Source organism: Deinococcus aerolatus (assembly GCF_014647055.1).
GTDB classification, from domain to species: Bacteria; Deinococcota; Deinococci; order Deinococcales; family Deinococcaceae; genus Deinococcus; species Deinococcus aerolatus.
The window spans coordinates 35,779-137,145 of record NZ_BMOL01000012.1; the positions used below are offsets into that span (position 1 = coordinate 35,779).

General features: G+C 66.8%; 90 protein-coding genes, 2 pseudogenes and 1 riboswitch. Of the genes and pseudogenes, 45 read left to right on the top strand and 47 right to left on the bottom strand.

Going from position 1 to position 101,367, the window contains the following annotated elements; translation table 11 throughout:
- The first annotated feature begins 147 nt into the window (after positions 1-147).
- Complete coding sequence (locus IEY31_RS12760) at positions 148-2,439, top strand: PAS domain S-box protein (protein WP_188972578.1); 2,292 nt, start codon at positions 148-150, stop codon at positions 2,437-2,439.
- A gap of 28 nt (positions 2,440-2,467) precedes the next feature.
- Here IEY31_RS12760 and IEY31_RS12765 read toward each other — a convergent pair whose 3' ends face one another.
- From IEY31_RS12765 to thiC, 6 genes are all read right to left on the bottom strand, one after another.
- Complete coding sequence (locus tag IEY31_RS12765; RefSeq protein WP_188972580.1) at positions 2,468-3,511, bottom strand: sensor domain-containing diguanylate cyclase; 1,044 nt, start codon at positions 3,509-3,511, stop codon at positions 2,468-2,470.
- 311 nt (positions 3,512-3,822) lie between these two features.
- Entirely contained in the window at positions 3,823-4,593 is a 771-nt protein-coding gene (gene thiD, locus IEY31_RS12770) for a bifunctional hydroxymethylpyrimidine kinase/phosphomethylpyrimidine kinase (RefSeq protein WP_188972582.1), read from the bottom strand.
- Entirely contained in the window at positions 4,590-5,396 is an 807-nt protein-coding gene (locus IEY31_RS12775) for a thiazole synthase (protein ID WP_188972584.1), read from the bottom strand. The genes thiD and IEY31_RS12775 overlap by 4 nt, the downstream gene beginning before the upstream one ends.
- 2 nt (positions 5,397-5,398) lie before the next feature.
- Positions 5,399-5,623: a sulfur carrier protein ThiS gene (gene thiS, locus IEY31_RS12780; protein WP_229723576.1), complete on the bottom strand. Its 225-nt coding sequence runs from the start codon at positions 5,621-5,623 to the stop codon at positions 5,399-5,401.
- Entirely contained in the window at positions 5,614-6,288 is a 675-nt protein-coding gene (gene thiE, locus IEY31_RS12785; protein ID WP_229723578.1) for a thiamine phosphate synthase, read from the bottom strand. Before thiE ends, thiS begins: the two co-directional genes overlap by 10 nt.
- Entirely contained in the window at positions 6,285-8,120 is a 1,836-nt protein-coding gene (gene thiC, locus IEY31_RS12790) for a phosphomethylpyrimidine synthase ThiC (RefSeq protein ID WP_188972586.1), read from the bottom strand. The genes thiE and thiC overlap by 4 nt, the downstream gene beginning before the upstream one ends.
- A 201-nt stretch (positions 8,121-8,321) precedes the next feature.
- A riboswitch (TPP riboswitch) is annotated at positions 8,322-8,435 on the bottom strand.
- Between the two features lie 231 nt (positions 8,436-8,666).
- Here thiC and IEY31_RS12795 point away from each other — a divergent pair.
- The 8 genes and pseudogenes from IEY31_RS12795 to IEY31_RS12830 all read left to right on the top strand — a co-directional run bounded on the left by IEY31_RS12795 (position 8,667) and on the right by IEY31_RS12830 (position 18,266).
- The gene (locus IEY31_RS12795; protein WP_188972588.1) at positions 8,667-8,921 is read left to right on the top strand and encodes a transposase; all 255 of its coding nucleotides are present in this window, start codon (positions 8,667-8,669) and stop codon (positions 8,919-8,921) included.
- A gap of 364 nt (positions 8,922-9,285) precedes the next feature.
- Positions 9,286-9,546 (top strand): cold-shock protein, encoded by a 261-nt coding sequence (locus IEY31_RS12800; protein ID WP_075836829.1) that lies wholly within the window; start codon positions 9,286-9,288, stop codon positions 9,544-9,546.
- Between the two features lie 174 nt (positions 9,547-9,720).
- Positions 9,721-10,493 (top strand): annotated as a pseudogene (locus IEY31_RS12805) (IS5 family transposase).
- 186 nt (positions 10,494-10,679) lie between these two features.
- Entirely contained in the window at positions 10,680-12,101 is a 1,422-nt protein-coding gene (locus tag IEY31_RS12810; RefSeq protein ID WP_188972590.1) for a xanthine dehydrogenase small subunit, read from the top strand.
- A 54-nt stretch (positions 12,102-12,155) separates the two neighbouring features.
- The gene (gene xdhB / locus IEY31_RS12815) at positions 12,156-14,513 is read left to right on the top strand and encodes a xanthine dehydrogenase molybdopterin binding subunit (protein ID WP_188972591.1); all 2,358 of its coding nucleotides are present in this window, start codon (positions 12,156-12,158) and stop codon (positions 14,511-14,513) included.
- A 57-nt stretch (positions 14,514-14,570) separates the two neighbouring features.
- A complete protein-coding gene (gene xdhC / locus IEY31_RS12820; RefSeq protein ID WP_188972593.1) occupies positions 14,571-15,413 on the top strand; it encodes a xanthine dehydrogenase accessory protein XdhC in 843 nt (280 codons plus the stop codon).
- Positions 15,410-16,774, top strand: a complete 1,365-nt coding sequence (gene guaD, locus IEY31_RS12825; RefSeq protein WP_188972595.1) for a guanine deaminase — start codon at positions 15,410-15,412, stop codon at positions 16,772-16,774. Before xdhC ends, guaD begins: the two co-directional genes overlap by 4 nt.
- Before the next feature lie 82 nt (positions 16,775-16,856).
- Positions 16,857-18,266 (top strand): NCS2 family permease, encoded by a 1,410-nt coding sequence (locus IEY31_RS12830; RefSeq protein WP_188972597.1) that lies wholly within the window; start codon positions 16,857-16,859, stop codon positions 18,264-18,266.
- A 120-nt stretch (positions 18,267-18,386) separates the two neighbouring features.
- Here IEY31_RS12830 and IEY31_RS12835 read toward each other — a convergent pair whose 3' ends face one another.
- Positions 18,387-20,066: a long-chain-fatty-acid--CoA ligase gene (locus IEY31_RS12835; RefSeq protein ID WP_188972600.1), complete on the bottom strand. Its 1,680-nt coding sequence runs from the start codon at positions 20,064-20,066 to the stop codon at positions 18,387-18,389.
- 279 nt (positions 20,067-20,345) lie between these two features.
- On the opposite strand from IEY31_RS12835, the gene IEY31_RS12840 reads away from it, so the two are divergent.
- Complete coding sequence (locus IEY31_RS12840; RefSeq protein WP_188972602.1) at positions 20,346-20,720, top strand: HU family DNA-binding protein; 375 nt, start codon at positions 20,346-20,348, stop codon at positions 20,718-20,720.
- 413 nt (positions 20,721-21,133) lie between these two features.
- Here IEY31_RS12840 and IEY31_RS12845 read toward each other — a convergent pair whose 3' ends face one another.
- The 12 genes from IEY31_RS12845 to IEY31_RS12900 all read right to left on the bottom strand — a co-directional run bounded on the left by IEY31_RS12845 (position 21,134) and on the right by IEY31_RS12900 (position 34,516).
- Complete coding sequence (locus IEY31_RS12845; RefSeq protein ID WP_188972603.1) at positions 21,134-22,366, bottom strand: hydantoinase/carbamoylase family amidase; 1,233 nt, start codon at positions 22,364-22,366, stop codon at positions 21,134-21,136.
- A gap of 46 nt (positions 22,367-22,412) precedes the next feature.
- Positions 22,413-23,429, bottom strand: a complete 1,017-nt coding sequence (locus tag IEY31_RS12850; protein WP_188972605.1) for an alpha/beta fold hydrolase — start codon at positions 23,427-23,429, stop codon at positions 22,413-22,415.
- Between the two features lie 134 nt (positions 23,430-23,563).
- Complete coding sequence (locus IEY31_RS12855) at positions 23,564-24,634, bottom strand: ABC transporter substrate-binding protein (protein WP_188972607.1); 1,071 nt, start codon at positions 24,632-24,634, stop codon at positions 23,564-23,566.
- A 95-nt stretch (positions 24,635-24,729) separates the two neighbouring features.
- Positions 24,730-25,716 carry an ABC transporter permease gene (locus IEY31_RS12860; protein ID WP_188972609.1) on the bottom strand — a complete coding sequence of 329 codons (987 nt, stop codon included), beginning with the start codon at positions 25,714-25,716 and terminating at the stop codon, positions 24,730-24,732.
- A complete protein-coding gene (locus IEY31_RS12865) occupies positions 25,692-26,531 on the bottom strand; it encodes an ABC transporter permease (protein WP_188972611.1) in 840 nt (279 codons plus the stop codon). Before IEY31_RS12865 ends, IEY31_RS12860 begins: the two co-directional genes overlap by 25 nt.
- Before the next feature lie 37 nt (positions 26,532-26,568).
- On the bottom strand, positions 26,569-27,393 hold the full coding sequence (locus IEY31_RS12870) for an ABC transporter ATP-binding protein (RefSeq protein WP_229723580.1): 825 nt from the start codon (positions 27,391-27,393) through the stop codon (positions 26,569-26,571).
- Complete coding sequence (hydA, locus tag IEY31_RS12875) at positions 27,390-28,790, bottom strand: dihydropyrimidinase (RefSeq protein WP_188972613.1); 1,401 nt, start codon at positions 28,788-28,790, stop codon at positions 27,390-27,392. Before hydA ends, IEY31_RS12870 begins: the two co-directional genes overlap by 4 nt.
- Positions 28,791-28,857: 67 nt before the next feature.
- Positions 28,858-30,237 carry an NAD-dependent dihydropyrimidine dehydrogenase subunit PreA gene (preA, locus tag IEY31_RS12880; protein WP_188972615.1) on the bottom strand — a complete coding sequence of 460 codons (1,380 nt, stop codon included), beginning with the start codon at positions 30,235-30,237 and terminating at the stop codon, positions 28,858-28,860.
- Positions 30,230-31,609 (bottom strand): NAD(P)-dependent oxidoreductase, encoded by a 1,380-nt coding sequence (locus IEY31_RS12885; RefSeq protein ID WP_229723581.1) that lies wholly within the window; start codon positions 31,607-31,609, stop codon positions 30,230-30,232. The genes preA and IEY31_RS12885 overlap by 8 nt, the downstream gene beginning before the upstream one ends.
- A gap of 741 nt (positions 31,610-32,350) precedes the next feature.
- Positions 32,351-32,668 (bottom strand): rhodanese-like domain-containing protein, encoded by a 318-nt coding sequence (locus tag IEY31_RS12890; protein WP_188972619.1) that lies wholly within the window; start codon positions 32,666-32,668, stop codon positions 32,351-32,353.
- Positions 32,669-32,744: 76 nt separating this feature from the next.
- Complete coding sequence (locus tag IEY31_RS12895) at positions 32,745-33,092, bottom strand: rhodanese-like domain-containing protein (protein WP_188972621.1); 348 nt, start codon at positions 33,090-33,092, stop codon at positions 32,745-32,747.
- A gap of 38 nt (positions 33,093-33,130) precedes the next feature.
- Positions 33,131-34,516, bottom strand: a complete 1,386-nt coding sequence (locus IEY31_RS12900) for an MBL fold metallo-hydrolase (protein WP_188972623.1) — start codon at positions 34,514-34,516, stop codon at positions 33,131-33,133.
- A gap of 161 nt (positions 34,517-34,677) precedes the next feature.
- On the opposite strand from IEY31_RS12900, the gene IEY31_RS12905 reads away from it, so the two are divergent.
- Genes IEY31_RS12905 through IEY31_RS12915 form a run of 3 tightly spaced genes read left to right on the top strand, consistent with a single transcriptional unit; the run spans position 34,678 to position 36,156 of the window.
- Positions 34,678-35,064 (top strand): rhodanese-like domain-containing protein, encoded by a 387-nt coding sequence (locus tag IEY31_RS12905; RefSeq protein ID WP_188972625.1) that lies wholly within the window; start codon positions 34,678-34,680, stop codon positions 35,062-35,064.
- A 31-nt stretch (positions 35,065-35,095) separates the two neighbouring features.
- On the top strand, positions 35,096-35,878 hold the full coding sequence (locus tag IEY31_RS12910; RefSeq protein ID WP_188972627.1) for a TlpA family protein disulfide reductase: 783 nt from the start codon (positions 35,096-35,098) through the stop codon (positions 35,876-35,878).
- The gene (locus IEY31_RS12915; protein ID WP_188972629.1) at positions 35,875-36,156 is read left to right on the top strand and encodes a metal-sensitive transcriptional regulator; all 282 of its coding nucleotides are present in this window, start codon (positions 35,875-35,877) and stop codon (positions 36,154-36,156) included. The genes IEY31_RS12910 and IEY31_RS12915 overlap by 4 nt, the downstream gene beginning before the upstream one ends.
- A gap of 46 nt (positions 36,157-36,202) precedes the next feature.
- Here the strand turns inward: IEY31_RS12915 and IEY31_RS12920 are convergent, their stop codons facing one another.
- From IEY31_RS12920 to IEY31_RS12945, 6 genes are all read right to left on the bottom strand, one after another.
- Positions 36,203-36,961: an ABC transporter permease gene (locus IEY31_RS12920; RefSeq protein ID WP_229723583.1), complete on the bottom strand. Its 759-nt coding sequence runs from the start codon at positions 36,959-36,961 to the stop codon at positions 36,203-36,205.
- A 214-nt stretch (positions 36,962-37,175) separates the two neighbouring features.
- Entirely contained in the window at positions 37,176-37,937 is a 762-nt protein-coding gene (gene modA / locus IEY31_RS12925; RefSeq protein ID WP_188972631.1) for a molybdate ABC transporter substrate-binding protein, read from the bottom strand.
- 37 nt (positions 37,938-37,974) lie between these two features.
- Complete coding sequence (locus IEY31_RS12930) at positions 37,975-39,087, bottom strand: substrate-binding domain-containing protein (protein WP_188972633.1); 1,113 nt, start codon at positions 39,085-39,087, stop codon at positions 37,975-37,977.
- 183 nt (positions 39,088-39,270) lie between these two features.
- Positions 39,271-40,416, bottom strand: a complete 1,146-nt coding sequence (locus tag IEY31_RS12935) for a thiolase family protein (RefSeq protein WP_188972635.1) — start codon at positions 40,414-40,416, stop codon at positions 39,271-39,273.
- 94 nt (positions 40,417-40,510) lie between these two features.
- Positions 40,511-41,272 (bottom strand): 3-hydroxyacyl-CoA dehydrogenase, encoded by a 762-nt coding sequence (locus tag IEY31_RS12940; protein ID WP_188972637.1) that lies wholly within the window; start codon positions 41,270-41,272, stop codon positions 40,511-40,513.
- A gap of 42 nt (positions 41,273-41,314) precedes the next feature.
- Positions 41,315-42,460 (bottom strand): acyl-CoA dehydrogenase family protein, encoded by a 1,146-nt coding sequence (locus IEY31_RS12945; protein ID WP_188972639.1) that lies wholly within the window; start codon positions 42,458-42,460, stop codon positions 41,315-41,317.
- 170 nt (positions 42,461-42,630) lie between these two features.
- Here IEY31_RS12945 and IEY31_RS12950 point away from each other — a divergent pair, with 170 nt between their 5' ends.
- Positions 42,631-43,368 carry a FadR/GntR family transcriptional regulator gene (locus IEY31_RS12950; protein WP_188972641.1) on the top strand — a complete coding sequence of 246 codons (738 nt, stop codon included), beginning with the start codon at positions 42,631-42,633 and terminating at the stop codon, positions 43,366-43,368.
- A 14-nt stretch (positions 43,369-43,382) separates the two neighbouring features.
- Here the strand turns inward: IEY31_RS12950 and IEY31_RS12955 are convergent, their stop codons facing one another.
- A complete protein-coding gene (locus IEY31_RS12955) occupies positions 43,383-44,360 on the bottom strand; it encodes a Gfo/Idh/MocA family protein (RefSeq protein WP_188972643.1) in 978 nt (325 codons plus the stop codon).
- 249 nt (positions 44,361-44,609) lie between these two features.
- On the opposite strand from IEY31_RS12955, the gene IEY31_RS12960 reads away from it, so the two are divergent.
- From IEY31_RS12960 to IEY31_RS13000, 9 genes are all read left to right on the top strand, one after another.
- Complete coding sequence (locus IEY31_RS12960; protein WP_188972645.1) at positions 44,610-45,617, top strand: LacI family DNA-binding transcriptional regulator; 1,008 nt, start codon at positions 44,610-44,612, stop codon at positions 45,615-45,617.
- 122 nt (positions 45,618-45,739) lie between these two features.
- Positions 45,740-47,374, top strand: coding sequence for an ABC transporter substrate-binding protein (locus tag IEY31_RS12965; protein WP_188972647.1), 1,635 nt, complete (start codon positions 45,740-45,742; stop codon positions 47,372-47,374).
- A gap of 116 nt (positions 47,375-47,490) precedes the next feature.
- Positions 47,491-48,477 (top strand): ABC transporter permease, encoded by a 987-nt coding sequence (locus IEY31_RS12970; RefSeq protein ID WP_188972649.1) that lies wholly within the window; start codon positions 47,491-47,493, stop codon positions 48,475-48,477.
- A complete protein-coding gene (locus tag IEY31_RS12975) occupies positions 48,474-50,447 on the top strand; it encodes a dipeptide/oligopeptide/nickel ABC transporter permease/ATP-binding protein (protein WP_188972651.1) in 1,974 nt (657 codons plus the stop codon). Before IEY31_RS12970 ends, IEY31_RS12975 begins: the two co-directional genes overlap by 4 nt.
- Positions 50,416-51,465: an ABC transporter ATP-binding protein gene (locus tag IEY31_RS12980; RefSeq protein WP_229723585.1), complete on the top strand. Its 1,050-nt coding sequence runs from the start codon at positions 50,416-50,418 to the stop codon at positions 51,463-51,465. The genes IEY31_RS12975 and IEY31_RS12980 overlap by 32 nt, the downstream gene beginning before the upstream one ends.
- A 53-nt stretch (positions 51,466-51,518) precedes the next feature.
- Complete coding sequence (locus tag IEY31_RS12985) at positions 51,519-52,265, top strand: class I SAM-dependent methyltransferase (protein ID WP_229723587.1); 747 nt, start codon at positions 51,519-51,521, stop codon at positions 52,263-52,265.
- Positions 52,252-53,535, top strand: a complete 1,284-nt coding sequence (locus IEY31_RS12990) for a family 4 glycosyl hydrolase (protein WP_188972653.1) — start codon at positions 52,252-52,254, stop codon at positions 53,533-53,535. The genes IEY31_RS12985 and IEY31_RS12990 overlap by 14 nt, the downstream gene beginning before the upstream one ends.
- Complete coding sequence (locus IEY31_RS12995) at positions 53,532-54,224, top strand: glucosamine-6-phosphate deaminase (protein WP_229723589.1); 693 nt, start codon at positions 53,532-53,534, stop codon at positions 54,222-54,224. Before IEY31_RS12990 ends, IEY31_RS12995 begins: the two co-directional genes overlap by 4 nt.
- Positions 54,221-55,201 (top strand): N-acetylglucosamine kinase, encoded by a 981-nt coding sequence (locus IEY31_RS13000; protein WP_229723590.1) that lies wholly within the window; start codon positions 54,221-54,223, stop codon positions 55,199-55,201. Before IEY31_RS12995 ends, IEY31_RS13000 begins: the two co-directional genes overlap by 4 nt.
- Positions 55,202-55,239: 38 nt before the next feature.
- On the opposite strand, the gene IEY31_RS13005 is transcribed toward IEY31_RS13000, so the two are convergent.
- Positions 55,240-56,424, bottom strand: a complete 1,185-nt coding sequence (locus tag IEY31_RS13005) for a diaminopropionate ammonia-lyase (protein ID WP_188972655.1) — start codon at positions 56,422-56,424, stop codon at positions 55,240-55,242.
- 34 nt (positions 56,425-56,458) lie between these two features.
- The gene (locus IEY31_RS13010; protein ID WP_188972658.1) at positions 56,459-57,592 is read right to left on the bottom strand and encodes an ArgE/DapE family deacylase; all 1,134 of its coding nucleotides are present in this window, start codon (positions 57,590-57,592) and stop codon (positions 56,459-56,461) included.
- 62 nt (positions 57,593-57,654) lie between these two features.
- Here IEY31_RS13010 and IEY31_RS13015 point away from each other — a divergent pair, with 62 nt between their 5' ends.
- The 4 genes from IEY31_RS13015 (at position 57,655) to IEY31_RS13030 (ending at position 61,736) form a co-directional block, all read left to right on the top strand.
- Positions 57,655-58,347, top strand: a complete 693-nt coding sequence (locus IEY31_RS13015; protein ID WP_188972660.1) for a GntR family transcriptional regulator — start codon at positions 57,655-57,657, stop codon at positions 58,345-58,347.
- Positions 58,348-58,373: 26 nt separating this feature from the next.
- Entirely contained in the window at positions 58,374-59,231 is an 858-nt protein-coding gene (locus IEY31_RS13020) for an MOSC domain-containing protein (protein ID WP_188972662.1), read from the top strand.
- 40 nt (positions 59,232-59,271) lie between these two features.
- Positions 59,272-60,585 (top strand): beta-N-acetylglucosaminidase domain-containing protein, encoded by a 1,314-nt coding sequence (locus IEY31_RS13025; RefSeq protein WP_188972664.1) that lies wholly within the window; start codon positions 59,272-59,274, stop codon positions 60,583-60,585.
- Positions 60,586-60,866: 281 nt separating this feature from the next.
- Positions 60,867-61,736, top strand: coding sequence for an alpha/beta fold hydrolase (locus IEY31_RS13030; protein WP_188972666.1), 870 nt, complete (start codon positions 60,867-60,869; stop codon positions 61,734-61,736).
- A gap of 119 nt (positions 61,737-61,855) precedes the next feature.
- On the opposite strand, the gene IEY31_RS13035 is transcribed toward IEY31_RS13030, so the two are convergent.
- From IEY31_RS13035 to IEY31_RS13050, 4 genes and pseudogenes are all read right to left on the bottom strand, one after another.
- On the bottom strand, positions 61,856-62,296 hold the full coding sequence (locus tag IEY31_RS13035) for a hypothetical protein (RefSeq protein WP_188972668.1): 441 nt from the start codon (positions 62,294-62,296) through the stop codon (positions 61,856-61,858).
- 68 nt (positions 62,297-62,364) lie between these two features.
- Positions 62,365-62,577 (bottom strand): annotated as a pseudogene (locus IEY31_RS13040) (IS3 family transposase); the annotation flags it as partial.
- 323 nt (positions 62,578-62,900) lie between these two features.
- Positions 62,901-63,053 (bottom strand): transposase, encoded by a 153-nt coding sequence (locus tag IEY31_RS13045; RefSeq protein ID WP_188972672.1) that lies wholly within the window; start codon positions 63,051-63,053, stop codon positions 62,901-62,903.
- 163 nt (positions 63,054-63,216) lie between these two features.
- Positions 63,217-63,801, bottom strand: coding sequence for a hypothetical protein (locus tag IEY31_RS13050; RefSeq protein WP_188972674.1), 585 nt, complete (start codon positions 63,799-63,801; stop codon positions 63,217-63,219).
- Between the two features lie 217 nt (positions 63,802-64,018).
- Between IEY31_RS13050 and IEY31_RS13055 the strand changes: the two genes are divergently transcribed.
- Entirely contained in the window at positions 64,019-64,219 is a 201-nt protein-coding gene (locus IEY31_RS13055; RefSeq protein ID WP_188972676.1) for a hypothetical protein, read from the top strand.
- A gap of 46 nt (positions 64,220-64,265) precedes the next feature.
- Here IEY31_RS13055 and IEY31_RS13060 read toward each other — a convergent pair whose 3' ends face one another.
- From IEY31_RS13060 to IEY31_RS13100, 9 genes are all read right to left on the bottom strand, one after another.
- Entirely contained in the window at positions 64,266-64,883 is a 618-nt protein-coding gene (locus IEY31_RS13060) for a PepSY-associated TM helix domain-containing protein (RefSeq protein ID WP_188972678.1), read from the bottom strand.
- Between the two features lie 19 nt (positions 64,884-64,902).
- Complete coding sequence (locus IEY31_RS13065) at positions 64,903-65,460, bottom strand: DUF2271 domain-containing protein (protein WP_188972680.1); 558 nt, start codon at positions 65,458-65,460, stop codon at positions 64,903-64,905.
- A gap of 56 nt (positions 65,461-65,516) precedes the next feature.
- On the bottom strand, positions 65,517-66,476 hold the full coding sequence (locus IEY31_RS13070) for an FAD:protein FMN transferase (protein WP_188972682.1): 960 nt from the start codon (positions 66,474-66,476) through the stop codon (positions 65,517-65,519).
- A gap of 83 nt (positions 66,477-66,559) precedes the next feature.
- Positions 66,560-67,159: a hypothetical protein gene (locus IEY31_RS13075; RefSeq protein ID WP_188972684.1), complete on the bottom strand. Its 600-nt coding sequence runs from the start codon at positions 67,157-67,159 to the stop codon at positions 66,560-66,562.
- Between the two features lie 55 nt (positions 67,160-67,214).
- Positions 67,215-68,534 (bottom strand): ABC transporter permease, encoded by a 1,320-nt coding sequence (locus IEY31_RS13080; RefSeq protein WP_188972686.1) that lies wholly within the window; start codon positions 68,532-68,534, stop codon positions 67,215-67,217.
- Positions 68,531-69,277 (bottom strand): ABC transporter ATP-binding protein, encoded by a 747-nt coding sequence (locus tag IEY31_RS13085; RefSeq protein WP_308424329.1) that lies wholly within the window; start codon positions 69,275-69,277, stop codon positions 68,531-68,533. Before IEY31_RS13085 ends, IEY31_RS13080 begins: the two co-directional genes overlap by 4 nt.
- Entirely contained in the window at positions 69,274-70,650 is a 1,377-nt protein-coding gene (locus IEY31_RS13090) for an efflux RND transporter periplasmic adaptor subunit (RefSeq protein ID WP_188972688.1), read from the bottom strand. Before IEY31_RS13090 ends, IEY31_RS13085 begins: the two co-directional genes overlap by 4 nt.
- The gene (locus IEY31_RS13095; protein WP_188972690.1) at positions 70,647-71,687 is read right to left on the bottom strand and encodes a TolC family protein; all 1,041 of its coding nucleotides are present in this window, start codon (positions 71,685-71,687) and stop codon (positions 70,647-70,649) included. The genes IEY31_RS13090 and IEY31_RS13095 overlap by 4 nt, the downstream gene beginning before the upstream one ends.
- On the bottom strand, positions 71,684-73,057 hold the full coding sequence (locus IEY31_RS13100; protein WP_188972692.1) for a TolC family protein: 1,374 nt from the start codon (positions 73,055-73,057) through the stop codon (positions 71,684-71,686). The genes IEY31_RS13095 and IEY31_RS13100 overlap by 4 nt, the downstream gene beginning before the upstream one ends.
- 252 nt (positions 73,058-73,309) lie before the next feature.
- Here IEY31_RS13100 and IEY31_RS13105 point away from each other — a divergent pair, with 252 nt between their 5' ends.
- The 3 genes from IEY31_RS13105 (at position 73,310) to IEY31_RS13115 (ending at position 77,879) form a co-directional block, all read left to right on the top strand.
- Positions 73,310-73,993, top strand: coding sequence for a response regulator (locus IEY31_RS13105; RefSeq protein ID WP_188972694.1), 684 nt, complete (start codon positions 73,310-73,312; stop codon positions 73,991-73,993).
- Positions 73,990-75,303 (top strand): sensor histidine kinase, encoded by a 1,314-nt coding sequence (locus IEY31_RS13110; RefSeq protein ID WP_229723591.1) that lies wholly within the window; start codon positions 73,990-73,992, stop codon positions 75,301-75,303. Before IEY31_RS13105 ends, IEY31_RS13110 begins: the two co-directional genes overlap by 4 nt.
- 266 nt (positions 75,304-75,569) lie before the next feature.
- Positions 75,570-77,879, top strand: a complete 2,310-nt coding sequence (locus tag IEY31_RS13115; protein WP_188972697.1) for an ATP-binding protein — start codon at positions 75,570-75,572, stop codon at positions 77,877-77,879.
- A 373-nt stretch (positions 77,880-78,252) separates the two neighbouring features.
- On the opposite strand, the gene IEY31_RS13120 is transcribed toward IEY31_RS13115, so the two are convergent.
- From IEY31_RS13120 to IEY31_RS13145, 6 genes are all read right to left on the bottom strand, one after another.
- On the bottom strand, positions 78,253-79,422 hold the full coding sequence (locus tag IEY31_RS13120) for a ScyD/ScyE family protein (protein WP_188972699.1): 1,170 nt from the start codon (positions 79,420-79,422) through the stop codon (positions 78,253-78,255).
- A gap of 628 nt (positions 79,423-80,050) precedes the next feature.
- Entirely contained in the window at positions 80,051-81,142 is a 1,092-nt protein-coding gene (locus IEY31_RS13125; RefSeq protein ID WP_188972701.1) for a M42 family metallopeptidase, read from the bottom strand.
- A gap of 354 nt (positions 81,143-81,496) precedes the next feature.
- Positions 81,497-82,333 (bottom strand): SDR family NAD(P)-dependent oxidoreductase, encoded by an 837-nt coding sequence (locus IEY31_RS13130; RefSeq protein ID WP_188972703.1) that lies wholly within the window; start codon positions 82,331-82,333, stop codon positions 81,497-81,499.
- Between the two features lie 111 nt (positions 82,334-82,444).
- Positions 82,445-83,827, bottom strand: a complete 1,383-nt coding sequence (locus IEY31_RS13135) for a hemolysin family protein (RefSeq protein ID WP_188972705.1) — start codon at positions 83,825-83,827, stop codon at positions 82,445-82,447.
- Positions 83,827-85,140 carry a hemolysin family protein gene (locus IEY31_RS13140; RefSeq protein ID WP_188972707.1) on the bottom strand — a complete coding sequence of 438 codons (1,314 nt, stop codon included), beginning with the start codon at positions 85,138-85,140 and terminating at the stop codon, positions 83,827-83,829. Before IEY31_RS13140 ends, IEY31_RS13135 begins: the two co-directional genes overlap by 1 nt.
- 379 nt (positions 85,141-85,519) lie before the next feature.
- Entirely contained in the window at positions 85,520-85,750 is a 231-nt protein-coding gene (locus tag IEY31_RS13145) for a hypothetical protein (protein WP_188972709.1), read from the bottom strand.
- Between the two features lie 376 nt (positions 85,751-86,126).
- Here IEY31_RS13145 and IEY31_RS13150 point away from each other — a divergent pair, with 376 nt between their 5' ends.
- The 14 genes from IEY31_RS13150 to IEY31_RS13215 all read left to right on the top strand — a co-directional run.
- Entirely contained in the window at positions 86,127-87,707 is a 1,581-nt protein-coding gene (locus IEY31_RS13150) for an ABC transporter substrate-binding protein (RefSeq protein ID WP_188972712.1), read from the top strand.
- Positions 87,708-87,821: 114 nt separating this feature from the next.
- Positions 87,822-88,760, top strand: a complete 939-nt coding sequence (locus IEY31_RS13155; protein ID WP_188972714.1) for an ABC transporter permease — start codon at positions 87,822-87,824, stop codon at positions 88,758-88,760.
- A 10-nt stretch (positions 88,761-88,770) separates the two neighbouring features.
- Entirely contained in the window at positions 88,771-89,625 is an 855-nt protein-coding gene (locus IEY31_RS13160) for an ABC transporter permease (protein ID WP_229723592.1), read from the top strand.
- Positions 89,622-90,623: an ABC transporter ATP-binding protein gene (locus tag IEY31_RS13165; RefSeq protein ID WP_188972716.1), complete on the top strand. Its 1,002-nt coding sequence runs from the start codon at positions 89,622-89,624 to the stop codon at positions 90,621-90,623. Before IEY31_RS13160 ends, IEY31_RS13165 begins: the two co-directional genes overlap by 4 nt.
- Positions 90,620-91,678 (top strand): ABC transporter ATP-binding protein, encoded by a 1,059-nt coding sequence (locus IEY31_RS13170; protein WP_229723593.1) that lies wholly within the window; start codon positions 90,620-90,622, stop codon positions 91,676-91,678. The genes IEY31_RS13165 and IEY31_RS13170 overlap by 4 nt, the downstream gene beginning before the upstream one ends.
- Positions 91,675-92,754 carry a GntR family transcriptional regulator gene (locus tag IEY31_RS13175; protein WP_229723594.1) on the top strand — a complete coding sequence of 360 codons (1,080 nt, stop codon included), beginning with the start codon at positions 91,675-91,677 and terminating at the stop codon, positions 92,752-92,754. Before IEY31_RS13170 ends, IEY31_RS13175 begins: the two co-directional genes overlap by 4 nt.
- Positions 92,751-93,458, top strand: coding sequence for a creatininase family protein (locus IEY31_RS13180; protein WP_229723596.1), 708 nt, complete (start codon positions 92,751-92,753; stop codon positions 93,456-93,458). The genes IEY31_RS13175 and IEY31_RS13180 overlap by 4 nt, the downstream gene beginning before the upstream one ends.
- Positions 93,455-94,495, top strand: a complete 1,041-nt coding sequence (locus IEY31_RS13185) for a ketopantoate reductase family protein (protein WP_188972718.1) — start codon at positions 93,455-93,457, stop codon at positions 94,493-94,495. The genes IEY31_RS13180 and IEY31_RS13185 overlap by 4 nt, the downstream gene beginning before the upstream one ends.
- On the top strand, positions 94,492-95,265 hold the full coding sequence (locus IEY31_RS13190; RefSeq protein ID WP_188972720.1) for an SDR family NAD(P)-dependent oxidoreductase: 774 nt from the start codon (positions 94,492-94,494) through the stop codon (positions 95,263-95,265). Before IEY31_RS13185 ends, IEY31_RS13190 begins: the two co-directional genes overlap by 4 nt.
- The gene (locus tag IEY31_RS13195) at positions 95,262-96,653 is read left to right on the top strand and encodes a dipeptidase (protein WP_188972722.1); all 1,392 of its coding nucleotides are present in this window, start codon (positions 95,262-95,264) and stop codon (positions 96,651-96,653) included. The genes IEY31_RS13190 and IEY31_RS13195 overlap by 4 nt, the downstream gene beginning before the upstream one ends.
- On the top strand, positions 96,650-98,182 hold the full coding sequence (locus IEY31_RS13200) for a carboxypeptidase M32 (RefSeq protein ID WP_188972724.1): 1,533 nt from the start codon (positions 96,650-96,652) through the stop codon (positions 98,180-98,182). Before IEY31_RS13195 ends, IEY31_RS13200 begins: the two co-directional genes overlap by 4 nt.
- On the top strand, positions 98,179-98,934 hold the full coding sequence (locus tag IEY31_RS13205) for an SDR family NAD(P)-dependent oxidoreductase (protein ID WP_188972726.1): 756 nt from the start codon (positions 98,179-98,181) through the stop codon (positions 98,932-98,934). The genes IEY31_RS13200 and IEY31_RS13205 overlap by 4 nt, the downstream gene beginning before the upstream one ends.
- 697 nt (positions 98,935-99,631) lie before the next feature.
- A complete protein-coding gene (locus IEY31_RS13210) occupies positions 99,632-100,123 on the top strand; it encodes a universal stress protein (RefSeq protein WP_188972728.1) in 492 nt (163 codons plus the stop codon).
- A gap of 888 nt (positions 100,124-101,011) precedes the next feature.
- On the top strand, positions 101,012-101,367 hold a 356-nt coding region (locus tag IEY31_RS13215), incomplete at its 3' end, for an ABC transporter substrate-binding protein (protein WP_188972729.1).

Genomic DNA, 101,367 nt, shown 5'->3' on the forward strand with positions numbered 1-101,367 from the left:
CTCACCTCTTTTCCCGAATTCAAGTCGCTGGCCATTGGTCAGTCTGTTGCAGATGCCGCAGCGACCGGGAGGACGCAGAGTGCCGTCAGCTATATGGCCCCATTCGGGCGCTGGATTGAACTCACGACATACCCAGGCCCCGATGGCATGTCACTGTTCACCCGCGACGTCACTGAAGCCAAGCAAGCGCAGCGCGAACAGCAGATCAGCCAGGAAAGCTTTGCTGCCGTGTTCCAGGCCAGTCCCGTCGCCATCTTTGTCACCCGTCAGAAAGACAAGCACTTTCTTGACGTGAATACCGAGTTCCTGCGTCAGAGCGGCTACACCCGTGAGGAGGTCCTCGGGAGATCCTCTCAGGACCTGGGGCTCTGGGCCGATCAGATGGACCGTGAAGTTGCCTGGAGCATGGTAGACGGCCACCTGCCGGTTCACAGCCGTGAAGTCCTGTTCCTGAACAAGACGGGGGCCGAGATGCGCGGCGTCCTCTCGATCATTCCCATCGAATTGGCGGACGAGGCCTACGTGATTGGATTCGTGCGGGACGTCACCGAGGAAAAGCGGGCCCAGCAGCAGCTTCAGGCCAGCGAGGCCCGCGCCCGCCACATCGCGGAGGAGTTGCAGCACACCCTGGATCTGTCCCTGGACCTGATTGTTTCGGTTGATTCGGACCACCGCTTCAGCACGGTCAGCGCCGCTTCACGCCAGATTCTGGGCTACGAGCCTGAAGAGATGATCGGCCACCCCATTGTGGATTTCATTCATCCCGATGACCGTGGCGATACCGTCAAGGAATCGCAGCGTGTCCGTGATGGGCACACCACAACGACGTACCAGAACCGGTACTGCCACAAGGATGGAAGCTTGGTCTGGCTGGAATGGTCAGCGGTGATGCTGCCTGCCAACGGGATGGTGTACGGCGTCGGACGCGACATCACCCAGCGCCGCATCGATGAGGAAGACCGGGCCTTCCTGGCGGCCATTGTCCAGGCCAGCCGCAATGTCATCATTGGCCTGTCGCTGGGCGGCATGATCCGCTTCTGGAATCCAGGAGCACAGGCGCTCTACGGGTACACGGCTGATGAAGCGATCGGCCAGCCGGTCACATTTCTGGTGCCTGAGGAGTTCCACGCGCGGGAAGAGGCGTTCTTCGCTCGGGTCAGACAGGGTCAGCAGGTCCAGCCGTTTGAAGCATGGCGCATCACGAAGGCTGGACAGAGGATCCTGGTGCTGGTCACTCTCGCACCCATCCTGAACGCTGCCGGTGAGGTGATCGGCGTCTCCAGGATCGCCCAGGACATCACGGCCCTGCGCACCGCCGAACAGGAGGTTCAAACGCTGAACAAGAGCCTTCAGCAACAACTGCGTCAGGTCAATGGCCTGCGGACCATTGACCAGTCCATTGCCGTCGGCGCAGAGCTGGGCGTGACCCTCGGTCTCATTCTCGACAATGTCAGGGACCAGCTCGACATGGACGTGGCCACCATCTTGTTGCTCGATCCACAGCGCAAAACACTTCGCTACACGGTGACTCGGGGCTTTTATACGGCCCAGCTGGAAGCGTCGGTCCTGAAACTGGGCGTGGGCCTGGCAGGACGGGTGGCCCGGACGCGCAAACCCCTCAGTGTGCCAGATCTTGCGACTGGCGAGATGCCGCCAGCCTGGCGGGCAACCTTCCAGGAGGAAGGACTGACGGCGTACTACGGTGTCCCGCTGATCAGCAAGGGGCAGGTGCTGGGCGTGCTCGAAGTGTTGTGTCACGAGTCCTGGCCGCTGTCCCCCGAGTGGCTCACCACATTTGAAACCCTGACCAGCCAAGCGACCATTGCCATTGACAACGCCTGGCTGTTCGAGAAGCTGGAACACAGCAACCTGGAATTGCGTCTGGCCTACGACGCCACCATCGAGGGCTGGGCCAGGGCACTGGACTTGCGTGACAAGGAAACGGAAGGACACTCACGCCGGGTGACCGAGATGACCGTCGAGCTGTGCCAGATGCTGGGATTCACGCCCGGACAACTGATTGATGTTCGCCGGGGCGCTCTGCTGCACGATATGGGGAAGATGGGGATTCCCGACGCGGTGCTGCTCAAGCCAGGGAAACTCACCGATGAGGAGTGGGTGCTGATGAAAAAACACCCGGAATATGCGGTGAACCTGCTCTCACCCATCGAGTTCCTGCGTCCCGCTCTGGAAATCCCGCAACATCATCACGAGAAGTGGGACGGCAGTGGTTATCCGGCTGGGCTGGCAGGAGAGGCCATTCCACTGGTTGCCCGGGCCTTCGCAGTGGTGGATGTCTACGACGCGCTGACCAGCGACCGCCCCTACCGAAAGGCCTGGACGCGGGAGCAGACCATCACCCATCTCCAGAACAGCTCAGGCACGCACTTCGATCCTGAGATCGTGGAGGTCTTCATTCGCATGATTGGGCAGCCGTGACCTGCCAACGGATGAATCCGTTGGCAGGTCACATCAAGATCAGCTGATCAAGTTCCACCGGGGAGCGTTGGTCCTGGGCTTCGTCGTACCAGGCATACCCACTGCCCGCGCGTTTGATCCGGTACATGGCGGCGTCCGCCTGAATCAGAAGCTGTTCGGGCCTGTGGGTGTGGTCCGGATAACTGCTCAGTCCGATACTGCAGCGCACCAAAATGTCGTGACCGCGTAATGTGAACGGCTCCTTGAACGCTTGCTGGATACGTTCCATCACATTCGCAGCGTCGTCTGCCGAACGGACATCGGTCAGCAGCAAGGTAAATTCATCACCGCTCATTCGGGCCACCACGTCGCTGGTGGCCACCGAGTGCTTCAGACGCAGGGCGACCTGCTGTAGAAGTTCGTCGCCTGCCGCGTGCCCGAACGTGTCGTTGACAATTTTAAAGCGGTTGAGGTCCATCAGACCCACCACTACTTTTTCACCAGACTGATCGGCGCGGCGGCAGGCCTGGGCCATCAGTTGGCGGAAATGGGCACGGTTGGGAAGCCCGGTCAATGTGTCGTGGAGGGCCATCGTACTGAGGTCCTGGACCGCGCGGCGCAGATTGAGTTCATCCATGGCCATCGCGGCGAACGATTCGAGCAGGACTTCTTGCTCAGCGCTGAACTCACGCGGGCGTTGGTCGAGCACGCAAAATGTGCCCAACTTATGACCCTCTGCCGTCATGAGCGGTGCGCCGGCGTAAAAGCGCAGGTGCGGCTCACCCGTGACGTTGTCAAACTTCCTGAGCCGGGCGTCCTGGGTGGCGTCGTGAACAACCATCACACCGTCTTGAGCAATGGCGATGGAACAAAACGAAAGACTCCGCGGACCCTGTGAAGGTTCGGAACCGGTTTTGGCTTTGAACCACTGCCGATGCTCATCGACGAACGTCACTGAAGCCATCGGCATGTCGAAAAACTGTGCTGCGAGCGTCACCAGCCGGTCGAATTGCGGCTCAGGGGCAGTGTCAAGGATGCCAAATCGGTAGAGGGCCGCCAGTCGCTGCTGCTCGTCATCGACTTCAGCAGTCAAGTGAGGATTGAAGAGCGCAGGTTCATCAGCATTCACACGGCAACAGTGCGGCAGTGTTTATCACGAAATTCTTAATCAGGCACTAATGGAATGAATGCGGCGAAAGCTGAGGAGCGATACGCATTTCAAAAAAGTCGATATCTACGGAATGCCTGCTTAAACGTACACGTGACCGTGTGGACTTGGTGTTGACCCGTGGCCGGGAGGCCACGGGTCTGATGCGCCTTGTTTAAGAACAACAGCGTCGTGTTTTAGCAGGGGCCAGCCCAGACTCCGCACGTCTTGATGCGTCCTTTACCCCACTGAGAGAGTCAGAAACTGAGGGGAGCAGCGACTGAGCCGTCACGCTGACTTTGAAAATTCAGTGGTCCACAGCCCCCGCCCAACCCAGGCGCGCTTTGAATGGCCGCCTGCACATAGGCGTGGGCGGCCCGCACCGCACCGGGCAAAGGCATCCCCCGTGCCAGATTGGACGTGATCGCCGCCGAGAGGGTGCACCCTGTCCCATGGGTGTGGCGGGTGGCCTGCCGAGGCGCGTGGAGTCGCAATTGAACATTCGGCGTCCGGAGCTCATCGGTTACGGTCGTCCCGTCTGCGTGGCCGCCCTTAAGTAGCAGAGGCAGATTTTCCGGCATCTCTGCGCCGAACAGGGCCCGCGCTTCGGGCAGATTGGGCGTGATTAGGGTGGCGAGAGGGAGGAGTTCATCTCGCAGGACTTGCACCGCATCAAGATCCAGCAATGCGTCCCCGCTCTTGGCCAGCAGCACCGGATCGGCCACCAGCGGCAGGCCACGTCCCCGGAGTGCCGCTGCCACCGCCCAGATAACAGCGGCGTTGCCCAACGCGCCGGTCTTGACGGCAGCCACCGGAAAGTCGTCCAGCACCGCTTCGATCTGCGCCCGCACCAGTTCCGGGTCCAGCGTATGCACCGCACGCACCCCGCGCGTGTTTTGCGCCGTAATCAGCGTCAAAGCCGACGTGCCGAAAACCCCATGCGCCTCAAATGTTTTCAAATCTGCCTGAACGCCTGCCCCGCCTCCAGAATCAGAACCGGCGATGGTCAGGGTCACAGGGACGGTCATGCAGGCACCTCGGGATCGGGCAGGCGGGGGATGCCTGTGGCCGGGCTGCTGGGGCTGGCGATGTCGCGCTTGGCCATGCGCCCGGCCAGGAAGGCGGCGCGGCCCGCGCGCACCCCCAGGGCAAAGGCGTGCGCCATGCCCACCGGGTCACGGGCCTCGGCCACGGCAGTGTTGACCAGCACGGCGTCGGCCCCGGCCTCCAGCGCCTGCGCCGCGTCGCTGGGCACGCCCAGACCCGCATCTACCACGATGGGCACCTGGGCGCCGTCCAGCACAGTCCGCAACAGTTCCCCGGTGCGGAAGCCGCGCCCCGAGCCGATGGGGCTGGCCAGAGGCATCACCGCGGCGCAGCCCACCCGCTCCAGCGCGCGGGCCAGCACCGCGTCGGGCTGGACATAGGGCAGCACCGTGAAGCCGTCGCCCACCAGCGTCTCAGCGGCCTTCAGGGTGCCGATGGCATCGGGCAACAGCCAGCGGGCGTCAGGAATCACCTCCAGCTTGATCCAGTTCACCCCTGTCGCGGCGTGGGCCAGGCGCGCCACGCGCACGGCTTCCTCGGCGGTGCGGCAGCCGGCGGTGTTGGGCAGCAGTTGATAGCGGTCCAGGTCCAGCGACTCCAGCAGGCCCACATGCCCCGGCGCTTTCAGCTCCACCCGGCGCAGGGCCACGGTCACGATGCCCGTGCCGCTGGCCTCCAGCACGGCGTTCATCAGGCCCAGGTCGCTGAATTTGCCGGTGCCAAGTATCAGGCGGGAGGCAAACGTTTTTCCGGCGATGGTCAGGGGATCAGATGGTAAGGACATGCTCAGCCTCCTCCAGTGATGCGGACAATTTCCACGGTGTCGCCCGGGGCCAGCGGGCGGTCAGGAATCCGTGCGCCAGGGTAGAAGTCGTCGTTCACGGCCACCGCCACCCGCTCCGGCGAGATATTCAGCTCGCGCAGGAGGAGCAGGAGCGTCAGGCCAGCACGGTAAGGGTGCGGTTCACCATTCAACTGCAAATCTTTGAGCGGCACTTTTTCTAGCGGCATATCGCCTCCGGCATGGCGGGCAGGCGGGCCAGCAAATCGGAGGCAGCCTGCGCGGGATCGGGGGCATCCAGCACAGCCCGGACCACCGCCACCCGCGACGCTCCAGCCCGCACCACGTCTTCCACAGTCGTCAGGTCAATCCCGCCGATGGCGTACCACGGAATATCTGCCTTCTGCATGTCCAGCATCAGCGCCGCCACCCGCCTGACGTACTCCAGCCCCACAGCGGCGCGGCCCGGCTTGGTGGGCGTGGCATACACTGGCCCGGCGGCGATATACGCGGGCGCGTCGGCCAGCACTTCCAGCGCCTGCTGGAGGGCGTGGGTGCTGAGGCCCACCTGAAGGCCCGGCGCGAGACTGCGCGCCCACACAACCGGCAAGTCGTTCTGGCCCAGATGCACGCCGTCCACCCCACCCGCCAGCGCCACGTCCAGCCGGTCATTGACGAACAGCGGCACGTTCCGCTTGTGCGCCAGATCGCGCAGCCGCCTGGCCAGGGCGATGTAGGGCCGCGCCTCGCCGTCCTTGACGCGTAGCTGCAGCGTGTCCACCCCGCCGTCCAGCGCGGCCTCCACGCGGGCGACGAACTCGGCTTCACGCTGATCGGGGCGCGGGGTGGCGACGAGGTACAGGCGGCCCAGAGGCCGGGCAACGGGCCGGCTCACGCCTCCACCTCCTCATCCGGGCGGTCCAGGTAGATCTCGGAACCGGCCTCGCGGAACTCGCGCGCCTTGTCTTCCAGTCCCTTGAGGATGTCCCCGGCGCGCAGGTCATGGCTGAGCTTCATGGAGCAGAACTGCGGGCCGCACATGGAGCAGAAATGCGCGGTCTTGGCGGCATCGGCAGGCAGCGACTCGTCGTGCAGGGCGCGGGCTCTTTCGGGGTCCAGCGCAAGGTTGAACTGGTCCTCCCAGCGGAACTCAAAACGGGCCTGAGAAAGCGCGTTGTCGCGGGCCTGCGCGCCAGGGTGGCCCTTGGCGAGGTCAGCGGCGTGGGCCGCCAGTTTGTAGGTGATGACGCCCTCGCGCACATCGGCCCTGTCGGGCAGGCCCAGATGCTCCTTGGGCGTCACGTAGCACAGCATGGCGGTGCCGTACCACGCGATCTGCGCCGCGCCGATGGCGGACGAGATGTGATCGTAGCCGGGGGCGATGTCGGTGGTCAGCGGCCCCAGGGTGTAGAAGGGCGCTTCCTGGCAGACTTTCAGCTGGCGGGTCATGTTCTCGCGGATCAATTGCATGGGGACGTGCCCCGGTCCCTCGATCATGGTCTGCACGCCGTGGTCCCAGGCGACGCGGGTCAGCTCGCCCAACGTTTCGAGTTCCGCGAACTGTGCGGCGTCGTTGGCGTCCTCGATCGAGCCGGGACGCAGGCCGTCCCCCAGCGAGAACGTCACGTCATAGGCGGCCATGATCTCGCAGATATCCGAGAAACGGGTATACAGGAAGTTCTCGCGGTGGTGCGCCAGACACCACTTCGCCAGGATGCTGCCGCCGCGCGACACGATGCCGGTGCGCCGCCGCGCGGTCAGCGGTACGTGTGCCAGCCGCACGCCCGCGTGGACGGTGAAGTAGTCCACGCCCTGCTCGGCCTGTTCCAGCAGGGTGTCACGGTAGACTTCCCAGCTCAGGTTCTCGGCCACGCCGCCCACCTTTTCCAGCGCCTGGTAGATCGGTACCGTGCCGATGGGGACCGGGCTGTTGCGGACAATCCACTCGCGGGTGGGATGGATGTGCCGCCCCGTCGACAGGTCCATGACCGTGTCGGCCCCCCAGCGCGCGGCCCAGACCATCTTCTCCACTTCCTCCTCAATGCTGCTGGTCACGATGGACGTGCCGATATTTGCGTTGATCTTGACCCGGAAGTTGCGTCCGATGATGGTGGGTTCCAGTTCCGGGTGGTTGATGTTGGCCGGAATGACGGCCCGGCCCCGCGCCACCTCACTCCGCACGAACTCAGGGGTGATGACGGCGGGAATGCTGGCGCCAAAATGCTGGCCAGGGTGCTGATGATGCAGGTCAAAGTCGGCGTGCTGGCGCAAATTCTCGCGGATGGCGACAAACTCCATCTCGGGCGTGATCTCGCCCCGGAGGGCCGCCTGCATCTGCGTGATGGGTTGCCTGCTATAGGCGCGGCGCGGCGTGGGAACGGCGGGAAAGGGCAGCGGCCCGCTCCTGTCCAGATATGCCGAAACACGCGCCGATTGCGTTTCTAGCCGCGCATCTGTTGCCAGCCAGGGCCGGACGTGCGGCAGCCCGCGCCGGAGGTCAATCGGGACGGCGGGATCGGTGTAGGGGCCGCTGGTGTCCGGCACCAGAATGTCGGGATTGGGCGTGCGGCGCGTCAATCCGCCGACGACTTCCAGTGTGGCCGACTGCCGGACGGCCCGCACGGGCACGCGTACCTGCGGGTGTAACTGACCATTCAAGTACTGCTTCTTGCTGTTCGGAAAGGGCGTGGTGGACAGGGCGGGCTCACCAGATACAGGCGTGGTCATGAGGCCTCCAGCAAAAAAGACAACGGCGTAGGACGCGGGGAGCGTGAGAAGCCGCCCGGTCTGAAAGGTCTGAAAGATGTCTGGTCCATACGGAAAATTCACGGGCGCATAAAAAACTCTCAGCGCCGCGCTCCGTTTCCGTTCACATCAAAAAAGACCACCCTCCCCCAAAAACGTTCGGAGGAGGGCGGCCACAAAAGAGGTCCGCACCCGTCACGCTCCCTCCGCTGGTATGACCCAGATCAGGTTCCTAGGGTTGGGCGCGTTTGCCCTCTCAGCCCCCGCACATTACGGAGGACACCCCTGGTGACTGCCTCGGAGGATGACAGGTGGGGGCGGAAGGGTCAAGGGCAGGGCGGGCCGAGGGGCTATACAGGCGTCTCCTGCACGCCGGAAAGGAAATCCGGTAGTTCAGCGGAGAAATTGCCAAGAACCCTATGCAAAAAGCGGCTTGAGGTTCCTGGAACGAACCCCTCGGACAGGACGCGGGCCAAGTCACTTCGCCCCGGTCAGCAGGTACGCTGACCACACCGCGAAGGGGCCCAGATGCCAGGACGGAACCACAGCCGCGATTTCAACCTTGAGGTGGTGGGCCAGATCAATGCTGGCCTGTCCACCACCGCTCAGCTCTGCCGGGAACATTCCCTGGCCCCCAGCCTGATCCACTGTTGGAGCCAAGAGATCGGGACACGCGGCGAGGCCGCGTTGACCGCTCCGGCGGCGACGGACCGCAGTGCTGAACTGCCGATTGCCGAGCTGAAACGCTACTGCGGCCAGTTATCTCTGAAAACACGATCTTGAAGTCATTGGCGACGAACCGCCCGAAAAGCGGCACCAGATGATCACGGACGCGGGACACGCGCACCCCACTGTGTCGGTGCGTCGCCTGTATGAGCTGCACGATGTCGGCTGCTCCTGGGACCTCCATCAATTGGGCTGGGACGTGACGAACCGTGACCAGCCTCTGGCCGATGACATCCAGGCAGTGGTGTTGGGGTGGAGCTGACGGAGCCGTCTTCACTGTTTAGCTGGAAAGCCCATTCCTCCGACTCCGAAAAAATTTGCGCTATACTTATCACGAGTGTTCCAAAGTACGGACTGGCCCAGGGCTGCTCTAGGTGATTGACCCAGCGCCTTTTCGTATCTGGAATTCAAGGAGTAGAACATGGCTGTAGGTAAAGTGAAATGGTTTAACGCAGAGAAAGGCTTTGGCTTCATCGAAACACCCGGCAGTCCTGACGTGTTCGCGCACTTCAGCGCGATCCAGAGCAGTGGCTTCAAGAAGCTGAACGAAGGCGACGAAGTGGAATTCGAAGTCGAAGCTGGTCAGGGCAACAAAGGCCCCCAGGCCAAGAACATCGTGGTCACGAAGGCTGGACCTGCACCTGCCTTCAACGACCGCCCTCGCCGCGACGACCGCTGGTAATTGCACTAAACTTTCAAACTGGAGAAGGGAGCCTTTGGGGGCTCCCTTCTTTTTGGCAGATATAGCTTGTTGCGGGCAGTGTAGGTTTACATCCATCAAGTATCGCTGAAGGTCAAGGTACCGCAAGGGTTACCACACACCGATCAGCTGACATTAGAAGTCATCCGGAAGTTTGTGATGCGGCTGAACGATGCTCAGTGGGCCGTCCTGTCGCCCCTTCTTCCTCGACCCGTCAAGCAGACCAAACGAGGACGGCCTCGCCGTCCAGACCGTGAGGTTCTGCACGGCATCCTCTGAGTCTTGCGGACCGGGGCACAGTGGGATGCCCTTCCCAAAGGTGAGTACCCTTCCAAGACCACGTGTCATGCCCGCTTTCAGGAATGGAACGAACAGGGCGTGTTTCCGGCCATCCTGGCCGCGCTGTACGAGATGATCAAGGAGCTACAGCTCCTCGATCTCCGGGAAGCGTTTGTAGACGGCACGTTCAGTGCCGCCAAAAAGGGGGCGCAGATGTCGGTCCCACCAAGAAGGGGAAGGGCACCAAGATCATGATCATGGTGGACGCGAACGGCGTGCCGCTCGCGGTTCATACCTGCAGTGCCCGTCCCGCCGAAGTGAAGCTGGTCCACGCCACTCTCGCTGATTCCTTTGGGATGGATTTTCCGAAGCGCTTGATTGGAGATAAAGCGTACGACAGCGATGGCTTGGACGCCGAACTGGCGGCACTTGGGATTTCGATGATCGCGCCCAATCGCCGGAATCGGCGAAAAACCCAGAATGGCAGGCCACTGCGCCGCTATAAGCGGCGCTGGAAGGTGGAGCGGACGATCGCATGGCTCCAGAGCTTCCGTCGTGTCCGGACCCGCGACGAGATCAAGTCACAGAACTTCCTGGGGATGGTTCTGCTGGCCTGCATCATCATTCTGATGCGCCTTATGTCCGGATGACCTCTAGGCAAACGAGATACTTAGGCGTAGAATTAAAACACACCAAATCAGGTTGCTGTTCTGCATGGATAACCAGCGACCCGCCCCTTTCGTCACCGGCGTGAACCATGCATCTGGATTTCCTGTGGAAATGTGGGTGCAGTGGAACGCCGGTATTGTTTTGTCTACCCGGAGTGAGGAGGCGACATGAACAGTTTCACCCTGACAGTCAATGGAGAACCCCGTGAGGTGCAGGGCGCGCGGCCCCACACGACGCTGCTGAACTGGCTGCGCGACGGCGGCCTGACGGGCTGCAAGGAAGGTTGCGCCGAGGGCGAATGCGGGGCCTGCGCAGTGCTGGTCAGTCGCCCGGACGGACGCGGCGGCACACGCCTGGAAAGTGTCAATGCCTGCCTGGTGATGCTCCCGGCCGTCAGCGGCCAGCAAATCATCACCGCCGAGGGCATCGGTTCGCCCGGTCACCTGCATCCCGTTCAGAGAGAAATGGCGGTGCGCGGCGGCTCGCAGTGCGGGTACTGCACCCCCGGCTTCGTGGTTAGCATGGCCGCCGAGTACTACCGCCCTGAACGCATAGACGGTGAACACCACGCGCCCAATGGCTTCGACATCCACGCGCTAAGCGGCAACCTGTGCCGCTGCACCGGCTACCGCCCGATTCAAGACGCCGCCTATGCGCTGGGTACGCCGCCCGAGAGCGACACGCTGGGCACGCTGCGCACCCGTCCGGCCCCCACTCCCCAGGCCCTGCATCTGTCTGGGCCGGACGGCGACTTTCACCGTCCCGCCGACCTGCCGGAGGCGCTGGAACTGCTGGCCGAGCACCCGGACGCCACGCTGCTGGCAGGCGGCACCGACTGGGGCGTGGAGGTCAACATCCGCCACGCACGGGCGGGCGCGACCATCGCGGTGGATGGGCTGGATGAACTGCGCGAGCTGGAGTGGCATGACGATCACGTCCGCATCGGCGCGGGCCTGAACCTGACAGAGATCGAGCGCCGCCTGGGCGGACGCATTCCGTTGCTGGCCGAGTGGTTCCCGCAGTTTGCCAGCCGCCTGATCCGCAACAGCGCTACTCTCGGCGGGAACCTCGGCACCGCCTCGCCTATCGGCGACAGTCCGCCCACGCTGCTGGCGCTGGACGCCTCGCTGATTCTGGCCTCACGTGAGGGAGAGCGCGAGGTGCCGCTTGCCGAGTTCTTCAACGGCTACCGCCAGACCGCGCTGCGGGACGGAGAGCTGATCCGGGCCGTCAAGATTCCGCTGCCACTTGCGCCCATCACCGGCTTCTACAAATACGCCAAGCGGCGCTTTGACGACATCTCCAGCGTGGCGGTAGGCATCGCCCTGGAACTGGACGGCGGCAAGGTGAAACGCGTGCGTATCGGTCTGGGCGGCGTGGCGGCGACCCCGCTGCGCGCATTGAAGACCGAGACTGCCCTGACCGGCCAGCCCTGGACAGAGCGGACGGTCCGCGAGGCCGCCCGGCTGATGGGCCAAGAAGGCACGCCGCTGTCCGATCACCGCGCCAGCGCGAAATACCGCGCCGCCATGCTGGAACAGGCGCTGCTGAAGTTCTTCTTCGAGAAATCGGAAGTGGTCCGTGGCTAGGGGGGTGCTCTGGTTCCCGCCAGCACAGGACGACACGTCACCGGAGGTGACCCCATGACCAGCCTGCATGAACGCCCCCACAACGGCGCCGTTGGTGACGCTGTCCCGCATGAGAGCGCCTCACTGCACGTCACCGGGCACGCGCTGTATACCGACGATCTGGGTGTCCGGCTTTCGGGTCTGCTGCACGCCTGGCCCGTTCAGGCCCCGCACGCCCACGCCCGCGTGACGCGCCTGGACAGTTCACAGGCGCTTCAGGTGACCGGCGTGGTGCGGGTGCTGACCGCCGCCGACGTGCCCGGCACCAACGACGCCGGGGTCAAGGGCGACGAACCACTGTTCCCCAGCGAGGTCATGTACCACGGGCACCCGGTGGCCTGGGTGCTGGGCGACAGCATCGATGCGGCCCGGCTGGGCGCGCTGGCGGTGCAGGTGGAATACGAGGTGCTGCCCTCGCTGATCAGTATCCACGACGCCATCGCCGCCGAAGCCTTCCAGGGCGCCCAGTCCACGCTGCGGCGCGGCGACGTCACGCTGGGCTTTGAGGGCGCCGCCCACACCTTCGAGGGCGAGTTTGAGTTTGGCGGTCAGGAACATTTCTACCTGGAAACCAACGCTGCGCTGGCCTACGTGGACGAGGGCGGGCAGGTCTTCATCCAGTCCAGCACCCAGCACCCCAGCGAGACGCAGGAAATCACGGCGCACGTGCTGGGCCTGGAGGCCGCGCAGGTCACGGTGCAGTGCCTGCGCATGGGCGGCGGCTTCGGCGGTAAGGAGATGCAGCCGCACGGCTACGCCGCCATTGCCGCGCTGGGCAGCATTCTGACCGGGCGCCCGGTGCGGCTGCGCCTGAACCGCACCCAGGACCTCACCATGACGGGCAAGCGCCACCCCTTTTACGCCCGATGGAAAGTTGCCTTTGAGGCGGACGGCCGGCTGCGTGCCCTGCAAGCCACGCTCACCAGCGACGGCGGCTGGAGCCTCGATCTTTCCGAACCCGTGATGGCGCGGGCGCTGTGCCACATCGACAACGCCTACCACATCCCGCACGTGGAGGTTCACGGGCGCATTGCCAGGACCAACAAGACCTCGCAGACCGCCTTCCGGGGCTTTGGCGGGCCGCAGGGCATGCTGGTCATTGAGGACATTCTGGGCCGCTGCGCGCCGCTGCTGGGCCTGGAAGCGCACGAGTTGCGCCGGGCGAACTTCTACCAGCCCGGCGAGGCCACCCCCTACGGCCAGCCGGTGCGCCACGCCGAGCGGCTCGAAGACCTGTGGGCGCAACTGATGCTCAGCAGTGATTTTGCGGTTCGTCGGGAGGAGGTCCGCGCCTTCAACGACGCCCACCCCCACACCAAGCGCGGGCTGGCGATCACCCCGGTCAAATTCGGGATTTCTTTCAACTTCACCGCCTACAACCAGGCAGGTGCGCTGGTGCACGTCTACAAGGACGGCAGCGTGCTGATCAACCACGGTGGCACCGAGATGGGCCAGGGCCTGCACACCAAGATGATCCAGGTGGCGGCCATGGCGCTGGGCGTGCCGGTGAACTGGGTGCGCCTGGCCCCCACCCGCACCGACAAGGTGCCGAACACCAGCGCCACCGCGGCCAGCAGCGGGGCAGACCTGAACGGCGGCGCGATCAAGAACGCCTGCGAGCAGATCAAGACACGGCTGTCCGATGTCGCCGCTGGCGCGCTGGGCGTGCATCCCAGTGACGTGCGTTTCGAGGAGGGCCTGGTCTTCCCGCTGGGTCACCCCGACAAGGGCATGGAGTTCAAGCGGCTGGTCCATGACGCCTACCACCTGCGGACCCAGCTGTGGGCGGCGGGCTATTACCGCACGCCGGGACTGCACTGGGACCGCGTGGCCATGCACGGCGAACCTTTCAAGTACTTCTCCTACGGCGCGGCGGTCACGGAAGTCGAGGTCGACGGCTTTTCCGGCCTGTACCGCACCCGCCGGGTGGACATCTTGCAGGATGTGGGCGACAGCCTCTCGCCGCTGATCGATATCGGGCAGGTGGAGGGCGGCTACGTGCAGGGGGCCGGCTGGCTGACCCTGGAAGAACTGCGCTGGGACGAATCGGACGGCCCGAACCGCGGCCGGCTGTCCACCCAGGCCGCCAGCACCTACAAGCTGCCCAGCTTCAGCGAGATGCCGGAGGTGTTCAACGTTGCCCTGATGGAGCGGGCCACCGAGACCGGTGTGGTGTACGGGTCCAAGGCCGTGGGCGAGCCGCCGCTGATGCTGGCCATCAGTGTCCGCGAGGCGCTGCGTCAGGCTGCAGCCGCGTTTGGGCCGGCGGGACGGACCCAGGAACTGGCCAGCCCCGCCACGCCGGAGGCGGTGTTCTGGGCGCTGGAAGCCGCCCGCCGGGCGCACGGTGAACCGGTGGCGGCAGATGACTAGCCGCGCGGAGGAACGGCAGGGGCGGGGCCGGCATCACCTCACCGGCTCCGGCGCGACATGAACTGGCTGCAGGCCATTCAACACCTGCATGACCACCAGGAACCCGGCGTGCTGATCACCGTCGCCGCCGTGCGTGGCCACGCGCCGCGCGAGGCGGGGGCCAAGATGGTGGTCAGCGCGCAGGACAGCTGGGACAGCGTGGGCGGCGGCAATCTGGAAGCCACCGCCGCCGAGCGGGCGCGGGCCATGCTGGGGGTCTGGGCCACCACGCCCGAACTGCTGACGCTGCGCCTGACTGACCGGGCCAGTAATGAACACGGACGGCAGTGCTGCGGCGGCGAGGTCACGCTGCTGCTCGAGCCGTTGCAGACGGTCCGCCCCTATGTCGCCATCTTCGGTATCGGGCACGTGGGGCTGGAACTGGGGCGAGTCCTGTCACGGCTGCCCTTGAACCTGCATCTGGTGGATTCACGGGCCGCGCAGCTGACGCCTGAGCGGCTGGCCCCCGTGATGGACGGTGCCGCGCGGGTCCAGGTCCACCACTCACCCATTCCCGAGATGACGCTGCGCGACCTGCCGCCCGCCGCCCTGATCCTGATCCTGACCCATGACCACGCCGAGGACGCCGCCCTGTGCGACGCGGCCCTGAGACGCCCTGACCTGGGGTTTATCGGGCTGATCGGCTCGGGCGTCAAGTGGATTCGCTTTCAGGAGCAGCTGCGGCGCGAGGGACACACCGACGCGGACCTCGCTCGCGTCACCACCCCCATCGGCCTGCCGGGCATTGCCGGAAAGACGCCCGCCGTGATCGCCATCAGCGTGGCCGCGCAACTGCTGCAGGTGCTGGAGACCGCACAGGCCGCCCCACTCCACGCCCTTTCGTTCCAGAGGCACCCATGACTCCCACCCTGTTCCGCGCCACGTTCATGCATACGCCCAGCAGTCCCTTCACGGATGCCGGCGCCCTGCGCACCGAGACCGACGGTGGACTGCTGGTCGACGGCAGCGGCGTGATTGTCCAGAGTGGCGACTTTGCCACTCTGCATGCCGCCCATCCAGACACCCCGGTAACCACCCTGCGCGGCGGGGTGCTGCTGCCGGGCTTTATCGATACCCACGTCCATTACCCGCAGGTGCGCGTGATCGGCGGGCTGGGCATGTCACTGCTGGACTGGCTGGACCGCTGCGCCCTGCCCGAGGAGGCGCGGCTGGCGGATGCCCCGTACGCCCGTGCCGTCACCAGCGAATTCCTGCACGGGCTGCGCAGCAACGGCACCACCACCGCGCTGGTCTTCGGCGCGCATTTCAAAGGGGCGATGGACCTCTTCTTCGAGGCCGCTGCCGACGCCGGTCTGCGGACCGTGGCCGGACTGGTGGTCAGTGACCGTCTGCTGCGCGGTGAACTGCACACCACGCCGGAGCGGGCCTACAGCGAGGGCAAGGCGCTGATAGAACGCTGGCACGGCGTGGGCCGCGCCCGCTACGCCGTGACCCCGCGCTTCAGCCTCTCGGCCAGCGAGGGGATTCTGGACGCCTGCGCCGCCCTGATGACCGAGTATTCCGACGTGCATTTCACCTCTCACATCAACGAGAACCTGCGTGAGGTTCAGACGGTGCGCGAATTGTTTCCCGGCAGCCTGGACTACCTGGACACCTATGACCGTGCCGGTCTGCTGGGCCGCCGCAGCGTGCTGGCGCATAGCGTCCACCCGACGGACCGCGAGCTGGGCCAGATGGCCGCGCACGGGTGCAGCGCCGCGCATTGCCCGTGCAGCAACGCGTCGCTGGGCAGCGGCTTGTTTCCCCTGAGGCGCCACGTCCATGCCGGGGTGCATGTCGCCCTGGGCACCGATGTGGGCGGCGGCACCGGCTTTTCGATGCTCAAAGAAGGGCTGCAGGCGTACTTCACGCAGCAGCTGCTGGGCGCGGCCGGGCTGCCACTGACCCCGGCGCACCTGCTGTACCTGTCCACGCGGGCGGGGGCCGAGGCGCTGGACATGGGCGGGCAGATTGGGGATTTCAGCCCGGGCAAGGCTTTTGACGCCGTGTGGCTGCGTCCGCCGGAAGGCAGCACCCTGGACACCGTCCTGAACCACGCCAGCAGTCCCCCCGAGGCGCTGGCCGCGCTGTTCGCCAACGGCACGCAGGCCGACGTGGCGCAGGTGTGGGTGGGAGGCGACCGGGTGTATGTCCGCTCCGGCGTGCCCGCTGCCGCCCCGCAAGTCACCGCTGCGGACCCACCGCCTGTCCTGTCGTCGTGATGCTGGTCTGACCACCGCCCCCCCGAAAGGCACCCACACGCACGGCTCTTGAGGCAGCGCCGCAATGAGCGAAGGAGACCCTATGTCTGATCCCGCCGTTTCCCGTCCCACGCCCGTCGCCCCCCTGTCGGGCCTGGACCGCTACTTTGGCCTGACGGCGCACAACTCCAACGTCAGGCAGGAGATGCGCGCCGGCCTCACCACCTTCCTGACCATGAGCTACATCCTGTTCGTCAACCCGCAGGTGCTGTCCACGGCCATCGACGTGCCCAACGCCTTTGTGCAGCTGCTGATGACCACGGCCATCGCGGCGGCCTTCGGCTCGGCCGTGATGGGACTGGTGGCCAAGTACCCCTTCGCGCAGGCCCCGGGCATGGGCCTGAATGCCTTTTTCGCCTTTACGGTGGTGCAGGGCATGGGCGTGGCGTGGCAAACAGCGCTGGGCGCGGTGTTTATCAGCGGCGTCCTGTTCGTGCTGCTCAGCGTCCTGGGCGCGCGACAGGCCATTGTGCAGGCCATTCCCAATTCGCTGAAATTCGCCATTACCGGGGGTATCGGAGCGTTTCTGGCCTTTCTGGGTCTCAAGAACGCGGGCATCGTGGTGGCCAACCCGGCCACGCTGGTGGGCATGGGCTCGCTGGCCTCACCGACCGTGTGGCTGGCCTCCATCGGCGTGATTCTGACCGCCGCGCTGATGGCCCGCAAGGTCACCGGGGCCATTCTGTACGGCATCCTGACCACCACAGTGCTGGGCATCGTGACCGGGGCGGCCGTGTACGCGGGCGGGGCCGAGGGCGCGCTACGTGCCTTTCCCGGCTTCGACGGCGCGTTCCTGGGGATCTTTGGCACACCGATCTGGCCCGGCTCGCTGGTGGGACAGATGGATATCGCGGGCGCACTGGGCCTGGGTCTGCTGAGCGTGGTCTTCACCTTCTTCTTCGTGGACTTCTTTGACGCCACCGGGACCCTGACCGGTCTCTCGCAGCGCGCGGGCTTTATTGACGCCAATGGCGACATGCCGCGCGCCCGCCGCCTGTTCTCGATGGACGGGCTGGCCGCCATGTTCGGCGCGTACATGGGCACCTCCACCACCACTGCCTTTGTGGAATCCGCCGCCGGCGTGGGTGAGGGCGGGCGCACCGGCCTGACAGCCGTGACGGTGGCCGTGTTGTTTCTGCTGAGCATGTTCCTGTGGCCGCTGGCCGCGGCCATCCCCGGCGCTGCCACGGCCCCGGCACTGATTCTGGTGGGCGCCCTGATGATGGAAGGTGTGCGCCACATTGACTGGGAGGACATTGCCGACAGCCTCCCCGCCTTTCTGACCATCATTGCCATGCCGCTGACCTTTTCCATTGCCAACGGCGTGAGCCTGGGCGTGATCAGCTACTGCGCCATCAAGCTGCTAAGTGGCCGGGCCAGGGAAGTCAGCCCCATCCTGTACGTGGTGGGGGCGCTGCTGTTGGCCCGCTACATCTGGCTGAACGAGGGCTAGCCGCGCCAGACAGAGAGGCAGGCAGAGAGGACAGCGAAGAGGAGGAGCCGCGTACGCGGCTCCTCCTCTTCCTTTAATGATTTGAGCGCCCCGGTGTCCGGGCATCTGCCCAGGTTCAGTTCAGCTTCCGGCCATGGCTGCCCGCGCCGCTTCCTGGAGCGGACGCCACGCCACCTTCCCGGTGGGGCCGCGCGGCAGGCTGTCCACGAACTGGTAGTCGCGCGGCACCTTGTAGGTGGCCATCTGCTCACGCGCCCATTTCTCAATGTCCTCGCCAGTGGCGGCCGCGCCGGGTTTCAGGACGATCAGGGCGCGGGCGCGTTCGCCGCTGCGGTCGTCGGGCACGCTGATCACGCAGGCTTCCTGCACGGCGGGGTGGGCGTGCAGCTTGTTCTCGACCTCGGCCGGCCAGACCTTCATGCCCGAGACGTTCACCATGCGCTTGAGGCGGTCGGCGAAGTAGAAGTACCCCTCCTCGTCCATATAGCCCAGGTCGCCGCTGCGGAAGAACTGCTGGCCGTCAATCTCCATGAAGGCCTCGGCGGTGGCATCCGGGCGGTTCCAGTACCCCTGCATCACCTGCGGGCCGCGAATGACAATCTCGCCGATCTGGCCCGCAGGCACTTCCAGGTGGGTTTCCAGATCGATGATGCGCGAATCCACGTTAAACAGGGGTACGCCCAGACACTGCAACTTCTGGCGGTCCTTGGGATTGCTGTGCGATTGCGCCATGGTTTCGGACAGTCCGTAACCTTCCAGAAACATCAGGCCAGTCAGGTCCAGCAGTTTCTGTCCCACAGCGGCCGGCAGGCTGGCCCCACCGCCGGTGATGTTGCGCAGGGACTGCAGGTGCGCCGGGTCAAAGTCCGGCGAGGCCATCATGTCGATCACCATGGTGGGCGTGTTGGTCCACAGGGTGACGCCCTGATCGCGAATCAGGGTCCGGGCCACGTCCCGGTCCCAGCGCGACATGATCACGATGGTGCCGCCATGGGTCAGTCCCGTCAGCAGGCTGTTGATGAACCCCGTGACATGAAAATACGGCAGCGCGGCCAGGAACACGTCCTCCACGTTGCCCTCGGCCCACACGCCCGCGCCGAAGACGTTGGCCTGCACGCTGCTGTGGGTATGCATGCAGCCCTTGGGCAATCCGGTGGTGCCGCTGGTGTAGGGCAGCACGCACAGATCACCCGCGCCCACCTCGGCTGCGGGGGCGGGCGCGGCCTTCAGGGCGTCTTCCAGCGTGATATCGCCGTCTTGCGGGGCGGCCTGCACGTCCAGTCCAGCAGGCAGTGGAACCCCGGCGGCCGCAGCGTCGGTGCCGCGCATGACATTGGCCACCACCGCGTGGTGCAGACCGGCCTGTTTGGCCTTCTCGTACACCTCTGCACCCACGACGCCCACCTTGATGCCCGCATCCTGCAGGAAGAACCCGAATTCACGCGCCTGGAGCATGGGGGCCAGCGGCACCACCACCGCTCCCAGATGCCACGCCGCAAAGGCGCTGACCACCCACGCCGGGCTGTTCTGCATCCAGACCGCCACCCGGTCTCCTTTGACCACGCCCTGTGCGGCCAGATGTCCGGCCAGGCGCGTGGCCTGTGCGTACAGCTCGCTGTAGGTCAGCTCGCGGCCGTAGTGCCACAGCGCTGTCTTGTCGGGATAGCGTTCGGCACTGACGCGTAGATTGTGCATAACGCCGGTCTGGGGCAGTCTCAGGGTGCGGGGTTTGAAGGGCGGCCAGTAGTGGCCCTGGTTCTGGGTGGTTGGGGAATCGGTGGCTGGGGATTGCTGGGTCATGGAAAAGGCCTCCTGGATCTGTTGTTTGCTGTGATACCACTGAAGAAACTTGGATTGTCGGTGCCCAGAGTGTAGCGTGCGGCGCCGTTCCTGCGCCCCAGCGCGGCCCGGCACACCGAATTATCTTAATCAATGGCTTTGTGCGTCTACCACGGGGTTTCAGTAGGTATTGAGAAAAACGCGTACTGGACGCACTTTTTCCGAATGAAAGACGGATAAGGGCGTGCTGGTGGGCATCCTTGCACCACACCCCCCTTCCCAAGCGTCACTGCGTATGTCATGCTGCTCACCATGACGAAAAAGACTGCCAAGCCCGCCGCCAAGAAGACCGCTGCCAAAGCTGCGCCCGCCGCTGCCAAGGCCGCCCCCACCGCCAGCAACAAGGTCGCCAAGACCCAGCTGGTGGAAATGGTCGCCGACAAGACCGGCCTGACCAAGAAGCAGAGCGAGGAAGCGGTCAGCGCCATGCTGGACGCCGTGGTCAGCTCCATCAAGGGCGGCCAGAGCGTCGGCCTGCCCGGCCTGGGCACCCTGAGCGTCAAGGACACCGCCGCCCGCACCGGCGTGCGCCCCGGCACCAGCGAGAAGATTCAGATTCCTGCCGGCAAGAAGGTGGCCTTCAAGGTTGCCAGCACCCTGAAGGGCAACCTCTAAGCTTTTTTCCTTCACGCGGAGCGGGCGGTCCTTCACTGGACTGCCCGCTCTCGTTGTTCCGGGCCAGGGCGCCGGGCGAAGGTCTAGGGCTTGGCGGGCCGCTTGACGTGACGCTACATGAACGGCGTTGAGGGCATACGGATTCCGTCTGTTTCGTTAACAAACCGGGAGGGCGCCGGTTTGCCAACTCCACTCCCGGAACTCGTTCTACTCGTTCTCGCTTCGCTCGGATTTTCATCGTTTTGCAAACGATTCAATCGGAGCCCGTATGAGATCAGAAGCAGGGTTGACAGAGCAACGCGGAAGCGTGAAGGCGCTGGAGGGAAGGGACGTCACGTTCGCTTCCTCAGGGATCTGTAGCAGTTGCTCCTCTCCCTCGGCCACCGGGACAATCCGCCGCCATGGGCCGGGGCTCACGTCCCGCCGATCCAGGCCATCGCCCGGTCGGTCAAGCGGTCCAGCGCCTCTACGCTCTGGCGGATGTGCGCCTCCTCGGTGTCCTCGATGCTGTTGTGGCTGATGCCGCGCAGGCTCTGGACGAACAGCATCACGGTTGGCACCCCGGCGCGGGCCACTTCCGCCGCGTCGTGCAGGGGGCCGCTGGGCAGGCGGTGGCTGCGCGGCACCACGTCCAGAATCGAGGCGTCGGCCGCTTCGATCAGCTCCGGGTGGAACGGGATCGGCTCGATGCTCCACAGGTCGCCGAAGGTGACGGTGCAGCCGCCTTCCCCAGCAAACCTCTGCGCCGCCTCCTGCGCGTCTTGCCACATCGCGGCGAGTTTGCCGGCGTCCAGATGGCGCTGGTCCAGCGTGATCTCGCAGGTCTCTACCACGCTGGTCACGATGCCTGGCAGGGTCTTGCAACTGCCCACCGTGCAGACGCCACCGTGGCGCTCAGCGATAACGTAAATCTCCTGCGAGAACTGTCCGGCGGCCCGGAAGGCGTCGCGCCGCACGTTCATGGGCGTGCTGCCCGAGTGGGCGGCCTGACCGTGGAAGGTGATGATGTGCCGCTCCACGCCGAAGGTGCCCAGAACCGCGCCCAGCGGCAGGCCCAGGCCTTCCAGCACCGGCCCCTGCTCGATGTGCAGTTCCAGATAGGCGGCGGCGTGTTTCAGCTCGCTGCGGGCCTCCGGGGCGTTGCCCAGCGTGACGCCTACCCGTGCCAGCGCGTCTTCCAGGCTGGTTCCGTCCCGGTCCCGGAGCTTGCGCATCTCGGAGATGTCGATGTTGCCGCCTGCCGCACTCGAACCGTACAGGCTGCGGCCAAATCGGGCGCCCTCCTCGTCGGCCCAGTCCACCAGCCGCACGGTTACAGGCGGTTTGCCCTGAGCGGCCACGCGGCGCAGCACTTCCAGGCCCGCCAGCACGTTCAGGCAGCCGTCCAGCCAGCCGCCGTTCGGCACGCTGTCGAGGTGACCGCCGATCAGCAGTTCCTTGTTCGACTCGCCTTCCAGGGTGGCCCACAGGTTACCTGCCGGGTCGGTGTGGACCTCCACGGGCAGCTCCGCCAGTCTGTCGGTCAGGAATTTTCGCGCCGCCACCCAGGTGTCGGTAAAGGCCACGCGCTGCGCGCCATGCTCGTCGCCGGTCAGTTCGCGCAGGGCCTTGAGTTCCTGAATGGTCCGCTCGGAATCTAGAGACATGGTCTACCTTATCCAAAAAGCGGACGGCAGACCCCAGGCCCCCGGTCTACCCGGCCAGCCAGCCGCGCACCGCCGCCTTCAAAAAGGCCAGTTCCTCCGGCAATCCGGCGGGGCTGCCCGCCCGGTGGCCCCACACCGAGAAGATAGGCCGCAACTCAGCGCGCTTCAGGTGGGGGAGCTCTGCGGCATCGTCGGCCACCCGGAAATACAGGTCCGTCCCGCCGGGCATCAGCAGCACCCGGGCTTCAATCGCCCCCAGCGCCGCCGTGAGGTCGCCTCCGTACAGGTCGCCCGCGCTGATGTCCCCGTGAAACCACGTCAGCGCCTGCGCGTACAGGTTCGCGGCGTCGCGGGCAGCAAAACTCGCCTCCCAGTCGGTCCGCAGGTACGTCTCCAGATCCGGCGCGCCCAGGGCGGTCTGAAACAGCTCCTGGCGGTAGAAGTCCTGACTCAGCCCCCAGCCCGCATAGATGTGTCCAAAGGCCCGCAGCGAAGCGTGGGGGACCGCGCTGAACTGACCGCCGCCCACGTACTCCGGCGCGGCTTCCAGCGTTCGCAGCAGGCCGGACAGGAACACCCTGTTGTGCGCGGCGGTGCGGGCGCTGCCGCACACGACAATGGCGCGCGCCACCCGCTGCGGGAACAGCGCCGCCCAGTGGTAGGCCTGCATGGCCCCCATCGAGAAGCCGTAAGCGGCGGCGAGGTGCGTGACGCCGAAGACCTCGCGCAACAGCCGCTCCTGCGCCAGCACGTTGTCACGCACAGTGACCACCTCGGGGTAGTCCGGCGTGTCGGCCGCGCCCGACGACAGGCCGTTGGAGAACATGTCCGGAATGACGATGAACCACCGCTGCGGGTCCAGCACCCCGTCCGGGCCGATCAGCCAGTTCTGGGTGTCGTGCGTGGCCGTGTAGCTCGTCGGATACACGATCACGTTATCGCGGGCCGCGTTGAGCGTGCCGTGCGTCTGCCACGCCAGCCGGGCGTTGCGGATCACGCCGCCGCGTTCGGCAGGCCAGTCTCCCAGCCTGAACACGCCGTCCTGCACAGGCCAGGGGGTCATGCGGTCCTGCCGGGCTGCGGAAGAGGCTCAGGCCGGTGTCGGGGAGCAACTGTGGGCATGCCGCCCACCTTACGCCCCACGGGCAGGGGAGATGGCCGCAGGGGCAGGCGCTTCCCTGCGGCCACGGCCTGACCTTACTTCGCGGTCTTGCCCGTTGCCTTTTCCCACACGCTGTAATTCACCGCTCCGGCGCTGGGGGCCGACTTGAGGATGCCCAGTTCCATCAGCTGCTTGACGTTGGCGGCGTAGGTGGCGCGGTCCAGCAGCCCGGCATTGCCCTTGAGGGTCTGCCCGGCGCGGTACAGCTTGGCCACCTCGGTCATCTGCCAGGTCTGGTGTCCGGCGGCGCTGGCGCGCGTGCCCGAGCCCTTGCAGGTGTTGCCGCAGTTGACCAGCACGATCTGCACGGCCTCCTTCTGGTTAGCCACCGCGTAATTCCAGCCCTTGATGGTGGCGCGCACCAGCCGGGCGGCCACCTCCTGCCCGGTCATGCCGCTGTTCTTGAAGTTCTTGCTGTCCAGCGTTTTTTGCGTCGTGAACATCAGATCCTCAAGCAGATTGATACCGAAGTCGCTGACGTTGAAGACCTTGAGTTTGTCCAGCGGGTAACCCAGGCCCACAATCTGATCAATCTCGTTGTAGGTCATGGCGGACACCAGATCAACCTTGTCGGGGAACACCAGGCTGGGATCAAAGGGATACGTGACGGCCTGCACGGTGGGGTTGGCCACGGTGCTGTCCAGGCTGGTGGTCATGCCGTACTTCTTCAGGAGCGCCACTGCCGGGTACTCGTTGCCGCTGGGCCACACGCCCACGCGCTTGCCGGCGAACTGCTTGGGGTCCGTCAGTCCGCTGGATTTCAGCGCGACCAGGGTGTAGCCGCTCTTCTGGAACAGCTGCGCGATATGCACCACCGGCAGGCCCTGCTGGCGCGCGGTCAGCAGGTCCGTGATCCAGGTGGTTCCGAAATCAGCCGCGCCGGTCGCCACGGTCTGAATCGGCGACTGGTCACCAATCGGTAGCAGCGTCACGTCCAGCCCCTCGGCCTTGTAAAAGCCCTTGGCCTGCGCGACAAAAAAGCCCGCGAACTGCGCCTGAGGGAACCACTTGAGCTGCAGCTTCACCGGAACGTTGGCCGCGCCCGCCGAACTCAGGGCCGAGGCAACGAGGGCGGCGGTCAGGGTGGACAGGACGCTTTTTTTCATGGGATTCCTCCGGGCGCGCGTGGCGCAGTGGCTGGTACGGGGCAGATGGGTCATGGGGGGTGGGAATCTTCGCAAGGCTTGACTCGGCTGGTCCATCATCTCGAGTGTCGTCGGCTGGCATGCCAGCCCGTGAAGCGCGCTTCGAGCCACGAGATCGCGCCGTAGAACGCCAGGCCCAGCACCGAGGCAATCACGATGGCGGCCCACACGATGTCCAGATTGAAGCGCCCGGCCTCGATCTGGATGCGGAAGCCCAGCCCCTGCCCGGTGGTGCCGAAAAACTCACCGACAATCGCGCCGATCAGGGCCAGCGTTGAGCCGATTTTCAGGGCGTTGAACAGGAAGGGCAGGGCGCTGGGCACCCGCACCAGGCGGAAGGCGGCGGCAGGCGTGACCGCGTAGGTCCGCATCAGGTCCAGCAGCAGGGGATTGGCCCCCTGCAACCCGCGCACCACGTTCACCACCACCGGGAAGAACACCGTGATGGCCACGATGATCGCCTTGCTGGGCCACTCCAGGCCAAACGCCTTGACGATCACCGGGGCCAACGCCACGATGGGAATGCTGGCAAACAGCCCCGCGTAGGGCAGGGCGCCGCGCTCCAGAAAGGGAAAACGAACGGCGGCCAGCGCCACCACGATGCCGGCCCCCACCCCCGCCAGGTAGCCCAGCAGCGCCTCCTGCACAAACGTCACGCGGGCGTCGCCCAGCAGCACCACGCGCGAGCGGTACAGGGCCGTGGCGACGCGGGTGGGGGTGGGAATCAGGCCCGGCGGCACCCCATAGGCCCGCAGCAGGCCCTCCACGGCCACCAGCGCCAGCAGTGCGGCCAGCAGCGCCGGCAGAACCCCGGTCATCCGGCGGGCCAGCGCCGCCAGTCCCGAGACGCCCGCGCCCAGGCCCAGCACGATCAGCGCGAGACTCAGCGCCTTGCGTCCGGGGGGCACGGCGTCCAGTGGAAAGCTCCAGACGTTCCATACTGCGGCCAGCAGCAGTGCCAGGCCCAGCGCGAGGACCAGCCCCCCCGGCCCAGGCCGCCGGCCCGTCCTGTCGGTGGCTAGCGTGGCTGCCCGGCTCGCCACGGCGTCACCAGCCTCTCGATCAGGCCCAGCGCGGCCACCAGCGCGATGCCCAGGCCCGCGCCGTACAGCATGATCACCCACAGCGCCAGGGTGTCCGAGGCCCGCGAGTTCTCGGCCAGCATCTTGCCCAGCCCCGAGAAGCTGATGGTGCTGATCTCGGCCACGATGCTGCCGATCAGTGCGGCCGTGGCCGCCACCTTCAGCGACGTGAACAAAAAGGGGAGGCTGGCGGGCAGGCGCAGCTTCCAGAAGGTCTGCCAGCCCGACGCGCGGTAGGTGGTCAGCAGGTCTTCTTGCATGGGGTCCGGGCTGCGCAGGCCCGCCGCCACCCCCACCGCCACCGGGAAAAAGGCGATGTAGGCGGCGATCAAGGCCTTGGGCAGCCAGCCCTGGACGCCGTACTGCCCCAGCACCACGGCCAGCATGGGCGCAAGGGCAATCACCGGCACGGTTTGAGAAGCGATCAGCCACGGCAGGGTCACGCGCTCGAAGGCGCGGCTGGTGACCAGGGCAACGGCCAGCAGGATGCCCAGGACCGTGGCGATCAGCAGGCCCACCAGGGTTTCGCCGGCCGTGACCAGCGTGTTGTACGGCACGCTGGTCACGGCCAGCGGCGGCACGCTCATGGTCCGCAGGCTGCGGACCAGCTGCGCGGGGGCCGGCAGCACCGGATTACGCAGCTGGGTGGCGCAGGCGATGGCCGTGGCGCAGCCCAGTTCCGCGCCGCTGTCCAGGCTGCGCTGCGCCGCGCCAGCGTTGACCCACAGCATCAGCGGCCAGTACAGCGCCAGCGTCAGGGCGGCCACGATCAGCATCGGCCCCAGGCTGCCGGCCAGCGGGGAAGGCCGCCGCCTAATCATCGGCGTCGAACCCGTGGCCCCGGCGCAGCAGTTCGCGTACCCTCGTGGCCAGCTCGAAAAAGCGGGGACTCTCGCGGGTTTCCACGTTGCGGGGATACGGCAGATCGATGTCCACCACGCCCTCGATCTTGCCGGGCCGCGAGGTCATTACGACGACGCGGGTGCTCAGAAACACCGCCTCGCTGATGCCGTGGGTCACGAACACCACCGTCTTGCCGGTTTCCTGCCACAGGCGCAGCAGCTCGCCGTTCAGGTGCTCCCGGGTGATCTCGTCCAGTGCGCCGAAGGGCTCGTCCATCAATAGCAGGCCCGGATCGAAGGCCAGGGCGCGGGCAATCGACACGCGCTGCTGCATGCCGCCCGACAGCTGCCACGGGTAGCGGGCCGCAAAGCCCCCGAGCCCAACGAGCCTGAGCATCTCGTGGGCACGGGCCTGCCGGGCGGCTTTGGGGGTGTTCATCACGTCCAGGGGGAGCATGACGTTGCCCAGGACCGTGCGCCAGTCCAGCAGGGCCGGCGACTGGAACACGTAGCCGTAGGCACGTTCCTGCCGGGCCTGTGCGGGCGACTGGCCGCCGATCAGCAGTTCGCCGGCTGTGGGCGTGATCAGATCCGCCATCAGCCGCAGCAGCGTGGTCTTGCCGCAGCCGCTGGGGCCGATCAGGCTGACGAATTCGCCCTGCGCGATGCTCAGGGTGGCGTCTTTCAGGGCCACCGTATCGCCCCCTGCCCCCCGGAAGACCATGTTCAGGTCCCGCAGGTGGACGGCGGGCTCGGCCGTGTACTCCGGTGTGCGACCAGGCGAGACGGCAGTCAAGCCGGGGCCCGTCCCTTCTGCTCCGCCTGCGGTGCCCGGCGCAGCAGCTGCCCGCGCCCCGGCTCACCCACGAACGCGCCGTTGCGCACCGCCACCTGCCCGCGCACCGTGACCACGCTGGGCCGGCCGTCGATCTCGAAGCCCTCGAAGCCGCTGTAGTCGTTGTTGACATGCGACGTCTCTGCGCTGATCCTGCCCCGGTAGGCTGGGTCGTAAACCACCAGATCGGCGTCCGAGCCGACCTCAATGGCGCCTTTTTTCGGGTACAGCCCGAAAATCTGCGCCGCGCGGGTACTGGCGGCGTCCACGAAGCGGTTCAGGCTCAGGGCGCCCCGACTGACGCCGTAGGTATACAGCAGATTCACGCGGTCCTCAATGGCCGGAATGCCGTTGGGAATCAGCGTAAAATTGTCCTCGCCCATGCGCTTTTGCTGCACATCAAAGGGGCAGTGATCGGTGGCGACGGTGTCGATCTCGCCGTCTTTCAGGGCCTGCCACAGCGCGGTCTGGTTGGCTTTGTCGCGCAGCGGCGGACTCATGACATGCTTGGCTCCCTCCACGCCGGGCCGCTCGGCAAAGGTCTTGTCCAGCAGGAAATGTGGAATCACGGACTCAATGTGAATGTTCACGCCGCGCCTGCGGGCGTCGAGGGCGGCTTTCAGGGACCGGGCATTGGAGAGATGCACCACGTAGCCCTCGGCCCCGGTCATCTCCAGGAATGTGGCGAAGTGCGCGGTGCCGTCGGCCTCCACCTGCTCGGGGCGGCTGGGCTCGTGCCACTCGGGGCCGGTCTTGCCTTCCGAGAGCAGTTTGGCCTGCAACTGGGCCACCAGTTCTGCGTTCTCGCAGTGGGCCGTGACCACCACGCCCAGTTCCTTTGCCAGCGTCAGGGTGCGGTACAGCGTCGCGTCCTCAATCCCGAACGCGCCCTTGTACGCCAGAAAGACCTTGAAGGAGGTCATGCCGCTGGCCACCAGCTCGCGCAGGGTGCGCTCGGTGTCCTCGTCCCAGCGCGTCACGCCGATGTGGAACGTGTAGTCGCAGGCGCTGTGGCCCTCGGCCATCCGGGACCAGGTGTTCCAGCCGTCCCGCAGCTCATCGCTGCCGGCGGGAGCCAGCATCTCGATGAAGGTGGTGGTGCCGCCGATCAGGGCGGCCTGACTGGCGGTGGCGTGGGTGTCCTTGGCAAAGGTGCCCATGAACGGCAGGTGAACATGCACGTGCGGGTCAATGAACCCTGGAAAGACGTACTGGCCCGTCGCGTCGATGGTTTCGGTGCCCTCCGGCACGATCAGGTGCTCGCCGATCAGCGAGATGGTCTCACCCTCGATCAGGATGTCGGCTGTGTACTGCCGGTCTGCTGTGACGATCTGGCCGTTCTTGATGAGCAGGGTCATGGTTGCGTCCTCGCAGGCTGCGGTGTAGGGGGGTGGCCTCGTTCAAGAGGCTCAGGTGGATGACCGGTTAGTGAATCTCGATGCCCTGCTCCGCGCGGTAGGCCATCATGGCGTCCCAGCTGCTGGCAATTTCGGGGCGCTGGGCGGTCAGGGCGTCCCAGCTGACGCTCTGCTGCGTGCCCGGCACGCTGACCATGGTGATGCAGCCGTCTACCGGGCAGACGTTGGCACACAGCGCGCAGCCCACGCAGTCGGGTTCGCGCACCACCGGTGTGGGGCGGGTGTCGGCCACCGCCTTGCCATTGACGCGCATGTCGTAACCGGGGTCCACCCGCACACCGTTTCCGGCCACCAGATCGATGCACTGGTGCGCCGTGTCGTTGCAGGCCACGTAACACAGGTTGCATTGGATGCACTTGTCGGGATCGATGCGTGCCACGGCCTGGTACCCCAGATCCAGCTCGCCAAACGAGCTGACCTGCGGCAGCGCCCGGCCGGTCAGTTCCGGGATGGTGGCGAAGCCCTTGTCGTCCATCCAGTTCGACAGGCCATCAATCATGTCCTCCACGATGCGGTAACCGTAGTGCATGGCGGCGGTGCATACCTGCACGGCCCCCGCGCCCAGCAGCAGGAACTCGGCCGCGTCTTTCCAGGTCTGAATACCGCCCATGCCGCAGACCGGCACGCCGCTTCTGAGCACGAGGTCGTCGGTCAGCAGTTCGGTCAGCATATTCAGGGCAATCGGCTTGACGGCCGGTCCCGCGTAGCCGCCGTGTGTGCCGCGTCCCCCGATGCTGGGCGTGATCTGCAGGGTGTCGAGATCCACGCTCATGATCGAGTTGATGGTGTTGATCAGGGACAGCGCGTGCGCCCCTCCGGCAATCGCGGCGTGCGCGGGTTCGGTGATGCGCGTGACGTTGGGCGTCAGCTTGACGATCACTGGCAGTTTCGTCACCGACGTGACCCAGTGCGTGTTCAGCTCGCACATTTCCGGCACCTGACCCACCGCCGCGCCCATGCCGCGCTCGCTCATGCCCTGCGGGCAGCCGTAGTTGAGCTCGATGCCGTCGGCGCCGGTGTCCTCGATCATCATGACAATCTCGCGCCAGGCCTCGGGAGAGGCGTCGACCATCGCCGAGACGATCACGGCGCGGTCTGGCCACAGCCGCTTGATCTCGGCGATCTCGCGCAGGTTCACGTCCAGCGGGCGGTCGCTGATCAGCTCAACGTTGTTGATGGCCAGCAGCCGCTGCCCGGCGATGCTCAGGCCCGCGTAGCGGTTGCTGATGTTCAGCACCGGCGCGCCGATGGTTTTCCACACGGCCCCGCCCCAGCCGTGCTCGAAGGCGCGGTGAATCTGCGCCCCACTGTTGGTGGGCGGCGCGGAGGCCAGCCAGAAGGGGTTGGGCGCGCGGATGCCGGCAAAATTGACGGAGAGGTCAGCCATGTGCGGTCTCCTGGGCGGCCGAGAGCTGTCCGTGGATGGCGGCGGCGGCGTACTTGCCGTCCTGCACGGCCATCACGGTGCTGGCAGTGCCGCGCACTCTCACGCAGTCGCCGCCCGCGTACACGCGCGGCAGGCTGGTCTGCATGTCCTGGTTCACGGCGATGTACCCCCCCTCGACGTTCAGCCCCAGTTCGGCGGCCAGCGCGGGTTTCTCCTGGCCAATGGCCTTGATCACGGCGCCGCAGGGAACAACGAATTCGCTGCCGGGCAGGGGACGCGGGGTGGGCCGTCCGCCGGGGTCCACCGCGCCCAGCACCATCCTGACGCACTCCACGCCGGTGACCTGTCCGCCTTCACTCAGCACCCGCACCGGCTGGGTCAGAAAGCGGTACTGAATGCCCTCCGACAGCGCGAACTCGTACTCATGGCGGTAAGCGGTCATCTCCGCCTCGGTGCGGCGGTACAGCATGGTCACGTCCGCGCCGCGCCGCCGGGCCACGGTGGCCGCGTCGATGGCGGTGTTGCCCGCCCCGATCACCACGACGTTCTGGGCATCGGCCAGGCTGGCGGGGCGGATCTTGCTGTCCTCGATGTACTGCAGGCCGTCGATCAGGTGTTCCTCGCCGGGAATGCCCATGGCCGGAACCGCGCCCAGGCCGAGGCCCAGGAACACGGCGCCGTACTCAGACAGCAGCGCGTCCAGCGTGTCTCTGCTGGTCAGTTCGCGCCCGGTTTCCACCGTCACGCCCAGCGCCCGCACCGCGTCCACTTCCCGCAATGAAACTTCAACCGGCTCGCGCAGCACGATGATGCCGTAGGTGCTCAGGCCGCCGCCCAGCTCGCGTTTTTCCAGCAGCGTGACGGCGTGGCCCAGTTTGGCCAGCTCGGCGCTAACGCTCAGGCCTGCCGGGCCGCTGCCCACCACGGCGACGCGGCGGCCAGTGGGCGTTCCAGGCTGAAACAGCTGTACGCCGCGCTCCTGAACGTGGTCCACCGCGTGCCGTTGCAGCCGCCCGATGGCGATGGGCTTTTCCTCGGCGTTCAGCACACAGGCGCCCTCGCACAGTTCCTCGACCGGGCAGACGCGGGCGCAGGTGCCGCCCAGGAAATTGGCCTCCAGAATCGTGCGGGCGCTGCCGCGCAGATTGTCGGTGGCAATCTTGCGGATAAAGGTGGGAATGTCGATGTGGGTGGGGCAGGCCTGAATGCACGGCGCGTCATAGCAGTACAGGCAGCGGTGCGCCTCCACCGTGGCCTCGTGCGCACTCAGCGGCGGGTGGGTGGGGGCGAAGCGGAGGTCATACGGATACTGGGTGTCGGGCGAATGGTTCCGGTCGGGTAGGGCGTCGTCCACCAGGGTATGGTCCGTCAAGGCTTCCTCCGGTTGTGCGTGCATCCTGAGCTGAAGACATGGAAAATCACCACCGCCCCGCCAGGCCGATGGCCACTGGGCAGCGGTCCAGACCCTCTCTGGAGACGATTAACCGCGTGGGCGCATGGTAGGCTGAAAATGAAGGAAAAGTCAATGCAGCCCGTACAAAATCGGCCTGCCGGGTTGGTAGAACCATGGTTTTCCGCGTCATGACTGGGGGCGCCGCGCCCTCTTCCGCAGGGCGTTGCGACAGCGGGTTCACGGCTTCTCCGGGCGGCACGCAACTCGGCCGACCGAGGCGAAGTTGCCCTTCAGCCGCCGCCAGGCCAGTGCTCCATGCCGGTGCTCCTGGCCCAGGTGGTCCAAACCTTTCCAGGTCTCCAGGGCCTCCGGAGCAGGCCCTTCGTTGGGGTCACTGCGTGGACAGCAGTCGTGACCCCGTCGGTAGAAATGTCAGGGGCGGATCTGTCCCTGCATTCGGTGAAAAGAACGCCCCCCAGCACAACTGGCCAATGCCCGCCAGCAAAGCCAGGTGGCCATGGGGTCAGGCAACCATGTCCAATTCGGGTGATCTGGGTTGTCACGGAGCCATCGGGCGAATTTTCGCTACGGTACAGAGGCTGTCAAGGGCGATACCCCTCCGGCAGGAGCCCCGCACCAGAGGGTCACGAAATGCGGGAGTCGGTGATGCTCACCGGCGGCCAGCACCGCTCTGAGGGTTGTCCGCCCAGGGGCGCAAGGTCAGGGGTTGGGGCCGTCCCTGACCTCGCGCCCCTCGTTGATCCAGCCCAGGGTGCCTCCATTCAAGCTCATCACGTCCTGCTTTCCCTGCCCGGCCAGATGTGCGGCCGCTTGGGCGCTGCGGCCCCCACTCAGGCACACGATGATGGCGGGGGTCTGGATCTCGTCCTCACGGCCAACCAGGGCCGAGAGCGGCACATTGATGGCCCCTGGAATGTGACCCTGCGTGTACTCGTCGGGTTCACGCACGTCGTACACATGTGCGCCGTCGCGGACGCGGGGGGCCACTTCAGCGGTGAAGATATCCTGATAGGTCATGTCTGGTTCTCCTTTTGCAGGCGGGCGAGGGCAACTGGCCGGCCCTGGGGCTGGTTTCAAAGGGACTGGAGAGGACTTACCTGGATTTTGTCGGCAGGCCCGCGCCTTGCCACGCGGCAATTCCGCCGCGCAGGTTGCGGGCGTCGAGCCCGGCGCTGGTCAGCAGGCGGGTGGCCTGGGCACTGCGCGCTCCGCTGGCACACTGGCAGATGATGGTCTTTTGCTGGGGCAGCTGGCCCAGTCTGGTGTGGAGTTCGTCCAGTGGAATATGCGTGCTGCCGGGAATAGCGGCGGTTTTCCGCTCGGCGGCGCTGCGGACATCCAGAATGAGTGCGCCTGCTTTTGCCAGGGCCTGCGCTTCCTGCGGCGTGAGGGATGGGGGGCCGGACGCGCCGCCCAGAAGTTTTTTGAAGAATGCGAACATGGTCAGCCTTTTGGGGAAAATGGAGAATGCCGTGGGTATCAAGCGGTTTGCGCTTCGTTCTGGGCCTTGGCCCATGCCTCGTAGCCGCCGGCCAGTTCACTGACGTTGAATCCCTCGGTTCTCAGCAGGCTCGCAGCGGCGGCGCTGCGGGCTCCACCCTGGCAATGCACAACGATCTCCTGATCGCGCGGCAGCTCGTCCAGCTTCCATGGCAGCTGGCCCGCGTGCAACTGCATGCTGCCAGGAATTGCGCCGTCCTGATGCTCGGTCTTGTTGCGAACGTCCAGGACCAGAGCGCCCTGGTGCTGGGGCAGCTCCGAGGCGGGGAAGGGCCGGGCCTCGTGGGTGGTCAGCCCCTGGGTGGTTTCGACAAAGCCCACCACCCGGTCCACCCCCACCATCCACAGACGGCGGCGGAGGGCCTCGGCCCGGTCAGCCGGCGCGATAAGAACATAGTCGCGCTCCGGCTCCAGCAGCCAGCCGGCCCAGGTTTCCAGGGTGTTCCTGTCGGGCAGATTGACGCTGCGCTCCGGTGCGGCGGCCTGGTGCGCACCACTGGTGCGGGTGTCGATCAGCCGCGCTCCCTTGTCCAGGCGGGTCAAGACGTCTGCAGGCTCCAGCTTGCCCAGGGGCTCCACATCACCCAGCAGCGCGGGGCCTGCCTTGTTCTGCGTCTTCATGCGTCCGTAGTAGTGCGGGGCGTCAGGCTGGCCGCTGAGCAGCTCGTCGGTGAATCCCTGCTCGTCGCCGTTCTGGACGAAGCTGGACCACCACGCCAGCGCCCGTTCGTAGCCGACAGTGGTGGTGGGGACGGCGCCCAGCGCCTTACCGCAGGCGCTGCCCGAGCCGTGTGCGGGCCAGACCTGCACAAAGTCCGGCAGGGTCAGAAACTGGTTTTTGAGACTCGCGAACATCTGCCGCGCGCCCTCGAAGCGGGTGTCCGCGCCGCCGGCCGCCTCGTCCAGCAGGTCCGGGCGGCCGATCTCGCCCACGAACACGAAGTCTCCGGTAAAGATCATGCTGGGCTGGTCTCCGCGGGGGGTATCGGTGACCAGGAACGACACGCTCTCGGGGGTGTGGCCGGGGGTGTGCCGGACCTCGATCTTCACGTTGCCCACCATAAAGGAACTGCCGTCGTACACCTTGACGTCCCCGAAGCCGTACTTCCAGTCGGCATCCCCCTCGTCCGAGAGGTACAGCGCCGCGCCCGTGGCCTGCGCAAGCTCGCGGCTGCCGCTCAGGTAATCGGCGTGGATATGCGTTTCGGTCACGTGGGTGATTCGGAGTTTCTGCGCCGCGGCTTTTTCCAGATACGGGGCGATGTCCCGCACAGGATCAATCACCAGGCACTCGCCAGTTTTCTGACAGCCCAGCATGTACGAGGCCTGCGCCAGATCGGTGTCGTAAAAGCGTTTGAAGTACATGTCGGGCCTCCTGGGCGGATGGGGAGATGAATGACCGGTCTTGACCTTAAACCCCCTGGGGGTATATTGTCAACAAAGCGACCGATGTGATCAACCACTGAGGGGACTGGACTCTGCATCTACCCTCCAGCCGCCCACTGCCTACAGGAGAACCCCGTCTGATGACCAGCCCGACTTTCCGCATGCTGATGCCTCTCGTTTCCGCTCTGATGCTCGTGGCCTGCGCGCCGAATGCCAGCAGCGGTTTTCCTACCGTGACGGTCGAAGAATTGAAAACGGCCGTGGACGGCGGCGCGTACCTGCTGGATGTCCGCACGCCCGCCGAATTCGCTGAGGGGCACATTGCCAGCGCCGTCAATCTGCCGCTGGACGAGGTAGAGGCCCGGGCCGATGAGGTTCCCGCAGACCGCCCGGTGTACGTCATCTGCCGCAGTGGCAACCGCAGCGCCCAGGCCAGCACCATTCTGAACAAGGCCAACAAGGACGTCAGGAACGTGGGCGGCGGCATGAATGACTGGAGCGACGCCGGCTACCCGGTGACGCGCTGAGCATGCCGGCTCCGGTGAGAAGGAGGGCGGCGTGAATATCGGTCTGGACGGCATCGGACTGGGGCCGCTGAACCTCAGCTGGCAGAGCCTGACGCTGCTGCTGGGGCTGGTGACGTGGTTTGCCCTGGCCCGCTTTGCCCACGCTGAACGCGCCGTGCTGGTGACCCTGCTGGTGGCGCGGCTGTGGGCGGCGCTGCCGGGATTGAGCGGTGACCGGCCGTTGCTGGAGAACCTGCTGGACATCGTGGACATGCGCCGGGGCGGCTGGGCGTGGCTGGCGGGCCTGCTGGCGGGTCTGTTGGCGTTGTGGTGGCCCCGGCGCCGGTTCCCGCCTGGCCTGCCGCGTGCGCTGGCGCTGACCCTGACCGTCGCGGCCCTGCCGGGGCTGCTCAAACCCGCACCGCAGGGACTTCAGGCCTCCCTGCCCACCACACCGCTGCCCCGACTGGCCGCTTCTCAGGTGCAGCCGCCTGCTCCGGTCCCGACTGGCGGGGTCGTTAACTTCTGGGCCACATGGTGCGGGCCGTGCCGGGCGGAGCTGCCGCTGTTGGAAGCCCAGCAGATGAAGGGAGCCAACATCCAGCTGGTCAATGTCGGGGAATCGGCCCAGACCGTGGGGAGCTTCCTGACCGCCAACAGGCTGGGGTTACAGACGTGGTTGAGGGGCCAGGACCTGGGCGCCCCGCTGGGCGTTACCGGCTACCCCACCACGCTGGCGGTCAGCCGCACGGGCCGCGTGGTGGCACGTCATCTGGGACCACTCAGCGGAGCCCAGCTTCGCCATCTGCTTGAACTTGCCAAAGGAGCGCCATGACCACGACCCCATCTGCATCACTGCCCCTGACCGACACCGACGAGAAAGTTCTCAAGAGGTTGCGCCGCATCGAGGGTCAGGTGCGCGGCCTCCAGCGCATGATCGAGGAGGCGCGCGACTGCCATGACATCCTGATTCAGCTGAGCGGCGTGCGCAGCGCCCTGGACGCGGCCGGCGAGCAGATTCTGGAACAGTACGCCTCAGGCTGTCGCGCCCACCCCGGCGAGGAAATCACGCCCCAGGATGTGGTGCGGGCGGTGAAACTGCTGCGCCGGTAGCGCTGCGCAGAGGCGTGGTGATCAAGATGCGCGGTGACGTCTGCCCTCAGCGTGCTGTGTGGGCGCTGCCCCACCGGCGCACCACCGCCAGAACCGAGAACGCCACTAGCACCATCACCGCCGACAGCACCAGCGCCGGGGCCAGATCGGATTCCAGCGCGGAGTAGATGGCCAGCGTGATGGTGCGTGTCTTGCCCTGCAGCGACCCGGCAAACAAGATGGTGGCCCCGAATTCGCCCAGCGCCCGCGCCCAGGTCAGGACCAGGCCCTCAAGCAGGAACGTGAAGGCCAGCGGCCAGGTGATGTAGCGGAAGACGGTCCAGCGGTCGGCCCCATCAGTGCGGGCCGCGTCCTCCACGTCGGGATCCACGGCCATGAACCCGGCCTTGGCGGTGCGCAGATAGAAGGGGGCGGCCACGAACAGCTGCGCCATCACCACGGCGGCCGGCGAGAAGGCCACGCTGATGCCGGCCAGTTCCAGCGGCGCGCCCAGCAGGCCGCTGCGGCCAAAAGCCAGCAGCAGGCCCACCCCGGCCACCACCGGTGGCAGCACGATGGGCAGGTCCAGCAGCGTGTCCAGAACGGTCTTGCCTGGAAAGTCGTAGCGGGCCAGCAGCCAGGCCACCGGCGTGCCCAGCACGACGGTCAGCAGCATGGTGCAGCTGGTGGTCAGCAGGCTGATCCGCAGGGCGTCCAGCACCACCGGCCCCAGCAGGGTGGGCAGGAACTGGGCGCCGAGCCCGCGCAGCAGCAGTGCTGCCACGGGCAGCACCAGAAACAGCACCAGCAGAGCCCCGATGACCACCGGAACGACAGGGGCGCCGCGCCGCCTGGGCCGCGTGCGGCCGGGCCTGTGCGTGAAACCGGGCCTGGGGATCAGGTTGAGCCTTGCCTGCGGGGAGAAGGCCGGCGCAGACGCGCTGAAGCTGTTCGCCGGGGGTGGGCTGGGCGGTTGGGGGACATGGCTCTCCAAGGGTGGATTTGAGGCGGGGACCGGCGGGTCCAGGGGGCCGGACGCGCTAGCGGGGCTTGAGGAAGCCCCATTTCTTGAGAATGGCCTGCCCCTCGCCCGACAGCACGAAGTTGACAAAGGCCTGCGCCGCCTCTGGACTGGCAGCGTTCCTGAGTGTTCCGATGGGGTAGCTCGCACTCTGGTTGAAGCGGGTGGGCAGCGTGATCACGCGCACGCCGGGCCGCAGTGCAGGTGTGACGTCCGAGCTGTACACGACGGCAGCGTCCGCCTCACCCAGCTGCACCTTGAGGGCCACCTGACGCACATTCGGCTCCTCACTGACCACATTTTTAAGAAACTGGCCGGAAAAATTCTTGCCGTAGGCCCCCGATTTGTCAATGGCGCTGAGCATGCGGCGGGTGTAGTCGCCAACCGGCACGGCCCTGTCCGCAATCACGAGCTTGACCCCCGGTTTGCTCAGGTCCGTCAGGGTCTGTACCCGGTCATTGTTTCTCGGCGCGATGACGGCCAGCCGGTTGCTCAGGAAAGGCTGACCGCTGCCCAGCAGACCGGATTTCACCAGCGGATCAAACTGGGCGCTGTTGGCACTGGCATACACATCGGCCCGCGCGCCGTTCGTCAGCTGCGTCCTGAGCGCCTGCGATCCGGCGAACTGGAAGAGGGTGGTGTGGCCAGTTTTTGCGTCGAACGCCTTCCCAATGTCTGCAAAGGCGTCAGTCAACGAGGCGGCGGCGAAGACGGTCAGGTTGGCCGCGCCGGCGCTGCCCAGGCTCAGGAGCAGGGTGGAGACGAGAAGGGTTATTTTCATCCTGAACCTCGGGGAACTTGACACCGTGCGCGGCACTTCACGAAACCACCGCCCGCACCTGTCCCACCTGCGCCGCGTCGTAGCCGCCCAGGGCGCTTAACTCCAGCAGGAAGGCCGCGCTGCGGGCCGTGTGCAGCAGCGCCAGCACCGCCGGATGGCTCAGGTGCGCTGCAGGCACGATGAGATCGAAATGTTCGCGTTGCAACGGGACAAAGTGCAGCCCCAGGGCCTGCGCGGCCACGCGGGGACCGGGGGCCACGTCTGCGGCCCCCGACTGCACACGCCGGGCCGCGTCCAGTGGGGAGGCCGCCTCGTCCTGGTAGCCGGGCAGCGCCTGCCGCTCGGCCGCACTGAAGTGCGCCGCGTCCAGCCATGCGTCCAGCATCAGGCGGCTGCCCGCGCCGGGATCACGGTTGATCAGGCGCAGGCCGCCGCCGCGCAGATCGTCCACGCCCCGGATGCCGCCGGGATTGCCCGCCGCGGTGAGCAGGCCCTGCTCCCAGGTCCACAGCGCAATGACATGGACCGGCTGGCCCAGCGCCAGGTTCCGCACGAAGGGCAGGTTGGACTCGCCCGTCCCGGCGTCCCACAGGTGAATGCCGGCCAGATGGGCCTCTGCGGCGGCCAGACCCGCCAGGGCCGCCTGACTGGAGACCGGGCGCACGATCACACGCAGGTCCGGGAAGGCCAGGCAGGTGTGGGCGGCCAGCAGGTCCAGCGAGGGATCGCAGCCGATCAGCACCGCCGATCGCCCCGCCAGCTCCAGCGCGCCGCTGAGCTTCACGTCCACGTGCGGGCCATGGCAGGCCGTGACCACGCCGTCAGCGCGCTGGCCGAGCCCTGGCGCCCCCTGAAGGGCCACGGCCAGAAGGTCCTGATCCAGCCGCGCCAGCTGCACCCGCTGTCCGGTGGGGGAGACAGCTGGGTCACCGATGAGCCGCGCCCGCACTGTGTCGGGCGTCAGATGGAACAGCTCGTCAACCCGGCAGCCCAGGGCCTGCGCGAGCCGCAACGCCACCACGGTGGTGGGGGCCGAGACACCGCCTTCGATATTGTGTAGGGCCTGACGCGTGATGCCCGCCCGCCGTGCCAGCTCGGTCGGCCCCAGCCCAGCGTCCTTGCGGCGCTGCTGCACGGAGGAGTGGAGCACGCCCGCAGTAAACGACATGCCTGAGCGTAGCGTCCAGTAGACGGAAGGTCAAATCAAATTGACGCCGCCGCGCCCTCGAACACAAAGGGCGCGGTTCCCGCGGTGGTGGACGTGGTGGGGACCGCGCAGGAGGAGATGCTTGAAGGCTATGGCCCCCCGCAAGAGCCCAGGCGAGGCCGGCTCTCAGAGCCGTTCGATGATAGTGGCCGTGGCCATGCCGTGGCCGATGCACATGGTCTGCAGGCCGAAGGTGCCGCCCGTGGCTTCCAGCCCGCTGAGCATCTTGGCCATCAGCCCGGCCCCACTGGCGCCCAGAGGGTGCCCGTGGGCAATCGCGCCGCCCCAGGGATTGACCCGGGCGGCGTCGGCCCCCAGTTCGTGCGTCCACGCCAGCGCCACGCTGGCGAAGGCCTCGTTGATCTCGATCCAGTCGATGTCGCCCAGGGTCATTCCGGCCCTGGCCAGCGCCTTGCGGGTGGCGGGAATCACGCCCGTCAGTTGCATGGTGGGGTCGTCGCCCACCACCACGCGGGCCACGAACCGGGCGCGGGGCCGCAGACCGTCGGCCACCGCGATGTCCCGGTCGCCCACCAGCACGGCGGCAGCCCCGTCGCTGATCTGGCTGGCGTTTCCGGCGGTAACCACGCCTGCGTCGCGGAACGGCGTTTTCAGGGTCGCCATCCTGGCCGGGTCGACGGCGCCGCGCACGCCCTCATCGTGCTGCAGCGTGATGGCCTGTCCCCCGGCGTCCATCCCGGGGGCCGGCAGCAGTTCGGCGTGCAGGTGGCGCGACCCCTCGGCGCGGCGGTGGCTCTCCGCGGCAAAGGCGTCGAGCATCTCGCGGGTCAGGTCCCACGCGTCGGCAATGCGCTCCGCGCTTTCCCCCTGGTGAATCAGGTCAACCCTGGCCAGCAGTTCGGGATTAAGGCGCTCGAAGCCGCCACCGATGTCGCTGAACATCGGCACGCGGGTCATGCTCTCGACGCCGCAGCCGATGGCGTAGCCCAGGTCACCCGCGTCCACGCCCTGCGACGCAAAGTGCACGGCCTGCTGCCCACTGCCGCACATGCGGTTGAGGCTCAGGGCCGGCACCTCGGCGGGAAACCCGGCCATCAGTACCGCCAGCCGCCCGACGTTCGCGCCCTGCTCGCCCGTCTGCGTGACGGCCCCGGTAATCACGTCCTCAACCTTGCTGGCGTCCAGGCCGGCGCGGGCCATCAGCCCGTTCAGGGCGAAGGCAAGCAGGGCGTCGGGGCGCACCTCGCGGTAGGCCCCACCGCGCCTGCCGTAGGGGGTGCGGACTGCTTCCAGAATAACGGCTTCTCTCATGGCTTCTCCTTGTGTTCCGGGCTGGCGTGTTCCAGGCAGGTGCCGGGGCGCCGCACGCACTGTTCCTGGCCGCGCCGTGGTGCTGTTCCGGCCCTCACCTCGGCGCCATCCGGACCGCGCCGTCCAGCCGGATGGTCTCGCCGTTGAGCATCTGGTTCTCGAAGATGTGTCTGACCAGCGCGGCGTACTCGTCGGCGCGGCCCAGACGGCTGGGAAACGGCACCTGCTGGCCCAGCGAGTCCTGGGCCTCTTGCGGCAGTCCCCTCAGCATGGGCGTCTCGAAGATGCCAGGGGCCACCGTAACCACGCGGATCCCGCTGCGGGCGAGGTCGCGGGCAATCGGCAGCGTCATACCCACCACGCCGCCCTTGCTGGCCGCGTAGGCCGCCTGCCCGATCTGACCGTCGAAGGCGGCCACCGAGGCGGTGTTGACGATCACGCCCCGCTCACCCGACTCGCCGGGCACGTTGTCCAGCATGACCTGGGCCGCCAGCCGGATCACGTTGAAGGTGCCCAGCAGGTTCACCCGCACCGTGCGTTCAAAGACGTCCAGGGGGTGGGGGCCGCGCTTGCCTGCGGTGGTGGCTGCTGGAGCAATCCCGGCGCAGCTGACCGCGCCGTGCAGGGTGCCAAATTTCTCCAGTCCGGCCTGCAGCGCTGCCTGCACGTCGACCTCGCTGCTCACGTCGGCCCGCACGAACAGCCCGCCGAGCTCCTGGGCAAGCGGTTCACCTTCCGCGGCATTCAGGTCGAGCATCAGCGGAAACCCGCCGGCCCCGGCCACCATCCGGGCGGTCCCGGCCCCCAGGCCGGAGGCGGCCCCCGTGATGAGTACAGCCCTGTCTTTCAGATTCATGTGTCCCCTCCTGGGTGTGCTGGTTGCGCCGGACGCACCGGACTAGCGCTGCAACTCGCGGGCGATCACCAGTTTCTGGATCTCGCTGGTGCCCTCGTAGATCTGCAGCACCTTGGCGTCCCGGAACAGTTTCTCGACCGGATACTCCGTCGAATACCCCATGCCGCCGAAAATCTGCACGGCCTCGGTGGCCGCCGCCATCACGCTCTCGGCGGCGAACAGCTTGGCCTGCGACGCGGCCAGGGTGTTGCGCTGCCCGTGGTCAACGAGCCACGCGGCGCGGTAGGTCAGCAGACGGGCCGCTTCCAGCGAGGTGGACATCTCGGCCAGCTTGGCCGCCACCAGCTGATGGCGGATGATCGGCTGACCCATCGTCTGCCGCGTCTGCGCGTAGGCCAGGCTCTCTTCCAGGCAGCGGGCATGCACGCCCACGCCGAACGCGGCCACCATCGGACGCGAGTGGTCGAAGGCGTCCATTGCAATGGAAAAGCCCTGTCCCTCGGCCCCGATGCGCTGGGAAGCGGGGATGCGGCAGCCGTCGAAGAACACCTCGCAGGTGGGCGCGCAGCGCTGCCCCAGCTTGTCCAGCGGTTCACCGACACTCAGTCCCGGCGTGCCGCGCTCGACGATAAAGACGCTCAGGCCCCGGCTGCCCCCCGCACCGGTCAGGCTGTCCCCGGTTCGGGCAAACACCACGAAGAACGAGGCGCGGTCCGCATTGCTGATCCAGGTCTTGCTGCCCGACAAGACGTAATGGTCGCCGTCGCGCGCCGCGCGGGTCTGCAGCCCGGCCACGTCGCTGCCCGCGCCCGGCTCCGTCGCGGCGTAGGACGCCAGTTCTCCCGCCACCAGCCGGGGCAAAACCCACTGCTTTTGCTGCTCGCTTCCGTGATGAATGATGGCGTCGGCGGCCAGCGAGTTGATGCTCAGCGCCGCGCCGACGCCCACACACCCCCGGCACAGCTCCTCGGTGACCAGGGTCAGCGCCAGACAGCCCAGCCCCGCGCCGCCGTAGGCTTCCGGCACCGTCAGGTTCAGCAGCCCGAGGGCCAGGGCCTGATTGTAGATGGCCTGCGGAAACGCCTTGGTCCGGTCCAGCAGCGCCGCCTGCGGAATGATCTCGCGCGCAGTAAACGTGCGGGCGAGCTGCTGAAGCTGGCGTTCTTCTGGGTTGAGCAAAAAATCCACGGGGGCCCTCCCTGGGCGCGTGCCTGCCGCGCTGGGCCGACAGACGACTGTATCGCTCGGTCAATTGAGTATACTCAATTCATCACGCCTATCCAGATTGTGGGCCGGCAAACATGAAGCGCCGCCCGGTACCACGCTTCCAGGCCACCGGTCTACACTGCGCTGACCCGATGCCCATGGACGCCCACCTGTTGCCCCAGCCTCCTGCCCGGTCGCGTGCCAGCGATGGGGTTGCCGCCCACATCCAGCGGGAAATCCGTCGCCGCCAGCTGCAACCCGGTGACCGGATCTGCGCGGAGCGGGACCTTCAGGCCGCCACCGGCGTGAGCCGGGCGGGGGTGCGCGAGAGTCTGCGGATGCTGGAACATGAGGGGCTGATCCGGACAAAGACAGGGCCTGGCGGCGGAATTCTGGTGGGTGAACCGGCGGCCGCTCCCCTGGGCCGCACGGTCGAGGCATTCCGCCACCTGTCGGGGGTGAGTCCCGAAGCGCTGCTGGACGCCTGGTTTGAACTGGCCGTGACCTGTACGCGTCTGGCGGCCGGGCGGGCGCAGGCCCATGACATCGCCGATCTTCAGCAGACCGCGGATGCCTACCGGGCGCTGGATTTCGAGCAGGCGAGTTTCGACCGCGTGGCGCGGCTCAACCTCGGCTTCATTCGCCGCACGGCTGAGGCGGCCTATAACCCCATTCTGAGCCTGTTTCTGGAGGCCCTGATTGACCTGATCTACTCGGCGGCGGCGGCCCGCCCACCCAGTCTCCGTCAGCGGCGGGAACTGGTGGGGGTCCACGACGGCATCGTGCAGGCGCTGAAAACCGGCGACGCCGATGCGGCCGTCCGCCGCATGACCCGCCACCTGCGTGCGGTCCGGGCGCTGCTTGAGGGAGGGGTGGGCCGCGTCGGCTGAAGCGCCGCGCCGCGCTACAGCGTGATCCGCCGGCCCTCACGCGCCGACTGCAACAGGGCGTCAATCACCCTGGCCTGCTGCACGGCGTCCTCAGGCGGATACAGGGCGGCCTCCTCGCCGCGCACAACCCGCTGAAAGTGCGCGGCCATCAGGGCGTAGCCGTTGCCGGGGCTCACTGCTTGCCTCTGACCGTCGCGGGTCAGGGCAAAGTCGTTCTCATCGCTGAAAAATGCCCGGTCCAGCTCCATCACGCCGCCCGTGCCCAGCACCTGCGCGCGGCCGATGCGTCCCCCGGACAGCCAGTCGAAGCCGCAGTCGATGCTGGCCAGCGCTCCGTTGCCAACGTGGCTGTAATCCAGCACGGCGGACATCGAGACGTCCACGCGGTCCGGCGTCCAGCGGGCCTGCGCCGTGACCGCCAGCGGCTCGCCCAGCAGCATCCGGGCCTCGTTGACCGGGTAACAGCCGATGTCGTAGAGGGCGCCGCCGCCCAGATCCGGATGCAGGCGAATGTCGCCGGCGTCCCGCACGGTGAAGCCGAAGGCCCCCCGGTAAGCCCGGACCTCGCCCAGTTCGCCGCCCCGCACCGCGTCTATCAGGGCGCGGTGTTGGGGCGTGAAGCGGTAGGCAAAGCCCTCAAGCAGCGTCAGACCGGTGCGCCGGGCCACGTCGGTCAGCTGACCTGCCTCCTGGGCACTGAGGGTCAGGGGCTTTTCGGTCAGCACATGCTTGCCCGCTTCCAGCGCAGCTGCGCTCCAGGGGAGATGCAGCGCATTGGGCAAAGCGATGTACACCGCGTCCAGATCGGCGTCGATCACGGCCTGATAGCTGCCGGTTCTTGAAATACCCCAGTCGCTGGCGAACGTCTGGACACGGGCCGACTGCGGCTCCCGCGCGCCCAGCATCACCACGTCGCCGCCCGCGGCACGAATGGCTGGAATAAAGGCGCGGGCAATGCGGGCCGCGCCGAGAATGCCCCAACGGAATGTCATGCCCCCACCCTAGCGTCCTGGACAGCCTTGCTTTCTCTCCCTGCCCTGGCTGGCGCGCCCCGATACAGGCCCCCATCCACCGACGTAGGCGGTCAGAACACAGGGCGTCAGCTTCCCTTTGGCACCGTTCAACTTGACTTCCAGACCCCGCCCGCTTAAGTTGAACGTGTCCACAATGTAACGTTTTCAGACGCTGCCGACCAGTCACGCTCCGCATCAACGCCTGTTTCCCCAGGTCTTTGAGGTGCCATGCCTGAACCCACGTCCACCGCCGTCATAACGTCCCCGCGCGGCTCGGGCATCCGTGAGGTGGCGCGGCTGGCGGGCGTGTCGATCGCCACCGTGTCGCGGGTGTTCAACGATGCGTCGGCCGTCAATCCCGACACGCGGCGGCGCGTGCTGGAGCGCGCCGCCGCGCTGGGCTACGAGCCAAGTTCGCTGGGCCGCAACCTGGCGCGGGGGCGCAGTGAACTGCTGGGATTGATCGTGCCGGATGTGTCTTTCCCGCTGTACGGCCAGATGATCAGCGGCATTGAGGACGTGCTGGGCCAGCGAGGCATGAGCATTCTGCTGGCGTCGAGTCACGACGACGCGGACCGTGAACTCGCGGCGTCCCGGCATCTGCTGCGGCACGCCGTGGACGGCGGTATCGTCATCAACTCTCAAACTGATGCGGCGCTGCCTTCGCCGCGCGGAGTGAACTGGGTTCATGTCTCTCCTGAGCACGGCATCTGGCCCTGCCGGGTGGAGCTGGACAACGTGGCGGGGGGAGGGTTGGCCGCCCTTGAATTGCTGCGCGCGGGGCGGCGACACGCAGCCTACATCGGTGCGCCGGGTCGGGAAAGCGCTGAGCGCGAGCGCGGGTTTGCCGCTGGGCTGCGCCGGGACGATCTGGCGTACCGCCGCGCCCAGGGCGACTACACCGAACTGTCGGGGACGCAGGCTGCCGACAGATTGCTGGAAGAATTCCCCGCGTTGGACGCCTTTTTTGTGGCGGGTGACCTGATGGCGGCGGGGGTTTTGCGGGCGCTGCATCTGCGCGGATTGAGGGTGCCCGACGACGTGGCGGTGGTGGGCTTCGACGACGCTGTGCTCGCCTCGCTGCTGTACCCACGCCTGACCACAATCCGGCAGCCCGCCTACGAGATGGGCGCTGCAGCGGCGAGGTTGTCCCTGCAACTGCTTGCCGGCCTGAGGGCGGAGCCCGTGACCTTCCCGCCAGAACTGGTGCGGCGCGAGTCCACCGGGCCACCGTGACGCCCACGCTGTGAAGGTTCCACCTTGTCGCCCCCCTCTTGAGCCTCGCCGCGTCCTCACCGTCACTATGTCCGCGCCGCTCAACGTTCGCGCGCCATCTCGTCTCCCTGGAGGAACCAGCCATGTCCAGCCACATCAAGACCCTGCTTTCGCTTCCCCTGATTCTGACCGCCGGCCTGGGCAGCGCGGCAAACGCCCAGAACCCCAAGTCCACCTTCACCATCGTGCGTTCAACCCAGTGGGGAGCACAGAATTACAACCCCTTTGTCCCTGGCGATCAGCACCTGCTGCCCACCAATTCGGCCATCTATGAGAGTCTGTTTTTCGTCAACTCGATCAACGGCAAGGTGACGCCGGTGCTGGGCACCAAGTACACCTGGAGCAAGGACAACAAGACCCTGACGGTCAGCACCCGCCCGAATGTTAAATGGCACGATGGCAAGGCGTTCAGCGCTGCCGACGCCGCCTTCAGCTTCAATTACCTCAAGCAGTATCCGGCGCTGGACACCAGCGGCATCTGGAAAAGCGGCCTGAGCAGTGTCAAGGCCACCAACCCCACGACGCTGGTGTTTACCTTCGCCACGCCCAATACCCCGATCTTTCAGTACATTGCCGCCACACCAATGGTGCCCGAACACCTGTGGAAAGACGTGAAAGACCCCAGCACTTTTACCAACACCAAGCCGGTGGGCACCGGGCCGTTCGTGGCCGACAGCTACAGCCAGCAGGCCCTGCGGGTGCTGAAGAACCCCAACTACTGGATAAAGGGCCAGCCCTACGTGGACGCGCTGGTGTGGATTGCCACCAGCACCAACGACGCGGCCCAACTCAAGCTCCTGAGCGGCGAGGCCGATTTCGGCTACGTGGGCATTTCCGACCCCAAGACTTACGCGTCCAAGAGCCCCACGGCCAGCTACTGGTGGCCCACCAACAACATCAACTTCCTGTATTTCAACACCGTCAAGGCGCCGTTTAACGATGTGGGTTTCCGCAGGGGCGTTGCCGCCGCCATTGACACCAGGGAAGTGGCCCAGAAAGCCTACGCAGGCGCGGTGGCCGCCGCCAGTCCCGCCGCCGTGTTCCCTGGCCAGCAAAAGCAGTGGCTGACGAACGCCGCCAAGTCCACCTTCGACGCCGCCGCCGCCGACAAGGCGCTGACGGCCGCCGGCTACAAGAAAGACGCCAGCGGCAACCGCCTGGGCAAGGACGGTAAGGTGCTGCCCAGCTTCAAGATCCTGGTGGGCGCGGGCTGGACGGACTTCATCACCATGGCACAGGTCATTGGCACCAACCTCAAGAAGGTGGGCATCAATACCTCAATTGACCAGCAGGCCTGGGGCAGCTACTCCGGCGGCCTCCAGACCGGCAGCTATGATATGGGGATCAGCTGGGGCTGGGGCAACGGGTCTACGCCGTACTACACCTTCAACGCCGCCTTCAACCCAGATTTTTCCGCCCCGGTAGGCAAAACGGCCGCCAGCAATCTGTCGCGCTACACCAACCCGGCGATCACGAAAGCCCTTGAGACCTTCAGCGCCACCAGCGACGCGGCCGCCCAGCAACAGGCCATGACCACCATCGTGTCGACGGTGATGAAGGAGCAGCCCTGGGTGCCGCTGACGGACCGCGTGAACTTTGGCCTGTTCAATACCAGCAAGTTCACCGGCTTCCCCAGCGCCGAGAACCCCTACAACGATTCCTCGCCCGATGACACCAACGGCGCGCGGCTGCTGTACCTGAACGTCAAGCCCAAGTAAGCGGGAAGGGGCGGGGGGTGGGCGGCGGGGCAAAGACCTGCCTGGGCCCGCGTCCCGCCCCGTCTTGAGACTGCAGGCCGAGGTTCGGCCGCTCACCCTCAACCCCAGGAGGTCTTGTGCGCTATCTGCTCAGAAAGCTGGGCATCTTCGTGTTTACCTTGTGGGTGGCGGCCACCCTCAACTTCGTCCTGCCGCGCCTGGTGCCGGGCGATCCGGTCAGCGTGATGCTGGCCAAGTACCAGGGGCGCCTGGATCCGGCGGCGGTGGACGCGCTGAAGATCGCCTACGGCCTGAACGATCTGGGCAGCCCGCTGTCGCAGTACTTCAGTTATCTGGGCAATCTGGTGCGCGGAGACTTCGGGCGCTCCATCAGTCTGTTTCCCACGCCCGTGATCGACGTGGTGCGCACCGCCCTGCCGTACACGCTGGGGCTGATCGGGGTGACCACCATCATCTCGTTCGTGCTGGGCAGTGCGCTGGGTCTGTACAGCGGCTGGCGGCGTGGGGGGGCGGTGGCCGACGGCCTGACCCCGGTGGCGCTGTTCCTGAACGCCATGCCGTACTTCTGGTTCGGGCTGATCCTGCTGTACGTCTTCGCGTTCCAGCTCAAGTGGTTTCCGCTGAGCGGCGCGCTGGATCCCTTTCCCGGCGACACCTTCAGCGCGGGCTGGTGGAGTTCGCTGCTGCGGCACGCGGCGCTGCCGGTGTTCACCATTCTGGTCACCTCGGTGGGCGGCTGGCTGATCACCATGCGCAACAACGTGATCAACGTGGCGGGCGAGGACTACCTGGCCTTCGCCCGCGCCAAGGGCCTGACCGAGCGCCGCATCATCACCCGCTACGTGCTGCGCAATGCCCTGCTGCCCAGCTTCACCGCCTTCGGCATGGCGCTGGGCTTCGTGGTGGGCGGCTCGATTCTGACCGAGATCGTCTTTTCGTATCCGGGATTGGGCTTTTACCTGTACCAGTCAGTGACCAACCTGGATTACCCGCTGATGCAGGCCATATTCTTCTTTATCGCGCTGGCGGTGCTGCTGGCCAACCTGCTGGTGGATTTCATCAACGTCATTCTCGATCCGCGCATCCGGGAGGGCCGGGCGTGAGTGGCCTGCGCCGCTTTCTGGGTCAGCCGCGCAGCGTGTTCGGGGCCGGCTTTCTGGTGCTGCTGCTGCTGGCCAGCCTGAGCGCGCCGCTGCTCACGCCCTACGATCCCCATTCGCTGGAATTTGATCCCTTCCTTTCGCTCTCGGCGCAACACTGGCTGGGTACCACCGCGCTGGGCCAGGACATCTTCGCGCAGTTCATCTACGGCGCGCGGCTGACGCTGCTGGTGGGTGCAGTGGCTGGGCTGATCGCCACGTTGCTGAGCGTCACCTTCGGCCTGGCCGCCGCGTACCTGGGCGGCCCGGTAGATGAGACCATCAACACGCTGATCAACGTGTTTCTGGTGCTGCCGGGGCTGCCGCTGGTGATCGTCGCCAGCGCTTTCCTGCGCGGCGGCGGCGTGTGGCCGGTGATTCTGGTGATCAGCTTCACCGGCTGGGCCTTTGGGGCGCGGGTGCTGCGGGCCCAGGCGTTGGCCCTGCGCGAGCGCGACTTCGTGCAGGCGGCGGTGGTCTCGGGCGAGGGTCCGGGCCGCATCATCTTCCGCGAGATGCTACCCAACATGGCGGGATTGATCGCTGCAAACTTCTTCGGCGCGGCGCTGTACGCCGTGCTGAGCGAGGCGGCCCTGTCGTTTATCGGCGTGGGCGACGTGTCGCTGGTCACCTGGGGCACCATGCTGTACTGGGCGCAGGCCAAGGGCGCGCTGCTGCAGGGCGCGTGGTGGTGGGTGGCGATGCCGGGGCTGGGCATCGCGCTGCTGGGCACGTCGTTTGCGCTGCTGAATTTCGCCATTGACGAGATCAGCAACCCCCGGCTGGGGGGGGGCAAATTCAGGTTGCCGTCCCTCAGGCGGCCCGCCCAGGCCGTGGCCGAGGGCAACCCCGACGCCCTGCTGAGCATCCGCGAGCTGAACGTGGGCTACCTGACCCCTGGCCCCACGGTGCGCGCGGTGCGGGACGTGTCGCTGGACGTGCAGCCGGGCGAGCTGCTGGGGCTGGCGGGGGAATCCGGCTGCGGCAAGAGCACACTGGCCTTCGCGGTCACGCGACTGCTCGATCCTCCCGGCGCGGTGCTGGGCGGCTCGGTGCGGCTGGCCGAACATGACCTGCTGGCACTGTCCCCCGAGGAACTGCGGCGGGTGCGCTGGAAGGAGTTCAGCATGGTATTTCAGGCGTCCATGAACGTGCTGAACCCGGTGCTGAAAATCCGCGAGCAGGTCTACGACGCCATGCAGGCCCACGGCGTGACCGACAAGGCGAAGCTGGACGCCCGCTCCCGCGACTTGTTCGATCTGGTGGGCATTCAGGCCTCGTACCTGGACACCTACCCGCACCAGCTGTCCGGCGGCATGAAGCAGCGCGTGGTGATCGCCATCGCGCTGGCGCTGGAACCGAAACTGATCGTGATGGACGAGCCGACAACGGCGCTGGACGTGGTGGTGCAGCGCCAGATTCTGCAGGAGATCAACGACGTGCGCCGCCGCCTGGGCATCAGCGTCATCTTCATCACGCATGACCTGTCGCTGCTCGTCGAGATGAGTGACCGGGTGGCGATCATGTACGCCGGTGAGGTGGTGGAGCTGGCCCCCGCGCACCAGCTGTACGCGCACCCGGCGCACCCCTACACCCAGCAACTAATGAACTCATTCCCGCCGATGACCGGCCCCCGGGTGCGCCGCAGCGGCATTCCCGGCAAGCCGCCGTCCCTGAGCGCCGACATCGTCGGCTGCCCCTTCTTCGAACGCTGCTTCACCCGAATGCCTGGCGTGTGCGACGTCAAACCGCTGCAGACCTTTCCGGTGGCCGAGGGGCAGACGGCGGCCTGCTTCCTGTACGATCCCACCGTTTCCGCCGCGCTCAAGGACCATGCCGTGCGTGACAGTGCACTTGCTGCCGCAGATCTCAAAGGCACAGATCTCCAAGGGGAGGTGAGCCGTGAGCCAGCCCGCAGCGTCAATCCCAATTAACCCCGCCGCACCTCCAGACGGGTTGCCCAACACGCTGGACATCGTCAACCTCCGCAAGGTCTTTGGGGCGCGGGGCCGGGCGGGCGGCGTGGTGGCCGTCAATGACGTGAGCTTCTCCATCGCCCGCGGCGAGGTGCTGGGGCTGGTGGGCGAGTCGGGCAGCGGCAAGAGCACGATTGCCCGCCTGATCGCCCGCCTGCACACGCCCACCGCCGGTGAGATCCTTCTGAACGGCCAGCCGGTGCCGCGCCGCCTGGGCGGACGGGCGCTGAAACGTCTGCGCAAGAACGTCCAGATGATCTTTCAAGACCCGTATGCCAGCCTCAACCCGGTGCATCCAGTGGCCTACACGCTGAAACGCCCCCTCCAGATTCACGGTCTGGCGCGCGGCGGCACGCAGGCAGAGGTGGACTCGCTGCTGGAACGCGTGGGCCTGTCGCCTGCCAGCACCTACGCGGGCAAACGCTCCTTCGAACTGTCGGGGGGCCAGCGCCAGCGTGTCGGCATCGCCCGCGCCCTGGCGGCCCGCCCCGAGCTGATTCTGGCCGACGAGCCGACGTCGGCGCTGGACGTCTCGATCCGCCTGGACGTGATGAACCTGATGCTGGACCTCAGGGATCAGGAGGGCCTGAGCATGCTGTTCATCACACACGATCTGGCCGGGGCGCGCTACATGAGTGACCGGGTGGCCGTGCTGTACGCCGGAACGCTGGTGGAACTCGGCCCCGCCGTGGAGGTGATTGACCGTCCACAGCACCCGTATACCCAGCTGCTGAAAAGTGCGGCCCCCAAACCCGACGCAGGTCTGGTGCCCGAAACCATCGAGGCGCGCGGCGAGGTGCCGGACCTGACGACCCTGCCCCCTGGCTGCCCCTTCGAGCCACGCTGCCCCCACGCCATGCCCGAATGCCGGGACGGCCTGCCGAAGATGTACGACGTGGGTCACGGGCACACCGCACGCTGCATCCTGCACGATCCAGCGATCAGGGCACGGAACCAGGGGCTGGTGACCGTATGAACGGCAAGATGCCCATGGTTCCAGAGGGAAACTGACTCATGCGTGTTGCGACTGTGGAACAGCTTCTGGATGTGCTCGACGGCCTGTTTGCTGACGGCCCGGATTTGACCAGACGCCAGGCCATCGATCCCTGGGAACAGATTTTTACCCGCCCCGATCATCCCTTCAACTCCGACTTGCCGGATGTCAATCTGCTGGACTGGCGTGAGGCTGGCCTGCTGCCCGGCGGTGAGGGCCTGACAGCAATGGACATCGGCTGCGGACTGGGGCGCAATACCCGCTGGCTGGCCCGTCAGGGTGACCGGGCGACAGGCGTGGACATTTCGGCTTTTGCCAATACTCAGGCCAGAAACCGCACCGCCGAAACCGACGCAACGTTTCTCGAAAGCGACTTTCTCCGTGAAGCTGTCCCACGCGGCCCATTCGATCTCGTCTACGATTCCGGTTGCTTCCACCACCTCCCGCCGCACCGCGGGTTGTCGTGCCTCTGGGCGCTGAGGGCCTGCCTGAAACCCGGCGGCCTGTTCGGCATCTGCACCTTTGCGGCGGGAAAGATGGGCAGCGACGCGGATGATCTGACGTTGTTCAAGCAGAGCAGACTCGCAGAAGGGCTTGGGTACGGCGCAGATGAGCTGAAAGCCATTTTTCCGATCTGGAAGTGCTGGAGAGTCGCCCGTTGCGCCCACTTCAAAGTTCGGCCGAACCCGCCTTCACGATGGATTTTCTCAGCGCCTCTCTGTTTCGCCGCCCACAGTAGCGGCTTTTCAATCTCACAAGGACGTCCATATGGCCCAGGTTAAACTCGCCTACATCGGCGGCGGCAGCACGCGCGCGCCCGGCACCGTCGCCTCGTTCATTCGTCAGGCGGCCAATTTCGCGGGTTCGGAAATTGTCCTGCACGATCTGGACGAGGACAGGCTCGATCTGGTGTGTCGCCTGGCCCGCAAGATGGCCGGGGCTCAGGGCGCGGACCTCAAAATCAGGGCCACCACCGACAGACGGGCCGCGCTGGACGGCTGCGACGGCGTGCTGTCCAGCTACCGGCCCGGCGGCTTCGAGGCCAGGGCGCAGGACGAGCGTATTCCGCTGTCCCATGGTGCCATCGGGCAGGAGACGCAGGGCGCGGGCGGCTTCTTCATGGCGCTGCGGGCCATCCACGTGGCGCGCGGTCTGGTGGAGGACATGGAGGCCGTCTGCCCCGGCGCCACCCTGTTCAACTACACCAATCCCGTGAACATCGTGGCGCAGGCGGTGGCCGATCACTCGCCGATCAACGTCGTTTCTCTCTGTGAGGGGCCGATTGTGTTTCCCGGCGAACTTGCGGAACTCTCAGGCCTTGATCCGAAGAAAGTGCGCGCCGTGATGCTGGGCCTCAACCACGCCTGCTGGAGTGTGGAGGCCGAATACGGCGGTCAGCCCTTGCTCCCGATACTGGCGCAGAAGCTGGAAGAGGGCATTGCGGACGACTGGACGCGGCGCTGGGCAGAACTGGCGGTGACGATGAACAGCCTGCCCGCCTCGTACATGAAGTACTACCACTTCGAGCGTGAGATGCTGGCCGAGCTGAGGGCCAGACCCACCACCCGCGCGCAGGACATCCTGGCCGATGTGCCGAGGTACTGGCAGCACTACCGTGAGCAGCTGGACGCCCCGAACCCCACGCTGGTACCGGAGCTGTCGCGTGGCGGCATCTTCGAGCTGGAGGTGGCGGTGGACGTGATGGACGCCGTGTTCAATAACAGGAATGAAATCTGGCCGACCAACGTGGTGAACGGCGGCGCCATCGCTGACTTTCCCGACTCGCAGGTGGTGGAGGTGCCGTGTCTGGTCAACCGCCAGGGTGTGCGGCCCATCTCCGGGTACCGGGTGCCGAAGCCGGTGCGCGGGCTGCTCAAGGCGCTGGGTGAATACCAGCAGCTGGCCGCCGACGCTGCCTGGAACGGCACACGCAGGCAGGCGGTCCAGGCGCTGACGGGCAATCCGCTGGTGCGGACGCTGCCGCTGGCGCAGACGCTGTACGAGCAGCTGGCCCGCGCACACTTCCAGCATCTGCCGGAGCGGCTGTGGTGAGGGACGCAGCGCTGAATATTCAGCCGAATCCAGAACAGCTTGCCCAGGCGGCTGCCGATTTCATCTCGGCCCAGGTCAGGGTAAAACCTGAGCTGAACATTCTGGTGGCAACCGGCCACACGCCCATGGCCACCTACGCCGAACTGGCGCGGCGGGCGGAGGCGGGCGAGGTGGATTTCAGCCGCGCCACCGCCGTGCAGCTCGACGAGTACCTGGGCATTGATGACGACGATCCGCGCAGCCTGTGGGGCTGGATGCGTCGCTCGTTCGTGGAGCCGCTGCGCCTCACGCGCACCGTGCGGCTGGAGTCCCCGGCGCAGTTCGGGACAGCCCTGGCGCGGCTCGGCGGCCTCGATCTGGCGGTGCTGGGGCTGGGGCCCAACGGACACCTGGGCTTCAACGAGCCGCCGAGTCTGCCGGACGCGCCGACGCGCACGCTGGCGCTGACGCCAGCAAGCCTGGAAAGCAACCGCGCGTACTGGGGGGAGCTGGCGGTGCCGGAAGGGGCCATCACGGCGGGGATGGACGTGATTCTGGCGGCGCGTCAGACCCTGCTGCTGGTGGGCGGGACGCACAAGCGCGCCGTCCTGCACGCCGCGCTCAAGGGGCCGGAAACGCCGGAGGTTCCTGCATCGTTCCTGCGGCGCACGGCCCTGACCGTGATCGCGGACGAGGCCGCCTGGGCGTGAGTGGGCTGGTGCTGGGCATCGACGCGGGAAACACCAAGACCATCGCGCTGATCGCCGACACTTCAGGCACGGTGCTGGGCTGGGGCCGCGCCGGGCGCAGCAACATCTACGTGCAGCGCGTCCGCGCCCTGGCGGCGCTGGACACGGCCGCCACGCGGGCCAGGGCCAGTGCGAGGCTGGACAGCCGGCCATTTGCCGCCCTGACCCTCAGCGCTGCCGGGGCCGACTGGCCCGAGGACTTTGACATGCTGAAGACCGAGCTGCGCCGCCGGAACTGGGCCGGTCAGGTGTCGGTGGTCAACGACGCGGTGGGGGCGCTGCGGGCCGGCTCGCTGGCGGGGCGGGGGGTCACGGTGGTCTGCGGCACCAGCGCGGGCATCGCGGCCTGTTCGCCCGGCGGCGTGGTGTGGCACACCAGCTACTGGCAGGAGCCGGAGGGGGCCACCCAACTGGCCGAACACGCCCTGCGTGCCGTCTACCGCGCCGATCTGGGCATTGATCCGCCCACCAAGCTGACCGCACCGGTGCTGGCCTATTTTGGCTGCCCCGACGTGGAGGCGCTGCTGCACTCGTTCACCCGCCGGGGCCGCCGCCCGCCGTCCCACCTGGGTCGCCTGGCCCGCGTTTTGCTCGATCAGGCGGACGCGGGTGACCCTGCCAGCCTCCGCATCGTGCGGGAGCACGGCGCGTCGCTGGGCGACTACGCGCTGGCCGCTGCCCGCAAGGTAAGGCTGGACGGGACTTACCTGCTGACCACTTCCGGCGGGGTAATGCGCCACCGATCGCCCATCTTGCGTGAGGCCCTGCTGGCGCGGGTGCGCCGGGAGCATCCGCAGGTCCGCTGGCAGGCCAGCCACCATGAGCCCGTGTTCGGCGCGGTGCTGCTGGCGCTGGAGGCCGCGGGCGTGCCGGTAGACGAGCAGGTGTTTCGTCGGCTGGAGCAAACCTGCCCCGACGAGGCGCTGTTCTTGACCTGACGTGTGTTCGTGACCTTACGCGGGCGCGTCCGCATCGTTCATCCAGCGGATTCCACTGTCACGGCCTTGTCTTCCACGATGCGGGCGTACGCCAGAGGATCGGTCGCTCCCTCGGTGGAGATCACCAGGACGCGGCTTTCGGCACTTAATCCCAGCGCGTCCCGGTGGCGGCGGGCGTCCGGCTCGGTCAGGAGGTCAAGCAGGCCGCCCGCACCCGCCGCACCGCTCTCGCCCGAGACCACGCCGTCCCGGGCCAGCAGACGCATCGCGTCCTCGGCACGGGAGTCGGGAACAGCAACAGAGGCGCTGAGGCCGTCCCGGAGCAGCGGCCAGGCCAGCGGTGAGACGGTGCCGCAGTTGAGCCCGGCCATGATCGAGGGATGCGGCCCAGGGGTCTGGACAGGATGACCCGCCTGCAGCGAGCGCAGCACGCAGTCGGCCCGCAGCGGCTCCACGCCCACCACCCGCGTTTGCCTTCCGTCGGCGCGGTAGTGGCGCAGCACGGCGGCCGCCAGCGACCCCACGCCCATCTGCGCGGCCACCACATCAGGCTGGGGCAAGCCCTGGGCGGCCAGTTGCGTGTCGATTTCCTGAAAAATGGTGCTGTACCCGTCCACCACCCAGCCGGGAACGCGGGTGTAGCCGTCCCAGGCCGTGTCGCTGATCACGAGGTGGCGCCTGTCGGCCAGCGTGGCGGCGGCGGCCACCGCCTGATCGTAGGAGCCTTGAATCACCTGAAGGCGTGCCCCCTCGCCCACGATCGCCTCCTGGCGGGCACCCACCATGTCGTGCGGCACCAGAATGTGCGCCTTCAGCCCCAGCCAGCGCGCCATCCGCGCCACGGCGCGGCCGTGGTTGCCGTCTGTGGCGGCCACCAGTGTCAGGGGGAGGTGCGGACGCAGCTGGGCAGCCAGTTCTTCCAGACGTTTCCAGGGGTCAAACGGGCCGAACAGGGCCTCCAGTTCGCAGCAGGTGGCCCAGGACGCGCCCAGAATCTTGTAGGCAGGCAGCTCCAGCCGGCGCGCCTCGTCCTTGACCCACGCTTCCTGGACGCCCAGTGCCGCTGCCAGGTGGGGCGCGGTAACCAGCGGCGTGGGTGCGTAGCCCGGCAGTTTGCGGTGAAAGTCCAGCACCTCTGGCCGGGGGCGCCCGGCAAAGGTGAGTGCGTGTGGGTTGAGGTGGGTGTGGGCGGATTCAGGGTGGGTAGGGTCAGCTGCGGTCATGGGGCTCCCAGGACGTGGTCCGGCACAGGCCGTGTCAGGCGCAAAATTCGGCAATGGTGGCACTGAGGATCTCGCGGCACCGTTCGGCAGAGGCCAGGTCCACCCACTCCTCGCTGGCATGGGCGCCGGCACCGTCCGGGCCGAACACCACCGTGGGGATGCCGGCGGCGGCCAGCAACGCCGAATCCATCCAAAAGCTCAACCCGATGTGTGCGGGGGCCTGACCCAGCACGCGGGTGGCCTGGGCCGAGAGCAGACGAACGATGGGGGCGTCCTGTGGCACGCTCAGCGGCTCGCGGGCCAGCAGCAGGCGGTGCTGCGCGCGGAAGTCGGGGTCTGCCGCCAGCCGCTCCAGCACGCGGTCCAGTTCGGCCTCCACGTCCTGCGGGGTTTCGCCGGGCAGGGTGCGGCGTTCCAGCTGCAGGGTGCAGCGCTCCGGGTAGCTCGACAGTTCCTGGCCGCCGGAGATCAGCGAGGCGTGCAGCGAGCCGTGGCCGAGCAGGGGGTGGGTGGGCCGCGCCGTCAGCTCGCGCCCCAGGGTTTCAAGTTCCACCAGCACCCGGCCCATTGCGGCAATGGCGTCGCGGCCCAGGTCAGGGCGTGAGCCGTGTGCGGCCTGCCCGTCCGTGGTGATCTCGTGCCAGGTAAACCCCTTGTGGGCCACGCACAACTGCAGGCCCGTGGGTTCGGTGACGATGGCGGCGTCAGCCGTGACCCGGTTCAGCACCGACTGCGTGCCGAGGCTGGCGTGCTCCTCGTCGGCCACGGCGGTCAGGATCACGTCGCCGCGCAGCGCCATGGCGCTGGCGTCCAGCAACGCCAGGAGGCAGGCGGCCAGCCCCGCCTTCATGTCGTAGGTGCCGCGCCCGTACATGCGGCCGCCGCGAATGGTGGGTGTCAGAGCGCCGGTCATCTCACCCAGCCCAACAGTGTCGAGGTGGGCATTGAGCAGCAGTGCGCGCCCCCCGCCGCTGCCCCGCACCCGGGCGATCACGCTGGGCCGACCCGGCGCGGCCACGTCGAGTTCCGCTGAAATGCCGTGGCCCCGCAGCCAGGCCAGAATAAAGTCGGCGATTTCCGTTTCACCCGCGCCGCCAGGCACCAGCGCCGGATTGACGGAGTTCAGGCGAACCAGACTGGCCAGCAGCTCCGGCAGTTGTTCACGCATGCCTGAAGGGTAGCATCCACTGATATATTACCTGGCAGTTCAGGTCTCACCCGGAGGTGACGATGTCCGCTGCCAACGCCGTGCCCGCGCCTGCCCGCACGCTCGCCCGCGAGCAGGTGTACTGGCAGATGCTGGACTGGATCGTCGAAGGCACCCTGGGTCCCGGGGAGGTGTTGCGCGACGCGGCCATTGCGGGGAAACTGGGGGTCAGCCGCACCCCGGTGCGCGAGGCCCTGCGCCGCCTGGAAGACGAGGGGCTGGTGCAGACCGCCGTGAACCGCTGGACGCGGGTGGCCCCGCTGAATCTGGCCCAGGCTGCTGAACTGTATCCGGTGGTTGGAACGCTTGAAGACCTGGCCCTGGGGCTGGCCGCGCCGCGCCTGACCGCGGCTGATCTGGACGAGCTGGACACGCTGAACGTCCAGATCAGCCGCGCGCTGGAGGCCGGTGACGCGCGGGCCGCCGTTCGGGCCGACGCCGCGTTTCATGGTGTCTGGACCCGGCGCTCGGGCAACGCCGAACTTCAGGGCGCACTGGGTGCGCTGAAACGCAAACTGCAGCGGGTGGAATTGGCGTATTTTGACGTGCCCGGCTCGGCCCGGGCCTCGGTGCTGGAACACGCGGCGGTGGTGGACGCGCTGCGGGCACACGATGAGGTGGCCGCCCGTCACGCGCTGCGGCAGAACTGGCAGGGCAGCCTGGACCGCCTGATACGGCACGCGCCGCGTCGCCCACCCTCCGCTGACCTTCCCTGATTCCGTCCACTCCAAAGGAACTGTCGATGCCTACTGCGCCCCTGACCCTCCGCGCCCTGTACATCTACCCGATTAAGTCGGCCGGCGGCGTTTCGCTTCAGCACGCCGGGATCGGGCCGCGTGGCCTGAACCATGACCGCCGCTGGATGGTCGTCGACGCGGCGGGGCGGCCCGTGACCCAGCGTGAATTTCCGGCCATGCGCCTGATTGCGGTGGCCCTTGCGGACAGTGGTCTGATGGTATCGGCTCCCGGAATGCCTGCCCTGACCGTGCCGTGGCAGCCACAGGGAGAGCGGCGCGCGGTGGACATGTGGGGCACTGCGCTGGGCGGCGTGACCGTCTCAGCGCAGGCGACGGCCTGGGTCAGCGCGTACCTCGGCGGCGGCTTCGATCTGGTGTTTCTGCCCGACGAGGTCCAGCGCTGGCAACCGGCAGACCGGCCCTACAGCTCGCTGCTGAGTTTCGTGGACGGAAACCCCTTCCACCTGATCACCGAGGCGTCGCTGGCCGCCTTCAACGGGCACCTGTCACGCCCGGTGGGGAACGCCGAGTTCCGCCCGAACCTGGTGGTGGGAGGCGGCGAGGCCTACGCGGAGGATTTCTGGCGGCGCATCCGCATCGGCTCCGCCGGCGCGGACAGCGTGGCTTTCGAGGTGGTGGAAAGCTGCGCCCGCTGCGTCATCCTGAATGTGCAGCCAGACGGCACACGTGGAGCCGAGACGTTGCGAACCCTGGCCAGGATTCGCCGTCACGGGAAAGCGGCGATCTTCGGGCAGCATCTGGTGCAGGACGCGCCCTACGCCGGGCGCACGGGCCAGCTGCGGGTGGGAGACGCCGTGACGGTGACTGGGGTGGGGGAGACGGTCAATCCCGTGTATGTGTGACCCCGCCCCCGACGGTCGGGGTGGTTCCAGAGGAGTGGGTATGAACGCGATGCCGATGCTGGGCGTGATCGAGGGCTTTTACGGCCGTCCCTGGACCCCGGCCCAGCGCGCCCGATTGTTTGAACGAATGGCCGCGTGGGGCATGGACACCTACCTGTATGCCCCCAAGGATGACCGCTGGCACCGGCAGCGCTGGCGTGAGCCTTACCCGCCGGCCGAGGCGGCGGCCCTGGAGGCGCTGGCCACCGACGCCCGCCGCCATGGGATCCGCTTCGTCTACGCGCTGGCCCCTGGATTGAATCTGGACTGGGCCGACGAGGGGGACCGCCGCGCCCTGGCCGAGAAGTTCGCCAGCGTGCAGCGGCTGGGCGTACCGCATTTTTCGCTGCTGTTCGATGACATTCCCTACGCTGCCGACCGCGCCGCGCAGGCCCGTGAGCAGGTGGCCGCGGCGCACCACGTCCTGGACACCCTCTGGCCGGAGGGGCAGGCAGGGCTGCTGCTGTTCTGTCCCACCGAATACTGCGGCGACCGGGCCCAGCCCAGCGTGGCTGCCTCGCCGTACCTGCGGGCGCTGGGTGAGGAACTGCGTCCCGGCGTGGAGGTGCTGTGGACCGGTCCAGCGGTGGTCTCCACTGAGATCAGTGTCCAGAGCGTGCTGGAGGTCAATGCGGCGCTGCGCCGGCAGGTCCTGATCTGGGACAACCTGCACGCCAACGACTTCACTCTGCACCGCGTCAATCTGGGGCCGTACGCGGGCCGCCCGCTGGAATTGCGCGGCCACGTGGCGGGCCTGCTGAGCAATCCCAACAATCAGCTGGAAACCAACACGCCGGGCCTGTTCAGCCTGGCCGACTACGCCTGCGGTGGCCCGGACTGGACGGCGCCGGCCTCACTGGACCGCGCGCTGCAGGCCTGGCTGCCGGATTTCAGCGCCGGTTCCGGCGCAGCGGTCACGCTGGAGGACCTGCGGCTGGTGGCCCACATGCTGTACCTTCCCGGCGGGCTGGGGCCGCTGGCCGTACGGGTGCTGGACGCGGCGCGGCACCTGACAGACGGAACGGGTGGGGAAGACAGGCGGGCCGAACTGGCGGCGGAACTCGGGATGGTCCGCCGCCGGCTGCTGCGGGTGCTGCGGGCGCTGGAGGCGGGGCCGAACCGTGACCTGCTGTTCGATCTGCACCCCTATCTGGTGGACGTGGCCGAGGAGGTGCAGCGCTTGATCGTGGGAGCCACGCAGCGGGGCGAGGATGATCCGGAGACGTTCCGGTACCGGGGCAGTCTTGCTGACCGCCTGATGGCCCTGGGCTGGGTGGACCCGCCGGGGCCGGGTGCGGACACGCCGCAAATCTGAAGCACTGTGAGGTGCCGGCCAGCCCAGGGCCACCCGTATCCGGATTCCGCTTCATGACGCAGCCGTCGGGAGAGGAGGGCATGGGGGCTCGATACTGCAGAATCCGCACCTTCTCCTGCTCGCTTCGCTCGGATTTCAGGTTCACGCGTACCCCTTTCAATCGGAGTCCGTGTCAGGGGACCTGGGCCATGTGCCGGGCGCGTCGACGCGCCTACCGCGGGGCCACGCTGCCCACCGTCGTCACGCCGATCCACCTTCTGAAGGGGGATTACACTTAAGGCATGGTCACCACCCAGATGCTCACTGTTCGTGACACCCGGTTGTTCGCGCGGATCGTCGGACCTGCACATCAGCCGCCGCTGATCTGCTTACACGGTGGACCTGGCCTGGACCACACAGAATTTGCGGATTACCTTGACCCCCTCGCCGATACCGTGCGCCTGGTCCTGATCGATCAGCGGGCACAGGGCCGGAGTGAACGAAACGCGCCGCCAGAAACCTGGACGCTAGAACAGATGGCCGATGATGTGTCGGCTGTCGCTGAGGCGCTGGGCGCGGAAAAGTACGCGGTGTTCGGGCACTCTTACGGAGCGTTCGTGGCCTTGCAGCACGCCGTGACCCACACGGACGCCGCAGCAACCATCGCCTGCTGTGGGGTAGGATCGTCGCGCTGGCTGGCGGACGTTCCCGCAAAGCTCGAAACTTTCGAGCCACTCAACTTGCGGGAACAGGTGCGGCGCTCGTGGGCAGATGAGGTCAACGTCCACACCGAAGTGGATTTTGCCCGGTTGATGCACGAACAGATGCCCTGGCACTTCAGTGATCCGCTCGACCCGCGCATCGCCGATTTTAATGCCCGCGTAGACGCCATGAATCCTCGTTACGCGCCGGATGTGCTGCGACAGTTCAGCGCAGCGGGATACGGTGGGATTGAGGTTGAGGATAAGTTGGGTGGGATATCCCAGCCGCTCCTGGTGTTGGGCGGACGCCATGACCGGACTTGCCCGCCGGAAGCAAGTGAATTGATCGCCTCGCAAACGCCGAATGCAGAGCTGCATATCTTTGAAGAGAGTGGCCATATGCCGTTCATCGAGCAGTCTCAGGAGTTTCTGGCCGTCACCCGGGCGTTCTTGAGACGGACGCTGGGCTGAGAGGGATCAAAGTTTTCAGCCCAGCTGACGCCGGGCTGTTTTCTTGTCTCGGCCTGACTCCACAAGCCTGGGAATGACCTTTCGACCAGCACAGTCACGACAGGACAATGGCCCGGTTGTCACTGCGCTGTACGGACCGCCCTGAATTTCAATCTGTACGACGTGCAGTCCATGGACTGCACCATAAAGCTGCCCTCGGCGATATCCGCGCTGATGAAGCGGCCTTCGAAGTCCCAGGCCAGGTACGGCTTTTTGGCATTCGCTATGAACGCTCCTTGTTCCACGCTCACCGCGCCAGGCATGGAACCGAGCGCGCCGACAACGCGTGGATTGGTCTTGTACGTGGTGTTGGCGGTGGAGTCGCTACAGCGCCAGTATCCGGTCATCCTGACATCACTGATGGTCTTCCTGTCTGCGCTGACGCGGAAGCTGATCTCATTGCCCTTGAAATCCCCAGTGAGATCTCCTTTGAACACTCCACTTTGAGGTGTGGCCGCCAAGCTTAGAGGCGCGGTGCAGGCGAGAACCAAACTGAGGCCGATCTTCGCGGCGTGTAGCATAGGCACCAATTGTACCACCAACTGCATTCTGCCTTATCTGGGGCTGGCCCGCTCTTGCGTAGTTGAGGTTAAGCGGCTTCAGCCTGGCGTTCGAACTCGTGAGGCGTCAAGTCGCCCTGTGTGGAGTGCCAGCGCTGCCGGTTGTAGAAGACCAGGGTGTATTCGGAGATGGCGTGCCGGACCACCATGCGGTTCTCGGAAATGTTGTTCTCGAACAGCTCCCATTCCGGGGAATCGAAAAAGCTCTCCACGACAGCCTTGTCCCAGCAATCCCCCTTTTCGGCAAGGTCAGCTTTGAGCCGAAGGGTGCCGTAAGTTCCCCGGCTCCGGTCAAAAGAGCACTTGATTTCGTCGGTCAGCACCGCATCCTCCTGACACCGCTCACTGTCTGGCCTTCCCCTCCAGGCGTCATATCCGTTTGGACTGACTTCCAGGACCTGGCACATCCGGTCGACGGCTAATTTTTGCCGGTGGTCAGTCATGAACTGGAAGGTCAGGGCTGTTTGGCGAGGAAGGCCAGCGCCTTTTTCAGGATGTCGCGCTCCTGACGGGTGACGTCAAGCTCTTGTTCGAGCGCTCAGTGCTCAGGAAGCCCGGCCCGCTCCTACTTCTCGTTTTGCTGTCGCCAGCGCATGACGTGGTGAGGGGGAAGGCCCAGGTCACGCGCGACCTGGGCACGGCTCTTGCCAGTCGTTTTGACGAGCTGGCCAGCTTCCTGCTTGAATTGAAATGTGTAGATTTCTCTGGTTTTGGGCATGATGACCTCCAGTGTCGGTCATCCCTAACTTTCCCTCCACCAAACCAGAGCAACTTCACAGGCAAAGCGCACCCTCCTGAAGGAGGGTGCGCTGCTGCATCGCTTGACTGATCTGACCTGGACAACTTGTCGCTAAGTCAGCCGCGTGCACCAGAGCGCTGGATCAGCTCCCCCCCTCTGGTGCGCTCGAATCGACGGTGCCTTCATTCGCCTGCCCCCGTGTCCCGTCGGTGCCGTCGCTTGTCCCGCGTGGTCCCTTACCGCGTCCGCCGTCACGTCCATCTGGTCCATGCATGCCGCGTCTGCCAGGGCCGCCCGGTCCGCCCATGCCGCGTCCGCCCAGCATGGCGAACGGCTGGTCCTTGAGACGGGTCTTCATATCGGCAGCACGGTTACTGGCGATGTCGCCACTTTTCACGCCCTGATCGATGGTGGCGTTCCCGGCGGCCAGAGCCGCCGCTTTGAGTTTGTCCACACTGACGCCCAGTCCGGCGGCCAGCTTTTGCAGGTAGATGTCGGCGTAGTTGGTGCCGCTGCCCTGCTGGCGCTGGGTCTGCTGCCCCCTCCCGTTCTGGTTCTGGTTGCGCTGCCCAGGCTGTGCGGGCTGAATACGCTGGGGCTGCGCCTGCGTGGTGGGATTGGCCGCGGCGGTGCTGCTCTGCTGGGCCAGGACCGTGCCTACCGTCAGGGGCAGGGCAGCCAGGGCAATCAGGGGCGTTTTGCGAAAAATCATTTTGAATTGACTCATGCGGAGTCCTCCTTGAAGGGTGCAGACCAGAACCGGTTCCTGGTCCTGCATTCAGCCTCTCAGCCCGACGAGAACAAACGGCCCAGGAACCGCCAAGAACCGGCGAATATGGTGTGGAAGGGTAGTGACTGAAACTGCCCAGGCCCCTTGCTTCCCGGGCGTTGGACTGCTTCGGTGCTTAACCAGACTGATCTCGCTTTCAGCCGCATTGAGCCACATGGCCCTGCTTCACCTCACGGTCAGCCGCGCGGATGAAAGCGTGGGGGGCAATGACTCGGCCATCATCGAGATGCAGTGGGGCGGGCAGACCCTGACCACCGTGGGCATTCCAGTGCTGGGTGTGGCTGACGGTCAGTCGGAGGGGACCCACGAGCAGGGAGGCGCGTATGCAACGCGCCTCCCTGTCGGTCCTGAGTGAAGATTGCTGGGATTACCTCTGCCCATTCCGTTCCGTGGGCTTCCCTTTAGCCCAGCGCCCGCCAACCCAGCACAAGCACGATCAGCGAGGCGACGCCCATGACCATCAGCGCCTGAGCGCGGGTCTTTTTCAAGTACAGCAGAATGCCGATACCCGTCACCGCCACCAGCGTCAGGATCCCGCCGCTGACATCAATCAGCCACTTCCAGGCTCTACCCGTATCCCGGCCCTTGTGCAGGTCATTCAGAACCGCCACGCCGCCCTGCGCCAGCACGGTGGTGTGGTAGTTGCCGGTGGCCGTGTCGATGTAGGTGTCGGCGCTGTACCCCGGCCCCAGGAACGAGATGCTGGCCTCGGTGCCGTCGATTCGCGTCTCTCCCGCTCGGCCCCTGAGGCCGTGTTGGGCGCGCAGTTCCTCGGCCACCGTCAGCCAGTCCACCTTGCCGGCGCTGATCCAGCCTTTGGGCAGGGTGCCCATGACCTCGCGCCGCACTTCCGAGCCACCGAACGCCCAGTCGGGGTGATTGAGGGTGATACCAGTCAGGGCGAAGAACAGCACCACCAGCAGACTGATCATGGAGGTGTAGGTGTGCAGCCAGCGTACCCACACGTGGCTGCGGGCCTTGAGGGTACGGGGGCGGGAGGCCCGAGGCCGCGTCCGCACCTCCTGTCCCCCCGGCCCTTCAGGCTTTGCCGTAAGCGACACTGGCGGCCTCGATGTCGTTGTCTGCGCCCAGCGTTTTCTTAAAGGCGCTGGCCCCCACCGTCACTTTCTCGCGGACCAGGCTGTAGGGGCCGTGTTCGCGGGCGGTCTCGATACACACGTAATAGTCTCCCTGCTCGGCCAGCGCGCCCCTGTCGGTCTTGCCGTCCCACTTGACCGCGTAGGTGCCGGGATTGCGGGTGGCGCTGCTGACGGTCCCGAGCAGCTCAGTGTTCTGCCGGGTCCAGCGGCGCAGTTCGGCCAGCCAGCGCGGATTCAGGCGATTTTGCTGTACCCAGACGGTCAGGTTGCGAACGGTGCTGCCCGCCTCGTTCTCGATCCAGACGGCGACGTAGGGGCGTTTGATCCGTCCGCTGGCCTGGGTGGCCACCGTGAAGCTCACGTCCAGCGCCATGCCGGAGGTCCAGGGCTTGCCACTTGCGGCGCTGGCGAGACTGCCCGGAAAGACGCGTGAAAAGGTGAGGGCTGTGCCTGCGGCGGCCAGTTTGCGGAGGAAGGTGCGGCGGGTGTCGGTCATGGCAGAGTCTCCTGAAAGGGAAGATAGAGGGGCAAGGTTGGAGAGGGGCTAAAAATTCAGTAGGCTGGCCCATCTGGAGGCCACAGGCTGCTGAGAAAGCGCTGTCCTTCCCGCGTGACCACCAGGGCCGCGCAGCCGGGCAGGGTATTGACCAGGGCCAGGCCCTCCGCGACGCCAAGCACGCTCAGCGCTGTGGCAAGCGCGTCGGCAGTGGCGCAGTCAGGGGCCGTGACGGTCACGCCAGGAACGTGCTGAACCGGCTGACCACTGCGGGGGTCCATCAGGTGGGAGTGCCACTCCTCGCCCACCTGCACGCCCCGGTGGGCGCTCCCACTGCTGGCAAGTGCGCCGTTCTGGACATGCACGGTGGTCAGCGGCGACGCGTCGTCGCGGGCGCTGAACGGATCGGCCACCGTGACCTCCAGCCCTTGCCCGCCCAGCGTTCGCAAGTCCCCGCCCGCATTGATCAGCACGGCCTGAATGCCAGGAGAGTCCCAGGCCAGCTCGGCCATGCGGTCCACGATCCATCCTTTCGCCAGCGCGTCCAGCCCCAATGGAGACGTGGCATGCAGTGTGGCGGCGCCGTCCGGGTGCAGGGTCCAGGGAACTGCCTGTAAGCGGCCGACCGCCGCTGCCAACTCCCCAGCGTCCGGCCCCTGGCCCTGTGCAGCGGCCGTCTGCCACAGCCTGCCCAGGGCGTCCGCACCGGGATGAAAGGCCCCGCCCGTTTCTACGCGCCACCCCTCGGCCAGGGCCAGTACGGTCTGCAATTCGGGGCTGAGATGAATCCGCTCACCGGGTCGGGTGAGCCAGCGGGACAGTTCGCTGTCCGGATCAAAACGGTTGAACACCGCGCTCAGCCGCTCCAGTTCACCCAGCGCGGCAGCCTCGGCAGCCTCGGCCTGAGCGCGGCTCCGGGCCACCACCTGGATCTCGACCTCCGTGCCCAGCAGCCGCTCGTAGACGCTGTGGAGCCGGTAAGGGGGCCGGATCAGAGAGGTGAGTGACTGAAGCATGGGCAGAGTCTGGAGTGACACGCCGAAGATCCCATGAAGGTCCGGCGCAGCCTTGATGGACCTGGGCTGGCTGGACCCTGGCTTCACTTCTTTTGCAACACGGCGATATAGGCCTTCAGTGCGTCGGCCCCGCGCCCCGTCTTGAAGGGGTTGAACTTGGCAGGGTCAAACTGGCCGCCCTGGGCGTTCTGCCCCCCCGCATTCGCGCTGCCGGCCCCCTGACGGCCGGGACGCTGGCCGCCGCCGATGCCTCCGGGCAGGCCTGGAATCCGCGCGCCCGCCCCGCCCTGACCGCCGGCTGCTCGCTGGCCACGCTGCGCCGCCCGCTGCTGCTCGGCCTTGAGCATCAGGCTGTCCAGCGCCGTGAGCTGTTTGTCGGTCAGAATCTTGTCCTCAATCTGACTCAGGTACTTCTTGGCGTCGTTGGGTTGAATGGCCGCGGCCTTCTGCAAGGCTGTGAAGATGGTCAGCAGGCTCTTGGCTTGGGCCTTGCTCATGGCGGTGGCCTTGTTCTTTTCCAGTTCGGGCAACATCTGCACCGTCTGCGACAGATCATTGACGGGCTGCATCTGAGCGATGCGGGCGCGTTGCTCCGCCGTGGGTTGGCGGTCCTGTCCACCCTGCTGGGCGCTAGCGATGGTGGTGAGGGCAAAAGTGGCGGTCAGGAAGAATGCTTTTCTCATGGTGTTGCTCCTTGGAAGGGGTGTGAAAGACGAAGAATGTTTATAATGGTCAAGCTCACTCGTAGCGCAGGCTGTCCACCGGATCGAGCCGCGCTGCTCGCGCCGCCGGGTAGTAGCCGAAGAAGATGCCCACCAGCGCGCTGAAGATGAAGGCGATAACGATGGGCGTGGCGCTGAACACCGGCGCGATGTCAAAGAAGTTGCCGGCGTAGGCCGCCGCGACGCCCAGCCCCAGGCCGATGATGCCGCCGCCGATGGACAGCAGCGAGGCCTCCACCAGAAACTGCGTCAGAATGTCGCGCGGTTTAGCCCCAAGCGCCTTGCGCACGCCGATTTCGCGGGTGCGCTCGGTGACCGAAACCAGCATGATGTTCATGATGCCGATGCCGCCTACCAGCAGGCTGATGCCGGCGATGGCGCCCACCAGGATGGTCAGCGTGGAGGTGATGGCATTCAGGCTTGCCAGACTGTCGGCTTGGTTCTGCACCTGAAAGTCGAGGTTCTCGGGATCGGTCTGGTCATGGCGCACGCTGAGCAGATCAGTCACGTCGGTCTGCAGCGCGGTCAGATCTTTGGCGTCCGCCGCCGAGATGTACACGTTGCTGACCGTGGGCTGCCCGCCCGCACTGTTGGTGCGCGAGAAACGTTGCAGGTAGGTGCTCAGGGGCACCAGCACCTGGCTGTTGGCGTTGCCGAAGCCGCTGTTGCCCTTGTCGGGCAGCACGCCCACCACGGTAAAGGTCACGCTGCCCAGGCGAATCTTCTGGTTCAGGGCCTCTTCAGGGGCCGCGCCCTCGCCCCACAGGTCCACCAGCACCTGGTGGCCAATCACGGCGGTGCGCTTGCGGCCGTCCACGTCGGCCTGCGTGAAGTAATTGCCCGCCTCGACAGGGCTGTTGCGTACCGTGGCGTAGGCGGGCCAGGTTCCCACCACGCCCGCCTGGGTGTTCAGGCTGCCCAGCTTGGCCTGCACGTTGCTGTTCACACTGGGGGCCACGCCGCTCACGCGGTCTCCAAAGGCGGCGGCCAGCGCCTCGGCGTCCTTGATGGTGATGGTCTGGCGCGGGCCGCCGCGCACCAGGGTGCCGCCCCCGCCGCCGCGCGCACTCTGAACGGTCAGCAGGTTGGTGCCCAGCGCTTCCAGGCGCCCCGTGACGCCCGCCGTGCTGCCCTGCCCGATGGCCGTCAACGCCACCACCGCCGCCACGCCAATGATCACGCCCAGCGCCGTCAGGATGCTGCGCATCGGGGTGCCGATGATCGCCCGCCACGCAATCGTGAAGGCCCCGCCCAGGCCAATGCCGCCGCGCCGCAGGGGAAGAGAGGCAGGCGCCGGGCCCGCAGCATCACGCACCAGATCAGAGGTGGTGGTCATGGGCCGCCCCGTCTGGGCGTCTGCCGCTGATCGGCTTCCACCACGCCGTCACGCACACGGATGACGCGCTCGGCGTACGCCCCGATGTCCGGCTCGTGCGTGACCAGGATGACGGTGGTGCCTTCGGCGTGCAGTTCACCGAACAGGGCCATCACCTCCTCCCCGGTGCGGGTGTCCAGGTTCCCGGTCGGCTCATCGGCCAGCAGCAATCTGGGGTTTCCGGCCAGAGCGCGCGCCACCGCCACCCGCTGTTTTTGCCCGCCGCTGATCTGGCTGGGCAGGTTGCGGGCCTTGTCCCCCAGGCCCACACGGCGCAGCACGTCCAGGGCGCGGTCCCGGCGCTCAGCGGCAGGCACCCCCGCGTAGGTCAGCGGCACCTCCACGTTCTCCAGCAGGTTCAGGCGGGGCAGCAGGTGAAACGCCTGAAACACGAAGCCGATGTCGGTGTTGCGGGCCTCGGCGCGTTCGTTCTCGGACAGGGTGGTTACGTCACGCCCAGCCAGATGGTAGCTGCCCGCGCTGGGGCGGTCCAGCAGCCCGATGATCTGCATCAGCGTGGTCTTGCCGCTGCCTGAAGGTCCCATCAGCGCCACCATCTCACCCTGGGCAATCTGCACGTCCACGCCCTTCAAGGCCTCGAACACCATTTCGCCCTGCTCGTAGACCTTGCGGACGCCGCGCAGATCCACCACAGGTGGAATGCGAGAGGAGACTTCTGGTGGAACGAGGGCCGGGGCCGTCATCGCCCACCGCCAAAGCCGCCGCCAGGAATGCCGCCCCCAGGCACGCCGCCAAAACCGCTGTTGCGGGTGCCGGAACTGCTGCCAGAGGTGCTGCGCGTGGTGCCCGGCACAATCACGTCCTGCCCCGACTCCAGCCCCTCGGTCACGACAGTATTCGTGCCATCGGTGGCCCCGGTCGTGACACGCACGCGTTGCGGCTCCGCGCCCGCTGCCCCGGGAACCTCGACGTAGCTGCGGTTCCGCACGGTCTGGATGGCTCGGCTGGGGATCAGCAGCCCACGTTCCTGGGACTGGATGATCTCGGCCTCGGCGGTCATGCCACTTCTGAGCTGACCGTCCGGGTTGGGCAGCGTCACGGTGGCGGTAAACACGCTGATGCCGCTGGACTGGGTGGCGCCCGGCGACACCCGCACGACCTCGCCCGTGAAGGTCTGGCCGTCGTAGGCGTCGAGCGTCACTTCTGCGGTCTGTCCAGCCTGCACTCCCGCAATCTCGGTCTCATCGATCTGCACGGGCAGATTCAGGGTGGTGTCGTCCAGAATGGTCAGGATGGTGGCCCCGCTGCCCACCACCGTGCCCGCATCGGCGCTGACGGTGCTGACCACGCCGCTGATCGGCGCGTAAAGCTTGAGGCTGGCGCGTGACTGCTGCGCGGTCCCCAGCGCGGCCTGGGCCTGTTGCACGGCGATCTGCGCCCCGCGCAGGGTCTCGGCGTCACTGTTTTGCCCGCTGGTGTTCTGCGTCTGGGCTGCCCCCAGGGACGCGCGGGCGCTGGCCAGCGTCAGCTGCGCCCTGTCCACGCTGGCCTGCGCGGCGTTCAGATCAGCCGTGGACAGCGCTCCGATGGCATGAAGCTGCCGCTGGCCGTCCAGGTTGCGCTGCGCCTCGGCAAGACTCTGCTGGGCCTGCGCGACGCTGTTGCTGGCGCTGCTCACGCTGCTGCCGCGCTGCGCGGCGCTGCTGGTCTGGCCTGCGCGGGTGGCGTCCAGGCTGGCCCGGGCCTTGTCCAGATTCAGTTGCGCGGTCTGAACGCTCTGCTCCACCGCGTCGCTGCTCAGTCGGGTCAGCAGCTGACCCCTGCTGACCCGCTCGCCCACCGGCGGCACACTGCCCACGGTGCCCGCCTGATCGGCCCCCACGGTGCGGGTGGCTGCTGGCTCCAGTGTGCCGGGGCCGCTGACGCTGATGCGGACCTGGCCGCGCTGCACCTGCGCGGTGACCACCGTGGATGCCGGAACAGACGTCCCAGCCTGCGTGCGGGCCAAGTAGATGCCGCCGCCCACGCTGCCCAGCAGCAGCGCGCCCAGCACGAACAGCGGCCAGCGGCGCGGGCGTGCCACCCTGCTGCGCGTGGTGGGAGTAGTAGTGGTCACAGCGCCCCGCCAATTCCAGTCAGGTTCTGCCCGCTGGCCACCGACAGGGCTGCCAACGCCTCCAGCACATTGTCCTGTGCCTGCAGGCGCGAATACTGCGCCTTTTTCAGGGCCAGTTGCGAGCCCTGCAGCTCCACTGCACTGATGGTGCCGCTCTTGAGGCGGGCAGCGTCCTGGGTGTAGGTCCTGTTGGCGGCCGCCTCACGCGCCTGTGCCACGCCCAGCAGTTCGTAACTGTTCTGGGCGGTCTGATACGCGCTGGCCAGCGTCTGGGTGGCATTCTTCGCGGCGCTGTCCACGCTGCGCTGCGCATTGGAGAGGGCGGTGCGGGCGTCCTGAAGCGTGCGGGCCGGGGTGAAGTCGTTGTCGGCCAGCTTCACGTTCAGTTGCGCGGCGGCCAGATCATTGCTGGCGGACACCTGCGACGCCAGCGTGCCCAGTCCGGCCTGCAACTTGCTCAGGGACGTGCTGAGCTTGGGCACATTGGCCACGCCTGCGGCCCGTACCCCGCTGCCCAGGCCAGTCAGGGTGGACAGCCGCGCACTGGCGAGGGTCACCTGGGCCTTGGCGTCCGCCAGATTCTGCTGGCTGCCCGACAGCGTGTTCTGGGCATTGGTCACGTCCAGTGCGGTGGCGTTGCCAATGCCCTGCTTGACCTGCGCCACCTGCACGGCCTTGCTGTCCACCGAGACCTGCAGCGTCTGGAGCGCCACGTTCTCCTGCGCCTCCAGCAGCCCCGTGTAGGCCGTGACGGTGCTTTGCAGGGTGTTCATGCGTGCCCCGCGCAGGGCAGCCTGGGCCAGCGACTCGCCGCCGGAAGCGCCCTGTTTTGCGGCCACCAGCGCGCTGGGATCGGCCTGGGCGGCGCGGTTGGCCGCCTGCGCCTTGTCCAGATTGGCCTGTGCGGTCTTCACGTCGGCGTTGTTGGTCAGTGCGGCGGTGACGGCGGCGCCGGCCCCCACGCTGGCCGTGGTCTGGGCCACGGCTGCGGGCAACAGGAACAGGGAGGCGGTCAGGAGCAGATGTTGACGGTTCATTGCGGGCCTCCAGCGGCGTTTTGAAGTTGAAGAAGGGTGGTCTGGGCTGAGATGCGGGCGGCCAGCAGGTCCCGCTGAGACTGGGCAAGATCGAGGTCGGCGGCGTTCACGTCGTCCGCGGTGCCCGTTCCGGCCTGGAGCCGGGTCTGGGCTGTCTCCAGGGCCAGTTGCGCCACCTGCAGGGCAGTCATGCGGGTCTGGACGGTGATCAGGCTGGTCTGCAATGTGCTGTACCGCGTCCGCACATCCAGCTCGGCGTTCTGCTGCGCGACCTGAAGCGAGAGCCGCGCCTGCGTGACGCTGGCATCGGCGGCGGACAGTTGCGCCCTCTGGACAGGTGAATACACCACGTAACTGCCGGCGACGCTGGCGCTCAGGCGGTTGGCGCTGGCAGACGCGTTGTTGCCCAGCGGCAGGCTGTACCCCGCGCTGAGGGTGCCCTGTTGCAGGTTCAGCGCCGTGGTTAACCCGCCGCTGCCACTGGGGCCGTACCGCACGCTGGCCGTCAGGTCAGGCAGGGTGGCCTCGCGCTGCTGTGCGGCCAGCTCCTCCTGCGCGGCGCTCAGGGTGTTCTGCGCCTGAATGACTTCTGAACGTAGCGCTCTGGCCTGCGCCACCAAGACCGCCACATCCGGCAGGGTCACGGTGTCGGGCGGCTGGCTGCTGAAGGCCACGTCTCCGACGGAGCTGCCCAGCACTGCCTCCAGTCCCCGCCGCGCCGCATCCAGACTGGCGACAACCTGAAGCGCCGTTCCCTCCGCACTCTGGACGGCGGCCTGGGCGCTCAACACGTTCCCGGCGGTGGCGTTGCCGCTGGCCTGCCGGCTCTGCGTCACTGCCAGTTGACGCTGACGCAGGGCCAGCGTGCGGGCCGCAATCTCCACGTCCTGCGTCGCCAGCACCGCCGCGAAGTACTGCTGCGCCACGTTCAGCCGCGCCGAGTTCTGGGCGTCGGCAAGTCTGGCCTGGGCCAGTGCCAGACCACGCACGGCGCTGTTCAGGCCGCTCTGATTGCTGGACCACGGCAAGAGGCCCAGGCTGACGTTCACGCCCGCCGCGCCGCTCAGGCTGCTGGTGGTGGCCCCGCCGTCCGGCGCGGTGCCAGCGCCGGTGTACCCGGCGTTGCCGTTCACGCTGATGGTCAACCCCAGCGCCGTGCGGGCCGCATTCAGACTGGTCTGCGCGGTTTGCGCGCTGAGCCGCGCGGCCGTGACGCTGGGGGCCGCGTCCAGCCGTGAGAGGGCGTCGTCCAGCGTCAGTGGGGAAGCGGTCTGTGCCGGGGCCGCGCTGCACAGGGCCAGCGTCAGGGAAACCAGTGTCGGTGAGAGCAGACGCCAGGGGGGCAGCCTTGAAATTCCAGGGGCGTTCATGCGCCGCAGTGTGCCCGGCTGCAGCGAAGACTCCGCGCAGGCATTTCGAAGATTTGTCGAAGACGCTTGAAGGGCCGCTGGGACGCATCCGAAGGTTGCGGCAGGGGCCTGGCACCCTTCAGCGGCCTTCGCGCACTCTTCACGCAGCGGGACTACTGTAAACGGTATGAACGGGACACACATACCACAACGCGTGGAAGCAGGGCGGCACGTCCGGCTGCGTCCTGCCCTTCTCTCTTCTGGGGACTGCCCATGAGCGCCCTGATCCTGATTGTGGAGGACGAACCGCAACTGGCCGAGATTCTGGAAGCCTACGCCCGGCAGGAAGGCTACCGCACCGAGCGTGCCGGGGACGGCCTGAGTGCCCTGAGCGCCTTTCGTGCCGCCAGCCCGGACCTGATCCTGCTGGACGTGATGCTGCCGGGCAAGAGCGGACTGGACGTCCTGAAGACCGTGCGGGCAGACGGCACGACGCCGGTGATTCTGGTCACGGCCCGCGCCGAGGAAACCGATCAGATCGTGGGCCTGGAACTGGGGGCAGACGACTACGTGGTTAAGCCGTTTCGGCCCCGGGAGGTGATGGCCCGCGTCAAGGCTGTCCTGCGCCGCGCCACGGCGGCCCTGGACGACGCCGAAAAACCCCTGCGCGTCGGCCCGCTGGAGGTGGACCCCCGCGCCGTGATCGCCCGCGTGAACGGACAGGCGTTGACGTTGACCCCCGCTGAATTCCGGCTGCTCTCGCATCTGGCCGAGTCGCCGGGCCGGGCCTTTAGCCGCGAGGAACTGCTCTCGGCCGCCCTGCCCGACTCTGAGGCGCTGGAGCGGGTGGTGGACGCGCACCTGGCTGGCGTGCGCCGCAAGCTGGATTCGGCCGGCGCGGCGGGCCTGCTGCGCACCGTGCGCGGCGTGGGCTACCGGCTGGAGGCAGGCGGTTGAACCGAACGCCGGCGCCACGCGGGCGGCGCGGTCCCTCGTTGGCCCTGACGCTGCTGCTGGCCATGCTGTCGGTGGTGGTGCTGTCGGTGGGCAGCACCTACGTGTTTTCCAACCTGGCGGTGCAGGGCGAATTCCGCCGCCTGCCACCCGATGTCCGGAAGTACCTGCGCGCCCAGCAGGAGGCTCAGCGCCGGGGCGAGGTGATCGTGACGGCGCCAATACCGCAGATTCGCACCGGCACGCCCGCCGACCCGTACCTGCCGCCCGGCCGCAGCAGCCCGGACGTGAACGGCGTGGTGCGCGGTCCGGACGGCGCGGACACCGTGATAGAGGCCGGGGCCAGGATCCGGAGTCAGAACGACGGCGGCGGACCGCCCCGGGGGTTCACGCCCCGCAGCCAGGATTTTTTGAAGAATATTCAGCGCAACCTGCTGCAGGTGGGGCTGCTGGCGGCGGCGGCCTCGGCGCTGCTCGCCTTTTTCCTCTCGCGCCGGCTGGTCCGGCCCATCCTGGCGGTCTCGGCGGCGGCGGCGGGCATGGCCCGGGGAGACCTGAGCATCCGTGCCCCGGTGCTGAGCGGCGAGCGTGAACTGGCCGACCTGGCCGATAACTTCAACGCGATGGCCGACAACCTCCAGACGCTGGAAACTGAGCGGCGGCAGGCGGTGGCCGATATTGCCCATGAGCTGCGGACGCCGCTGGCGATTATGCAGGCGCGGCTGGACGCTCTGGAAGACGGGGTGTACACCCTGAATCCCGATCAGGTGGCGCTGCTGAGCGAGCAGACCCAGCAACTCACGCGGCTGGTGGATGACCTGCGGACCCTCACCCTGGCCGAGGCGGGGCGCCTGAGCCTGCGGCCTGAGGCGCTCGACCTGGGCCGGCTGACCGCCGCCGTGGTCCGTGACCTGCATGACCGGGCCGGGGCGCGCGGCGTCACCCTGCATCTGGACATGCCCGCGTCCATTCCGCTGCACGCTGACGCCGGGCGGGTGCGTCAGATTGCGGTGAATCTGCTGGAAAACGCGCTGCAACATGCCAGCCACCGCGTTCAGGTCACGGTCACCCGTGAAGGCGCGACGGCGCTGCTGCACGTGGACGACGATGGCCCCGGCATTCCCGAGACCAGCCGCGAGGCGGTGTTCACGCGCTTTATGCGGCTGGACAGCAGCCGCACACGCGGCACCGGGGGCAGCGGGCTCGGCCTGGCCATCGTGCAGGAGCTGGCGCATGCCCACGGCGGCGCGGCAACAGCCGGGCAAGGGCCACTGGGCGGCGCGCGGTTCACGGTGCGGTTTCCAGCCGGCTAGCCCACAGGTTGTCGTTTTCTGAAGGTCCATGGCTGGGCACCCGGGACACCGGTCTGGCCTGATGGATTCTTTGCATGTGTCAGGCATCCAGGGACTCGGGAGCGGGTGCTCCTGTTCGTGACCCTGACCGCTGGCAGGTCCGGTGCAGCCTGACCGGCCATCCCGGCAGGCCAGGTCGTTCCGGATATAGAGAAACACACCCGAAAGATAAGGTTCAGTCACCCCGGGGAGGACGCCGGGGCGGCCAAAGTCGCTACCTTACCTTCATGCCTGTCCTGTCCCACCAAGCCGCTGCTGGAAGCGCGCCTCTGAGCCAACGTCTGCAGGCCGTCACCGAGGCGCTTGCAGCCACCCACCATCAGAGCGACGTGCTCGGGATTGTCCTGATTCCCGCTTTGCACGCCTTGCAGGCCAGCGCCGGCGCGGTGCTGCTGGCCGACTCCGCCAGCGTGGGCCTGGAACTGGCTGCCGCGCAGGGCTACCCATCAGACGCCCAGAACCCCTGGCGCGAGGGTGGGCTGCTGAACGGGGCTGGCCCGGCCGGGGACGCCCTGCAGCGGCACGAACCGCTGTTCTTTGAACACCCGGGCGCTCTGCTGCAGGCGTACCCAGAATGGGCTGGCCGCACCGAAGGGGTGACGGCAGGTGCGACGGCGGTGCTGCCGATGGTTCTTGATCACCGACCCCTCGGCGCGCTGATTGTGGAGTTCAATGAACCCCATCACTTCACCGAGGCGGAGATTCCCTTTCTCCGCACCCTGGCGGCCCAGTGCGCGGTGGCCCTTGGACGCGCCGAGCTCAACAAGACGCTGGAAGCGCGGGTGGCGGCCCGCACCATTGAACTGGAGGGGGAACGTGCCGCCCTGGACGCCTTCGTTGCCTACAAGGAGGCCGTGGGCAGCGAGAGCGACGTGCTGACGCTGGTCCGGCAGGCTGTCCAGGTGGTGCATGCGAACCTGCTTCATGTCAGCGTCGCGTACTACGAGTTGGAAGACGGTTTGTGGAAGGCGCGGGTCTGGTCTGAAGACGTGTCACCCGAGGTTGCTGCGGAAATCCAGGCGGGCGTTCCAGCAGACGCCCCCGACTTCAGTCAGGCGGCCCACTCCCGCGCCGCCGTCTTCGTGGACGGGTGGGAGGCAGAGGTCAACGGTCTGCCCAGCACCACGGCGTACGGCGCAGTCGCGCTTTTGCCGCTGGTCGTGAACGGCCAGACGCGCAGTCTCTTCGCCGTGGGCACGCGTGAGGCCCATGCCTGGGTCGAGCGCGAGAAGGCCCTGGTGCGCGCCGTGGCGCGTGGGCTGAGCATCACACTCGAGCGCACAGAGATCACGCGTCAATTGCAGACCCAGAATGCTGAACTGGACGCCCGTGCCCAGGCGCTGCAGGCCTTTGCACAGTTGACCCAGGACATGGCCACGCAGAGTGATCCCTATCAGTTTGTCCGGCGGGCGCAGGAGGTGATGCTTTCCCTGCTGACGCCCGGCTACGCGCTGTATTACGAGCGCGACGGCCAGCACTGGCGCAACCGGGTCCAGGTCGGTCAGGTGGGCCACGCTGATCTGCAGGCCTTTATTGATGCGGGGCCGCTGGTGGGGGCCACCCCCACCGTGGACGTGCCCTGGACCACCCAGCGGCCGCATTACCAGGATGACTACGTGCGCGGCAGCGACACTCCCGCGGAGATGGTGCAGCACGTCACCACCGCCGCGTCCTTGCCCGTGTTCCGGCGCGGCGCCGTCGTGGGCGTTCTGGTTGCCGTGCTGTTTGATGCCCGGCGCTGGACATCCACCGACCAGGTTGTGCTGGAAACGGTGGTGGGAAGCCTGAGCCTGGCACTTGAGCGGGCCGAGCAGGCAGGTGAGCTGCAGCAGCGCACCCGTGAGCTTGAGCGCAGCAACGCCGAACTCGAGCAGTTCGCCCACGTCGCCTCACACGACCTGCAAGTTCCAATCCGGGCGGTCACGAGCTTCGCGGGAATCATCAAGCGCCGGTATCAGGCCGAGCTGGATACTCGGGGTCAGCTGTACCTTCAGCAGATCATCGACAACGGGGAACACATGAAGCGCCTGGTCGATGATCTGCTCACCCTCTCCAGCGTCGGCACCAGGCAGCGTGAACATCAGCAGGTGCAGGTGGAAACGGTGGTTGACGCCGTCGTGTCGCGTCTGCAGGTGGAAAACCTCGAGGCCCGGATCACCCGGACGGCACTCCCGGCAGTGCAGGCGGACCCCCAGCAACTGGACCAGTTGTTTCAGAACCTGATTTCCAACGCCCTGAAGTACCGCCGCGATGAGGTCATCCCGCAGGTGCGGGTTTCTGCCGGGCGGGACGGTCCGATGTGGCGTTTCGCGGTGGCCGACAACGGGATCGGCATCGAGGCCGCGTACTTTGAACGGATCTTCGAGATTTTTCAGCGGCTGCATGGACGGGAAACATTCGAGGGGACCGGGATTGGGCTGGCCGTGTGCAAGAAGATCGTGGAGCGGCATGGTGGGCATCTGTGGTTGGAAAGCACGCCAGGCCAGGGAACCACCTTCTTCTTCACCATTCCCATGGGGGAACACGGCCGTACCTGACCGTGCAGGGACTGGACGTTCCGCAGTCGCGCTGTAAGCCACCCGTACCTGGGGCGCCGGGCTGCGCCGCCTGGAGAATCTGCCCTACACTGAGGTTGTGAAGAACAGCGGGACTGGCCTGCTGCGGACACGCCTGCCTGCGGCCTCAACCGTGCCGGCTGAACCAATCGCCCCTGTGGTGGGGCTACGCCGACACGCGTCTCAGGCGTGCCCGAGCCACGGGCGACAACACCCCCATCTTCGGCTTGAGGTCACGGGCGGCCGCCGGGACCGCCGACGCCCGGGGACGACCTGACTGTTGGTGACACACTGGCCAGGTTCGCCCCTACCTTCCGGGCCTATTGAATCTTCCTGCCTGCGGCTGCTGGGACCATCACGGCTCAGCGCGGGTGGACTGTGGCTGGGCGAGGGCCGCTGGCGTGATGGCCGTCTTCCTGGTGAGCTGGTCCCAGCGCCGCACCTGGCCTGTCCCGGGGGCCGCCGCCCCACCGACGGCGATGAAGGCGTCTCCGTTCTGGTTGAAGGCCAAGCCCGTGGGGGTATCCAGTCCGCCCAGCACGGTCTCCTTGACGCCCCCCGCCTTGATGCGGACCACCGAGCCGGTCCCCGGCGTCGGGCCCTGTTCTCCAAACTGGCCGAGCTGAACTGCATACAGGTTGCCGTCTGGCCCGGTCTTGAGGTCCGTGGTCATGCTCAGGCCGGTGGCGTAGTCGGTCTTGCTCCCGTCGCTGGCCACCCGCACCACCTTGCTTGAACCCGGGGTGAAGGGAAACCCGGGAAGCAGCGACACATACGCCGCCCCGTCGTTCAGGAACGCGATTCCCGTCGGGACCGCCTGGGAGCTCGGAGGGATTCCGGGACCGGGATTTGCGTTGGGAAGGTTGTCGAAGACAGCGGCCAGCGTGACCGCGCCGGTGGCCGGGTCTACCCGCAACAGGTCATTGCCGCCCGCATCGGTGACCCAGAGCTTGCCGTCCGGTCCGGCGGCGAGTCCATAGGGATGCGAGTCCGCGCCCTGTTTGTCCGGGTCATTGCCCTGCTCATATGCCCAGAGATTGGCCACTTCGGTGGTGGTGGTTCCGTCGAGCCGCAGGAGAGAGGCAGTTTTCGGCAGACGCGCGATGCTGGAGTCGGCCCCCCAGTGCCCGGTGGTGACATACAGCGTGCCGCTGAGCTCGACCACCCGGCTGGCCCCTTCAGCGCCCTCGGCACCGACCACAGATGTCAGCGTGGCCACATTGGTGGTGACGCCGCTGGGGCTTACCCTCACGAGGCGGGCAGTCTCGCCGTACCTGTTGATCGTCGGTTCGGTGCTGCCGGGCCCACCGGGCGAGGTGAAGGTTCCGGACCCACCCACTCCGGAGTCGGTGATCCAGAGTGTTCCGTCTGCCGTCACGTAGACGCCCTGCGGACCATTCAGTCCCTGGGCCAGCACGGTGCCCTGATGGACCACCGGGGGAGAAACCAGGTTACAGCCTGACAGGAGCGCCGTCACGGCAACGACGCACAGCGGGGCGACCTGTCGTGTTGGGGGATAAGCCATGCTGTCCTCCTTGTGCCTTGAAAGGTCAAGAACGAAAGTGCATCCGACGGGTCCGGAAGCTCACCTGAATGGCGGTTCCGAATGCGTGTGACGACGCTCCACTCCCCCAGGTTATGGAGGGCGCGAGACGGTGGGATGTCCCGCATCCGCAGTGGTGGAGGAGCCAGAGCTTGGCAATAGGCACACCTCACTTTTCGCCGAGCAGAGGGGCTCGGCTCTGAAAAAAGCATATACCCGACGGTATTTTGGAGGCAAGCATCTGAAACAAAGGTCAACTCAGGGTTTTCACCAGACCGCCTTGTCTTGACGCCGTCCTGGACAGCACCTGCCCGAACCTGCAACCGGTTGTGAACCGGCACACCAGATAGGGGTGGTTCCGGGGTGTGACAACGCCACAACCCGCCGGAATTCGTCAGACGACTCCACCCGCGCTTTCAACGCCTGAGGCAATGGCGGCCCGCGCATCAAGCCGGAGCAGTCCCGCCTGCTGCACACGCACCTCGCCCCTTGATCGGCGATGGTGATGCGGCTACACCGTCAGGCCGTGCTGGGCGGTACACGCACCATGGATGGGCCTGTCACATCCGCCGCAACGGAGACGGGCCGCCCCTCCGCGGCCCCCTGCTGTTCAAAGCGCGATGAAGCGCAGGTCAAGCGCGGGCAGGTCTTCCAGAAAACTGCGCAGCAACGCCACCGCGCGTTCCAGGTCGCGCTGATCAAGCACCTCGACGGCGCTGTGGGTGTAGCGGTTGACCACCGAGACCGCCCCCGTGGGAACGCCGCTTCCGGCGTACTGCAGCGCCCCCGCGTCGGTGCCGATGCCGCGCAGCAGCTCGTGTTGCACCGGGATGTCGCTGCGCTGCGCGGCGGCCAGCAGACCCCGGCGCACCGCCGGGTGGGCCAGCAGCGAGTTGTCCATCACCTTGACCGTCGGCCCGGCCCCCAGGCGCAGCCGTCCGGCTCCGGTCTCCGGCGTATCGTCTCCCGCCGTCATGTCCAGCGCGAGGGCCACATCGGTCTGGATGGTGCGGGCCAGGGCGCTTACCCCACGCAGGCCCACCTCTTCCTGCACCGAGAACACGGCGATCACGTTCACCGGTGGGGCCTCTGCGGCGTAGCCCTCCAGCAGGGCCAGCAGCGCGGCGCAACCGGCCCGGTCGTCCAGGGCGTGGGCGGTCAGTCGGCCGCTGCCCGCTCCAAGCTCACTCAGCTCGCCGACAAAGCCGGCAGGATCACCCACCACCACGCCCATGGCCCCGGCCTGCTGCGCCGAGGACGCCCCGATGTCCACGTACAGGGCGTGGGCAGGGGTCACGCTGCTGCGGTCGGCGTCCGTGAGCAGATGCGCACTCTTGGTGCCGATCACCCCCAGGATTCGTCCGCGCTCGGTGCGAATCCACACGCGCTGTGCGGGCAAAATACGGTCATCCAGCCCCCCCACCTTTTCCAGGCGCAGAAAGCCGTCGCGCTCGATCTGGGCGATCCGGAACCCGATCTCGTCCATGTGGGCCGAGATCAGGCAGGTGCGTGCCCCGTCCTGGCCAGCATTCTTGATGGCGATGACGTTGCCGAAGGCGTCGACCCGCAGCGAGTCGCTCAGGGGACGGGCCGCCTCCACGACGCGGGCTACCACGTCCTCTTCAGAGCCGCTGGGGCCGGTCACTTCAACCAGATGACGCAGGTAGCGCAGGACGGGCGAAGAAAGGTCAGGTGAGGTCATGAAGGAGACTCCTGTGCTGATGCCTGCGGCCGGAAAGCGGCGCGGGGAGAAAGAGGACGGTGCGGGGCTGGACGTGGCGGAAGTCCCTGTTCTAACGCCGAAAGACACGTTCAGGCAAGGGGCCTCGTCCGTGAAGTGTGGGCGGCGGACAATCCGGCGTATGGGCGGGGAGGCGCAGGCGCCGCACGGTGCGGTCTCGCCTCACCTGAGTCAACGGCCTCTTGTGTTCCCGGCCGCCGCCCTGACCCTGCATGCAGATGGTTCCCGCCGTCGTGCGTGCACGGCGAACGCCCTGGATTCTGAAACGGACGTCGGCACTTTCCTCGGGAGGGACCGCCGCGTGAAGCGTGCGGTTTACTGGGCGTAGTTGAACGTGGAGGTGCAGCCCCCATCCACGGTGACGATGGATCCCGTCATGAAGGAACTCGCGTCGGAGGCCAGAAACACCACCACGCGGGCCACCTCGTCCACGTGGGCCTGCCGGCCCAGGGGCTGACGGGCCGCATTGCCCTCTCGCCGGGCCAGCGCCGCCGCAGCCTGTTGGGGCGGCAGCCGGCCCCGCTGGCCGCCCATGTCGGTGTCGACGTAACCCGGGCACACGGCGTTTACACGGACGCCGCTGGGGCCGTAATCCACGGCGAGTTGCCGGGTCAGGTTGACCACCCCACCTTTGGACGCGCAGTACGCAGGTGCCTGGGGTGCGCCGATCAGGCCGTAGGTGGAAGCGACGTTGACCATGACGCCCCGGCGGTCCATCAGGTGGGGCAGAGCGTACCGGGCGCACAGGAAGGGACCGCGCAGATTCACCGCAATCACGCGGTCCCAGGCCTCCACCTCCATCTCGTGCAGGCGCTGAGCGCCGCCCGAAACGCCGGCATTGTTGATCAGGATGTCCAGATGACCGAAGGCGGCCACCGTCTGCGCCAGGAGGGCGCGGACCTGTTCGGGTTCCGAGACATCGCAGGCGATGAACCGGGCCGTTCCTCCCTCGGCGCGGATGGCGCTGGCCGCGTCTTCGCCCGCACCCACCTCAATGTCGGCGACAACCACCTGCGCGCCGGCCGCTGCAAGCGCGTGGGCCGTGGCCCGTCCGATGCCACCCGACGCCCCGGTGACTAGGGCCACGCGGCCGTCCACCGGCCCTGCTGTTGTGCGGCTGTCTGCGGAGTCAATCGCGGGTTCAGGGGTCATAGGGCACGACTGTAGCGCTCCCCGACCGTGCGGGAGCAGGTGGGGCCGGCAGAGGCCCCGCGGCAAGCCCTTCAGAGCATCAGAGGCCAGCGCTGGCCTCTCTGCACGAATTTATTGCTCCTTGGGGTCGCCGCTTTCGGAATCCCTGTGGGCTGGGCGCCCCAGGGCGTCGGCGCCCGGCCCGGTTGCGTCCTGCGGCGTGTCTGCCAGGCGGCGCAGGTGAACCCGGGTGATCTTCAGACCCTCGGTGGCCTCGGCGCTGAGTTCGTAGCCCTGAACGTGAATGACGGTGCCGGGCGGCGGAACGGTGCCGTGGGCATTGAGCAGCAGGCCCGCGACGGTGGTGGCCTCGCTGCTGTGCAACTCCAGGCCGTGGTCCTCGCGCAGTTCGCTGAGGGTGACCTCGCCGTTCAGATGAAAGGTGCCGTCCGGGGCCACGGCGGTCCAGGCGTCTTCCGTCTCCGGGCCGGAATCCATCACGTCCTCAATCAGATCGTCCAGGGTCACGAACCCCAGCAGGCCGCCGAATTCATCCACCACCAGCGCTGCGTGGCCGCGCCCGTGCTTGAACAGGATCATCAGGTCCTCGGCGGGGGCACTGGCCGCCACGCTGGACAGCGGGCGCATCAGCCCGGCCAGCGCCAGTGGGCGGCCCTGCGTCCGCGCCCGGATGAAGTCCTTGATGTGCAGTACGCCCACCACGTTGTCCAGATCGCCGTCAAAAACCGGGTAACGACTGCGCGGTGACCCGGCCAGGCGGCCCAGCACCTCCTCGGGAGTGGCCGACAGCGGCAGCATCTCCAGACTGCGGCGGGGAGTCATCAGTTCCTCTGCGGTCCGCTCTTCCAGGGCAAAGATGTTCTGGATCAGGTCGCGCTGCTGTTCGCCAAGCTGCCCGCCCTCGGCGCTTTCCTCGGTGACGATGCTCAATTCCTTGCTGGTGTACAGCAGCGCCCCCTCGCCGGGTTCGCGGATTCGCAGCAGGCGCATCAGGCCCAGCGCCAGCGCCGTCAGCAGGGAGATCAGGGGCCGGAACACCACGCCGAACACCCGCATCAGCGGATGCACCCGCACGCTCAGCGCCTCCGGGGTCTGCAGCGCCAGGGCCTTGGGAATCATCTCGCCGAACACCACGTGCATGAACGTGATCAGGCTCAGGGCAATGACAAAACCCGCCGTGTGTGCCGCGGCGTAGGACAGCCCCCAGGTCTCGAAGGGGCCGTAGAGCCACGCCGCGATGGCCGGTTCGCCGTACATCCCCAGCCCCACCGAGGCCAGCGTGATGCCCAGCTGCGCCACGGCGATGTAGCGGTCCTTGCCGGTGACCTGTCCGGTCAGGTCATACAGCCCTCTGGCCGCGGCGCTGCCCTGCTCGGCCATCGCCTGCAGGCGGCTGCGGCGGGAGGCCACCAGCGCGAACTCGGCAGCGACGAACACCCCGTTCAGCAGCACCAGCACCACGATGATAACGACAGGCGTCAGGTAGGCCAGCATCAGCGGTCTGCCTCCCGCTGGCCTTCATCCTCATTGTGGGGCGCCGTGAAGCTCACCCGCTGCACGGTGCGGCGGTACATGGTCTCGACGTGCAGGACCGTGGTCCCGAAGGTCAGCTGGTCGCCCACGACCGGCAGGCGGCCCAGACCCTGCCACAACAACCCGCCGATGGTGTCGACCTCGTCGGTGGGCAGGTGCAGTCCGAAGCGGCCATTCAGGGTGTCCACCAGCACGTCGCCGCGCACGCTGACCTGCCTGCCCTGAACGGTCACGGGATCGTCTTCCTGATCAAACTCGTCTTGCAGCTCACCGAAGATCTCTTCAAGCGTGTCTTCCAGCGTCAGAAAGCCCGCCACATTGCCGTACTCGTCAACCACGACGGCGCTGTGGCGTCCTTTCTCGCGCAGGCGCAGCCACAGGCGCGGCACGCTCAGGCCCTCGGCCACGATTAGGGGCGGCACCATCACGTCCGACACCGGGGCGTCGGGGCGGGTCTCGGCGGCCAGAAACAGCGGCCGCAGGTGCACGATGCCCACCACGTCGTCCAGGCGTTCGCCGGTCACTGGGAAGCGCGTGTAGGGTGTGTCGGCCAGCCGGTTCAGGGCTTCTCGCACGCTCAGTGCGGCCGGAACGCTGATCAGGCGCACGCGGGGTGTCATGATCTCGCGGGCCACGCGGGTCTCCACGCCCAGCACGCCCGAGACCATGTCGCGCTCGGCAGCGTCGATCAGGCCGCCGCGCGCGCTCTGGCGGTACAGGTCTTCGAGTTCCTCCGGGGAGTGAACGTGGGCGTGAGAGTGGTCCGTGTTCAGGCCCCAGGCCCGCATCGCCGCAAAGGCCGCCCCGTTGAATATGGCGATCAGCGGACGGAACAGCAGCAGGCTGAGTTGCAGCGGCCGCAACGTGGCCACCGCCAGGCGTTCTGGATAGCGCAGCGCCACTGTTTTGGGCAGTAGCTCGCCCAGCACCACCTGCAAGACGGTGATGAACACCAGAACGATCACGGTGGCCGCCACCGGCCCGCCCACGTTGCCCAGCACCGGCAGCAGCAACGGTGTGAGCCGGGCCTGTCCGAACGCCCCGGCCACCAGACTGCTGAGGGTAATGCCGATCTGGCACGCGGCCACGTAGGTGTCCAGCCGTTTCGGGTCACTCAGGATAACCATCAGGGCGGCGGCGGCGCGGTTGCCGCCCTCGGCAGCGGCCTGCACCCGCGAGCGGCGGGAGCCCACCGTGGCGAATTCGGCGGCCACGTACAGGGCGTTGAAGCCCACCATAATCAGAATCACGGTCAGTGTCAGCACGACACTCATGCGGCTCTGCTTCTGCTGCCGCGCGGAACGGCGGTGCCGTCACAGGAGGCAGAACCGAAGTCCAGTTCAGTGGGAAGCATATCGGTGGAGCATAACGCAAGCGGCGGAAGGCAAGTGCACCCGGCTGTCTGAGTGCGGCTCTGGAGCCCGGGCGACACGGGCCCAGGGCAGCGCAGCAGTTGAACAGGTTCGGTCATCCGGTGGAGGCAGGCCGACGCCTGTCGGGGCGTGGAGACTGGGCGGGACCAGGGGTTCCGAAACTTGCGGCGGCCAGCGCTCCGGAGGACAGGCGCTGGGCCTTGGCCAGCTCGTTACAGCACAGCAGAGTGCTGCGTGTGCAGTCCGCTCCACAGCGTCCATGCGGTGTGCCAGCGGCACCTCAGCGCTGTAGGGCCGCGGCCAGCACACCCCTGGACGTCAGCGTCCCCACCTGCTCAATGTTAACACCGTCCCGTCCGAAGCACCGCGCCTGGTTCTGCGGCAGGGTCAGGAAATCCACCGTCACCAGCGTGTAGGTTCGCCCGGCTTCCGGCCTGATTTCGTTGGCGTACACGAAATCGCCCGTCCGGTCCTCGAAGCGCGTCGCGCGGTTCTGGTTGGCCAGTGTCATGACCCCGGTCAGGGTGGTGGGCTTTGACCTCGCGGATGCGGGTCAGTAGCCGTGGCAGGCGGTCCTAGGCCGAGTGCAGGTCCGCCAGGTTGAGCAACATCAAGTTCGGTGCCCCGGCCACTGGGCACGGGCCGCCTGGATCACCGGACCGGTGACGGGGGTCATCGGCCGACCATAGGTCGGCGGGGTCAACAGGCAGATCTGGGACCGAACCTGCGCTGCCCCCCCCACCGCTGCCCCCCCCACCGCTGCCCCCCCAGCGCTGCGCACCGGCCGTCCACGCCGCAGCCCCGTGCCCCTTCCATTTCCGCACCAAGTGTTATAGCTTCTTAGAACACATCAACGGGTGTTCTTACCCAGCACCGGAGGTCTTCCTATGAATACGAAGAGACTGTCCCGCATTTCCCTTGCCGTCGCCGCTGCCCTGACCGTGGGTCAGGCTTTTGCCGCCACCCGTGGGGGCCAGCTGACGTTCGGCCGTTACGCGGACTCGCTGTTCCTGGACCCGGTGCTCAACGACGCCAACCTCGACATCTGGATCCTAACCAACCTGTACGACACCCTGCTTCAGCCCACCAACGACGGCAAGGGCGTACAGATGGGCCTGGCCAGCAGCTACACCACCGGTAAGGACGGCAAGAGCATGGTGCTGACCCTGCGTCCGGGCCTGAAATTCGCCGACGGCAGCGCCCTGAGCGCCAGCGACGTGAAGTGGTCTCTGGACCGCGCCCGCAACCCCGAGGCCGGGGCCTGGAACAGCTCGCTGGCCAGCATCAATTCCATTGCGGTCAGCGGCAACAAGGTCACGCTGAACCTCAAGCGGCCGGACCCCACGTTGCCCGCCGCGCTGGCCACCTTCAATGCCGCGATTATGCCCCAGAAGCTGTTTACTGCCGCTCCCGGCAAGAACGACGCCGAGAAGGCCAAGGCCTTTGCCGAGAAGCCCATCGGCTCTGGCCCCTTCATCCTGAGCGAGTGGAAACGCGGCTCGTACATGGTGATGAAGCGCAACCCGTACTACTGGAAGAAGGGCGACGACGGCAAGGCGCTGCCCTACCTGGACAGTGTGCGCTTCGAGATCATCCCCGACGACAACACCCGCATCCTGAAATTGCAGGCCGGGGAACTGCAGATCGCGGAGTTCATCCCGATGAGCCGCGTGGCTGAACTGAAGGCCGATTCCAGGATCAACATGACGCTGTTTCCGTCCACCAAGGTCAGCAGCATCCTGATGAACAACCGGCCCAAGTTGAACGACGGCACCGAGAATCCGCTGAGCGACGTCAACGTGCGCCAGGCACTGAACTACGCGGCCAACAAAGACGCACTGATTCAGGTGGTGACCTACGGCAACGGCAAACTGATGAAGTCGTACATGTCGTCCACCACGCCGCTGTTCGACGCCAATCAGCCCGGCTTCCCCTACGATCTGGCCAAGGCCAAGTCGCTGATGGCGGCCAGCAAGTACAAGAACGGCTTTGAACTGACCGTGCTGGCCACCAGCGGCAGCGCCGATGATCTGGCGCTGCTGACGGCCCTGCAGCAGATGTGGGGCGCCATCGGCGTCAAGCTCAAGATCGAGCAGCTCGACGCCGCCACCAAGACGGCCCGCTACCGCGCCAACGATTTCCAGATGCGGACGGCGGCCTGGACCAACGACATCAACGATCCCAGCCAGATCACCAGCTACTACACGCTGTTCGACAACATCGAGTCGGTCCACACCGGCTTCAAGAGTGCCGAAGTTGACCGGCTGTTTGCCCAGAGCCAGCAGGAGCTGAATGTGGCCAAGCGCGCCGCCCAGTACCAGCAGATCCAGAGCATCTACCTCAAGGCCGCGCCCATCGTCTACCTGTACGAAACGCCGTACCCGGTGGCGATGTCGAACAAGGTCAAGGGCTTCTTCCAGATTCCGCTGGGGAACAACCTGTTTGCCAGCGCTTACCTCGAGAAATAAATTGAATTTCTAAACTGACGTGATGGACGTTCCACGCCGCCCCTGACGCCATCCGGGGCGGCGGTCCATTGATGTCCGGCGGCCCCTTTTCCCTGCTTTCCCTCGGGAGGTTCCATGCACGCGAGTTACGTGATCCGGCGCCTGCTGCAGATCATTCCCACCTTCCTGGCCGTGATGCTGGTGGTCTTTCTCCTGGTGCGTCTGCTGCCCGGCGATCCGGCCAGCGCCATTCTGGGCGACCGGGCCACCGCCGAGATCGTGGAGCGCACCAACCGCGAACTGGGCCTGGACCGGCCGCTGCCCATCCAGTTCGGGGTGTTTGTCCGCAACCTGTTGCAAGGGGACCTGGGCGACAGCATCAGCCTCAAGATTCCGGTGCTGCGGTTGATCGGCGAGCGGCTGCCCACCACCCTGTTCCTGACCGCCTACGCCGCCGTGCTGGGCGTGCTGATGGCCGTGCCGCTGGCAGTGCTGGCCGCTGTTCGCCGCAACACCTGGGTGGACGCCGTGATCCGCGCCGTCTTTCAGGTGGGACTGTCACTCCCGGTGTTTTACGTGGCCCTGCAACTGCTGAGCCTGCTGGGCGCCCGGCTGGGCTGGTTTCCCATTGGCGGCTACGGTGAGGGCTTCGGCGAACACCTGTACCACCTCTTTTTACCCGCGCTGACGTTGGGGTTGAATCTGGCGGCGATTCTGGTCCGCACCCTGAGGAACAGCATCATCGAGGTCCTGACCGCCGAGTACGTGGACTTCGCGCGTGCCAAGGGCCTGCGCAGCCGCGTGATCATGACCCGCCACGTGCTGCGCAACGCATTGATCGCCACCGTCACGCTGCTGGGCCTGAACATCGGCGCGCTGATCGGCGGGGCCGTGATCACCGAGACCGTGTTCGCCATTCCCGGCGTCGGCCGCCTGATGGTGGACGCGATCTTCGGGCGCGACTACCCGGTGATCCAGGGCCTGACCCTGACCTTCGCCCTGATCGTGTCGCTGGTCTTTCTGATCACCGATCTGATCCATGCCCGCCTTGACCCTCGCGCGGAGCTGTCATGAGGAGCTGCCCATGACCACCATGCATTCCCCCGCGCTGGAGGTGGCCGCCCGCCCGCGCCGCCGCTGGCCCAAGCCCACGCTGCTGATCGGACTGGCGCTGCTGCTGCTGCTGCTCGTGGCGGCCCTGTTTCCGCGGGCGCTGGCCCCCTTCAGCCCCACCGACTTCGACTACGAGGCCTTGCTGAAAGGGCCCAGCGCCAAACATCCCTTCGGCACCGACAACTTCGGGCGCGACGTGCTGAGCCGCGTGATCTACGCCACCCGCATCGACCTTCAGATTGCCGTGTTCACCACCCTCTTCCCCTTCATCTTCGGCACGCTGCTGGGCGCGCTGACCGGTTACCTGGGCCGCTGGAGCGACGCCGTGGTGGGCCGCATTGCCGATCTGGTGGTGGTCTTCCCCTTTCTGGTGCTGGTCATCGCCATCGTGGCGGTGCTGGGGCCGGGCCTCACCAACATGTACATCGCGGTCAGCGCGGTGGGCTGGGTCAGCTACTGGCGGCTGACACGCGGCGAGGTGATGAACCAGAAAAAGGCTGAGTACGCACAGGCCGGCCGGGTGCTGGGCTACAGCCCCAGCCGCATTCTGCTGCGCCACCTGTTGCCCAACGCCGTGACGCCCGCCATCGTGTACCTGATGACCGACATGAGCCTGGGCATCCTGCTGGGCGCGTCGCTAGGCTACCTGGGGCTGGGCGCACAGCCGCCAACGGCCGAATGGGGCGTGATGGTGGCCGACGGCAAGAATTTCATGGCCACCGCGTGGTGGATCAGCACCTTTCCGGGCCTGGCCCTGACGCTGGCGGGCGTGACCTTCAGCCTGATCGGCGACGGGCTGGCCGACGCCCTGAGGCCCCGCGCATGACGCCACTACTGAGTGTCCGTGACCTGAATGTCCGCATTCCCACGCCCGGCGGGATGTTGCACGCCGTCCGGGGCGTGAACTTTGACCTGATGCCCGGGGAGGTGCTGGGCCTGGTGGGCGAGTCCGGCAGCGGCAAGAGCGTGACCCTGCGCTCGTTGATCCGCCTGCACCGCCCGCCGATCGAGATGACCGGCTCGGTGGCGTTCGGTGGCCAGAACCTGCTGGACCTGTCCGAGGCCCGGCTGCGTGACGTGCGCGGCGGGCAGATCAGCATGATCTTTCAGGAGCCGATGTCCGCCCTGAACCCGGTGTTGACCGTGGGCGAGCAGATCGGCGAAAACCTTCGAGAACACAAGGGTCTGCGGGGCAAGGCGGCGCAGGACAGAGCCGCCGAACTGCTGGACCTGACCGGGATTCCCAGCCCGCGCGCCCGCCTGTCCGATTACCCGCACCAGTTCTCCGGCGGCATGCGCCAGCGGGCCATGATCGCCATCGCGCTGGCCTCCGAGCCGCAACTGCTGCTGGCCGACGAGCCGACCACCGCCCTGGACGTCACCATTCAGGACCAGATTCTGCGGCTGCTGCTGCGGCTGCGTGAGGAGCTGCACATGGGCGTCATTCTGGTCACGCACGATCTGGGCGTGGTGGCCCAGACCTGTGACCGGGTGGCCGTGATGTACGGCGGACGGCTGGTGGAAACGGCGGGCGTGACGGACCTGTTCCACGCGCCCAGGCACGCCTACACGCTGGGGCTGCTGCGGAGCCTGCCGGGGGCCGGAGAGCACCGCCGCCCGCTGCAGCCGATTCCCGGCGGTCCGCCGGACCTGAGGTCGCTGCCGCCCGGCTGCCCGTTTGCGCCGCGCTGCGAATATGTGACCGACGAGTGCCGTGGAACTGAGCCGCCGCTGCTGGAAGTCGCGCCGGGCCGGTTCAGCGCCTGTGTTCATTACGACCAGTTGCCTGATCTGAAGGCCAGCCTTGAGGAAGTCGGCGTATGACCAGTTCACCCTCCCCGTCCGCGCCGCCCCTGACCGACAGCCCCCTGATGGAAATTCACGGCCTCACCAAGACGTTTCCGGTGGCGCAGAGCCTGCTGTCCCGCTGGCGTGGCCAGCCCAGGCGCGCGGTACAGGCCCTGACCGACGTGGAACTGACGGTGCGGCGCGGCGAGACGCTGGGCATCGTGGGCGAGAGCGGCTGCGGCAAATCCACGCTGGCGCGCACGCTGGTGCGGCTGTACGACGCTGACCGGGGCCGCGTCCGCTACGGCGAACTCGACGTGCTGGCGCTGCACGGCGCCGAGCTGCGGCAGTACAACCGTAGGGTCCAGATGATCTTTCAGGACCCGTACTCCAGCCTCAACCCGCGCATGACCGTGGAGACCGTGCTGCGCGAGGCGCTGAGTGTTCACAAGATGCGTCCCCCGGCCGAGCAGCCCGCCCGCGTCCGTGAACTGCTGCAGCTGGTGGGCCTGCCGCCTGAGGCCGCCGGACGTCTGCCGCACGAGTTCTCCGGCGGTCAGCGCCAGCGCATCGGCATCGCGCGGGCGCTGGCGCTGGAGCCGGAATGCCTGATCGCCGACGAACTCGTCTCGGCGCTGGACGTCTCGGTTCAGGCGCAGGTGGTCAACCTGCTGCTGGAGCTGCAGGAGCGTCTGGACCTGACGGTGCTGTTCGTGGCCCATGACCTGCGGCTGGTGCGTCACATCTCTCACCGGGTGGCGGTGATGTACCTGGGCCGGGTGGTGGAGGTCTCGGACACGGCGCAGATCTTCTCAGCCCCGCGCCATCCCTACACCCAGGCGCTGCTGGCTGCCGCGCCCACCCTGGATCCCAGCCGCCGCACGGCGGCCCCGGCCATCACCGGCGAGCTGCCCAGCCCGCTGAACGTGCCCAGCGGCTGCGCCTTCCGGACGCGCTGCCCGCACGCCTTTGACCGCTGCGCCACGGAGCGGCCCGCGCTGCTCAAGCTGGAGGATGGGCCGGAGGTGGCCTGCCACCTGTATGATTCCGCCGCTCCGGTCCATGCGGCTCCGCCTATGGTGACGCCATGAAACCGGCCGTGACCTCACCTGTGCCCGACACTGATCCCTTTGCCTGGCCGCTGGGCATTGACCGCAGTCTGGGGGTGCCGGTGGGGGCGCAGCTGCGCGGGCAGCTGGAATACGGCATCGCCTGCGGCGACATTCCACGCGGCGCGCGGCTGCCCAGCGTGCGCGAGCTGTCGCAGGAGCTGGGCGTGGCGCACATGACGGTGGCGGGCGTCTACAAGGAGCTGCTGGGCCTGGGCCTGATCGTGACCTCGCGCGGGCGCGGCACCTTTGTGGCCGACGTGCCGCAGCCCGCCAGCGGCCCTGATCCGGCGCGGCTGACCCGGCTGCTGTCCGACGCTCTGGCCCAGGCCGAGGGCGAGGGCTACAGCCTGCGCCAGATCGGCGAGGCCATGAACGCCCTGATCGTGCGCGGCGCCCGGCCGTCCCAGACCGGCGTGGGCGTGTTGCTGGTGGGCCTGTTCGCCGACGCCACCCGCAGCTACGCGGCGGACGTCCAGGCGGCGCTGCCGGCCGGCGACCGAGTGCAGGCGGTCACGCTCGGCGATCTGCGCTCGGGGCGCTCGGTGGAGGTGGCCCGCTGCGCCGATGTGGTGCTGGCACTGGCCCACCGCCTGAATGAAACGCGCGCGCTGCTGCCGGGGCGGGACGTCATTCCGGTGGGTTTCATCCCCTCGCAGCGCACCCGCGCGGCGCTGGCGGCCCTGGACCCCAGGGTCCGGCTGACCATCGTGGCCACCTTCGAGGAATTCTTGCCCACCTTCCTGAGCGGCGTCAAACGCTTTGCGCCGCATGTGTCCGTGATTCAGGCCACCCACCTGCAGGCCCCCAACCTGCCGGACCTGCTCGACGCGTGCGACGTGGCGATCTATGCCACCGGCTCCGAGGCCATCGGCACCCTGTTGCCCCACAAGACCGCCCTGGAGTACCGCCACATCGTCGACCCGCGCGACGTGGAGGCGCTGGTGCTGCCGGCGGTGAACGCGCAGCGAGCGGCCCACCACGCCGCGCAGTCAGCCGGACAGCCCCCCCAGGCCCGGACCACACCCCCGCGCAAGCCCACCAAGGAGCCGACATGACCGCGATTGAACAGATGAACTGGATGCAGGTGGAAGCCTACCTCAAGACCGATGACCGCTGCGTCCTGCCCCTGGGCAGCACCGAGCAGCACGCTTACCTGAGCCTGTGCGTGGACAACATCCTGCCCTGGAAGCTGGCCCAGGACGCAGTGGGCGACTCCGGCGTCCCGGTGTTTCCGGTGGTGCCCTACGGGGTCACGCCCTACTTCCGGGCATATCCGGGCAGTCCGGGGCTGCGGGTGCAGACGTACCTCGCGGTGGTGCGCGACCTGCTTGACGGCCTGCACGAGCAGGGCTTCCGGCGCATCCTGATGGTGAACGGGCACGGCGGCAACACCCCGGCGCAGGGGTTTGCGGCCGAGTGGATGGCCGATCACCCCGGCACGCAGGTCAAGTTTCACAACTGGTGGAACGCGCCGGGGGTCTGGGCGAAGGTGCAGGCCACCGACAGCAACGCCAGCCACGCCTCCTGGATGGAGAACTTTCCCTGGACCCGGCTGGACGGCGTGGAATTGCCCGATACGGAAAAGGCTGCGATTGATCTGAATTACATGCGGCTGCTGCACCCGAAAGCCCTGCGCGAGTATCTGGGCGAGGGCAATTTCGGCGGCCGGTTCCAGCGGCCGGACGCGGACATGCACGCGATCTGGGAGGTGGCGGTGGCCGAGACCCGCGCCCTGCTGGACGGCGGGTGGGCCAGGTGAACGGCCCCGATCCGCGGCGCATTCTGGTGTGGGGGGCCGGCGCCATCGGCGGCACGGTAGGCGCGTATCTGGTGCGGGACGGTTATGACGTGACCTTCGTGGACGTGGCCGCCGATCACGTGCAGGCCATCAAGGAGCGCGGGCTGAGCATCACCGGGCCGTTTGGAGACCTCCAGGTGGCCGCCCCCGCCTTTACCCCGGAGCAATTGACAGGCCAGTGGGACACCATTTTGCTGTGCACCAAGGCCCAGCACACGGCGCAGGCCGCGCAGGCCCTGGCCCCCCATCTCGGCCCCGACGGCGCGGTGGTGTCCATCCAGAACGGCCTCAACCCACTGATCATCAACGAACACATCCCGGCAGGGCGCGTGTTGGGGAGCTTCGTCAACTTCGGCGCGGATTACCTGGAACCTGGCGTGGTGCAGTACGGCGGGCGCGGCGTGGTGGTGATCGGTGAGCAGGACGGGCAGTTGACGGAGCGAGTCAAGCAGCTTCACGGCGTCCTGCAGCACTTTGAACCGGATGCCATCCTCAGTGACAACGTGTTCGGTTACCTGTGGAGCAAGCTGGCCTACGGCGCATTGCTGTTCGCCACCGCCGTCACCAACGACAGCATTGCCGACGCGCTTGACAGAGGCGAGGACCGCGCGATGTACACCGAACTGGGCCGCGAGGTCATGCGGGTGGCTCTGGCGCACGGGGTCACGCCCGAGGCCTTTAACGGCTTTGACCCGGCGGCCTTTCTGCCGGACGCGGGTGACGCGGCAGCCGCGCAGAGTCTGGACGAGATGGTGGCCTTCAACCGACGCAGCGCCAAGACGCACAGCGGCATCTGGCGCGATCTGGCCGTCAGAAAACGCTCCACCGAGGTGGACGCACAACTGGGCTGGGTGGCGCATTTCGGTCAGCAGCACGGCGTGCCCACCCCGTTGACCGCCCGGTTGATTGGGCAGATTCATGAGATTGAGGCGGGCACGCGCGAACTGAGCCGTGACAATCTGGCTGAATTGCGCGGCCTGCTTCAGGGCCAACTATGACGGCCCGCGAGCGATTTGCAGGCCAGACTGTCATTGTCACGGGCGCGGCGCACGGCTTCGGACGCACCATCGCCCACGCGTTCGCGTGGGAGGGGGCAGACGTCTGGGCCTGCGACGTCAACACCGACGGCCTGGGCGAGACGGCCCGGCTGGTGTATCACGACGGCCTGGTGATTCACACCCGCGCGGTGGACGTGGGCGACAACGTGGCTGTGTCGGCGTTCGTGGCCGAGGTCGCCGCGCACTCGGGCCGGATCGACGTGCTGGTGAACAACGCGGGCGGCGTGCGCGGCCAGGTGGGCCGCCCGATTGAGGAAATCAGTCCCGCCGACTGGCAGGCCATCTTCGCCGTCAACGTGGACGGGGCCTTTTTCTTCGCGCAGGCGGCGGCGCCGCGCATGAAAGCCCAGAAGTCGGGCCGGATCATCAACATCTCCAGCGGTGCGGGCCTGGGCATCAGCCTGACCGGGATTCAGGCCTACGCGGCTGCCAAGGCCGCCCAGATCGGTCTGACGCGCCAACTGGCCCATGAACTGGGCGCGTGGGGCATCACCGTCAACAACGTGGCGCCCGGTTTTGTCCGCAGCAATCCCACCACCGAACGCCAGTGGGCCAGCTACGGCGAGGAGGGCCAGCGCAAACTGCTGGACGGGATCGCGCTGAAGCGACTCGGAACGCCGGAAGACATTGCCAACGCCGTGCTGTTCTTCGCCTCAGAGGCGGCAGGCTGGATCACCGGGCAGGTCTTGAGTGTGGACGGTGGCAAATGAGCCACCTGGAGAATGTGCTCAATGCGCTGGGCAACCGCACCGAAGTCTCTCTCTCCGAGTTGATCGAGTTCGCCAGTATTCCCAGCGTCAGCGCGCAGCCGGCCCACAAGCCGGATATGGAGCGGGCGGCAGCGTGGCTCTCGGAGCGCCTGAAACGGGCCGGACTCCAGACGGTGGAACGGTGGCCCACGGCTGGACACCCTGCCGTTTACGCTGAATATCTGGAGGCGGGCGAGGACGCGCCCACCCTGCTGGTCTACGGTCATTACGACGTTCAGCCCCCCGATCCGCTGGAGAAATGGGACACGCCGCCGTTCACGCCCACGGTCAAGGGGGAGCGCCTCTACGGACGCGGGGTCAGCGACGACAAGGGGCCGCTGCTGCTGACGGTGCAGGTCGTGGACGCGTACCTGTCCACGCACGGTCAGTTGCCCCTTAACCTCAAATTCCTGTTTGAGGGCGAGGAGGAGGTCGGCAGCAAACATCTCAATGATCTCGTCGCGCAGAACGTCGGGCGTTTGAAGGCCGACTTCGTTCTGAGTGCCGACGGCGGCATGTGGAGCGCCGAGACGCCCTCGCTGACGGTGGGCGCGCGGGGGCTGGCGGCGCTGGAACTGACCGTGCGTGGCCCCGGCAAGGATCTACATTCCGGTCGACATGGCGGCAGCGTCCACAACCCGCTGCACGCGCTGGCGACGCTGATTGCTGGACTGCATGACGAGGCGGGCCGCGTGACCGTGCCGGGCTTCTACGACGGCATTGCCGAGCTGACGTCACCACAACGTGACGGCATCCGGCAGCTGCCCTTTACCGATGAGGCGTACCTGACCCAGACCGGCGCGCCCGCCGTCTACGGCGAATCCGGGTATTCCACCCTGGAGCGGCAGTGGCACCGGCCCACGCTGGAGGTCAACGGGATGTGGGGCGGCTACACCGGCGAGGGCACGAAGACCGTGCTGCCTGCCGAGGCGCACGCCAAGATCAGCTGCCGACTGGTGCCTGGGCAGGAGCCGGGACGCATCGCCGCGTTGCTGCGCCAGCATCTGGAGGACAAGCTTCCCCCCGGCGTGACGCTCGAAGTTCACGGCAGTGACCACGGCGCACGCGCCTACCACCTGCCCGAGGGTCACCCTGGCGCGGTGGTGGCGCGGGACGTGCTGGCCGGGCTGTACGGCGTTGCCCCGCTGGACGTGGGCATGGGCGGCAGCATTCCCGTGCTGGAAACCTTCCAGAGCGTGCTGGGCCTGGACACCGTGTTCTTCAGCTTTGCGGTGGGCGATGAGGACATTCACGCCCCCAACGAATTCTTCCGTATCCCCCGGCTGTACGAGGGCCAGAAAGCCTGGGCGCAGTTCTGGTGGACACTGGCCGAAAAGAGGCAACCATGAATGAATTCGAGCGCCGCTCGGCGGAAATCAATGACCTGTTGTGTGTCCTGAATGTCCTGAACTGGGACGCCCGGACACAGATGCCCGCCGGCGGCAGCGGCCCACGCGCCCAGCAGATGGCGACGGTCAGTGCGCTGGCCCAGGAAAAGTTGCTTGATCCGGCCTATGAGGCGGCGGCCCAGGCGGTGGGCGGCGAGGACGTGGAAACCCGCGCCGCCCAGCAGGCCCTGGACGCCATCTCGGCCCTGAAGCGTATTCCTGCCGGACTGACGCGTGAGCTGGCCCTGCTGAAATCCGAGGCGCAGGAGGTGTGGGCGCGTGCCAGAGCGGAGAGCGACTTCGGCCTGTTCGCCCCGCAGCTCACGCGCATGGTGGAACTGAACCAGCAACTGGCCGAGGCGCTGGGTTATGAAGGCCACCCCTACGACGCGCTGCTCAACATGTACGAGCCGGGCCTGACGGTGGACACGCTGATGCCGCTGTTCGCGCAGTTGCGTGCCCATCATGTGCCGCTGTTGCAGGCCATTCAGCAGCGGCCCCAGCCCCGTAGCGATTTCCTGAACCGCTGGTATCCGGCGGCCGCGCAGAAGCGGCTCTCGCTGGCACTGGCCCAGAAGTTCGGCTACGACATCTCACGCGGGCGGCTGGACGAATCGGCGCATCCCTTCGAGATCAGTTTCACGCGTCAGGACGTGCGGATCACCACCCGCATCCAGGAGAACTTCCTGTCGGGTGCACTGTTCGGGACACTGCACGAGACTGGACATGCCATGTACGAGCAGGGCGTCCGTCCGGAGCTGAGCCGCACGGTGCTGGCCAGCGATCTGCTGGGCCTGTACGCGGTGGGCGGAGCCAGTTACGGCACGCATGAGAGCCAGTCGCGGCTGTGGGAAAACCGCATCGGGCGCTCGCGGGCGTACTGGGATCTGCACTTTCCGCAGCTTCAGGTGGCGTTCCCCGAAGCGCTCGCCGACGTGGACACCGCCGCCTTCCACCGCGCCGTCAACACGGTGCGCCCCAGCCTGATCCGGGTGGAGGCCGACGAACTGACCTATGACCTGCACATCATGCTGCGGGTGGAGCTGGAACGCGCCCTGATCGGCGGTGAACTGGCCGTTAAGGACCTGCCCGAAGCCTGGAACGCCCGCATCAAATCAGACCTGGGGCTGGACGTGCCAGACGACGCACGCGGTGTGTTGCAGGACATCCACTGGTCTGCAGGCATGATCGGCTCGTTTCCCACCTACACCATCGGCAACGTCATGGCCTCACAGTTCTATGCGGCGGCCACACAGCAGAGGCCGGAGTTGGAAGCCACGCTGCTGCGCGGCGAGTATGCGTCTCTGCGCGAGTGGCTGACCGACAACATCTACCAGCATGGCCGCACCTACACGCCCCACGAATTGCTGGAGCGTGTCACGGGCCGCGGTCTTGATCCGCAACCCTATCTGGACTACCTCAGCGGCAAGTACGGCGAACTCTACGGCCTGGTGGCCAGCAACACAGCTCAAAAGGAGCAGACACTATGACCCAGCAGAACGGAACACTCGCAGGCAAGGTGGCCCTCGTGACCGGCGCAAGCAGCGGCATCGGCGAGGCGACGGCCCTGGCGCTGGCCGAACACGGCGCAGCGGTGGCGCTGGTGGCGCGGCGCAGGGACCGTCTGGACGAACTGGCGGGCAGGATCAAGGGCATGGGCGGCAAGGTGGCCGTGATTGTGTCCGATCTGGCGCAGGCCGGCCAGGGGGCGGACGTGGTAGGGCAGGCGGTAGGCGCCCTGGGCCGTCTGGACATCGTGGTGAACAACGCGGGCGTGATGCTGCTGGGCCCAGTGGCGGGCGGCGATCCCAGTGACCTCACGCGCATGATGGACCTGAACGTCACCGCGCTGATGCACCTCTCGCAAGCCGCGCTGGAAACCATGAAGCCGCAGAAGAGCGGTCATATCGTCAACATCTCCTCGGTGTCGGGGCGCGGGGCCAGTTCGCTGAGCGCCGGGTACAGCGCCAGCAAATGGGCAGTGGGCGGTTTCAGCGAGGGCCTGCGCCAGGAGGCCAAACAGGACCGGATTCGCGTGACCGTCATCGAACCCGGCGTCGTCGCCACCGAACTGACCGATCACATCACCCACACCCAGACCAAGGACATGTACGAGGGCCGCATCAAGGACATGGAGATGCTGCAATCAGAGGACATCGCCGCCGCCGTGATCTACGCCGTGACCCAGCCGGAGCGCGTGAACGTGAACGAGTTGCTGATCCGGCCTCTCGATCAGGGCTAAAGCACCCCGCCCACCGGCCCGGCCCTTTGGGTTGGGTGGGCCGGGCCGCTTGATGACGGCAGGTGACCCGGAACCGGATGAATGGGCGCCCAGTCCCTGACGTGGGGCTGCCGGTGCGGGGCAGGGGAGAGGTTGCGTACCACGGCAACGGCGCCTTCAGGCCGCTGGCCCAGCAGGACCGGGGTACACTGGAGGCGCCGGCTTTTTACCATGCGGATAGTTGACCCCGCCGTGTGGCGAGGGGGTGTGTCCAGGCAGGGCCACCGCCAGGTATGGGGCAAATCTTCGCTGACAGGCGCCGCCGGCATCTGCGGAACCACAGGCCGCTCACGGCGCTGCCCCTGCCGGGACAATGGGGCACAATGGGGCAAGCGTGTCCTGTATGCCGGTTAACATGACAGGTGGCGGTGATGGGCACACGCTCGCTGTCATTGCTTACAGCACGGCAGCCGCAGCTCAGGTGTCTGACCGTAATGCGCTGGTAATTCGGACGGGTCAACCTGTTCTCACACCGCCACCCGTCCTGATTGCCGATCAGCGTGGTGTGCCTGGTGTCAGGAGGGTCACCCCGGGCTTCCATCCTTCCCTGATTCAGGGTGCCCAGGCCGCAAGCAGGACCCCATCCGGTGGGGTGGCCGGAGGAGAGGGCCACGCGCGGCAGCGACTGCCCCGTCTGCTTCGTCAAAAGGAGAGCCCCATGTTTGAACATATCCTTGTCCCGATCGATGGCAGCTCCCTCAGTGCACTTGCTCTTCCCGTGGCCGCCGAGATGGCCCGGTGTCACCGCAGCACGGTGACGCTGCTGTATGTCGTGCCTCCACTGCCCGTGATTTACGGCGAATTTGCCTACGCGGTCAACGATGTGGAAACCGGTGTCCGGGCCAATGCCGAAGGCCAGCGTCTGCTGGAAGATGCCCGGACCGCGCTGGGATTGCCCGACGTCCGTCTGCTGTGCCTGCAAGACGGCGATCCGCGAATTGCCCAGGCCATCGCCGATGTGGCCGCCGAGCAGCGGTGTTCGCTGGTGGTCATGGGCACCCACGGCCGCAGCGGACTGGATCATTTCTTCCTGGGCAGTGTCGCCGAGGGCGTCGTGCGCCGGGTCGGGGTGCCGGTGCTACTGGTGAGGGAACCCAAGCCGGCAGCCGCTGGAAAGGGCGCTGCTGACCCGCCGAAGTTGGGCGTCTGACCCTGGCGCCGCGGGGCTTGTCGTGTGGTTGTGGTGACCGGTGTCTGGATCTGCCAGCCTCAGCCTGACGAGAGACGTGGCCGCCAGGGTGAGCAGCAGGTCGATTGGCGTTCGTGTTCCGGGATGGACGATGACCGTGCCATACAGCTGTCCACGCCGGAACGCGAAATCATCGACACCAACGACCTCAGAGACGGGCCGCGTGACTGGCAGGGGTAGCCGTGCGGCACGCAACACGGTGGACGCACTGACCACACCCTGCATCCGGGTGAGCGGCGCGGCACCCGCATCGGCACCGAGCACGACCGAGACAGGCTGAATGGTTGTGTTCGCCTGCCGACTCCGACGAACGTAACCGGACAGTCCAACGACACATCGCTAGCAAAAGGGCTGCTGACGGCACGACGGCTCCGGACATACGAAACAGCAAACGGACAAGTCCAGGGTGACGGCGCCCTCACAGGCGCGGAGATCGCTCCATTGACGGCGACAGCGGCTGCGATTCGATCACTGCAGGTGCCGCACTTCGGACACACCGAAGTCGGTTGGAGGCTGGTGGCCACAACTGCCGCTCTTTTTTCGCCCAGTACGTCGTCCAGTCGAAATTCAGGCCTCTGTGCCAGGAAGAGGGCAGAGGGTCCCTCGTTTTCCACACCACAGTGGAGGCCAAGTCCCCGAGACGATCATCAAAAGTGACGGTGAACCTGAGTCGTGGCTTCACTCCAGACTTACGGACCCTAGACAGCGGCTTCACACCGTCCTAAGCTGTAACTCATTAAAGAAATCCACCTCACCTTCTCGGGTGAAGGCTTTCCTTTATGGCTGCGGAACGTCTCCGCAGGCAGCGGCGCTCCAGATCTGAAATGCAGGTGTCCCGGAGGCTTGACCATGAAGCGAACGAAGACGGCAGTTGGTGGGTTGGTGTTGCTCTCGCTCTTCCTTGGTGCCGGCGCCCAGGCGCAGGACACGATCAACGTCGGGGCCAACATCGGCAACGTCCCCTGGCAATTCCAGGACGCCAGCGGGGCCAATGTCGGCTTCGAGATCGAACTCGTCACCGAGATCGCCAAGAACCTGGGCAAGAAGGTCAACATCGTCAACACCCCGTTCAACGGCCTGTTCGCCGCCGTGCAGTCGGGACGCATCGACGTCGCCATCTCCAGCATCACCATCACGAAAAAACGGCTCGAAACCGTGTCGTTCGCGCAGCCCTACTACGACTCGGACCAGTCCCTGACCGTGGC

Bases quoted from the DNA above. Each gene is read 5' to 3' on its own strand.
- IEY31_RS12760 (WP_188972578.1), top strand. From the start codon at position 148: ATGTCACTGTTCACCCGCGACGTCACTGAAGCCAAGCAAGCGCAGCGC.
- thiD (WP_188972582.1), bottom strand. From the start codon at position 4,593: ATGACCGTCCCTGTGACCCTGACCATCGCCGGTTCTGATTCTGGAGGC.
- IEY31_RS12775 (WP_188972584.1), bottom strand. From the start codon at position 5,396: ATGTCCTTACCATCTGATCCCCTGACCATCGCCGGAAAAACGTTTGCC.
- thiS (WP_229723576.1), bottom strand. From the start codon at position 5,623: ATGCCGCTAGAAAAAGTGCCGCTCAAAGATTTGCAGTTGAATGGTGAA.
- thiC (WP_188972586.1), bottom strand. From the start codon at position 8,120: ATGACCACGCCTGTATCTGGTGAGCCCGCCCTGTCCACCACGCCCTTT.
- IEY31_RS12795 (WP_188972588.1), top strand. From the start codon at position 8,667: ATGCCAGGACGGAACCACAGCCGCGATTTCAACCTTGAGGTGGTGGGC.
- IEY31_RS12800 (WP_075836829.1), top strand. From the start codon at position 9,286: ATGGCTGTAGGTAAAGTGAAATGGTTTAACGCAGAGAAAGGCTTTGGC.
- IEY31_RS12810 (WP_188972590.1), top strand. From the start codon at position 10,680: ATGAACAGTTTCACCCTGACAGTCAATGGAGAACCCCGTGAGGTGCAG.
- xdhB (WP_188972591.1), top strand. From the start codon at position 12,156: ATGACCAGCCTGCATGAACGCCCCCACAACGGCGCCGTTGGTGACGCT.
- xdhC (WP_188972593.1), top strand. From the start codon at position 14,571: ATGAACTGGCTGCAGGCCATTCAACACCTGCATGACCACCAGGAACCC.
- guaD (WP_188972595.1), top strand. From the start codon at position 15,410: ATGACTCCCACCCTGTTCCGCGCCACGTTCATGCATACGCCCAGCAGT.
- IEY31_RS12830 (WP_188972597.1), top strand. From the start codon at position 16,857: ATGTCTGATCCCGCCGTTTCCCGTCCCACGCCCGTCGCCCCCCTGTCG.
- IEY31_RS12835 (WP_188972600.1), bottom strand. From the start codon at position 20,066: ATGACCCAGCAATCCCCAGCCACCGATTCCCCAACCACCCAGAACCAG.
- IEY31_RS12840 (WP_188972602.1), top strand. From the start codon at position 20,346: ATGCTGCTCACCATGACGAAAAAGACTGCCAAGCCCGCCGCCAAGAAG.
- IEY31_RS12845 (WP_188972603.1), bottom strand. From the start codon at position 22,366: ATGTCTCTAGATTCCGAGCGGACCATTCAGGAACTCAAGGCCCTGCGC.
- IEY31_RS12850 (WP_188972605.1), bottom strand. From the start codon at position 23,429: ATGACCCCCTGGCCTGTGCAGGACGGCGTGTTCAGGCTGGGAGACTGG.
- IEY31_RS12855 (WP_188972607.1), bottom strand. From the start codon at position 24,634: ATGAAAAAAAGCGTCCTGTCCACCCTGACCGCCGCCCTCGTTGCCTCG.
- IEY31_RS12865 (WP_188972611.1), bottom strand. From the start codon at position 26,531: ATGCTGATCGTGGCCGCCCTGACGCTGGCGCTGTACTGGCCGCTGATG.
- hydA (WP_188972613.1), bottom strand. From the start codon at position 28,790: ATGACCCTGCTCATCAAGAACGGCCAGATCGTCACAGCAGACCGGCAG.
- preA (WP_188972615.1), bottom strand. From the start codon at position 30,237: ATGGCTGACCTCTCCGTCAATTTTGCCGGCATCCGCGCGCCCAACCCC.
- IEY31_RS12890 (WP_188972619.1), bottom strand. From the start codon at position 32,668: ATGACCTATCAGGATATCTTCACCGCTGAAGTGGCCCCCCGCGTCCGC.
- IEY31_RS12895 (WP_188972621.1), bottom strand. From the start codon at position 33,092: ATGTTCGCATTCTTCAAAAAACTTCTGGGCGGCGCGTCCGGCCCCCCA.
- IEY31_RS12900 (WP_188972623.1), bottom strand. From the start codon at position 34,516: ATGTACTTCAAACGCTTTTACGACACCGATCTGGCGCAGGCCTCGTAC.
- IEY31_RS12905 (WP_188972625.1), top strand. From the start codon at position 34,678: ATGACCAGCCCGACTTTCCGCATGCTGATGCCTCTCGTTTCCGCTCTG.
- IEY31_RS12915 (WP_188972629.1), top strand. From the start codon at position 35,875: ATGACCACGACCCCATCTGCATCACTGCCCCTGACCGACACCGACGAG.
- modA (WP_188972631.1), bottom strand. From the start codon at position 37,937: ATGAAAATAACCCTTCTCGTCTCCACCCTGCTCCTGAGCCTGGGCAGC.
- IEY31_RS12935 (WP_188972635.1), bottom strand. From the start codon at position 40,416: ATGAGAGAAGCCGTTATTCTGGAAGCAGTCCGCACCCCCTACGGCAGG.
- IEY31_RS12940 (WP_188972637.1), bottom strand. From the start codon at position 41,272: ATGAATCTGAAAGACAGGGCTGTACTCATCACGGGGGCCGCCTCCGGC.
- IEY31_RS12950 (WP_188972641.1), top strand. From the start codon at position 42,631: ATGCCCATGGACGCCCACCTGTTGCCCCAGCCTCCTGCCCGGTCGCGT.
- IEY31_RS12955 (WP_188972643.1), bottom strand. From the start codon at position 44,360: ATGACATTCCGTTGGGGCATTCTCGGCGCGGCCCGCATTGCCCGCGCC.
- IEY31_RS12960 (WP_188972645.1), top strand. From the start codon at position 44,610: ATGCCTGAACCCACGTCCACCGCCGTCATAACGTCCCCGCGCGGCTCG.
- IEY31_RS12965 (WP_188972647.1), top strand. From the start codon at position 45,740: ATGTCCAGCCACATCAAGACCCTGCTTTCGCTTCCCCTGATTCTGACC.
- IEY31_RS12990 (WP_188972653.1), top strand. From the start codon at position 52,252: ATGGCCCAGGTTAAACTCGCCTACATCGGCGGCGGCAGCACGCGCGCG.
- IEY31_RS13005 (WP_188972655.1), bottom strand. From the start codon at position 56,424: ATGACCGCAGCTGACCCTACCCACCCTGAATCCGCCCACACCCACCTC.
- IEY31_RS13010 (WP_188972658.1), bottom strand. From the start codon at position 57,592: ATGCGTGAACAACTGCCGGAGCTGCTGGCCAGTCTGGTTCGCCTGAAC.
- IEY31_RS13015 (WP_188972660.1), top strand. From the start codon at position 57,655: ATGTCCGCTGCCAACGCCGTGCCCGCGCCTGCCCGCACGCTCGCCCGC.
- IEY31_RS13020 (WP_188972662.1), top strand. From the start codon at position 58,374: ATGCCTACTGCGCCCCTGACCCTCCGCGCCCTGTACATCTACCCGATT.
- IEY31_RS13025 (WP_188972664.1), top strand. From the start codon at position 59,272: ATGAACGCGATGCCGATGCTGGGCGTGATCGAGGGCTTTTACGGCCGT.
- IEY31_RS13030 (WP_188972666.1), top strand. From the start codon at position 60,867: ATGGTCACCACCCAGATGCTCACTGTTCGTGACACCCGGTTGTTCGCG.
- IEY31_RS13035 (WP_188972668.1), bottom strand. From the start codon at position 62,296: ATGCTACACGCCGCGAAGATCGGCCTCAGTTTGGTTCTCGCCTGCACC.
- IEY31_RS13045 (WP_188972672.1), bottom strand. From the start codon at position 63,053: ATGCCCAAAACCAGAGAAATCTACACATTTCAATTCAAGCAGGAAGCT.
- IEY31_RS13050 (WP_188972674.1), bottom strand. From the start codon at position 63,801: ATGAGTCAATTCAAAATGATTTTTCGCAAAACGCCCCTGATTGCCCTG.
- IEY31_RS13055 (WP_188972676.1), top strand. From the start codon at position 64,019: ATGGCCCTGCTTCACCTCACGGTCAGCCGCGCGGATGAAAGCGTGGGG.
- IEY31_RS13065 (WP_188972680.1), bottom strand. From the start codon at position 65,460: ATGACCGACACCCGCCGCACCTTCCTCCGCAAACTGGCCGCCGCAGGC.
- IEY31_RS13070 (WP_188972682.1), bottom strand. From the start codon at position 66,476: ATGCTTCAGTCACTCACCTCTCTGATCCGGCCCCCTTACCGGCTCCAC.
- IEY31_RS13075 (WP_188972684.1), bottom strand. From the start codon at position 67,159: ATGAGAAAAGCATTCTTCCTGACCGCCACTTTTGCCCTCACCACCATC.
- IEY31_RS13080 (WP_188972686.1), bottom strand. From the start codon at position 68,534: ATGACCACCACCTCTGATCTGGTGCGTGATGCTGCGGGCCCGGCGCCT.
- IEY31_RS13085 (WP_308424329.1), bottom strand. From the start codon at position 69,277: ATGACGGCCCCGGCCCTCGTTCCACCAGAAGTCTCCTCTCGCATTCCA.
- IEY31_RS13095 (WP_188972690.1), bottom strand. From the start codon at position 71,687: ATGAACCGTCAACATCTGCTCCTGACCGCCTCCCTGTTCCTGTTGCCC.
- IEY31_RS13100 (WP_188972692.1), bottom strand. From the start codon at position 73,057: ATGAACGCCCCTGGAATTTCAAGGCTGCCCCCCTGGCGTCTGCTCTCA.
- IEY31_RS13105 (WP_188972694.1), top strand. From the start codon at position 73,310: ATGAGCGCCCTGATCCTGATTGTGGAGGACGAACCGCAACTGGCCGAG.
- IEY31_RS13115 (WP_188972697.1), top strand. From the start codon at position 75,570: ATGCCTGTCCTGTCCCACCAAGCCGCTGCTGGAAGCGCGCCTCTGAGC.
- IEY31_RS13120 (WP_188972699.1), bottom strand. From the start codon at position 79,422: ATGGCTTATCCCCCAACACGACAGGTCGCCCCGCTGTGCGTCGTTGCC.
- IEY31_RS13125 (WP_188972701.1), bottom strand. From the start codon at position 81,142: ATGACCTCACCTGACCTTTCTTCGCCCGTCCTGCGCTACCTGCGTCAT.
- IEY31_RS13130 (WP_188972703.1), bottom strand. From the start codon at position 82,333: ATGACCCCTGAACCCGCGATTGACTCCGCAGACAGCCGCACAACAGCA.
- IEY31_RS13135 (WP_188972705.1), bottom strand. From the start codon at position 83,827: ATGCTGGCCTACCTGACGCCTGTCGTTATCATCGTGGTGCTGGTGCTG.
- IEY31_RS13140 (WP_188972707.1), bottom strand. From the start codon at position 85,140: ATGAGTGTCGTGCTGACACTGACCGTGATTCTGATTATGGTGGGCTTC.
- IEY31_RS13145 (WP_188972709.1), bottom strand. From the start codon at position 85,750: ATGACACTGGCCAACCAGAACCGCGCGACGCGCTTCGAGGACCGGACG.
- IEY31_RS13150 (WP_188972712.1), top strand. From the start codon at position 86,127: ATGAATACGAAGAGACTGTCCCGCATTTCCCTTGCCGTCGCCGCTGCC.
- IEY31_RS13155 (WP_188972714.1), top strand. From the start codon at position 87,822: ATGCACGCGAGTTACGTGATCCGGCGCCTGCTGCAGATCATTCCCACC.
- IEY31_RS13160 (WP_229723592.1), top strand. From the start codon at position 88,771: ATGACCACCATGCATTCCCCCGCGCTGGAGGTGGCCGCCCGCCCGCGC.
- IEY31_RS13165 (WP_188972716.1), top strand. From the start codon at position 89,622: ATGACGCCACTACTGAGTGTCCGTGACCTGAATGTCCGCATTCCCACG.
- IEY31_RS13170 (WP_229723593.1), top strand. From the start codon at position 90,620: ATGACCAGTTCACCCTCCCCGTCCGCGCCGCCCCTGACCGACAGCCCC.
- IEY31_RS13175 (WP_229723594.1), top strand. From the start codon at position 91,675: ATGAAACCGGCCGTGACCTCACCTGTGCCCGACACTGATCCCTTTGCC.
- IEY31_RS13180 (WP_229723596.1), top strand. From the start codon at position 92,751: ATGACCGCGATTGAACAGATGAACTGGATGCAGGTGGAAGCCTACCTC.
- IEY31_RS13190 (WP_188972720.1), top strand. From the start codon at position 94,492: ATGACGGCCCGCGAGCGATTTGCAGGCCAGACTGTCATTGTCACGGGC.
- IEY31_RS13195 (WP_188972722.1), top strand. From the start codon at position 95,262: ATGAGCCACCTGGAGAATGTGCTCAATGCGCTGGGCAACCGCACCGAA.
- IEY31_RS13200 (WP_188972724.1), top strand. From the start codon at position 96,650: ATGAATGAATTCGAGCGCCGCTCGGCGGAAATCAATGACCTGTTGTGT.
- IEY31_RS13205 (WP_188972726.1), top strand. From the start codon at position 98,179: ATGACCCAGCAGAACGGAACACTCGCAGGCAAGGTGGCCCTCGTGACC.
- IEY31_RS13210 (WP_188972728.1), top strand. From the start codon at position 99,632: ATGTTTGAACATATCCTTGTCCCGATCGATGGCAGCTCCCTCAGTGCA.